Source organism: Pedobacter xixiisoli (assembly GCF_900215335.1).
GTDB lineage: Bacteria > Bacteroidota > Bacteroidia > Sphingobacteriales > Sphingobacteriaceae > Pedobacter > Pedobacter xixiisoli.
On record NZ_OCMT01000001.1, the window covers coordinates 576,714 to 692,056 of the forward strand.

The window sequence follows — 115,343 nt, forward strand, 5'->3', positions numbered from 1 at the left end:
CATTTCGAAGCCTGTTTCCTTCAATACTTTCACCATTTTATTGGCATCGAAATTTGTAGGGTTAAATATAGATGGGCTTTCAGTACCATCACCCCATTCTTTGCCAGTATAGGTGTTCACCGTAAAGTGGATGAAAGCTGTGGTTTCCAATTTTTGCCATGCTAGCTGTTGCTTGGTAGGTACGGGCACTTTCTGCGCAAAACTGCTGGCAGATAATAATAGAAGTAACGCTATCGAACTAAATTTCATCATAGCTTAGTTAAAGTTTGAAATTTTAAATACCCAAGCATGTTCTGATGGCATGTTGCCAGGATTAATACTAGGTGTGGTTATAACTAGGTTAGCTGTGTTGGGTTTAAAGTTAACTTTTACATCCGAGCCTAACAAACTCACTTTCGATGCAGATTTTACTCCCGGAATAGTAAGGTTCCCCTTTGGCCAAGCGGTGCATAGCACGTACAAATCTTTTCCTTTTTGAGTATAGAAAACGTTGTGCTCTTTCATTTTTGCTGGACGCTTAGCCCAAGCTGTGGTGCCATAAATAGCGTCACCATTTACTTTTAACCATTTGCCCATATCCAATAATCTTTCTTCCATAATTACTGGAATTAAACCATTAGCTTTTGGTCCAACGTTTAACAACAAATTTCCGCCGTTGCTTACTTTGTCAATCAACAAATCTACTAACTGTTTAGAGCTAGAGTAATGCTCCAATCTCTCGAACTGACTATAACCGTAAGATGTTCCAATTCCTCTGCTTTCTTCCCAAGGATGCTCGATTCGTTTGGTATTTACCGTATCGCCAATTAAATCGTATTCTGTGGTATAATAACCTCCGTGTTTACTTCTGGTATCTTTTCCCCAACGGTCATTAACTACTACAGAGTTTTTAACCGGAGAGTCGTTATACAACCACTGTAAAAATTGCTCGCTTTTTAATTCCTTGCTATTGTAATCCCATTCTCCATCAGAAAAAATCACTTCTGGTTTGTAGCGGGTTACTAAATCTTTCATTTGTGGCAACATGTATTGTGTGGTCCATTTTTCCATATCTCCGCCAGTATACAACGGGTTAGCCCATTCTAATAACGAATAATAGAAGCCCATTTTTAAGCCAGTTTTTTTAACCGCTTCGGTAAGTTCATTGGCGATATCTCTTTTTGGTCCCGCATCTACACTGTTTCTTCCATTGGTTTCTTTACTAGGCCAAAGTGCAAAACCGTCGTGATGTTTAGAGGTAAGTACTACATAACCAGCTCCCGATTTTTTGAACAAATTTGCCCAACGATCGGGGTTAAAAAATTCAGCTTTGAACAATGGAATGAAATCATCGTAAGTTGAGTTTTTACCGTAGTATTTCTTTTGAAAATTAACGTAAGATGTTTTGCCTTGCATTAACTTGGTTAGGTAGTGTTCTGCATATTTTTCGTACACACCTTCCTCTTCATCTACGGGTGCGTATGCGGGTACCGAGTAGGGCCCCCAGTGTATAAAAATACCGAATTTCGCATCGCTCCACCACTGTGGTGTTGCTCTTTTATCCAGAGAGTTCCAATTGGCTTCGTAAGTTTGAGCGTTTACAGATGACAGGGACAGGGAACTACTAATTATTGCGAGAGCTGCTATTTTCTGAATTTTTTTGAACATTATATATGATTTTGATGTGTTATTTAACCAATAAGTTGGTAACCAATAAATCTTTATCTTCTGATGAAGAACCGACCATAATTTTGAAATTTCCGGGTTCAACTCCCCATTTCATATTTTTATCGTAGAAAGCTAATTTCTCCGCAGGTAAAGTAAAACTGATGGTCTTGTTTTCTCCAGCAGCTAAACTGACCCTAGCAAAATCTTTCAATTCTTTAACAGGTCTGGTGGCCGAACTAAATTCATCTCTGATGTAAAGCTGAACAATTTCTTCTCCAGCTAATTTACCTGTATTACTTACATTTACCGAAACCGTAACACTTTCTTTATCATTGATGGTGGTTTTTGACAAAGCCAATGCAGAATATTTATAAGTGGTATAACTTAACCCGTAACCAAAGGGATATAATGGTGTACTTGATCCGATGGTGTAAGGATGGAAATACATAGAAGGCTTGTGGTTATAAAACTGCTGTACCTGCCCAACATGGCGTGGAATGGTGATTGGCAATTTTGCCGTAGGATTTACTTTTCCATAAATGATTTCTGCTACCGCTTGTCCGCCGAAGCCACCTGGTTCCCAAGCTTCAACCAATGCCGCTGCATTGTTTGCAATCCATTCTACACCTAACTGACGACCGTTGATTAAAACTACAATGGTTGGTTTGCCCGAAGCATGGATTTTCTCTACCAATTCTTGCTGTAATCCTGGAAGTGCAATGTCAGAACGGTCGGTATCTTCACCGCCAGTTTTATCGTTCCAGTTGATACGTAAAGCATGTTCGCCAACTACAACGATATTCAAATCGGCTTTTTTAGCCATTTCTGCAGCTTGGTCTACTTTGGCTTTCTCCATTTTGCGGATATTCCAGCCTTGTTCTAAGAATGTAAAGTTGGTTTCGGGGGAAACCATTTTTAAGCCTTGTAATATGGTGATGATATTTTTTTCGGGTTGAGGTTGAGCCCAGTCGCCCATAATACCTTGGTCATTAGCGTTTGGACCAGTTACAAAAACATTTTTGAATTGACCTGCTTTTAAAGGTAAAATGCCGTTATTTTTAAGTAGAACGATGCTTTTTCTAGCTGCGTCTAAAGCAGTTTGTTGATGGTTTTTGGTGAAAACAGTATTCTTGATTTTCTTCAAATCCACAAAAGGATTTTCGAATAAGCCCAATTTAAATTTTGCTTCGAGGATTTTTCTTACAGATTCGTTAATACGTTCTTCGCTGATTTTTCCTTCCTTCACTAATTCTACTACTTTATAGAAGAAATCTGGACCATGCATGTGCATATCCATTCCCGCTTCTATGCTTTGATGATAAGCATCTTTATTAGTTTCTGCTGTTTTATGTAGGTCGTGAATGTGTTCAATATCCATCCAATCGCTGACGATGAAACCTTTGAAGCCCCATTCTTTTCTCAATATATCATCCATTAACCATTTATTGCTATGGCTTGGAATTCCGTTAACTTCGTTGTGGGCTGTCATTAAGGTAAAAGCACCAGCTTTAACCCCTGCAATGTAAGGCGGGAAGTAAATTTCACGCATGGTACGTTCGGATAGATCTGCCGGAGCACCGTTAGTTCCATTTATAGGAGTGCCGCCCATAAAGTGTTTGATACAAGCCAGCACTTTGTCTGTTCCTGTAAAATCTGCACCTTGATAGCCCTTTACGCAAGCCACGCCCAATTGTGTTACTAAGTAGGTGTCTTCCCCAAAAGTTTCGCCCACACGTCCCCAACGTGGGTCTCTAGCAATTTCGATGTTTGGATTAAAGTTCCAGTGAGAACCCGTAGCACGCATTTCAATGGCGGTTTCTCTAGATATTTTTTCAACCAACGCTGGGTCAAATGCTGAAGCCAGACCAATGTTGGTAGGGTAGACCGTACAGCCGCTTACTTGTGCATTACCATGAATGGCATCAATGCCAATTAGTAATGGAATTTGCAGGCGACTTTTTTGTGCCATCTTTTGTAGGTCATTCGCTTCTTCGGCGGTAAGTACGTGAAGAAACGAGCCAACTAGCCCTTTTTCGTTTAATGCACCAATATCTTTGGAAGTTAAACCAGGGTAGAAACCTCTGGCAGTATTGTTGGATAATTCCTCTGCGGTTAAATCTTTTTCTGCCGAACGCATGTGCTCTAAACCTACAAATTGGTTCATTTGCGCAACCTTTTCTTCTAAGGTCATTCGTTTCAACAAATCTTCTACACGTTTTTCAACGGGTTGGGAGGCATCTTTATAAATGATGGGCGTTTTTTCGGCAATAAATGCAAACGAAACAAGCGCAAGTAGCAGCATGGGGCCAATGGTTCTCTTCATGTAAAGTTTTTTATCTATTGCCTTAAGTTTTATTAGTTATTAAAATGAGATTTTTTTAACTGCAATTGCTTAAGAAATTTTTGGTGCTGTAGGCAATAGTTAGTTATACTTGGTTTTTAGTAATCAAATCTCCTAAAATACCACTAATATGGGTAATACTATTTTATCCATTATTGTATAAAAATCGATTTTATGGTTTATAAAAAAAGCAGCTAGAAAGTACCTAGCTGCCTTGAAGAAATTTATTTAGACGAATTAAAGCTTTGATTTTTCTACAATTCTCCAATTATCGAATGAGATGTCGATGTTGAAGCCAGTTTGTACCGTTACCACACCATATAGCTCTACCACGTTGTTAGCTCTCGGCGCCATTGTCAATGTACCGCCTATAGCACTTTGTAGCGGTATTACCTGTGTAACCCATTTTTGTTCGGTGTGTAAAAACCTAGTTGCCGTAAAAGTCCAAGCATGAAATTTACCAGGCGCTACGCCGTAATCTCCATAAAATCTAATTCCAGCTTTATTTAGAGCTAAGCCGGTTGCCGTTTCAAATTTAATTACATAATTAGCAGGATTATTCAATACATCTTGTGGTACACTGATCTTACCTCTCACAAATTGATCTACTTTAAAGCCATCTCTTATAGGTGTTTCTACAAAATGTGCATACTTGCCACTTAACGGTCCAGGTATTGGGTCAGTTCCAACGTATTTTACGGCAACATGAGGTTTGTCGTCGTAGTTAACTATCATATTAGTATTATCCATGTAAGGGTACTGATAGGCGAACTCGGTGCCGTACTTGTCTACGGTTTTAATGATCATGCCTTGTGTAGCACCTGCTGGAACTTTTACATGCAACACGTCTACTGTAGCCTTTTCAATAGTTGCGGCGATATTTCCAAAGAACACTTTTCCTTCCCCTTTTAAATAACCACCAAAATCGAAACTTTGTCCATTTAATACCATTATAGTGCCAACTGGAGCGTATTCGTTTTCAATGTTTTTAATGGTAACTGGTGGGATATTGATTTTGAAATCGAACTGAACAGTACCAGAAGATGTTTCCAAAGTAATTTTATTGTTTAGGTTTTCAGGTACTCTGTTAGGGATTTTAACGGTCAATTCATTATTGTTGGCGTATACTTGATCTACGCTAACCTCGATGTCGTTAAACATAAACTTTTTGAGGTTACATAGATTTTGCCCTTTAATAATTACATACTGATTGTAGTCGCCTTGGGTAAGAGTGGTAGTGCGATCTACTGCAGATACAGAGCTAATTACTGGTTGCCCGTTACCATCGCAAATATTGTTTTTTACTGCCTCTTTTTGGCAAGTTACTAGCGCTGCACTACACACAAATAGTAAGGCGAGCAATAGATTTTTTCTGTTATAAGTTGTTTTCATGGTTTTCCTATTTAAGGTGCTATGAAATATCTAGTTTAATTTACCAACCTGGATTGTTTTCTTTGATAGATCCATTACCGTCCATTTCTGTAAGTGGCAATGGCCATAACAAATGGCGAGGCTCACGGAATTTTACAATGTTATTGGCATCTACGCGGCCAATTGCATTCATTACTGGAAGATAAATGCCCCATCTTCTCAAATCCCATTGTCTATTGCCTTCCATAGCCAATTCTCTTCTGCGTTCTTCCAATACGAATGAACGGAAGGTGTCTTTGTTGAAGTTGTTTATATTTATCGGTGGTGCATAACTGCGTTGACGAACAAAATTCACTTTTGCTACAGCTTCTGTAGTAGGACCATTATTAATCTCATTTTCTGCTTCCGCATAAATCAACAAAGTTTCTGAATATCTTAAGAAAGGATATGGTGCATCAGACCTTCTTTGCGTTTTATCCGTTACGTCTGAAAACTTAGTTACTCTAGCTAAAACTTGATCGCTAGAAACCCAGTTATAACCAGCTTCGTAACCGAATTTAGCAATTGAATCTGGATCTGTTGTTACTTCTTTTTGAGGATACCATCTACGAGTAGGGGCGCCGGTTGCATTGGCGGTTAGCCATTTGTGAATTACACCATCTCTAACTCTTCTGTCGCTAGAATCGAATAAATCATACCAGTGATCAGACAATCCGTAAAAACCAGTTCCATTTAAAACTTCGCCTTTGGCATTATGTTGACCATTGTATTGATAGGTAAGCACCATGCCGCTTTCACTTTGTCCAGCTATGCTATAAACCATCCATAAGTGTTCGCCTCTGCCGCGGAATCCTTTGCTCCATACATCATTCCAGTTTCTGAAAAGACCTAGAGTTTTATCAGCAGCGGTAAGATAACCCGAATTGGCCACGTCAATTACTTCTTTAGCTTTGTCTCTGGCGAGTGTGAAATATTCTGTCGGATTAAAACCTTCGAAACCAGCTACCTGTGCTTTGTTTACTAAAATTTCGATAGCAGGTATACGAGTGGTTCCACTTTTTTGAGGACCACCTAATAATTTAATAGGAGCACCACTTGGCACAGCCGATGATGCAATGTTCAAATAAACTTTTGCTAACATCGTTTTAGCGGTTTCTGCACTAATGGTACCAACTTTGTAGCCTGCGCTAGATCTTGGTAAAAGTTGCGCTTCCGAAAGTTTCAATATTTCAATAACATATGCATAAGTATCTGCAATTGAAGAACGAGGAATATTAAAATTCTGATTGGTTACGGCTGATTCTTTGATTAAAGGCACACCTCCATAAGCTCTTACTAAAGTAAAGTAAGCCCATGCTTTGTAAAAATTAAGCTCACCTATAGCGTTGTTTTTAATTTCTTCACTTACATTTTTCATGCTTTGGATATATGGAATAGCATGATTGCTACGTCCAATAAGTAAGTAAAGACTGGTCCAGTATCCTCTGATATCTTCGTTTGATGCAAAGTTTCCTGCTCCAGTAGCTTCGAAAGCGAATATTGCGCCAGTAGCATCATCAGAATCGGTTTCGTACGGTCTGTTAAATGATTCGAACCTGAAGAAGCCATCTTTTAGGAAAGTAGATCTTACGCCGTTTACCCATAGATTCACCGCCTCCTCCGAATCTCCCATTTGTTCTGGTGTAATGAAAGAGTAGGGTTTTTCTTCTAATGCTTTTTTACAAGAGCCCGCAAACAGGACTACAAGTAATAATAATATGTTTTTATTGAATATTTTTTTCATCGTAATGATTATTATAAACCTAATCTTAAACCTAAACTATATGTTCTTGTATTTGGATACGAGTTCATGTCAACACCTTTTCTAGAAGCATCTGCACCAAACGAGTTCACATCTGGATCGAACCAGCTGTAGTTAGTTAATGTCATTAGGTTATTTACTGCGCCGTAAACATTAATTGTACCCGCTATTTTGCCTTTTAGGTTAAAGGTGTAACCAAAGCTTAAAGTTTTGAAGCGGATAAAACTACCGTCTTCTACAAACCTATCACTAAAGAACATCTCTCTGCTTTGTCCAGCATCTAGACGAGGCCAAGTAGCTGTTGCGGTAGTTTCTGGTGTCCATCGCCCATCATAAGCGAATTTCGGCATACTCGTTCTTTCACCCATTCTAATGTTGATGGCATTGGTGTTTAAGATATCGTTACCAACAGCACCTTGAACAAAAGCGGTAAGTGTGAATTTTTTATAATTAAAGGTATTGGTGATACCGAAGGTGTAATCTGGTTGGGTGTTGCCAATAATTGTACGATCAGATGCTTCACTAACATTCCCATCGCCATTTAAATCTTTGTATTTAATCTCACCTAATTTCGATTTTAATTGTGCATCAGGTAAGTTTTTCCAACGAGGATCTGCTCTAACTTCAGCTTCGCTATCGTAAAAACCATCTTCAACCATGCCGTAAATACTTCCAATAGGAGAGCCATTTCTAATGATGATTGGACTTTCTAAACCATTGTAAAGCCTTCTGAACTGATCGCTCTCTAAATCTTGAACCTTGTTGCGGTTGAATGTAAGGTTGCCATTAACTTTCCATCCGAAATTTTTGTTGCTGATCAAATCGCCGTAAACGCTAATCTCTAAACCTCTATTCACTACCGAGCCAAGGTTAGTTCTAAAACCTCCTGGAAAAGCCTGACTTGGTTCTAGGTTGGTTGTTTGCAATAAGTTTTCAGTAAGCTTACGGTATAAATCTACGGTTACCGTTAATTTGTTTTTAAGAAAACCCATATCTAAACCTATGTCAGTTTGATATGTAGTTTCCCATCTCTGGTCTACATCTACCAATATTTGACCTAGCGCAAACCCGCTTTGCGGATTATCAGTCACTGAAACAGTAGAGGGGTTCATCGCATATTTTGTTGCATAGGGAACAATACCTTGGTTACCGGTAGTACCATAAGAAGCTCTAAGTTTTAAATTGCTGAAAATCCTTTGGTTTTTGAAAAAATCTTCTTTGCTAACTGCCCAAGCAGCAGATACAGAACCAAAATTTGCGAACTGATTTTTTTCAGTAAACTTACTGGATCCATCTCTACGGTAATTCGCAGTAACCATGTATTTGCCATCGTAATTGTAGTTTACCCTTCCTAAGAAAGACAATAGATGGTATTCTGTTTTGCCGTTGGTAGTAGGCAATTGAATTAGCCCCGATCTAAAGTTGTAATTCTCTGTAAGATCCGTAGGAAATCCAGTAGCTCTAATTTCATACATCTTATCGTTGACAGTTTCGTAAGACACGGCACCCATGGCATTAATGGTGTGCTTTTTCGCAAATGTTTTTCTGTAGCTAAGCACGCCTTCTGTAGTGAATTGTCTCGTTGTTACATCGCCTTCACTTGCACGTCCGTTAATAGGCGGACGGCCTTCATGTACAGTTCTTCCTAAATAGGTTTCGCGTGGATTTGAGTTAAGGTTGTAGCCAAAACGTTGACGATAATTTAAGTTAGGGGAGATGTTAACTTGACCATATCCAGATAATACAACTCTGATAGCTCTGGTGACATCTTTACTGTCTGTTGCTGCTTTGTACGGGTTAGAAACTCTGGTATTGTTTAATAATTCGTCACGTAGCTCTGAAAAAGGATCGGTAAATGCATAAATGGTAGGGTATAGCATTGCCGAGTTAATTAAGTTTGATTGAGATTGCGAAGTATTGGTCTTTACCATTCTGTATTGTCCAAAACTTACGTTGGTATTTAAACCCATCTCAAAAAGCTTACTCACTTTACGATTAATGTTGATTTGCGTTCCGTATCTCTTAAAACCGCTGTTAATGATAATGCCTTGCTGATCTACCATGTTTCCAGATATGGAGTAAGTACCTTTATCATTACCGCCAGAAATACGTAGCGAGTAATCGTTAGAAACAGCAGTTCTCAAAATGGTTTCAAGCCAATCTGTTCCTTTAAAGCCTTCTGGATAGCTACTGCCAGCGGGTATGCCAGTTAAAAAATCCTCTGGTTTTGGAATATACCTAGTGATGTTAAGTATTGGATCTACTACTACAGCACCTGGGAAAGGAACTGATAAAGGTGCATCTTCGTACAGGTGAAAATTGAGTTTGGCTTCATTACTTCTAAGTGCATATTCGTATGCGCCTAATAATTCTACTTTGTTAGACAGCTGTGCCAAACCGATGTTGGCTGTAAAATCAATTTTATCTTTACCAGCTTTACCTTTTTTTGTAGTGATTAAAACTACACCATTTGAACCTCTAGATCCGTAAATCGCAGTTGCAGATGCATCTTTCAAAATCTCTATACTCTCAATATCCTGTGGATTTAAAAAGGATATCGGATTGATGGTTTGATATTGTTCGTTAGGGTCGGTACTACCATTAGAAGTTTGTCCCGCAGAGGTAATTGGAATATCGTCAACTACGTATAAAGGTTCGCTTCCACTAAAAGAGTTTGCACCACGAATGGTTAAGCTAATTCCTGCTCCAGGTGCTCCGTCATTTCGGTTTACTTCAACACCTGCAATCATACCTTGTAAACCTTGGTTAACGCTAATAGGGTTGTTGGCAATTAAATCTTCACCTTTTAAAGAGCTTACAGATTCTGTAAGTTCGTTACGTTTTCTGGTGCCATAACCAATTACTACTACATCATCTAAGGTACTGCTAGATTCTTCCAAATTGACATTAATTGTCCGTTGGCTACCTACTATCTTTTCTATACTAGTGTAGCCCATAAATTCGAAAGTAAGTACTGCTGTTTCGTTAGGTACACTTATTCGATAAGTACCATCGTTGGAGGTGCCAATTGCTACTTTGGATCCTTTTAGTTTTACACTTACACCAGGCAGAGGTTGATTCTTGTTGTCGGTCACCTTACCCGTTACTGTAATTTGAGGAGTCTGGGCCTTTGTCAAATTAGAAAACAGAACGCTCGCTAATAAGATCAATATGACAAAAGTACTGATCTGTATGGCGGATTCCTTCCTTTGATAGTGACTCGCTTCGAGCTTGAAAAAAATACGCTTAGCTACAAGTTTTTTCATAAAAGCTAAATATTTGGTTAAATAAGTGATAGGTTGTTGTCTGTATGTGCCGATTAGTTTCGGGATAAATAAATACTATAGAGCGTTCCTGTTTTTTGCGCTATCCTGTAGATAGAATTAGGAGGTAGTTTTGTTTTGTTCATGAGCTAGGTTGCTTGGTTGGTTTAAGCCTTGCAGTCGCTCATATTAGCGAGTAGCCAAGACTGATTATTTGGTTATTTCAAAGTTGCCTCTTTAATAACTAGCAAACCAATACTTTTTTAACAAAATACTATCTAAAATCGTATCAATTTTGATGGATGGAATTATTTTATGATTGTTTTTTGCTTTACCAACGGAAAATCTATTTAGATAGATTAGCTGCTTTTTAGTTATTAGCTGATTGATAGATGCAGTTAATTCAGTTTAATGAACGTTAGATAAAGGATGTTTACCGCTTTTTGTGAAAGTTATTTGGGCTGTATTTTTTTATGAAAAGCTAATACTTTTCCGACATTAGTTGCTCTGAAAAATTGAAATAGCTTTTTATACGAATATTCTGTTTCCAGAAAAGTTCTCCCTGAATTCTTTTGGGGTGCAGTGTTTTTTCTTTTTAAAGAGCCTATTGAAGTTGGAGATATTGTTGAAGCCGCAAGAATAGGATATCTCGGTAATGGTATGTGTGGTATCTATCAGCATTCTAGAGGCATGCCCCAGTCTAATTTCGTTCAAAGAGTTGATAAATGTATTGCCAGTGCGCTTTTTGATGAATCTACTAAATGATTCATCAGTCATGTTAGTGAGCTTGGCAAGGTCTTTTAAGGAGATGTCTTTATCGTAATTGGTATGCATAAAGTCGAAAGCTTTCTCTAATCTACGGCTGTTGTATTTTAGCGAATTGGAGTTGATAAAACCGATATCTGATAGCAAGGACATGCTTTTAGACATTGATAGGTCGTTGAGTATACTTAATAACTCTAGTACAGAATTGAAACCATTAGTATTTTTTAAAGACTGTAGACGTGGTACTGCTGCAATCACACTTTCTTTGCTAAATGAAATTCCCCGCAAGCTTTTGTCAAACATTTGCCTAATGAAACTCATCTGGTTTCTTTTTAGGAATTTCTCATCAAAAAGGTCTTTGTGCCATTGTATAGTGATTTCGGTAATTTCGGTTTTGCACTCGTGAGTAAGCCAAACATGTGGTAGGTTAGGGCCAACTAATACCAATTCTACATCATCAATCACACTAATATGATCGCCTACGATCCGCTTTGCGCCACTTGCATTTAAAATCAGATTAAGCTCATACTCCTCATGGAAATGAAGAGGGAAGTCAAATTCGGTCTTAACCCTAGAAAAGATAGTGAAGCAATCATTCGGTGTTAAAGGAGTAATCTCTTTGATCATATTGGGCTTAGTGCTCATTGTTTGTTATACTTGGTTAGTGTAAAATTAATATATTATTATCTTCATAACATAATGAAGTAGAAAATTATATATTAATCGGATAAAAAAGTATTAGTGTGGCATGAGCTTATTTATAGAAATTTACATCCATAAATATTGATGACATATCGATGCTCTTTTGGCCAAAAATCAATTGTCATTTTTATAACCAAATAAACTGTAACTCGAATTGAAACTGCAAATTATAGATATCGCAATCGTTGTATCCTATCTCATCTTAATGGTGTTGATTGGATGGTATTACAAAAATAAGGCAAAGCAAAACAAAGAAAGTTACCTTATGGGAGGTAAAAAACTGCCATGGTATATGTTAGGTTTGAGTGACGCTAGTGATATGTTTGATATTAGTGGCACCATGTGGATGATTTCGCTGTGCTTTGTGTACGGAATGAAAAGCATATGGATTCCTTGGCTGTGGCCTGTGTTTAACCAAGTATTTAACATGATGTTTTTATCTAAATGGTTGCGTAGGTCAAATGCAAATACTGGTGCCGAATGGTTAGCTACTAGATTTGGATTGGTAGGCACAGGTGTAAAGGCATCACATAATATTGTAGTGGCTTTTGCCATTATCAGTTGCTTGGGCTTTTTAGCCTATGGCTTTGTGGGTTTGGGTAAATTTATAGAGGTTTTTGTGCCTTGGGATTTAGTGAAAGCGTATATCCCGTTTAATGTGCCGCCGCAATACGTAGCCCATTTTTATGGTATCATATTCACTTTGTTTGCCATGTTCTATTCCATTTTAGGGGGCATGCACAGTATCGTAATAGGTGATTTTATCAAATATATTATCATGACTATCGGATGTGTAGCTATCGCTATCATCGCATTTTTGCATTTAAGAGAGAATAATTTTGAGCTTAACGTACCTAAAGGTTGGTTCGACCCATTTTTTGGTTGGAAATTAGATCTGGATTGGAGTAACATCGTGCCGGCGGCTAATCAAAAAATAGAAGATGATGGTTTTGGTTTATTCTCCATTTTCTTTATGATGATGCTCTTTAAAGGAGTATTTGCAAGTTTGGCAGGCCCGTCTCCAAGTTACGATATGCAAAAGGTGCTGTCTACAAAATCACCAAAAGAAGCCTCTAAAATGACAGGTTTTGTGTCACTAGTATTATTGCCGGTAAGATATTCGATGATTATTGGCTTAACGGCATTGGCTCTGCTTTATTTTGATCAGATGGGCTTGTCGGCTGGTGGAGCTACAGATTTCGAGCGTATTTTACCAGCGGCAATTAACACATTTTTACCTGTTGGGATTTTAGGTTTGGTGCTTACAGGTTTACTTGGTGCATTTATGGGCACTTTTTCTGGAACTTTAAATGCGGCACAAGCTTATATCGTTAACGATGTTTATTTGAAATATGTAAATCCAACAGCTTCTACTAAGAAAATAATTAGGATGAATTATTTAGTAGGGATAATAGTAGTAGTTGTCGGTGTGATATTGGGCTTTTTTGCAAAAGATGTAAACAGCATTTTACAATGGATAGTTGGTGCTTTATACGGCGGATACATCGCATCTAATATGCTAAAATGGTACTGGTGGAGATTTAATGCCAACGGATTTTTCTGGGGAATGGCATCAGGGATTGCGGCTGCGCTTGTTTTTCCATTCCTTTTTGATGGGATTTTGCCACTTTATGTTTGGCCTTTGCTATTTGTTATCTCTCTGTTGGGTTGTCTGATAGGTACTTATGCAGCACCAGCTACCGATAAAGAAATCTTAAAATCATTTTATACCACCGTAAAACCTTGGGGTTTTTGGCAGCCAATCCACGATTTGGTGAAAGTAGAAGAACCCAATTTTCAGCCTAATAAAAGGTTCGGGTTAGATATGTTCAACGTTTCGTTGGGAATGATAGCACAATGTTGCCTTACACTTTTGCCCATGTACTTGGTAATGTGGATGAAACTACCTTTAATGGTAGTAATAGCCATCTTATTTGTGATTGTATTGATTTTGAAAAGAACATGGTGGAATAAACTTGAAAACTAAATTAACACTTAAAAATATTAACTTATAAATTATGAATTTGCACTTTGAGAAGAGGTTAAGCGAATTACAGCAAGCTCATTTTGATTTAATCACCACAGAAAATCGCAAGAGCGGTTTAGGAAACGGAATTTTTGATAGATACGAAAATCCGGTGCTTACGGCAGCACATACGCCCTTAAATTGGAGGTACGATTTAAACCCGCAAACTAATCCGTATTTAATGGAAAGATTCGGTATTAACGCCACTTTTAACGCTGGTGCTATCCTTTTTAATGGAAAGTTTTTGATGGTGGTAAGAGTAGAGGGAAACGACCGTAAATCGTTCTTTGCAGTTGCAGAAAGTGATAACGGTATCGATAACTTCAAGTTTTGGAATTATCCAGTGGTGATTCCAGAAACCAACGACCCTGATACCAACGTTTACGATATGCGCTTAATCCAACACGAAGACGGATGGATTTATGGTTTGTTTTGTACAGAAAGAAAGGATCTAAAAGCACCAGATGGAGACCAGTCGGCGGCGGTAGCGCAGTGTGGCATTGTGAGAACCAAAGATTTAAAGCAGTGGCAACGCTTGCCAGACCTTCAAACTTCGTCGGCACAGCAGCGCAACGTAGTACTTCATCCAGAATTTATAGATGGAAAATATGCGTTCTACACTCGTCCACAAGATAGTTTTATCGAAGCTGGAAAGGGCGGAGGCATTGGTTTTGGTTTATGTGATGATATCGAGAATCCGATAGTAACCAAAGAGCAAGTGATAGATCACCGGGTTTACCATACTGTTTATGAAGGCAAAAATGGACTTGGCCCAGCACCAATAAAAACGGAAAAGGGTTGGCTGCACTTGGCTCATGGCGTTAGAAATACTGCCGCAGGATTAAGATACGTACTGTATCTTTTCATGACCGACTTGCAAGACATCTCGAAAGTGATTTATAAACCAGCTGGCTACTTTATGGCTCCAGAAGGCGAGGAAAGAATAGGAGATGTCTCTAATGTTTTGTTCAGCAACGGCTGGATTCAGAATGGTGAGGACATTTTTATCTACTACGCGTCATCAGATACCAGAATGCATGTGGCAACCAGTACTATAGATAAACTGATTGATTACGTAATTAATACACCTGAAGATGGATTTAGATCGGCAGAGTCGGTAAATACAGTATCTAATATCATCTCAAAAAATGAAAGCATATTAGCGCCAGTAAGCGCAACAACAAGTAAAGCGATATAAAAATTAGACTAAGAAGATGCAACTATGAGAAAAGCCATTCAGATTTTTATTTTAACAGCAGTAGTAGGAAGTTCAGTTTTAGTAGCCAGAGCTCAAGACAAAAAGCCGGCTAAACCCAAAGAACTGCTTAACAAAAAAGCAAACGGTTTTAAAGGTATTTGGTATATGATACAGCCAACTGGTAACGAATACGCTTACAAGTACAGCGGCGGTTTAGGTACTTATCCCGCAAACCACAGGCCTTTTGCTATCTATGCCGAAGAAGTAAATAAAACTTTCTTCTGTTATGGCGGTACTAACGATAAAAATAGCACCTTGCTACATACCATTTCATCTTACGACCACGCTACTAAAATGGTGGCCAACCCAACCATTGTATTAGATAAAAAAACGGTTGATGCGCATGATAATCCAGTAATTTCTATCGATTCTTTAGGGTATATCTGGATGTTTTCAACCTCACATGGCGTAGAGCGTCCATCTTATATTTCTAAATCTGTAAAACCTTACGATATTGGAAAATTTGAACTCGTAAATGCTACTGAAGATGTTAAAGGCGTGGAAACACCATTCACCAACTTCTCTTATTTTCAGGTGTATTACGAAAAAGGAAAAGGTTTTTTAGCTCTTTTTTCTAGGTATGATGAAAATGCCAGACGTGTGATTGGTTTTAATACGAGTAAAGACGGGCAGAAATGGGATAAATGGAAAGTGATTGGTAATATAGAAGGTGGCCACTATCAAGTGAGCGCAAAAGTTGGTGGTAAAATTGCCGTAGCTTTTGATTATCATCCAGATGGAAAAGGCCTAGATTACAGAACCAATTTATACTACCTAGAATCTTCTGATTGGGGTAAAAGCTGGCAAACTATGGATGGACAAAACCCGGAACTTCCATTAACGAAAAAAGAAAACATCGCTTTAGTTAAAGATTTCACTTCCCAAAAGCTAAATAACTACTTGCTAGATGTGAATTTAGACGAAGAAGGTAAACCTTTGATTTTATCTGTTTCGAGCAAAGGGCCGCAACCAGGCCCACAAAATGGTCCAAGAGATTGGCACTTTTTCTATACAGACAAAAAAACAAAAACTTGGAAAAGTACGGTGATTACCTCTTCTGACAGTAATTACGATATGGGATCTATCTATGCCGAAGGTAAAAATCAATTGAGAGTGATTGGTCCAACTGCGACAGGGCCACAGGCTTACAACCCAGGTGGTGATGTGGTATCATGGGTGAGTAAAAATTACGGTAAAACATGGAAGGCTAAGCAGCTCACCAAAAACAGTGATAAAAACCATTCTTACGTACGTAAACCAAACTTCGCTAAAGATGATTTCTATGGCTTTTGGGCAGATGGAAACGGACGTAAACCATCAGAATCTAACTTGTACTTCACCAATAAAAAGGGAGAAGTATTCAAGTTGCCTAGAACAATGAATGGCGACCAAGTTTTGGTTGAGAAACGAAAAATAATAGATAGAAACTTTTAATTTTTTGCCGAATGGATAAGAGAAATCACTTGCTGAAAACTTTATTAATCGTAACTTTTTGCTTTTCACTTTTAAATGCAAAAGCTCAAACTAGATTAGATACTGCTTTCATTAATCAGCAATTAAACGATGCAGTTAAACAGATAAAGGTACTGGCTACAAAAACGCCAGAGCACATGTTGCCACGCACCTTTGATAAAGGCAAATCTGTTCATTCTGAAACTGGGTGGTGGACTTCTGGATTTTATCCTGGCACCTTACTTTACCTCTATGAGTATTCGAATGATAAGGAACTGTTGCAATTGGCGCAACAAAAGCTTAAAATTTTAGAAAAGGAACAATTTAACGAAACCACCCACGATTTAGGTTTCATGCTTTATTGCAGTTTTGGCAACGCCATGAGAATTACTGGCGATACAGCTGCTTATCGCAACATACTGCTTACTGGTGCAAAATCCTTAGCTACTCGTTTTAGTCCAATCACAAAAGCAATTCGTTCTTGGGATTTCGATAATTTTCCGGTAATTATAGATAACATGATGAACTTGGAGTTTTTAACCAGAGCTGCTCGTTTAGGAGGTGATAAAAAGCTCTACGACATCGCAGTTACCCATGCTAATACTACCATGAAAAACCACTACCGCAAAGACATGAGCTGTTACCACGTAGTGGATTATTATCCTAAAGATGGCTCGGTAATTAAGAAAAAAACTAACCAAGGAGCTTTTGACGAATCGGCTTGGGCTAGGGGACAGGCTTGGGGTTTATACGGCTATACCATGATGTATCGCGAAACTGGCGATAAAAAATACTTGAAATTTGCGAACAAAATAGCGAAGTATATCCTACAACATCCAAATATGCCAAAAGACTTGGTGCCTTATTGGGATTTTGATGCGCCAAATTTAGCAGATACTAGTAAATACGCTGCTTATCGTACCAATAGAGACGTTTCTACAGCTTCGTTAATGGCTTCTGCTTTTCTAGAAATGAGCACTCAGGTTAAAGGTAAATTGAGTACGCAGTATTTTGATATCGCTACAAACATCATCAAAAATTTAAGTTCTTCTACTTATAAAGCTGCACTTGCCGATAATGGAGGGTATTTATTAAAATATAGTGTGGGTAACATTCCAGCTAAAAGCGAAATTGATGTGCCATTAACTTATGCTGATTATTATTATGTAGAAGCACTTTTGCGCTACAAACGCTTGTTGGATGATAAAAAAATGATAGATTAGCTGTCATTAAAAAATGAATATAATGAAGAGACTATCCTTATTTGCCATTTCATCGTTATTGTGTTTTAATAGCTACGCACAGACTATTTCCATCAAAAATAAATCTGCGTTAAAAAGAGAGGGCGAATTAGTTCGTATAGATTGGAATGAACTTTTAAAGCGTAACCCTAAAATCGATACTTCGAATCTTCAAGTGGTAAATCAGGCCACTTTTGCGCAAGTTCCTTTTCAATTAGAAAAAGTTGGAAGCAATGAAGTAAAATTTCTCCTTTTACAGGTTTCCGTTCAGCCAAAATCGACTTTGAAAGTAATCTTGCAAGATGAAAAATCGACCCCGTTAAACGCTAAGACTTATGGTAGGTATGTGCCAGAGCGTAAAGACGATTTTGCTTGGGAGAATGATAAGATTGCGTTTAGGATGTATGGCAAAGCCTTAGAGGGAAGCAACGAAAACGCCTACGGAATTGATGTTTGGGTAAAGCGAACTTCTGAATTAGTCATCAACAAACGTTACAAAGTAGATAACTACCATAAAGACCACGGCGATGGCCTTGACTATTACAGTGTTGGTCAAACCTTAGGAGCGGGCGATATGGCTCCATACCTAGCTGATAGTGTTTGGTATTTAGGAAACTACAAAAGCTATAAGATTCTGGATAATGGCCCTTTGCGTACTACATTTCAATTAAATTATGATGAAGCATCGGCAAATAATCAGCGTATCGAAGTGCAAAAGCTTGTGTCGATAGATGCAGGTTCGCAAATGAATAGAATTGAAAATAGCTACAAGTTTAAAGAGGCTGGATTATTACCTGTTGCTGTTGGTTTGGCTACGAGAAACGAGAAAGACAAACAAATTTTACAAGATGATAAAGGCGTAATTGGCTATTGGGAACCTGTACACGGCGAAGACGGAATCACTGGAGTTGGTGCAGTTTTGATCAGTCCGATAAAGGTGGTGAAAAAGCATAATCAATTATTGGCAGTAACGGAAGTAAAAGCCAACGAGCCTGTGGTTTACTACAACGGTGCCGCTTGGAACAAAGCAGGAGAAATTACTGACAGTCAACAATGGTTTGATTACCTTAAAAACTTCAAGCAAAAACTTCAACAACCTTTGGTAGTTAAAGTGAACTAGCGCTCTTACGCAACAAACGATTTTTGATAATGTAACGGACTTTTTCCAGTTACCTTTTTAAAGCACTTATGGAAGCTGGCAAAGTTATTAAAGCCACTTTCAAAGCAGACTTCGTTAATACGGAGTTTGTTTTCTATAAGTAGTTTGCAGGCTTGACCCACCCGAATTTCATTAACAAAATCGGTAAAGTTCTTTTTACTTCTTGATTTGAAAAACTTGCAAAAAGTATTAGGACTTACTTTAGCTACGTCTGCAATTTCATGTAGACTAATCTTTTTTTGATAATTGTTTAAAACGTAATTATAGATGTTTTGTACTTGGTCTTGCTCTTCGCTGAGATAATTGTATTTAAAACCTAGGGAGGCGATTGGATTTAATTCGCTATCTGTAGAGCCGATTTGAAAGAGAACTTCTAATAAAGATAATAAGCGTTTGCTACTAGATGCTTCCACAGTATTGATAATCGATTCGATGATGTGGCTCAACTTAGGGGATTGAATTTGCAAACCTCTAGCCGAATTTGAAATTAACTTCTTGAGTTCCCTGTTTTCTGGGACTTCTAAAAAACGTTCACCTAGAAAGTGACTATGGAAATGAATCACATAAACATCAGCAGATTTTTTACCGGCTTCAAAATAATCTTGGTCAAAACGCCAGTAATGGGGTAGGTTAGCGCCTACTAAAACAACATCACCAGTTTTAAACCTACTAATGTTGTCGCCAATAAATTGTGTGCCTTCGCCCTCCTTAAAATAAACCAGCTCCAGTTCTTCATGGTAGTGCCAAATACTGTTCATGGTTGGCGTTAAATCTCTTCTTGCACTAAAACTTTCAATTTCTGGAGAATGTATTTTAAGTAACCTAGGTTTCATTAATGATAGAATGAAAAATTAGCGATTTTGACGATTTTTATTTGATAGTTTATTTAGAATGGACAAAATAGCTTAATAAATTGACAATTGGAGATATTTTTAAATAGTTTTTTTGTGCTTAATTTGTGTTACAACCAAAAATAAACCGATAATGAACCTAAGTAACCAAAGCTTAACAGAACAGGATGTTTCGACTACCGTATCTCGGAAACAATATCTTTTTCCGCTCATATTAATTACCAGCCTTTTCTTTTTCTGGGGATTGGTTCATAATATCGATCCAACGTTAATTGCTCACTTAAAAAAAACATTTACCTTAAGTAATTTAGAGTCTTCGCTGGTAGATTTTTCGGTGTTTATCGCCTATTTCGTAATGGCAATTCCAGCAGGCCTGATGATGAAGAAATGGGGCTATAAATCGGGCATCGTCTTTGGCTTGTTGCTCTTCGCCTGTGGTGCATTTTTGTTCATTCCAGCTGCCAACACACATCAATATGTTTACTTCTTAGGTGCTTTGTTTGTGGTCGCAAGCGGTTTAGCTTTTTTAGAAACAGCAGCAAACCCATATGTCACCGTTTTGGGGCCACCAGAAACCTCATCCTTTAGGTTAAATATGGCGCAATCTTTTAATGGCATTGCCGCCTCTATAGCTCCGCTTATTGGAAAACATACGATTTTAACCAATACAGATGTGACCACAGAGCATATTCAACAAATGGATGTGGCCACCAAAGCCAAATTTATAGAGGAAGCATCAAATAGTGTGAAAGCGCCTTTTATAGTATTGGGTATTATCATCCTTATTGTTGCAGTTATATTTATCTTTCTAAAATTGCCCGAAATTAAAGAGCAAAAAAACACGGCAAAAGAAAAAACCATTTGGCAGATTTTTGCAATCAAGCATACACGCTGGGCGGTTATAGCACAGTTTTTTTATGTTGGGGCGCAGATTTGTTTCAGTAGTTTCTTTCTCGTATATGCGGAAAAGGCTGCTGGTTTAGATAATCATTCTTCTAGTGATTATTTGATAGCTTATGGCGCACTATTTATGATTGGACGTATCGTAGGCACAGTTTTTATGAAATTTGTAGAGGCACCGAGATTGTTGACCTTATATACAATAATTGCGATTTTACTTACAATAGTAGCTATTTTCGGTAGTGGAACTTATACCATCTACTGTTTGTTAGGCATCGGTTTCTTTATTTCGATTATGTTTCCAACCATTTTTGCATTGGGTGTAAAAGATTTGGGAGAAGACACTAAAACAGCATCAAGTTTAATCATTATGTCTATAGTGGGCGGAGCAATTATTCCATTGGCACTAGGTTACGTCGCCGATGTTACCCATAACATCCAGTATGGTTACTCGGTACCCTTGATTTGCCTATTCGTCGTACTGTATTTTGCATATAAAGGTTATAAACCATCAGTTAACAAATAAAAATGAGCGCTAAAGTTTTAAAAATTGATGATAGGGATAATGTGCTGGTGGCTTTGGCCGATTTGGCAGCGAGTACGGCAGTAAACTATCAAGGAGTGGATTATACATTGTTGGAAGATATTCCTGCTAAGCATAAGTTTTTTATGAATGATATGTTGGCTGGCGATGAGGTGTTTATGTACGGTGTACTAGTTGGAAAAGTTCAGTTTGAGCTTAAAGCAGGAACCCGAATGACCATAGAAAACACGAAACATGCGGCAGACCCGTATCAGTATAGGAAATCGAACTATCAATGGCAAGCACCAGATGTAAGCGGTTTCGAGCACAAAACGTTCTTAGGTTATCACAGAGCAGATGGAAACGTAGGCACAGCAAACTATTGGCTGTTTATTCCAACTGTGTTTTGCGAAAACCGTAACTTGGATATCATTAAAGAAGCCCTGTACAAAGAATTAGGTTATGCAATTGATGATAAGTATAAAAACTACACTCATGCGCTTCTAGAAGCATACCAAAATGGTGCAGACTTAAAAGAAATTGATTTACAGCCAGCGGCTAAAGGTGCAGATCGACCGTTCAAAAACGTTGATGGCATTAAGTTTTTAAATCATAGCGGTGGCTGCGGAGGTACCCGTCAAGATGCCAATACCCTGAGTAAATTATTGGCTGCTTATGCCAATCATCCTAATGTAGCTGGCGTTACCGTATTGAGTTTGGGATGCGAACATCTTCAGGCCAATCAGTTTAAAGAAGATTTGTTGGCGTTAAATCCAGATTTTAAAAAGCCACTCATCCTTTTAGGACAACAGCAAGTAATGAACGAAGAGCAACTTTTGAAGGAAACGTTAAGGGAGACATTTAAAGGTTTGGTAGAAATTAATAAGATAGAAAGAAAGCCAGCACCTTTAAGTAAGCTTTGTGTAGGAGTTAAATGTGGTGGTAGTGATGGTTTCAGTGGTATTTCTGCTAATCCAGCAGTTGGACATTGCGCAGATTTATTGGTAGCTTTAGGTGCAAAGGTGCTATCGGCAGAGTTCCCTGAATTGTGTGGTGTAGAGCAAGAATTAATTGATAGGATGCCAGAGGAAGAAACGGCTAGAAAGTTCATCAAATTAATGACTGAGTATGATGATTTGGCACATAAAGTAGGTTCAGGTTTTTATATGAATCCATCGCCAGGAAATATCAAAGATGGTTTGATAACGGATGCCATTAAATCTGCTGGAGCTGCAAAAAAAGCGGGTACTTCGCCAGTAGTTGATGTTTTGGATTACACAGAACCAGCCACCAAGCCCGGATTGAGCTTGGTTTGTACGCCAGGAAACGATGTGGAAGCAACGACAGGAAAGGCAGCTGCAGGAGCAACTTTAATTTTGTTTACTACAGGTTTGGGCACACCAACAGGTAATCCTGTTTGTCCTACCATAAAAGTAGCTACCAATACCAACTTGGCAAAAAGAATGGCTGATATTATAGATATAGACACGGGACCTATTATTGAAGGTGAAAAAACAATAACCGAAATGGGCGAAGATATATTGAGTTATTGTATCGAAGTAGCCAGCGGTAGGGAAATACCGAAAGCAGTGCAATTAAATCAGGATGATTTTATCCCTTGGAAAAGAGGTGTATCACTGTAGAGGCACAATATTTTGTGCCTCTACGATAACCGAATAACGAAAAACAATAATAACAATGTTATCCTTAAATAATAAAAAAGCAGTAATTACAGGCGGCGGCAGCGGAATTGGTAAAGCAATTGCACAGCTATTTGCTAAACAAGGTGCCGAAGTTCATATCATCGAACTTACCGAAGTAGCAGCTGAGGCAGCTGTAAATGAAATCAGAACCACTGGTGGTAAGGTACAGGCACATGCTTGTAACGTAGCCAACCATCAACAGGTGTTAGCTGTATTTGAGCAGATTGGAAACCTACACATTTTGGTAAACAACGCCGGAATTGCTCACGTTGGTAAAGCTGATACTACTTCGGAAGAAGATTTTGATAGGGTTGTTAACGTAAATATCAAAGGCGTTTACAACTGTCTATTTGCAGCCATTCCAAAAATGAAAGCTGCTGGTGGCGGTGCAATATTAAACATGGCATCTATTGCGGCTTTGGTAGGAATTCCGGATAGATTTGTCTACAGTACAGCAAAAGGTGCGGTTAAGGCAATGACGATGAGTGTGGCGAAAGACTATTTGAGCGACAATATTCGTTGCAATTCTGTATCACCAGCTCGAGTACATACCCCATTTGTAGATGGCTTTTTACAGAAAAACTATTCCGATCAGATTCCAGAAATGTTCGATAAACTATCAAAAACCCAGCCGATCGGTCGCATGGGCTTACCTTCCGAAGTAGCTACTTTAGCCCTATATTTATGTAGCGATGAGGCTGGATTTATAACTGGTTGCGATTATCCAATAGACGGGGGATTTACAACTTTAAACAACTAAAATTTAGACAGATGAAATTAGTTAGATATGGCGAAACTGGAAAAGAAAAGCCAGGAATAATTATTGGAGAAGACATCTTTGATGTGTCTCAGCACGTAAGTGATTATAATGAAGATTTTTTTGGCGACAATGCTTTAGAAGAATTAAAGAAGAAAGTAGAAGGAGGATGGCTTGAAAAAGTTGAAAAACCAGTGCGGTTAGGAGCTCCGTTGACTCGCCCTTCAAAAATTATATGTGTTGGATTAAATTACAAAGACCACGCTGCCGAAACTAATGCACCAATACCAGCAGAACCTATCTTATTTTTTAAGGCAACTTCGGCTATTGTTGGCCCTAATGACGATTTAATTATTCCAAAAAACAGTAAAAAGACAGATTGGGAAGTTGAATTGGCAATTGTAATTGGTAAAAAAGCAAGTTACGTAGAAGAAGAAAATGCTTTAGAGCACGTGGCTGGTTATGTTTTGCACAACGATTACAGCGAAAGAGAGTTTCAGTTGGAGCGCAACGGGCAATGGGTTAAAGGAAAAAGCTGCGATACTTTCGCTCCAATCGGTCCATTCATTGCTACAAAAGACGAAATCGAAGATGTACATAACCTTCGTCTTTGGTTAAAAGTAAACGGCGAGATTTTACAAGATGGAAACACCGCTAATTTGATTTTCAGTGTTCCTTTTGTCGTGAGTTACATCAGTCAATTCATGACGCTTTTGCCTGGGGATATCATTACTACAGGCACACCGGCAGGTGTAGGTTTAGGACAAAAACCAGCACCTTGGTACTTAAAACATGGAGATGTAGTAGAGCTAGGTATCGACGGATTAGGCAGTAGCAAACAACACGTAAAATCTTATGAAGCATAAGTTATGAAAAAACATGTGCTAGCATTAGATTTAAAAGATGATGAAAAGCTAATAGCTGAATATGAAGCTTATCATGAGTCTATATGGACAGAAATTAAGCAAAGTATCCAGTCTGCTGGCATTTTAAATATGGAGATTTATCGTGTGGCTAATCGGCTTTTCATGATAATGGAGGTAGAAGATAACTTCTCCTTTGAAGCAAAAGCAAAGGCTGATGAAGTAAATCCGAAAGTGCAGGAATGGGAAACTTTAATGTGGAAATACCAACAAGCGATACCATCTGCAAGAGAAGGAGAGAAATGGTTGTTAATGAAACAAATTTTTAAGCTTTAATATGATTGATAGCCACGTTCATTTTTGGAAATATCATCCAGTAAAGGAAGCTTGGATAACTGAAAAAATGAAAGCCATTCAGGCTGATTTTTTGCCAGACCAACTGCAATTGGAGTTGATGGAAAACGGCATTGAAGGATGTGTGGCAGTGCAAGCTGATCAAAGTGAACAGGAAACGGAATTTTTGCTGTCGTTAGCAACGGAATACGATTTTATCAAAGGTGTAGTAGGTTGGATTGATTTGAGAGGCGAAAATCTACCTGATAGACTTGCTGCATTCTCAAAGTATAAAAAGCTGAAAGGATGGAGGCACATTGCTCAGTCAGAACCAGATGGGTTTTTGTTAGATCCTTCATTTTTAAGAGGAATTGCAGAGCTTAAAAACTACCGACACACCTATGATATTGTGATTGTAAGGAATCAACTTAAGGAAGCCATTAGTTTGGTAAATAAATTTCCTGAGCAACGATTCATTTTAGACCACATCGCCAAACCAGATATCAAGGATAATAACGGTGATATAGCTTGGCAAGAAGGGATCAGCCTTTTGGCAAAACATAAAAACTTATACTGCAAAGTGTCTGGAATGGTAACAGAGGCAGATTGGTACAACTGGAAGAATGAAGACATGAAGTTCTATTTAGATACCGTTTTCGAAAATTTCTCCATAGATAAATTAATGTTCGGCTCAGATTGGCCGGTATGCACCTTAGCAGCCAGTTACAGAGAAACGAAACAAGTGGTAGAAGATTACATCAGTCAGTTAACAGTTTTGCAGCGAAAGGCCATTTTCGAATCAAATGCTAAAGAATGCTATCAATTATAATTTATAAAGATGGATTTACAATTAAAAGATAAGGTAATTTTAGTGAGTGGCGGTGCCAAGGGAATTGGCGAAGCAATAGTGAAATCATTAGTTGCAGAAAACGCTATTCCAGTCATTATAGGTCGTAACAAAGAAGATAATCAGCGTTTAGAACAAGAAATTTTAGCTGCAGGTGGCAAATGTGCTAGTGTAGTTGCCGAATTAGCTAATCCAAAAGATTGTGAAAATGTAATTACGGAAACGGTAAACTTATTTGGCAGAATTGATGGCTTGGTAAATAATGCCGGCGTAAATGATGGGGTTGGTTTAGAGAATGGAAATTACGAAGCTTTCATGAAATCTATCCACAGTAACTTGGTGCACTATTATTTGTTGGCTCATTACGCTCTACCATATCTTAAAGTGAGTAAGGGTAGTATTGTTAACATTACCTCTAAAACTGGCATCACTGGTCAGGGCGAAACCTCTGGTTATGCGGCAGCTAATGGTGGTAGAAACGCACTTACCCGAGAATGGGCGGTAGAATTATTGCCTTACCAAATCAGGGTAAATGCAGTGGTAGTAGCCGAATCATGGACACCACAGTACGAACGTTGGATAAAAACCTTGCCCAATGCGGAAGAGACGTTGGCAGAAATTACCGCTAGAATTCCACTAGAAAATAGAATGACAAAGGCGAGTGAAATTGCAGATACGGTAGCCTTCTTACTGTCTGAAAAATCGAGCCATACTACGGGGCAGTTACTGTATGTAGATGGAGGTTATGTTCATCTAGATAGGGCTTTATTACGTCAATAACTTAACAAAAACATGAATTTAAAATACAATCAGGCTTATCCAGGAATAGATGATTTGCGCAATAAAGCAAAAAGTAGAATACCTCGATTTGCTTTCGAATATCTAGATGGAGGTTGTAACGAGGATGTAAATCTGCACCGCAATACCGCTGAATTAAGAGATATACAATTGAAGCCATATTACTTGAACGAGTATCAAGGTATCAGTATGGAAACCTCTTTGTTTGGTAAAACTTATTCTGCTCCGTTTGGTGTTGCACCAGTTGGTTTACAGGGCTTAATTTGGCCAAATTCTCCTAATATTTTAGCAAAAGCGGCCAAAGAGCATAACGTGCCATTTATTTTAAGTACGGTAACTACCAGTGGGATAGAAGAGATAGCGAAAACCACAGAAGGAGATTTCTGGTATCAGCTTTATCACCCAGCAGAAGAAAAATTACGTGACGATATCATCCGCAGGCTACAGGAAGTAGAATGCGATGTATTAGTAATCTTAGCGGATGTACCTAGTTTTGGTTTCAGACCACGTGATATTCGGAATGGTTTGGCTATGCCGCCACGCATGAGTCTAAAAAACATACTTCAAATTATGGGGAAACCCAATTGGGCGATGCAGACTTTAGCACATGGCGTGCCTAGTTTTGCAACCTTAAAGCCTTATTTGCCAAAGGGATTGGATATGAAACAGCTGGGCGCTTTTATGGATAAAACTTTTTCTGGCAGATTGAATCGAGAACGAATCTCCGCAATTAGAGACCAATGGAAAGGGAAGTTAGTAATCAAAGGCGTGGCCAGCGAAGAAGATGCGCAATTGGCCGTAGATTTGGGATTGGATGGCATGATTGTTTCTAACCACGGTGGCAGACAACTGGACGCTGGTGAATCTGCCATAAAATCGCTTTCAGACTTACTGACTTTTAAAGAAAAATTAACGGTGATGATGGACAGTGGAATCAGGTCTGGAGCCGACGTTGCCAGAGCATTGGCTGTTGGTGCAGACTTTACCTTTCTGGGCAGAACATTTATGTATAGTACTGCGGCTTTGGGCAACGATGGCGGACAACATGCGATGGCCATGCTGAAACGTCAACTAACGCAGGTAATGGAACAAGTTTGTTGTGCTAACGTGTCAGATTTTCCGAAACATTTGGTAACTGGTTGATGAAATATGTTTTGCTGTGACAATGGGTTTCTACAGCAAAACATATCGTGTTAACGTTTTTTACGTTAATCGGCAGAAACCGAAATTCGGATTTATCCAGTAGAATGAAGTGTTTGATTTTGATTTCCATCGATTTTAATTAGGATTTCTTCTAACGCTTCTCCTAATTCGATGTTACTTTGTAGCAGTTCTTCTATTTCTGCAGCGTTTTTTGAATCTAAAGTTCCTAAGGCATAGGCTTCTAGCATGCCATTTTGGATGTAATATGTAACGTCCATTTATCCTCCCGTCTTTGTGTTTTGTAGTAATACAGACAAATCTCGTGCAGCTTTTTATTTTGAATTGTTTTTAATTTAACAATTTGATAATCTGTATTTTAAATGTTTATTGTAACGGGTTTGTTGCTTAGTGATGTGGAAGCATTGGATATTTGTTACTCATATTGGGAATAAAATTCACTCTTTTTTGTTTTTAAGGTTGGTTTAGATTGTTGGAAATCAATTGATAAGCTGCTGTTTTTTTTCAGCCCTGCTCATTTGCATAAACGGGAGGAAGTATGGATTCTTTTTCATTCCACTAAGTTCAGCCTATTAAATGCTAGTCGGTTTTTTCTGCTCTTAAATTTCTCTATTTACCAAATCTCCATCGGGATGTTCTTTTATCTGCAAACAATAAAGAGGATGAAAGGGTTATAATAGCAGACTTAAAATGCACCGAAATATGATAACTAATTTTTTAATGCCACAAAGAACCTCAACCAATAAAGTGGCGATAGTAGCGGGCGTTGCAGCACTTGCTGGTGTTGCATTGATATGTGCCATCCCGAGAACTAGAAAAGCTTGCGGAAAATGGATTGGCAGCGCTGTAGACGGATTGAAGAATCGTTTTGCAGAACATAAAAATGCAGGAAACTGGGAACGTGATTTGGCCAGTGCCGAAAAATTGAAAGGACCAGTGGAGAAACGTAAAAATGCTTCAAAAATTAATGTCGCCTCTGCGGGAACTACCAACTGGAAAGACGAATGGTCTAGTGAATAAGGAAATCTAAAAAATAGTGTGTTATGGAATATCAAAATCAAGATAGTAGGGAAGAACAAGGTTCAACTCCAAAATCAGAACAAAATAAACCTCAATCTAATGACGATATGCCCACGTCTGCTGGCGGAAGTAAAGATCATCAAGATGTAGAAAAAGAAAATGTAGTTACAGAAGATGCATCTTCTAGAGTAAGAGATGAAAACGAGGAGGAAGCGCAGCCGCAAATAGATAGTGAAGGTGAGTTTAAAAATAAAACTGGCTGGACCAGAGAAGAAGGCTTAAGTGACGCAGAGAGGGGAGCAGCAGAAGAGGAAGATTTAAATGGTCGCCACTCGGGTGATAGCTCTATTATTTAATGGTTCGAGAAGCCTGTTATGAAACAGCTGGAAGTTCTTGTAGCAGAATCCAGCTGTTTTAGTTTTAAAAAAACATTAATCTTTTAACGAAAATAAAAGTTCAGAATATTTATTACATCAACTGCGTGTCCTTCACTTCCACACGTGTCCAATATTTACTGAATTTTTTAGCTCCAACAACATGAGTTGGATGATTTTCGTAAATCGTGATATCTTCTAAATTCTTGAAGGTACAGATCAAATTATATGAATAGGAGTGGTCTACAACCTCTCTTTTTGTAGTAGGAGCAGGTTTTCCGAAATTCAAGGTTTGTACTTGCGGTATCGTTTCCAACACGTCAAAATAACGTAGAAAATCCTGTTCTTCTTCTTTGGATATTCCTTCCTTTAACCAAAAATATACCACATGTATAATAGTTCCTTTTTTTAACTGAGCCATTCTTTTATCTTTTTTGGTTTCTTGTGCAAGCGATTTGCCTAAAATTAACGAAAGTAGCGTGGCTCCTATAAACTGTTTCCTTTTCATTGCTTAAAGCTAAGATTATTTTAATTGTCTTCTTTTTCCTCCATTAAAAATGAGACGAATATTTTTAGCTGAATAACTAAAAACTAATGTTGTGCGTATTCTTAATTTCTGCCATTACAAAAGTGCTGTGTGTACTGCCAATACTATCTACAGAACCTAGCTTGTTGAATACGAAATCTTGGTAATGTTTCATGTCTTTTGCATACACCTTTAAAATAAAATCGTAATCTCCAGAAACATTGTAGCATTCTACCACTTCATCTATTTTTAATATATCTGCCACAAAGTGATTCCCTATTTTCCTGTCGTGTTGTTTAAGCTTAATGTTGCAAAACACAATGAAACCTTGGTTAAATTTCTCCGCATCTAGTATGGCTATGTACTTTTTGATATAACCATTGTTCTCTAATCTTTTTACCCTTTCAAATACTGGCGAGGGCGAAAGATTTACCTGAGCCGCCAACTCCTTAACCGTTTGGTTTGAGTTATCGCATAGTATTTTGAGCAATAATAAATCGGTAGCATCTAAATCATTCATCAGCATATTATTTGTTTACGATTGCTAAAATAGGTTATTGGCAGGTTAAAAAACTAAAAATTTTCATCAATGTAGTTTTTTAACCTTATTATTTAGTGTTATATAAGTGTTATAATCTTCATATCTATATTTGTTGAGAATTTAAAACTGATTGTAAATCATTAGTTCTTTGCATATTTCAACAAAAAGGAGAAGGTTTTACTTAGCTGTAAATGAATAGGGAACCATGTGCAAATCATGGACTGTCGCGCAACTGTAAGTAACGTTAAGGTTTTTATCAAAAATATCCACTGGCAACGGGAAGGATGATAAAAACTGTTACAAGTCAGGATACCTGCCTACTCCGAATTGACGATGCTTTCGCGATTGAAGCTTGATGTCTGATAAAAACTCATTTTGGTGCGGTTACCTTCGTAGGGTAGATCATGCTTTGTGTTTATCTTTCTAATTCCTGCTTCATTTCCCGAAAATTATTTAAGGAGCTTTTTTGCAATAACAATTAACCTATAAAAGTTAAAGAAATGCAAACGCAAAACCTAGGCTATCCGCGTATTGGTAGCCAACGACAATTGAAAAAAGCTTGTGAGCAATATTGGGCTGGCAAGATTGACCAAATGGAACTGAACCAAGTTGCCCTGAAGATTAAAGAAGAAAATTGGCAGCTACAGTTAGATGCTGGAATTGACATTATTCCTTGTAATGACTTTAGTTTCTATGACCAAGTGTTGGATATGAGTTTATTGCTCGGAGCCATTCCTAAGCGATATGCACCTGTGCTCACCGAGGTAAAAAACAATCAAGAAATTGATTTGTATTTTGCGATGGCTCGTGGCTATCAAAGAGACGGATTGGACATTACCGCTATGGAAATGACCAAATGGTTAGACACCAATTATCATTATTTAGTGCCAGAATTTACCGCAAAACAAGAATTTAAAATCTTCTCTGAAAAAGTATTCGACGAGTTTAATGTAGCGAAGAAACTATTGGGCGAAAAAGCTAAGCCTGTATTGGTTGGTCCAGTAAGTTATCTTTTGTTAGGTAAAGAAAAAGAACAAGAACAAGGTTTTGATCGTATCGATTTAATTAAACAACTGGTACCTGTATATGTGGAAATTATCAATCGTTTGAAACAACAAGGTGCCAAGTGGATACAATTGGATGAACCTTATTTAGCGCTAGATTTATCTGCAAAAGATAAAGAAGCTTTTGAATTTGCGTATCGTAGCATTGCCAACAGAACAAGTGGTGTTCAAATTTTGGTAGCTACCTATTTTGATGCTTTGCTAGAGAACACCCAACTTGCCGTGAATTTACCTATTGCCGCATTACATATAGATTTGGTACGTGCACCAGAGCAATTAGAAGATATTTTGTCGGTAATTCCTGAGCAAATCAAACTTTCATTAGGTATAGTAGATGGTCGTAACGTTTGGAAAAATGATTATGAAAAGTCAGTGGGTTTAATCAATACAGCGGTACAGAAACTAGGTATTGATAGAGTCATTATTGCGCCATCGTGTTCGCTGCTTCACAGTCCGATAGATTTAGATTTAGAAACTGCGATTGATCCTGAGATTAAAAATTGGATGGCTTTTGCCAAACAAAAGTTAAATGAAGTAACTCAATTGAAACAGGTTTTTGAAGGAAATGATGAATTGTTCCAAATTAATAAAGCAACGATACAAAGTAGAAATACCTCTCAGAAAGTACATAAACAAACCGTTAAAAATAGAGTGGCTGCCATTACAACAGCTGATGCAAGTCGTAAAAGTGCTTTCCCTATTCGCCAGCAGTTGCACACTAACCGCTTCAAGTTGCCATCATTTCCTACTACCACCATTGGTTCGTTTCCTCAAACAGACGATATCCGCCAGTTACGTGCTCAATTTAAAAAAGGTGAATTGACTTTAGCAGAATACGAAGCCGCTATTGAGCAAGCTACCATTGACTGTATCCGTTGGCAAGAGGAAATAGGTTTGGATGTGTTGGTTCATGGCGAATTTGAACGTAATGATATGGTGGAATATTTTGGAGAGCAGTTGGACGGCTTCCTTTTTACTAAAAATGGTTGGGTGCAAAGTTATGGTAGCCGTTGTGTAAAACCGCCGGTGATTTATGGAGATATTAGTCGACCAAAGGATATGACGGTTCGTTGGAGTAGTTTTGCCGCTGCGCAAACCGATAAACCAATGAAGGGAATGCTAACTGGTCCGGTAACCATTTTGCAGTGGTCATTCGTAAGAGACGATCAGCCTCGTGAAACTACTACCAACCAAATTGCCTTCGCCATTCGTGATGAAGTTTTAGCTTTAGAATCTGCTGGAATAGGCATTATCCAAATTGACGAAGCGGCCATTCGTGAGGGCTTACCACTGAGAAAAGCGAAACATCCGCAGTATCTAGATTGGGCAGTAAAGGCTTTTCGCATTGCGGCGAGCGGTGTGCAAGATCAAACGCAAATCCATACGCACATGTGTTACAGCGAGTTTAATCACATCATCAAACATATTGCCGCTATGGATGCCGATGTAATTACCATCGAAACTTCGCGTTCGCAAATGGAGCTGCTGGAGGCTTTTGCCAATTTCGAATATCCGAATGAGATTGGTCCAGGAGTTTATGATATTCACTCGCCACGAGTACCAAGCAAAGAAGAAATGGCTGCACTTTTAACGAAAGCCGCAGATTTGCTTCCAGTAGGTAACCTTTGGGTAAATCCAGATTGTGGACTGAAAACCCGTAAATGGCCAGAAACGAAAGCCGCTTTAATCAATATGGTTGCTGCAGCTAAAGAGGCTAGGGAGCATATTAAAGCAACTCAAGCAGTATAAGTATAAACAGTAAGTATTTTATGCGCTACATACGTGTTTTTAAAACTCGCTAAACAGTAGATTATTCTTATTGTTATGTTTTAGGGAAATGAATGAGGTAAGGATGATGGGAATACTTACTCTTGTTTATTTCCCTTTTTAGAGTATGCTTTCTTTTTTTAAAAAGAAATAAAAATGTATCTAGAGTCCGAAAACTGAACATAAAATAGCACTTTATACTACGAAGCCAGCATTCTTAAGACTAGTCCTTATTCCGAAATACTTTTTTATGCAATCATTCAACAAAACTTGCCTCGCATTTGTTAAGGTGATATGACTTATCAAATCAATTTTAAAAACTGCCTTTTGCTGGTATTGTTAAGTGTTCTGTTTTCTTGTACATCAAATACTAAGCAAGAAACAGATGAAAAAGTTTTAACTTATGAAGACAGTGTGCCTTTATCTCCACCAAAAGCTTCAGCTACCGAAGCTAAGCTCACTACTGTGGAGCAAATTCAAAATGCCTACGGAGCAATTACTGCCGCTCATGAAAGTGGAAAATTAGATTCTACCTCTTTTAAGTACAATTGCAATGGAGAAAAAAGCGGCACAGTAACTTATTTTTCTCAAAATGGAGATTTGAAAATGATTGTTCACTCTTACGCTGAGTACGACCATAATGAAATGAAAGACCGCTATTACATTAAAGATGGTTCAGCTTTCTTCGCTCATCGTTGGAGCTTATCTTGGTCGTTTGATAGTGGGCCAGAAGGTGCTACAAAAGATAAAATTACTGAAGAAAGAATTTACCTTGCTGATGGGAAATCTATCAAGTGTTTAGAGAAAAAATATGAAATCCGTTTACATGCAGGAATAAATCCTAACCCTGCAGAGGTGGCTAATAAGGAGTTAAATTGTGAAAATGTAAAGCCTATAGATAAATCTTATCGCCTACTGGCTAAATATTGGAAAGCACCTGCACCTAATTGTTTGGAGAAATAATACATTTGGTTAGCACAAAATTGTCAATTTATTTTCTTTATCGGACTTAAATTGACGTTATTTGAATATAACCGAACAAACAATATGGGATTAGCCGCTAAAAGAGTGGTAGTTTTTGATGATGACCAAGACTTACTAACTATTTTTCGTTTTTTATTTGAAGACGCTGGATGCGTTGTAGAATCTTTTTCAAACTGTGATGATGTGGTAGCTAAAGTTAAGCAGGCTGCACCAGATTTGATTTTAATGGACAACTGGATTCCCAGTGTGGGCGGAGAAGTTGCCGTTAAATTGCTAAAAGCCGACCCTGATTTAAAGCGGATTCCGGTCATATATATATCCGCAAATAACGATGTGAAAGAAATTGCTGCTAGAGCAGGAGCTGATAGTTTTATGCCGAAGCCGTTCGAGTTTGACGACTTACTATCGATGGCAATAGAATTGGTAGATAAATCGTCACATCAATAGCAAAATATACCTTCATCCCCATCTATGATAGTTACAACGGCAAATACAGTAGATTTAGCTTTCCTGCAGGGAGGTGGTGATTCCGCACAGCTTATTCTAGCTGCAGATTGGAATTTATCTCCTTTGGGTATTCCGCAAAATTGGTCTAATGCTTTAAAGCAAGCCTTGTCTATGGTGCTGTTAAGTAATGTTCCGGCATTTGTTTGTTGGGGAGAAAGACATTTGCTTTTTTATAATGATGCTTTTAAACTTGCCTACCAACCCAATGAAATGGGGCAGCCTATTGAAAAGTGTTTAGCCGGTGATTGGACCTTATTTTCTAACTTAAATAGTGCTGAGTTTTTAGAAGATTTACAGGTAAATGTAAGTCCATTGAGAGATCACCTTGGCAACACTTGTGGTGTTTTAGGTATTGGACAAACTAAAAATAATACTTCTGCTGATAATATCATTAACGATAGAAAACAGCAAATCAATGAAATGGTTGCCAGTGCACCTTTTCCTATTGGAGTGTATGTAGGAAGAGAGATGAAAATTGCGCAAGCTAACGATGCAATTATTGCCGTTTGGGGCAAGGGAAATGATGTTATCGGTAAAAATTACCGTGAAATATTGCCCGAATTGGAAGCTCAATTAATTTATTCGCAGCTGGAGCATGTTTTTGATACAGGAATTCCTTTTCATGCCCGTAACCAGCAGATAGATTTGATGGTTGATGGAGAGCTCAAAACCTCTTATTTCAATTACAGTTTCACACCACTGCACGATATCCACGGAAATATCTATGGGGTAATGAGTACCGCTGCTGATGTTACCGATTTAGTGGTGGTAAAACAGCAGATAGAAAACAGTGGCAATGAATTCCGCAATATGATTGCTCAGGCACCGGTTGCCATGTGTTTGTTGCTAGGACCATTGCATAAGGTAGCCTTATCTAACGCTTCTATGTTGGAAGTTTGGGATAGAAATCATGACGAAGTAATCGGTAAACCACTTTTTGAAGTGTTGCCAGATACTTGGGAAAAGGGATTAGCCGAAGATCTGAAGAAAGTTTACGAAACTGGAAAAACTTACCAAGCCACAGAAAGACCCATAATTCTCAATCATGATGGTGAAGCTAAAGTTTTCTATTTGAATTTTGTTTGTAAAGCTTACCGAGGGGTAGATGGAGAAATTTTGGGAATGTTAGCGATCTCTGTAGATGTAACTGACCAAGTTTTAGCTCGTAGGGAATTAGAAAGAGCATACGAGCAAACTAAATTAGCTAAAGAAGCAGGACAGTTGGGGACCTTCGATTTAGATGTAGTTAATAATGTTTTGCAATGGGATTCGCGTTGTAGAGAATTATTTGGTGCAGCGCAGCAAGGTGAAGTTAATTACGAAAGAGATTTTGTGCAGGGACTTCATATCGATGACCGTGATAGAATTACAAAAATTGTAGAGCAAACACTTTACGAAGGACTGGGCGGCGGCGAATATGATGTATTGTTTCGTACAATAGGTCCAAATACAGAGAAATTAAGATGGGTACGTGCCAAGGGAAAAGTATATTTTGATGAAAAAGGAAAGCCATCACGTTTTATAGGTACTGTTCTGGATGTTACCGATCAGCAATACGCAGAATTAAGAGTTCGTGAAGTTGCCGAAAAACAGGCCAGGTTAGCAGCTATCGTCAATTCTTCTGACGATATCATTATCAGTAAGCAATTAGATGGAACTATAACCAGCTGGAATGGAGCTGCAGAACGTAAGTTTGGCTACAGCGCAGATGAGGCTATTGGAAAACATATCTCTTTGGTTATTCCAAAAAATAGGCTAGATGAGGAAGATTATATCATTTCTCAAATACGTAAAGGAAATAATGTAGACCATTTTGATACTGTAAGATTAGCAAAAGATGGTACTGAATTGCAGTTGTCTATTACCGTTTCTCCTATTGTAGATATAAATAGAAAGGTAATTGGTGCTTCTAAAATTGCTAGGGATATTAGTGCCCAAGTAGACGCTAGAGCGGCTACTTTACGGTATACCGAACGTTTGGAAGTAATGAATATGGTGAGTAATGCCATTTCAGAAGAGTTAGACCTCAACAGTATTTTACAGAAAGTAACTGATGCATCTACTGAATTGACTGGGGCTAAGTTTGGTGCTTTTTTCTACAACAGAACAGATGAAAATGGCGATTCATATTTGTTGTATACACTTTCTGGAGCTTCTAAAGAGGCTTTTGAGCAGTTTGGTATGCCCAGAGATACCGCTGTTTTTCATCCTACTTTTGCAGGAGAAGGTGTAGTAAGAGTAGATGATATTACCCAAGACCCTCGTTACGGAAAAAACCGTCCGTACCGTGGTATGCCAAAGGGACATTTGCCGGTAGTTAGTTACTTGGCAGTTCCAGTGATTTCACGTTCTGGAAAAGTGATTGGAGGCTTGTTTTTTGGTCACCCAGAACCAGCTAGATTTACCGCAGAACACGAGAGTTTGGTGGTTGCTATTGCTAGCCAGGCAGCCATTGGTGTTGATAATGCGATGCTTTACGAGAAAGTATTAGAACTTAACGATAAAAAAGACGAGTTTATTGGTTTGGCAAGTCACGAACTGAAAACACCGCTGGCAAGTATCAATGGTTATTTGCAAATTCTTAATCGTTTGGTGAAAGACCTTTCTGCACAAAAATTTTTAGGTAAAGCGTCTTTGCAAGTAAGAAAAATAACATCCTTAGTTAACGACTTACTAGATGTTTCTAAAATTGAAGCAGGTAAATTAAAGCTTACTATCTCCAGTTTTGACCTTAAAACTGTAGTGGAAGATGCAGTAGAGCTGATTAAAAACACCACCCAAGATTACGAAATTGTACTTTTGGATGCGCCAGACTTATGCATGGTAGAAGGAGATGGCCAACGGATTGAACAAGTGGTGATTAACCTACTATCCAACGCAATAAAATATTCTCCAGGTACCAATAAAATAGAAGTAAAATTATCGCAAGTAAAGGACGAAGTTTTAGTAGGCATTACCGACTTTGGATTAGGAATTGCCGCAGACAAAATCAAGAATCTTTTTTCGCGTTTTTATCGTGTAGATGAAGCAACGCCAAATATTTCTGGTCTAGGCATTGGCTTATATTTGTCGCATGAAATTATTTCGAGGCACAAAGGTAAAATTTGGGTAGACTCCGAATTGGGAAAGGGCAGTACGTTCTGGTTTTCGTTACCTTGTGTTGCTTCCAACTAATTTCCTTTGTTTCTATTCCTGAAAAATTATCTTATTTAAAAATGAGTTATCATGGCTTTTTGTAGTCATCAAAGCATTTTTATCAGATTTTAAACCTCTTTAATCAATTTTTGAACTCGCTACACTTGGGGCATTTTTATGTTTGTGTTAGCTAATGCAGCTTTAAAAGGCGATTAGCGCTAACTAAATATAAATTGTTAAACCAAAGGCTACAACAGAAACTCTTCTGTTATGGCTCAAAAACTAACCAAGTTATGAAAGGAGTTATACTTCAAGCAGTTTTCCTGTTGTTATGCTGTGCTCAGATAAGAGCTCAAAACAGAACAATTACAGGTAGAGTTGTTGATGCCGAAAAGGAAGTGCTTGTAGGGGTTACCGTTACCGTTAAAGGAACCCAAACACAAGTACAGACCGATTCGGACGGAAGATTTAAAATCAGTATTCCAACCAGTGGTAGCATTACCATTGTAGCACGTTACCTAGGCTACAAACCAGCAGAAACAGTTGTTACCAATCAAAAAGATTTAAGTATTACCTTATTAGAAGATGAAGCCTCCATGCTGAAAGAAGTACAGGTAGTAAACATCGGTTATGCAACAGTTTCCAAAGATGCGGTAACGGGTTCGGTATCTTCGGTAAGTGCCAGAGATTTGAAAGATTTTCCAGTGGCAACAGCTGCAGAAGCCTTAGCTGGAAAGTTAGCGGGAGTTTCGGTAATCGCATCAGAAGGTAAGCCTGGTGCAGAAATAACCATCAGAGTAAGGGGCGGTGGGTCAATTACAGGTGATAATTCACCACTATATATAGTAGATGGCGTACAAGTTGAAAATGCGTTATCGGTAATTTCACCGCAAGAGATACAATCCATAGATGTGTTAAAAGATGTAGCTTCTACAGCTATTTACGGCGCTAGGGGAGCCAATGGTGTGGTCATCATTACTACTAAATCTGGAAAAAATGCAAGGACAACTGTTTCTCTTAATGTTTTTGGAGGTGTACGCAAAATTACCAACCAACTAGATGTGATGTTGCCTTATGATTTTGTAATGTACCAATATCAATTGTACAATAACAACACAGACCAAACAACTAAAGATGGATTTGTAAAAACATATGGCGCATTTGATGATTTGGATATCTACAAAAATATTCCTTTTAGCGATTGGCAAGATAGAGTATTTGGTCAGGATGCTTGGTCACATACAGAAAACTTAACCATTACGGGCGGCTCAAAAACTTCTAATTATAACTTAAACGTTAATAATTATAAGGAAAACGGAATTATGCTCAATTCTGGAGCTAAAAGAACCTATATGTCGTTTCGTTTTGATAATACCGCTTCCGATAAATTTCGTGTTGGTTTTAATGCGAGATACAGTCGCCAACTGGTTTGGGGCGCAGGGACATCAAATTCGGGTTCGCAAAGTAACAACAGTTTAAGAAATGCGGTGCGTTATCGTCCTTACGATGAACCAGGACAGGAAACATTTGTAGATGATTTTGACCCAAATTATGCACAGCAAACCAATTTAATTAATCCTGTGCTGGGGGCTGCTTCGGTAACCAAGAACGATTATAACAATCAATTTATTACCAGCGGATATGCACAATATTCTTTTGTTAAAGGCTTAACACTGAGAACCCTAGTAGGTGTAACAGTTACCGACAGAAGAAACGACCAATACAACAGTTCAGTAACTGGTATTGCTCGCCAAAATTCGAATTTGCCTGTGGTAAGTTTAGCAAATGGTTCAACCTTAGCTATAATTAACACAAACACTTTAGCTTATGATTTTAAGATCAATAAAGATCATAGCTTTAACTTTTTAGTTGGTCAAGAAATCAACCAAAGTAAAGTACGCAATTATGGTGCTACCATTAAATGGTTGCCTGTAGATTTAACTCCAGAACAAGCTTTAGCAGGTATACAGAAAGCTACGCCACCAAATGGAGCAGTACAAGATGCACCTACAACTTCAGAAGGCCAAACAAGATTGTTCTCTTTGTTCGGACGAGCTTCCTATAACTACAAAGATCGTTATTTAGCTTCTTTTATAATTAGAAATGATGCTTCGTCTTTATTCGCAAATGGTTATAGATCTGCGATGTTTCCATCTGGGCAAGTAGCTTGGAGGGTTAGTAGGGAAGATTTCTTTAAAAAACTTGACCTTAATTGGTTTAACGATTTTAAAATTAGGGCTAGTTACGGTGCAGGTGGTAACAATAGAATTAATGCAGACCAATGGACTACACTTTTTTTGGGCGGAAGTAACTACGGTTATGCAGTGGGCGATGCCGTTACACCAGGTTTTGCACCAAATGTATTGCCTAATCCAATAATTAGATGGGAAACTACTATTTCTAGAAATTTGGGGTTAGATTTTGCTTTTTTCAAAAATCGCTTAAATGCTACCATAGATTTCTATAGTAACAATACTAAAGATCTTTTGCTTACTGCTAAAGTTCCGCCAACTACAGGCTGGGATAGCCAACAACAAAACATTGGCAAGACTTCAAATAAAGGTATAGAAGTGCAGTTAAGTGGTTTGGCAGTAGAAAACAAAAATTTCAGCTATAATATCAGTGCCAACGTTGCTTTTAACAAAAATAACATTGTAAGCTTAGGTTTGGATCAGTACGGTAATCCAAACAATTCTTATCCCGCATCATCGGGAGGTATCAACGGATTAGATTTCTTGGTGCAAGTAGGCGGTCCGGTAGGCCAGTACTATGGTTATATAAGTGATGGAAGATATGAAATTAAAGATTTTGATGTAACCTATAATGCTACAGCTAATACCTATTCATATAAACTAAAACCAGGTATTCCTAATTCTAGAGAGGTGGCGTTGGGCAGTAAGGATCCACAACCAGGAGATATGAAATTGAAGAAGCTTTCTAATACAGCTGGCGATTTGATTACAGAAGCGGATAAAACCGTCTTGGGAAATGCTTTTCCATCGTTTGCCGGTGGTATTAACCAACAATTTCGCTACAAAAATTTTGATTTAAGTGTATTTATGAACTTTTCGGTAGGTAACGAAACCTATAATGCTAACAAAACTGAATTCACTGGTCAATATCTTTACAAAGACAATAACATGTTGGCTGATGTAGCTAATAGATGGAGATGGTTTGATGATAAGGGGCAGAAGGTAACAGAACCAAATCAGTTGGCCGAAATGAATAAAAATACATCATTTTGGACACCAGCTGGAGGACAATACATTCTTACCTCTTATGCCATAGAAGACGGATCATTCTTGCGTATCAGTAACATCACTTTAGGCTATTCACTTCCACAAAGCTTGCTGAACAGAACCAAAGTGTTTTCTAGGTTTCGTGTTTATGCCACGGTTAACAACTTATACACCTTTACCAAATATTCTGGATATGACCCAGAAGCCAATACACGCCGTAGCCCTCTTACTCCAGGTGTAGATTACGCCGCTTATCCAAGAAGCCGTTTCTTGTTAGCAGGATTAGAAGTGAGTTTTTAACCAAAAGTTAATTGAAAATGAAATCGATTTATAAAATATCATTTGTGTTATTGCTTACAGTTGTAGGTAGTTCATGTAAAAAATATTTAGAGTTGGAAAACCCGTCAACCATCTCATTTAATGCAACATTCGGTAGCGTATCTAATACCAATACTGCTATTATTGGCGTATACAATCTTTTGCCGGGAGACAATGGCATTACTAAAGAAGGAACTGTTTGGTCACTTTCTGCAGATGATTTTAAAACTTCTGGAAGTTACAGTGCTCAAGATCGTAGAGGTATCAGTATGTATGGTGCCAATAAGGAAAATGGCGAGCTCGAAGGCGGATTTAAGCAATTATATACGGGAATTGAAAGAGCAAATATTTGTATCAAAGGTATCCGTAGCTCAGATCTATATGCTGATGGCTCATCAAGCAAGGCACAGATGGGTAAATATTTGGGCGAAGCTTTGACACTTAGAGCTCTTTACTATTTTATCTTAGTTAGAAACTGGGGTAATGTGGTATCGCAATGGGAGCCTTCTGGCGATACTCAGGTATGGGATGTACCAGTTACTGCAGGAACTGAGATTTTAGACAAGTTGCTCGCTGATTTAAAGGAAGCAGAAGCTTTAGTGCCTTGGATAAAAGAGGGTTCGCCATTGGTAGCTGCTAAGCCAGAAGAATATGTGAGTTCTAGATGGACTAAAGGAGGGATAAAGGCGCTTAGAGCTCGTATAGCATTATTTAGAGGTGGCTATATGATGGATAAACAAAGCCATACTATGACCCGAAGTGCAGATTACAAAAAATACTATCAAATAGCATTAGATGAATGCAAGGATTTAATGCAAAATCGAAATTATCATACCTTAAATCCAGTGTATGAGAATATATTTAAGTCGTTACATACCTCTACTCGTATCGACACCCAAAACGAATTGATGTTTGAAGTTGGTGCTTACGGCGCTGGCTCTCGTACTGATACCAAATTGGGTTATTACAATGGTTTGCGTTTAAATGGAGCTTCTCGTTTTGGCCAAGGAGGTGGGGGTATCATGGCTATTGCTACATATTTTTATGAGTTTGACCAGTTATACGATGTAAGACGCGACGTAACTATTGGTTCTTACGAAATAGATGCCAACAACCAAAAGGTGATGAATACATTAAATAACATGACCGATGCCAAATTTAGAAAATCTTGGACTACACACACCGGACCAATTCAAACACTAGCCGTAAACTGGCCAGTAATTAGATTTGCTGACGTTCTTTTGATGTATGCCGAAGCTGATAACGAGGTTAATGGAGCACCGAGCGTTGAAGCTGTTGCCGCATTGAGAGAAGTAAGAGAAAGGGCTTACGCCGCTCGTCCTGATATGATACCTGTAATCCCAGCAGATTACACCGGTTTTTTTAACGCTATCGTGAAGGAGCGATTGTTAGAATTCGGCGGAGAGTCGATTAGAAAATACGATTTGATTCGTTGGAACATCATGGCTGCCAAGTTTGCAGAAACAAGGACAAAACTAAGGGAATTAATGAATGGAACAGGCGCTTACGCAAATGTGCCTCTAAATGTTTACAGTAAACCAGCAGCGTACAATCTAGTAACTTCTACGCAAGAGTTTGCTACTTTAGATACCTTTGGAGGTTCTCCTAATGTTACGTTATATCAACCCAATGCAGGTACCCCAGCCACTAATTCTGGTTATGTTACAAAAGCTTGGAGAGCCTCAATTAATGAGGAGTATATAACGGGAGGTTCTACCGGTTTTGCCACTTTCTTTGAGGCGAACAAGAAAGAGGTTTTTCCTTTCCACCAAAATGTATTGTTGTATAACACTAAAACTGAACAAAATTTCGGTTACTAAAATACTTTGCAATGAAGACAAAAATATTTTTTAAAAATGGATGGTATCTACTGCTGGCAGTAATTTTATCCACCGCAATTTATTCTTGCAAAAAGAGCGATCCTAACGAAGGATTAGAAGCTCCAAGAATTTTTAAACCTTCGGGTATCACCGTAAGAGCTGCCGAAACCTCTGCGAAAATTACTTGGACGGCCCCTTTGCTTACCTCTAATTTAAAGTTGAGCTACGCAGCAGAATTTTCGCAAGATTCTACCTTTGCAACATCCGAGTTTACCATGCAGGTAGATACTGCTGGTCTTACCGTTGGAGAAGAGAAAATAAAGGTTAGAAAGAAATACTATGTGAGAGTTAAGGCTTTATCCACAAATGGACAGCCAGAGTCTAATTGGATGGTAAGTAGGTCATTTACAATTACAGGAGAGCAATATTTTTTACCTCTTTACGAGCCGAAAGTACGTGAAACACAAGCTAGGTTTAATTGGATAAAAAGTTCTATTTTAAATAAGATTGTAATTACTAAGAAAGACGGGGCATCTACAGATCATGTGATTAATGGAAATGATGGCTTAACTGTAATTACAGGCCTCGAAGCTGGAACGGCTTATCAGGCAGAAATTTTTGAAGGAACTAAGAGCAAAGGATATCTAGAGTTTGCTACTCGGGCTGCAGTGACCTATCACGCAGTGTTAAACCCAGGAGATGATTTAGTTGCGGCTGTAACTGCTGCCCCAAATAATGCAATTATAGGTCTTAATCCAGGTACTTATAGTGCGGGTACAAGTAACTTTCAAATCGATCAAAAGTCCATTACGTTGAGGTCAATTTCTGGAGAGCCTACTAACACAAAAATTAACTTTAAAGAATTTGTGTTAAATGGCACAGGAGCCGGAATAAAGTTTGATGGGGTAGAACTCGATGGTGCTGCTTCGGCATCTCTTTACTTCCTAAACCTAGTAAGCGGAAATAACAATGCCGATGTTGCAAATTTTGAGCCCATATCTATCTACAATTGCATTGTACACAATGCTACCACAAGTCTTTTCCGTGCCAATAGGGGTGCTTCTGCAGGTTCTTATAAGATGGATAACATCACCATTAACTATTCGCTAATTTACGACATCGGCAGTACGTTAGGCTATCATTTCCTTCACTTGGATAAATTACAGTTTAATACATTGAATGTTAAAAATTCTACGCTTTACAATATTGGTAGAGCATTTTTAACGTGTTCTACAGTAATTCCTAGCAATAATGCAACTATTAACATCGATTACTGCACTTTCAATAATTTCGGAGCTAGTAATCATTACGCCCTAATGGATGCGGGCTCAAACCCTGTTAGGTTTAATTTTACAAACAACATCATTACAAACGTTCCTAGATCTGGAGCTACCGTAAATGCCGATGCTTTAAGAGCTACAGGCGCAGGTTCTGGAGTTGTATTTAGCAATAATAACGTCTTTAACTTTAAGGCCTCTGGCACTGGCGCCAACCTTAACTTTCCGAGTAACATTACGGTTCAGGCCAATAATCTATCCGAAAATCTTAATTGGGTATATACTACGGTAGATTTCAAGATTCCAAATCCTTCTCCATTGCGTACTGCAAGTACTAAAAGTTCTCCTATTGGAGATCCTAGGTGGATTTATTAATCACAACAAAATGGATATTCCTTTAAGCTGGGATATCCATTTTGTTTACATATTGTTGTACTATTTGAAAATCTAATGATGCATAGATTAAACATTTTAACATTGCTGTTCCTTTCTAATTTTACTTTTGCCCAAAAATTGGATAAAAAATATGCGCATCAACCCATCATCAGCCATATTTATACTGCAGATCCTTCTGCGCATGTGTTTAATGGTAAAATCTACATCTATCCATCGCATGATATTGCTACGGATAAGCCCAATACAAATGGCGACCATTTTGATATGCGAGATTACCATGTATTCAGTATGGATAGCATTGGGGGAAAAGTTATAGACCATGGCGTAGCGTTAGATTTAAAAGATGTGCCATGGGCCGATAGGCAATTGTGGGCGCCAGATGCAGCCGCAAAAAATGGTAAATATTATCTCTATTTTCCTGCTAAGGATAAAAATGGAATTTTTAGAATGGGAGTGGCGGTAAGTAAAAGTCCCGTTGGTCTGTTTAAAGCTCAGCCAAATTTTATCAAAGACAGTTTCAGTATCGATCCTTCTGTTTTTCAAGACGATGATGGTGAAAGCTATATGTACTTTGGCGGAATTTGGGGCGGTCAGCTCCAACAATGGGCTACAGGTACTTTTGATAAAAATGAAACAAGGAAAGAAGTAAGAGCTGCAAATGAAGTTGCTTTAACGGGCAAGATAGCAAAGCTGAAATCTAACATGTTGGAGTTCTCTGAAAAACCAAAAGATGTAGTGTTGTTAGATTCATTCGGCAAACCTCTTTTAACTGGCGATCAGGATAGACGATTTTTTGAAGGAGCTTGGGTGTTTAAACATCAGAACAAATACTACTTTACTTACTCCACAGGCAGTACGCACAAAATTGTTTATGCCATAGGAGATAATCCCTATGGACCATTTACCTACAAAGGCGTAGTACTAAACCCTGTTCAAGGTTGGACAACCCATCATTCTATTATTAACATTAAAGGTAATTTCTATCTGTTTTACCACGACACCGAGCTCTCAGGCAAAAGTCATTTAAGAAACGTAAAAATTGCGCCACTCCACATCTCTGAAAGTGGTGTAATTCAAACTGTAAATCCATTTATAAAGTAAATTAGGCAAAACCGATTTCGCCTTCAATTAACGTAGATGAAAAAAATATCACTCCTTGTAGCCCTAGGTGCAAACCTGTTGTTGTCGTCTGTAACAGCAAAAGCACAAACTTACAAATACCCGTTTCAAAACCCCGAATTATCGTTTCAACAACGGGTAGATGATTTGGTAGGTCGTTTAACCTTGGAAGAAAAAGTAGCGCAAATGGTAAGTAGTGCTCCTGCCATTCCCCGCCTACAAATCCCGATGTACGATTGGTGGAACGAAACCCTGCATGGCGTTGCTCGTACACCATTTCCAGTAACCGTTTTTCCGCAGGCTATTGGCATGGCAGCTACTTTTAATAAAGATGCCTTGTTTAAAATGGCCGATTATTCTGCTTTAGAAGGTAGGGCGATTTATAATAAAGTATTGGCTACAAATAAACAAGGTAAACGCTATTTAGGTTTAACCTATTGGACACCAAATGTGAATATCTTCCGTGACCCACGTTGGGGCAGAGGACAAGAAACTTACGGCGAAGATCCGTACTTAACGTCCATGCTGGGCGATGCTTTTGTGAAAGGTTTGCAGGGCGATGACCCGAAATATCTAAAAGCAGCAGCTTGCGCTAAACATTATGCAGTACACAGTGGTCCAGAACCTTTGCGCCACCATTTTGATATTGATGTTTCTGCTTACGATTTATGGGATACTTACTTGCCCGCTTTTAAAAAGCTGGTAATTGATTCGAAAGTTGCAGGTGTAATGTGTGCCTACAATGCTTTTAGAACTCAGCCTTGCTGCGGTAGCGATATTTTAATGAATGATATTTTACGCAACCAATGGGGCTTTAAAGGTTATGTAACTTCAGATTGTGCCGGTATAGAAGATTTCTTTACCAAACATAAAACTCATCCCGATGCAGAATCTGCTTCTATTGATGCGGTAATGCATGGCACTGACGTAGAATGTGGTAAAGGAGTTTATCTTTCGTTGGTGGAGGCTGTGAAAAACAAGAAAATTGCAGAAAGCCAAATCGATGTTTCGGTGAAGCGCTTGTTCATGATTAGGTTCCAATTAGGCTTATTTGACCCAGTGGAAATGGTGAAATACGCACAAACACCGGTATCGGTTTTAGAAAGCAAGGAACATAAAGATCACGCTTTGTTGATGGCCCGTCAATCTATGGTGTTGTTGAAAAATGACGGGCTACTGCCGTTGAGCAAAAATCTAAAAAAGATTGTCGTACTTGGTCCAAACGCTGATAACGCCATTTCTATTTTAGGGAACTACAATGGAAATCCTTCCAAATTGTCTACAGTTGTGCAAGGAATTAAAGATAAGTTAGGCGCAAATACCGAAGTGGTTTACGAACAGGCCATCACTTTTACTTCCGATGAATTGTTGGATTACAAAAGTGTGAAAGGAACTTTTTCTTTCGAAGGAAAAAACGGTTATAAAGCCGATTATTTTAATAATATCGAATTAAAAGGAGAGCCAACAGGTACAAGACAACAAGATAATATCAACCATAACTGGCAAGAAGGCGAAGAGGTAATTAAAAACTTAATTGCGCAAAATTTTTCCGCCCGTTATAAAACTACTTTCAAATCCGATATAGACCAAAGTTTATCCTTAGAATTAGAAGCAGATAATGGTGCCAAATTGTATGTGGATGGAAAGTTAGTGATTGACAATTGGGCGACTAGAAAACGAGAATTGAAACGTTACAAACTGGAAGTAAAGAAAGGCGTAAGTTATAATTTCGTGATAGAATACTGGCAAACAGATGCTACGGCTTCCTTAAAATTTAACATCGGTAACTACATCAAAACTGATTTCAACGCCATTGCTCAAAGACACAAAAATGCTGATGCCTTCGTGTTTGCTGGAGGTATTTCTCCGCAGTTAGAAGGCGAAGCAATGCGGGTAGAAGACCCAGGTTTTAACGGCGGCGACCGTACTTCTATCTTATTACCAAAAGTGCAAACAGAGTTGATGAAAGTGCTAAAATCTACTGGGAAACCAGTTGTTTTTGTGATGATGACCGGTAGCGCCATCGCCACACCTTGGGAATCGGAAAATATTCCAGCAATTTTAAATGCTTGGTATGGTGGGCAGGCTGCGGGAGCGGCAGTAGCTGATATTCTTTTTGGAGATTATAACCCTTCAGGTAAATTGCCAGTTACTTTCTATAAAAGTGATGCCGATTTAACAGATTTTTCTGATTACAAGATGGATAATCGTACCTACAGATATTTCGATGGCAAGCCGCTTTACGGTTTTGGTTATGGTTTAAGCTACACTAATTTCAAATACGATTTACTTAAATTACCAGAAATAGCAGCTAAAGGAAAAGAGATTGAAATTAGCGTAAGAGTTACCAATGCTGGAAAATTATCAGGAGAGGATGTAGCTCAAGTATACGCCATAAATAAAAATACAACCATTAAAACTTCTTTAAAATCACTTAAAGGTTTCGAGCGAGTTTCATTGAAAGCTGGCGAAAGCAAAATCTTAAAATTTAAAATAGCTGCAGAAGATTTAACTTTTGTAACTGCTAAAGGTGAAGTTCAACCCATTGTTGGTGCTTTAGAAATTAGCGTTGGCGGCGGCCAGCCTGATGAACCCAATGCTACTACCAGCAACATCGTTAAAGGTTTATTGCAAATTCGATAGTTCTTTAGACAACCATTATTTGATGGGAGTTACTCAAAAAGTAGCTCCCATTGTATTTTGTACCGATTGCATTGATTTGTATTTAGTTTTTTATTTATGAAAATGATTAAGTACTTTAGCCTAGCTTATCCATAGCAAAAGGCATTTTTTGCCTCTTTAACCAAATATGTAACCAGTAAAATTCTTTACCTCAGAATGTACAGCAGGCTTTGTTTATTCATGTTTTTGTACTTGCTAAGTTTTGCAGCTTATGCACAAAATAATACAAAACATGTACGTTACACTACTGCTAATGGTCTTTCAGATAACCGTATCACCACAATTATTAAAGATAGAGATGGTTTTATGTGGTTCGGTACTTGGGTAGGTATTAGTCGTTTCGATGGTTATCGCTTTTCCATTTTTAAGTCTTATCCGGGAGACCATTCTCCATTAAAAAATAACCGAATAGATGATATAGTAGAGGATAAAACAACTGGAGATTTATGGATAAAAGCTTACGATTCGCAAGTTTATAGATTTGATAAAAAGCTGGGAGTATTTAGCGCACTATCTGATTTATTGAAGCAGGAAGCTGTTAAGAATGTAGTTTTTACGAAAATGCTACTGGTGGACAACAACACCATTTGGCTGGAAACAGATAACGCTGGAATTTTCTTGGTCAATAATTCTTCGAGCGCTAATCCAAGTTTAATTAAGTTTTCTGCAAGTGCTAATCTACGTTTGCCAAGTAACAATATTACAAGTTTCAAGATTGATGAAAATAAGAAAGTATGGATTGGAACAAACAAAGGTTTGCGTGTTTTTTTACCAAACAGAAACAAAGGATATGAACCTAAAAACATTCCTTCTACATTAAAAAATGAAACAATTTCTTCAGTTGTAGAAGGAAATACCAAGTATTGGATAACTAACCAAAAGGGTATTCTTTTCGGGATAGATAAAACAACCTTAGCGTTTAAAAGCTTTCAGGTCACCAGTTCTGCTATTCATTATGCTTGGTATTCTAAAAAATATGATAAGGTATATTGCACCACAGCCAAGGGCGAATTAATAGCCGTAAGCAACACGGGGAGCATTGAGTACCTAGCTAAAATGACTGATGATTCTGCTCTTTTTGCAGCTTTCGAAGACGCAGATGGTACCTTATGGATAGAATCTCAAAACTACGGTATAGTAAAGTTTGACATAGCTACCAAACAATTATCATATTTATTGCATCGAGGCAATTATCCTTTCAAACCAAAAATCTGGAATTCTACCATTTTTCAAGATAAAAATGGAACAGTTTGGATCAACCTAAAAGAAAAAGGCTTACTTTTCTACGATAAAAGCACTAAAAGTTTAAAAGTATTTTCTAATCGTTCGGAAGCGGCAAGTAAGGAACTTTCCAATAACATCATCAGGTGCTTTTATGACCCATCTGGAGTAATGTGGATGGGGTCGGGATTTGATGGCGTGGAGAAAATCGTATTTCAAGAAAGTAATTTTACGCAATTCGTTCCTAAACCTTTAAGCACGTTACGTTCTGAAAATGAAGTGCGTGGTATTTATTCGGATAGAAATAATAGGCTTTGGTTGGGTACCAAAGATGGGCAACTTCACATCACTAAAGACAATAAAAGAATTGCCAATATCTTCCTTAACCAGCCCGAAAAGCATGCGGGCGTGTACAGTATTACCGAAGATTGGAAAGGTAATGTGTGGTTGGGAACCAAACCCAGTGGATTGATGAAAGCCCAGCCAGTTGATGCAATACACAGCAAATACCATTTTACCGAGTTTGCTCTCGATTACAGCGGGCCAACTGAAGGTAAACCGCGTAGGTCTATTTACAGCTTATTGGAAGATAACCAACGAAGATTATGGGCTGGAACCTTTGGGGATGGCTTGGTTCAAATTGTGGAAGAAAAAGGAAAAGTCAGTTATAAAACCATTTATAATGCTATTTTAAAATATCCGAAGGGGAATTTTATTAGAATACGCCATTTGGCGGAAGATGCTAAAGGGAGAATTTGGATTGGAACTACTGGAGGACTTTTAGTTTTTAATCCAGCTGGTAAATCTGAAAATTACACCTTTAAAGTTTATAAAAAAGAGCTGGGCAACATCAACAGTTTAGGTGGCGATGATGTACAGTACATATTCAAGGATTCCAAGAATAGAATGTGGGTATTAACTTCTGCGGGAGGTTTAAATTTAGCAGAGGGCAATGACCCTACAAAAGCTTTGACCTTTATTAATTATTCTACTAAAAATGGCTTGCCAAGCGATTGTCTGTTGGGCTGCTTAGAAGATAAACAGGGAAATCTGTGGTTGGCAACGCAAAATGGAATTTCGAAATTTGATGTTAATAACAAAAAGTTTCAAAATTTTAACCATAATGACGGCATTCATGATGCTACTCTTTCAGAAGCCTCATCTACAGTAAATAAAAATGGCGACTTTGTCTTCGGAACCACATTTGGCTATTTAAGTTTCAACCCCGAAAACGTAAAAGCCACCAAAGTTCCTGCAAAAATGGCATTTACGAATTTGCAGATTAACAGCGAAGACTTGGTTCCTGGAGAGAGTTCTGCACTTAAAGCGGATATTAATAACCTCAATGAACTAGAACTAGAACACAATCAGAATGGAATTAGTATCGAATTCGCAGTTTTAGACTACCGTTCAGTTGATAAGCAAAATTTCTCTTACCGCTTAAAAGGTTTTGATGATGTTTGGCGAAATACTGATGGCCAGCGTAGAGCTACTTACACCAATTTGCCACCAGGCGATTACGTTTTTGAAGTTCGAAGCTTAAACGATGAACTTTACGATCAACTACCGTTCAAATCCATACCAATAACCATTTTACCTCCATTTTGGAAAACATGGTGGGCTTATCTAGCCTATCTAATTTTACTAACAGCTATTTTTGTCGCGATACGCAGAGTAGTAATTACAGTGCTGAAACTAAGACAAAGTGTTGAAGTAGAAAAACGTCTGGCAGAATTGAAATTGAATTTCTTTACCCAAATTTCTCATGAACTTCGTACGCCGTTAACACTAATTATGAACCCAAGTGAGGAAGTGTTACAGAACGAAAATCTTACGCCGAAAGGTAAAGAATATATGAGCATTGTAGTGAAAAATGCTAGCAGAATGGTAAAATTGGTTAATCAGGTGCTAGATTTGAGAAAGGTGCAAAGTGGAAAAGCTACCTTAAAAATTACGGAGATTAACGTGTATAGTTTCGTAGAGGAAATTCTACTATATTTTAAAGATGGCCTTGCACAAAAGAATATCAACGTGTTAATTAATAATGAGCGTCAGTTATTGCTTTGGGGCGACGCCGAAAAACTGGAAATCATTATCTATAATGTATTGGCCAATGCAATTAAGTTTTCTCCAGCGCATTCAAATATCCAGATTAATATAGTGGAGGTTGATGGTTGTATTAAAATAGATGTAATTGACGAAGGGCCCGGCGTTAAACATGCTGAGCTAGATGATATCTTTAAATTATATTATGAAGGTGGTAGCTCAAATGGAAAAAACGTTAAAGGAACTGGGATAGGCTTAGCCTTGTCTAAAGAACTGGTAGAACTTCATGAAGGGAAAATTACTGCCGCTAACCATTCTCCAAAAGGGCTGCGTATCAGCATCGAACTGAAATCCGGTAATTCGCATTTTAACGCAGAAAATGTTCACGTTTTCGAAGACGGATTTGATTCACCTGTTCAATATGATGTAGAACCAAAAAGTGAGATCGAAGTTAAGGAAGTATTTGAAGTAGAAAGCAAAGTTTTGCCTACAGTTTTAGTAGTTGAGGATAACCATGATTTGAGGAGTTTTCTGACCAATAAGCTAACCGAATACTACAAGGTAGAAAGTGCAAATAATGGCCTAATAGGTTTGCAAAAGGCTAAAGAATTGATTCCAGACCTTATTCTCTCGGATATTATGATGCCCGAAATGGATGGTGTAGAAATGTTAGACCAATTGAAAACCGACCCTACAACTAGTCATATACCAGTGATTCTGTTAACGGCAAAACATTCGATAGAAAGCCAAATTGAAGGGTTGAAATATGGTGCAGATTATTACCTGACCAAACCAATTAAAATGGAATTGCTACAAGTAGCAATGACCAATATTTTAAACAGGAGGAGGCAATTTGCACAATCTCTGATAGCTGGTGAAGTAGCAGAAGAAGAAGAAGTTAAAGAATCCTTTATTACAGCTTATGATAAGGAGTTTTTAGAAAAAATCATCCACATTGTGGAAGGGAAATTAGATGATGAAGAGTTTAATATTGACTACGTAGCCGATGCCATGGCAATGTCTCGTTCCGCATTCTTTAAAAAACTGAAAAGCTTAACCGATTTGGCTCCAGTAGAATTTGTAAGAGACTTACGACTTAGAAAGGCAAAGGAAATATTCGATGCTGGCGAAGAAAATATTTCTACAGTCGCCTATGCCATAGGTTTCAGTAATCCTAAATATTTCAGTACTTGTTTTAGAAGTAAATACAATCAAACTCCAAGTGAGTATTTAAAAAGTATCAGGCAGCGTAGGAAATGACCTCGAAAATTTTTGTCTGACCAAATTTTAAACCCATTTTATCAGTTTTTAAACTACTTAAATTTCCTTTACCAATACTTTTGAATAGCATTGGTTACTAAATGGGGTCTGTTTATATCCAAAATTGTTTAATGAATTAAGAGTTTAATATACCATTCTGGACTAATTGGTATGGAGATGCCAAGTTGTTCAAACATACAATAATGGTTATTAATTTGGTTATAGAATTTGCCCGTAGCAAGCGGGCAATTCTTTTAAATTTTTAATGTTTTTGATGAATAGATTAAACTATAACATATTTTTTTGTCTTTTTTTTATACTTTTAAATGGTTTCTCACTTTCGGCAAAAGTAGGTCGAATTGTGGTGTCGCAAGATGGTAGTGGTAATTATAAAACCATTAAAGAAGCCCTTGCTTCGGTTCCCGATAATAATCAAAAGGCAATTATCATTTACATTAAAAATGGCAATTACAAAGAGAAATTGGTTTTCGGTAAGCTGAAAACTAACATCGCTCTGATTGGAGAAGATGTAAATAAAACCATCATCACTTACGACGATTATGCTTCTAAAAAGGATGTAAATGGGAAAGATATTGGCACTTTTGGTTCATACACAGTTTCCATAGAATGCGATAATTTCATTGCAAGCAATATCACTTTCGAAAATTCTTCTGGCCCAGTAGGGCAGGCGGTGGCTGTGGCGGTTGGCGGCGATAAAGTAACTTTTAAAAATTGCAGATTTCTAGGTTCGCAGGATACTGTTTACACTTTTGGCAATACCAGTCGACAATATTTTTATAATTGCTATATCGAAGGTACGGTAGATTTTATTTTTGGTGCAGCTGTGGCAGTTTTTGAGCAATGTGAAATTTTCTGCAAAAGAGGTGGTTACATTACAGCTGCTTCAACCCCCGAAGGACAAGATTATGGCTACGTATTTTTAAATAGCAAGATTACGGGGATAGCGCCAGAAAATTCGGTGTATTTGGGAAGACCATGGCGACCATTTGCGAAGGTAGTTTTCATCAATACAGAAATGCCTGCGCTAATAAGGAAATTGGGCTGGCACAATTGGGGCAAAGTTACTAACGAACAAACTGCATTTTATGCAGAATATCAAAATAAAGGCGAAGGTTTTAAACCAGATGAGCGGGTAGCTTGGTCTAGGCAGTTAACAGCTACCGAAGCAAAATTGTACACACTAAAAGCCATCTTTAAAGATTGGGAACCTAAAAAATAAATTCCCTTTTAAGTGTTAAATAACCAAATATATGATGAGAACGGCAATAAATTTGTTGTTTGCAGGGATAATTGCTTTATCAGCATCAAACTTGTACGCACAAAAAAATCAACAGAAATATTCTTGGGACAATCTCCCAACAGCAGCATTACCAACTTTTAAAACAGATACGGTAAATATTACTCAATACGGTGCTAAACCCAATGGACAAACCTTAAATACCAAATACATTAATGATGCTATTTTAGCCTGCAGTAGAAAGGGAGGAGGTGTAGTTTTTGTGCCGGCTGGACTTTGGTTAACGGGACCAATAGTTCTGCAAAACAACGTGAATTTACATGTTAGTCGTAGTGCAATTTTGTTTTTTACCGATGATTTTAACCAATTTCCATTAGTAAAAGGCAATTACGAAGGTAAGCCACAAATGAGAAATCAATCTCCGGTCTCGGGAACTAACTTGAGCAATATAGCCATTACTGGCCAAGGCGTTATAGATGGCAACGGCGATGTGTGGCGCATGGTAAAGAAAGATGCATTAACCGAACCAGAATGGAAGGCAAAACTAGCCAGCGGAGGTTTGCTAAGTGATGATGGCAGGACTTGGTATCCATCTGAGAAGACAAAAAAAGCCCATGCTATGAAAGAACCTGGATTAATTACTTCAGATAAAACCAACATATTTTATAATGAGGTAAAAGATTTCTTGCGCCCCACTTTGGTGAATTTAACCCATTGTAAAAAGGTATTAATAGAAGGAGTAACTTTTCAAAACTCGCCAGCATGGGGTTTGCATTTGCTAATGAGTGAAGATTTGACGTTGAAAAACGTAACCGTTAAAAATCCAGATTATGCACAAAATGGAGATGGTTTGGATTTGGAATCCTGCAAAAATGTACTGATAGACGGTTGTACTTTTGACGTTGGTGATGATGGGATCTGTATTAAATCTGGTAAGGATGAAGAAGGCAGAAAACGAGGTATGCCAACAGAAAATGTGGTGATAAAAAACAGCTTTGTTTACAAAGGCCACGGAGGTTTTGTTATTGGTAGCGAAATGAGTGGCGGAGCAAGAAATATCTTCATTTCCGATTGTAGTTTCATGGGAACTGATAAAGGTTTACGTTTTAAAACTGCTCGCGGCAGGGGTGGAGTAGTAGAGAATATCTACATCAGAAACATTTTTATGAAGGATATTGTAGATGAAGCCATCTACTTTGATATGTATTATTATACTAAACCTCCAGCAAAAGGGGAGAAGGTGGTTGCTCCAAAAGTTTCGGTAGAAACACCTCGATTTCAGAATTTTTACATCAGCAATGTGGTTTGTAACGGTGCTAAAAAGGGTATTTTTGTAAGAGGATTGCCAGAAATGAGCATCAAAAACATATCAATTACTGATGTGCATTTGAAAAGCCAAAAGGCGATTGAAATTATAGAAGCAGAAAACATTGATTTGAAAAATATCACCGCTATTTCAACAGAAACAAAGCCTGTTGTTTATGTAGAAAATAGCCGGAATATCAAATTAGATGGCCTTTTGTACAGTACAAATTCTGATTTGCTTTTGCTCGTAAACGGCGAACGAACATCAGAAGTTAAATTGAGCAATACAGATATTAAAGTTGCCAAACAAAGAGTTAAATCTGAAAATGGAGCTAAAACTTCGGCTGTCACTTTTAAATAATTTAGAATGAAATTTGCGTTAAAGTTAATCGTGTTATTGTTGCTGGTTCAGTTTGTGAAGGCGCAACAATCTGATTATAAAATTTGGTATAAACAGCCTGCTAGCACTTGGAACGAAGCTTTGCCGATTGGAAATGGCAGCTTAGCAGCTATGGTTTTCGGAAATCCATCGTTAGAGCAACTTCAACTAAATGAAGAAACCATTTGGACAGGAAAGCCACATAATAATGTAGTGGATGAGCATGCAAGTACAATTACTCAACTACGTAAAATGCTTTTCGAGGGAAAGTATGCAGAAGCACAATCCTTGTCTAAAGAGAAAATCAAAGCTGTACAGAATGGGATGAGCTATCAGCCGGCGGGCGATTTATGGTTGCAATTTCCCGGTCATCAAACAGCTACTAATTATTATAGAGATTTAAATATCAGCAATGCTACTACAACAGTAAGCTATGAAATTGATGGCATAAAATACACTCGCAGAACCATCGCATCTTTAACAGATAACTTAATTGCGGTACATTTAAAAGCCAGTAAACCAAATGCGCTCACTTTTAATGCAAGTTTAAATTCCGTTCACGCCAATAAGAAAATTAGCATAAGTAATGGTTTAATTAGCCTAAAAGGCAAGCCTGCTAAAGCCGAAGAACTAGAACCCGCAATAGAATTTGAAGCACTTGCCAAAGTATCAACAGTTGGTGGAAGTGTGAAGTATACAACAACCGAAGTACAAGTGAGCAATGCCACCGAAGCCACTATTTACATTTCGATAGGCACTAACTTTAAAAGTTATCGGGATGTTTCTGGCGATGCACATGAAAAAGCAATGTCAGTTATAAACCAAAGTTCTAAGCTAGATTTTCAAACGCTGTTGAATAAACATGTTGCCGCTTACAAGAAATATTTCGATAGAACTACATTGAATTTAGGTGAAAGCGAGCAGGCTAAATTGCCAACCGACGAAAGACTCAAAGTTTTCAATCAAAAATACGACCCGCAATTTATTGCGCTCTATTTTCAATTTGGACGTTATTTGATGATTGCAGGTTCGCAGCCCAACGGGCAACCCACCAATTTGCAAGGTAAATGGAACGATAAATTAAAACCAGCTTGGGATAGTAAGTATACCATCAATATTAATACAGAAATGAACTACTGGCCAAGTGAAATTACAGGGCTTTCGGAGTTGGGGAATCCGTTATTTAAGATGGTAAAAGAACTATCCCTTACCGGAAAAGAAAGTGCTAAAAAGTTATACAATGCCAGAGGTTGGGTAACGCATCATAATACAGATTTATGGCGTATCAACGGCCCTGTAGATGGTGGTTTTTATGGAATGTGGCCAATGGGTGGCGCTTGGTTAACTCGACATTTGTGGGAGCATTTCTTGTTTACTGGCGATAAGGAGTTTTTAAAGGAATACTATCCGATATTGAAAGGTGCTGCAACTTATTATGTAGATGCTTTGCAGGTAGAACCTAAAAATGGCTGGCTGGTAGTGTCGCCATCAATGAGCCCCGAAAATAAATACATGACAGATGCTGCTGGTAATGGCGTATCGCTTACTTATGGCACAACGATGGATAACCAAATTGTTTTCGAGCTGTTTTCACATACCATACAAGCTGCAAAAGCATTAAATATAGATTTGAAATTCGCTGATACATTGCGAAGTTTTAGAGCTAAACTACCACCTATGCAAATTGGTCAATATGGTCAATTGCAAGAATGGATAAATGATTGGGATAGAAAGAATGACAGGCATAGGCACATTTCGCACCTGTACGGTTTACATCCAGCTAACCAGATTTCTCCTTATCGTAATCCAGAGCTATTTGCGGCGGCTAACCAAACTTTGCTAACCAGAGGTGATGTATCTACCGGATGGAGTATGGGTTGGAAAGTAAATTTTTGGGCTCGAATGAAAGATGGCGATCATGCTTATCAGTTGATAAAAAGCCAGCTTACTCATGTTTCTCCAGAAATTCAGACCGGACAGGGTGGAGGAACTTATCCAAATTTGTTCGATGCGCATCCGCCATTTCAAATAGATGGGAATTTTGGTTGTACCGCTGGTATTGCCGAAATGCTGATACAAAGTCAAGATGGAAGTATAGAGATACTACCTGCATTACCTAGCGAATGGAAAGATGGAGAGGTAAAAGGATTAAACGCTAGAGGTGGTTTTTTAATCGATGTAGCTTGGAAAGCAGGTAGGATTAGTAGTTTGAAAATCAAATCAAATTTGGGAGGCAACTGTAGAATAAGAATAAATACCGGGCAAAAACCTACAAACAGTAATATTTCAATAGCCAAAGGTGCTAACAAAAATCCGTTTTACGAGGTTGCTAAAATAACAAAACCGCTAGTGAACGAAAAAGCAGTATTAACGAAACCTACTTTAAAGGAAACAGTGTTGTACGATTTCCAAACAAAAGCAGGCCTTAGTTACGAGCTTAAATTTTAACTACTTTAGTTTATGAAAGACAGAACCATGTACATTTCGCTTATCAATTAGCGTTAGCTTGTGGTGTACATATTCGTCCTTCTTCTCTTCGTTTCCTGTCTCGTCATTTAAATGGATTAAAAGATTATACATCAGGATTTCCTGTAGCGTTAAACGGTTACGTTTAAACACTTCAATACATTTCTCTGCGTAGGCAATTGCAGTTTGGTAGTCCTTTTCGTTCTTGCTTTCAATGGCTCTGGAAGCTAGATAAACTGTTTGTATGTAAGGCGTAGAGTTGCCTATAGAGTTAATCTCAAATATTTTTAATCTAATTTTTTCAGATAGACCAGAAGAATAAGGTAGTTTGGTGAGCGATCTTAAAAATGCCATCATACTAAATAAATAGGCAGAACTCACACTTTCTGATACCGTCATTTTTGGGTAATAACCTACCATTGCATCTAGCATTCGTTGGGCTTCATGCGAATCTCCATGAAATGTATTGTAAGTCCTCAACAAAACGAAAGATAACATTTCCCTGTAGCCTGGAAGCCCATTTTCGTTTTTAGGTACACTTATATCGCCTTCCTTAAAAGCTTCAATATTTGCTAATAAAGCTTCATTTTTATATTCTTCTCCCGCTAAAGTACTGTAAAGACACTTCAATAATTCATAAGGATTAATCAACCAGTTATTTCCCTCATTGGCAAATTTTTCCATTGCTTTTAGTCGAGTTTTTAATTGCTCTTTATAAAAGCTGAAAGAATCAAAAGTGGAAAGAATAACCAAGTACAGAAATGAAAATTTATCGTTTTTGGAAATTGATAATAATGAACAAATGGCTTCTTTGTAGCAAGAATCAGCAAAATCAAAATGAATGATATTTTCCATCATCATGTGGTGCAACTCGTCTTCTTCTAAATATGCAGCAACTGATGGTTGTTTGTGTTGTCGGTAATTTAAATTCTCGGCAATGAAGTAAATAAGGTAGGTTTTTTCATAATTGCTGAGGTTTAATTTCAATAGATGTTTTAAAGCACCAAAATCACTTTTGATAATCAGTAACCTGGCCGACCACTGTAGAATTTGGTACCTATTTGGATTTCCAGCATAATTTAAATTAATGTTTTCAAAAAAAGCTTCATCCATTTGATTATTAGAGCAGTTCAATAACTCTACAAATAGAAAATATTCAAATAAGTGTGGATGTACAAATCTCACCAAATCCACCACAAACCCATCCAATTCTTGCTTTTCTTCAACCAAAATACCTTCTGCCAATAATTCTCTGTAGGCATTTTTGAAATTAGAAAGGTCAGCTATCAATTCACTTTTGTAAACCGATTTCCTACCTTTTCCATGATTGCTGAGGGTTACTATCTTTTTGCAGAATAGCGTTTTTTCTGTTGCATAAGAAGTATTATAGATTTTATCGTGTATGAAACGGTCTACAATTTCAAAAAAAACAATATTGGTAAACGAATCAAATCTTGGGAATTCTTCTTTGAGCAAATAATACCACTGTATATAAAACGGATACTTAAGCTGTGCTTTTAATGCTGAGTTGATCTGCTCTTTTCGGTCGGGTTCAATCTTTTTTAAAATGATATCTATTTCATCGTTAGCTAAAGGCGGAATGTTAGAATGATGTTTGATGTTGAAGTAGGTTCCTTGAAACCACTTTTTCTTGATGAACGGTATGTTTTTTATCTTGTCGTAGAAACGGCTCCACATGGTAGAACGCATTCCTAAAACAATTTTTACGAATTTTTCATCTTCAATAAGCGAAATAAGGTTAATTAGTTTGTCATAAACGATTGGTTTTGAGTCTCTATTTGTTATTAAATCAGAAAAACTATCTATAACTATAACTAATTTAGAACCATTTCTCTCGTATCTATCTTTAAAATATTCGATGAGGTTGGTGCGTTGATTAAGACCTATTTTAGATTTGATTCGATCTTCAATATTTGAGTATTCATTTTGGTCATCAAATACATCACGAGCATTTATAAAAAGAATGGTATCGACCTTATGCTTAGCATCGTTATCAATGAACAAACTTTGAACAAGGTGGCTTAGTAAAATGCTTTTTCCATATCCAGCTTGAGATATAAAAGCCGTAAAACTGTATTTACTGTTGTAGAAATATTCGAAATCTAACTTTGCAAATGCCCTGGGATGCGTAAAATGATACGGCACCGAACTACGGTTTTTTACGCTTTTTAATGTGCTGAGCGTAATATTGATTGCATTAAGCTGAATATTGGAAAACTTATCGTTGATGTTAGATATGTGGAGTAGCTCCTTTTCTACCAATTCGTAGTTTCCGCTTTTTTCGACGTAGTCTAATAGCGCATTTACAGTGTATTTTGAGAACCTGTTTTTTACTTCTGCGAAGCCAAAAAGGCGCTTTATTGTGGTTTCACTTATGTTTTTAGTAATTTCTTTTTGTATGGAAATAGAGATAAATCTACAATCAGAAGGACTGATGGATTTTATCCCCGTTTTTAGGAGTATGAGTCGCCTTATTTTATCTAAGATAATAGTTTGCGGCATGAGAGAGTTGGTGTTTAGTTAAGCGTTTCATCTAAGTTAATAAAATAAAGTGTCAAAATAATTTTTGAATGTTCAAAAAAGGTATTGAACCACCTTTGAAAGGTATTTTACTCTTATTGGTTGTTGCTAAAATAAGCGTTTTAAACGCTTATACTAACATATTGTCTCGATTTTACTAAATCGAATAAAATGAACAAACTCTTTTTAGTTGTACTCCTTTTATGAATAATTTGAACGACTCAAAGGCGGAATTGGGTATTTAATATTGTGATGAATTAACAATAAAAATACCAGGCTTATGGGACAAACCTCTACTCCAAAAGCAAGGGTGACACAATGGGCGGTCATTTTCTTGCATCTCGTTTTACTAACGATTATTTCTAAGTCTTCGTATGCACAAACGAAAACCTTTGCCACAACAGCTACGATAATTACTAATACCGTAGATGGCAAAGACAATGCTACTAGAGATGACAATACTTTTGCATCTGTAAAATCTTACGGAGGCGCTGCCTTGGGTTTAGGTAGGTATAGTGGCGAACTTCAATTAAACTTTGCACAAAATGTAGAAGCAAATCGAACAACATTTGTTCGAATCGGCTATGACACTGATATCTTAAACACATTGCTTGGAGGAAACTTAGGATCTTCATTGGCTAGTGTATTAGGAAATGTAGTTTTAGGCGATCATTATTTTACTGTTGGCGCAAGAGATGCTAATGGTAACAATGTGGCCATCGGTTCTAGCAATGGATCTTTCTCAACAACGAATATTAAGTTGGTGCGAGATGTTCAGGGGTTTTATTATTTGGCAATAACGCCAACCGTTGCTTATCGTAGTGTATTCGTTAAGGATGTTACTAATGCTTTGCTGCTTAGTAGTCCGAATGAAATTAAAGTCTACAATGCATTTCATGTTTCAGGAACAGGAAATTGCGATCCGCCGATTGCTACAGATTTTGAAGGTACTGGCGCAACGTTAGATCTATTAGGTTTAACTGCTGCTGGTGTAACCGATATTCAAAATGCAATTGATGGAAACCCGGCTACCTTCTCTAAAGCTAGTTTAGGAGTAATTACACTTTTAGGCACTATTAGTCAGAACGTTTATTATAGTTCGCCCTCTAGACTTGGAGATGAATTTAATGTTAGATTAAGCGTATCTCAAGCATTGGCGAATGTCGGTGTCATCAGTAATATTACAGTTGAAGCATATAACGGCAACGACATAGTATCTAGCAGAACAGGGGTAGGAGGACTTTTAAATCTTGATTTATTAGGATTGTTTAACAGCGGACAGGCGGTAACTATCCCGTTTACTGTTCCTGTTGGTAAAACATTTGATAGAGTTAAGGTTACACTATCTTCTGTATTAGGAGTTTCGTTAACACAAACACTTAACATTCATGAGGTAACCCGTTCGGCACCTCGACCAACGTTTACTGCTCCATTGTCTAATGCGCTCAATATTTGTTATAACAGCACCGCAACTTTAGGCGCTACTACAGATTCTTCTAACCAATTGGTTTGGTATGATGCTCTAGAAAGTGAAACCCCACTTGCTGTTACAGCCTTTAACCAAACTTATACTACAGCACAACCATTAACAGCTAATAAAACTTTTTATGTGGCTGCACGACAAATCGGTTGTACATCTGAATCTGTCAGGGTTCCAATTACAGTAACTGTAAATCCAGTAATTAATTTTGCAGCAACTACATTAGCTAATGGAACTATAAATGTGGGCTATAGTAAACAGTTAACTCCTGCTACTGGCGGTACGGCTGGTTATACTTATACGTTAACCGCAGGAAGTACATTGCCTGCTGGCTTGACCTTAAGTAGTACTGGAGCTTTAACAGGAACACCTACTGTAGCAGATACTTACAACTTTTTGATTACGGTAACGGATAGCAAGGGTTGTACAGTTACTACGCCACATACCTTAATTATTACTACTGCACTTGTTTTGGGTAATTTAACTTTGCCTGATGGTACCGTTGGAATTACCTATCCTGTTCAAACTGTTCCAGTTGCTACGGGTGGTACACCAGGTTATACTTATAGCGCTACTGGTCTTCCTCCAGGTTTAACATTTGATAATACAACTAGAGAAATTACTGGCAACCCAACTACAGCTGGTTCTTACGTGGTTACGGTAAATGTAAGCGATCAAGGCGGAAATACGGTAAGTGTAAATTATCCGATTATCATCAGAAATGCTTTGGCTTTACCAAATGCTACGTTAGCGAACGGTACGGTAGGTACGGCTTATCAAACGCAAATTATTCCAGAAGCTACGGGTGGCACACCTGGTTATACTTATGTTGCTACTGGTCTCCCTCCGGGATTAGCATTTAACCTAACTACTAGAGAAATTACTGGCAACCCAATCACTGCCGGCAATTATACGGTAACTGTTGAGGTAACTGATGCTGTTGGTACAAAGGTTTCGAATACTTACGAAATCAAAGTGGGAACGCCATTGGTATTGGCCAATAAAACATTGGTTGACGGTACAGCTGGCGTAGCTTACCCAGGAGAAACTTTACCAGCTGCAACCGGTGGCTCAGGTTCTTATACCTATACAGCTACTAACATCCCAGCAGGATTACAGTTTAACGAAACTACCAGACAAATTACTGGTACACCATCTGGAGCTGGTAACTATACCATTACGCTTAGGGTAACAGATTCTGAAGGAAGGACCATAACAAATACCTACGCTTTAAAAGTGAATGGTGCATTAACCTTGGCTACTGCTACTTTGCCAGATGGTACAGTAGGTACCGCTTATCCAGCGCAAATATTGCCTGCCGTTACTGGTGGTACACCAAATTACACGTACGAAGCAATCAATCTACCTAACGGTTTAACATTTAATACAACCACAAGAGAGCTTTCGGGTACACCTTTGGCAGGAGGAACTTATACTTTCTCTATTAAAGTAACTGATGCAGCATCCAATACGGTAACCAGCGATTATCAGATTAAAATTAACGTGCCTGCACCAATTGTGGCAAGTGTTGTAACCTGCGCTGGAACTTCGGCCACGCTTACGGTAAGCAATACACAACAAGGAATTGTGACTTATAATTGGTATGGCTCAAGTGGAAGCACAGCATTAGCTACCAATAACAATGGCACTTTTACCACTGGAAACATTAATTCGAATACAGTTTTTTATGTAGAAGCTGTTTCTGGAACAGGTGTAAGTGCAAGAGTTGCCGTAAATGTAACGGTTAATCCAGCGCCAAGTGCTGCAGTTGTTTCCACTAATAACCAAACCATTAATGCCAACCAAAGTACGGTAGTTAGGGCAAACGTTGCGGCTGGCAATACCGTAAGATGGTATAGTGTTGCAACTGGCGGAACACCTTTGGCTACTGGAGAAGAGTATGCTACAGGAAATTTAGCAGTAACTACTACTTTTTATGCGGAAGCTGTTAGTGCCCAAGGTTGTGCTAGCTTAACAAGAACACCTGCTGTGGTAACTGTAGTTACAGGTGGCGGTGCAGATTGTACTGCGGCCAATGCACAAAGCAGTGGAATATCGTCACTATTGTGTGTGTTGTGTGGGGTTGCAAATCCTGGTAATTCTGTAGATGCGGATAAAAGCAACTATACACGTATTACTTTAACAGTAGGAGCTGCTGCAACTGGTTTTCAGCGTTTGGTATTCCCTTCTAATGGTTTAGCTACTGATAGCATCCGCTTAGATTTAGGCTTGCCAGCTGGTTTGCTAGACCTTTCGGTTTTGAGCAACATTACAGTAAACATCATGAAAAATAATGCAGTAGTTAGAACACTGCAATTAAATTCTTCGCTAGTATATCTTCAATTGCTAGGAGGAAATAGATTTGAGGCTACATTTGCGGCAGGAGCTGAATTTGATAGAGTGGAGGTTCGTTTTCAAGCAGTTGTTGCCGCATTAAGTAGTCTCGATATTTACGGTGCACAAATTGTTTATCCAAATCCAACAGTTGTTGGTAACAACCAAACAATTTGCTATAACACCAGTGCTACTATTAATGCTACAGCAAATGGCAATACTCAAATTGCATGGTATGATGCCCCAGTTGGCGGAAATTTAATACCTGTAACAACAAATCCATTTATTACACCAAACTTAACTGCTACAACCACCTACTATGTTCAGGTTTCTAGAGATGGTTGCGCCAATAGCGAAAGAATGCCAATTACGATAAACGTAGTTCCATTGTTAAGCTTGCCAACTGTGGCCGCGGCAACTATTACTGCTTGTGAGGGTTCGCCGGTTACTTTAGCGGTAACTAATCCGCAGGCTGGAGTTATTTATAAATGGTATGATGCTGCAACTGCTGGCACCGAATTATTTACAGGTGCTACTTACACGATATCTAATGTTAGTGCAACCAGAACTTATTATGTAGAAGCTACGCAGTCAGGTTGTCAGAGTGCAGGCAGAACGTCGGTAGCTGTAACGGTAAACCCTAGACCAGTTTTGCCTCAGGTACAAGCTTCGGTTTCTACGGTTACTGCTGGGCAAACCGCAGTGCTTACGGCAACTTCTACAGATACTAACGTAGATTTTAACTGGTACACTTCAGCAAATGCTGCTACCCCAATACATACCGGAGCTACTTTTGTTACGCCTCCATTAAACGCTACTACTTCTTATTATGTAGAAGCTAGGTCAAGCTTAACTGGGTGTGTTTCTCCATCTAGAGTAGCAATTACCATTACGGTAAACACAGGCACACCAACGCCAACACCTTGTATTTCGCCAGTATCAGAAACCAATGGTGTAAATGGAATAGCTTTATTGGCTGGTGTTTCTAACTCAGGTTTAGCAATTGATAACGATACCCAAACAGGTTCTACTTTATTTTTACCTGTAGCTGCTTTAGGCGGTCATGTGTATCAACGTTTTACATTCCCTGTTCAGGGTGCTATTGGCGATACCGTTAGAATTTCTATCAATTCTCCAGGTAAATTACTTTCTCTAGGTTTGTTAAACTCTGTACAGTTATCAACCTTAAACGGAGGCGTAGCTGGCAATGATGTCATCAACTTAAACAATACACTTATTAATTTAGAGTTACTGAGCGGAGGTACGCAAGCACTATTAACCTTTGTGCCTACAAAAGCATTTGATGCTGTAGAAGTTCGATTGAATGCAGGAGTACTTAATGCCTTAAATTCTGTTAATATCAATTATGTTCAACAGGTAATTGCTGCGCCACAAGTAGCTGTAAACAATGTAGTAGCTTGTAGCAATACTACAGCTCAATTGAGTGTACAAAATCCAAGAGCTAATTTTATTTACAGATGGTACGATGAAAATGGCGTTTATCAAACAGGTGCGGATGGAACTACTTTCACCACGCCAAATATAACTGCTGCAACTAAGTTTTTTGTAACCGCAATTGCTAACGCAGATTGTGAAAGTGCAAGAACGGTAGTTAACGTAGCTGTTAAACCAGTTCCGGCGGCACCAACTGTATTATCTGGAAGTATTACCACTTGTTTAAATGGAAATGCCATTATAGAAGTGAAGGACCCAATTCCAGGTATTGTTTACCGTTGGTATGATTCTTCTAACGTTTATCAAATTGGAAAGGATGGACCAACATTTACGGTAACTAACGTTACAGGTAATATCAGTTATTCGGTAGAAGCTTTTGATACATCTTGTAACATTGCCTCTGCTACTAAAGCAACAGTGCAAATTGTCACAGGAACATTAGATGCGCCAATTGTAGCTACTCCAAATGTTAGCGTAAGTGCTAATTCTAGAGCACTTTTAACTGCGAGTTCTAGTAATCCAAATGCAGTTATCAGATGGTATGATGATCCTACAGCTGGTACATTATTGCAAACGGGAAATTCGTATTTAACGGATCCAATTGCAAGTACAAGAACCTTTTATGTAGAGGCTTTTGTAAGTGGCGGTTGTGCGTCGGCCAGAATTCCGGTAACAGTAACGGTAGTAACTGACGGAAATACCGGACCAGTACCTTGTCTTGCAGCAAATCTAGCTTTAGATGCGGGAGTAGTTGGCGTTGGTTTAGGTGGTGCATTTAATCCGCAACTTGCTGTTGATGACAAGATTGAAACAGCTTCATCTTTAGTTATGGCAGTGGGCGCACTAGGTTCTTACGCTTATCAAAGAGTTGGTTTTGGTAGTTTGTCTAATTTGGGCGATACAGTTAAAGTTCGCATCACCTCACCAAGTAAACTATTGTCATTAGCAGTGCTTCCTTCTATCAGTTTGCTCAGCTATAATGGCAATACAAGTAATAACGATGCTGTTTTCGCTAACAATCCTTTAATTAAAATAGACTTATTAAGTGATGGAAGTGCAGCTACGCTAACCTTTGTTCCGGCGCAACAGTTTGATGCTGTAGAACTTCGTTTAAACTCAGGTCTAGTTAGTGCGTTTACATCAGTAGATTTTAACTATGCACAACGTGTAGGCGTTGCTCCACAGGTAAATGCAGCAGTAGTAAGTGCCTGTGCAGGGACTGGAGCCGTGCTAAGTGTAAACAATCCAATTGCTGGTGTTACTTACAGATGGTATTTAAATAATACAGGTACGCCAACAGAGGGAAGTACGTTTACTACGTCAACTAGTTTAACTACAGGGACTTATAATTATTATGTGAGGGCAGTAGTAAATGGTTGCGAAACCGCTGCTACATTGGTGGTGGTAACTATATTGCCAACTCCAGTACCGCCAGTTCCTTCGCCAGCTAATCCTACAAGTGTTTGTTTGGGTACTGCCGCTACCTTAAGTGTAGTGCCAGTGGTAGGCGTTACTTTTAATTGGTACAACTCTGCTGGAACCTTGGTAGCTTTAAATAGCACCAGCTATACCACACCAACCAATTTAGCTATTGGAGTACACGATTATTTTGTGGAAGCATTAAACGGAAACACTTGTGCTAATACTGGTGGTAGAACAAAAGTAACGGTTACCGTAGGTGAGAGAGCAACCGCTGCGGATATACAAGTTACTGGTGGTACTACCGTTTGTGCTGCTAACCAAGTAGTTTTAGAAGCTTCAAGTACCACGGTAGTAACTAATCCAATATTTAAATGGTACGCTGATGCAGCTTTAACTACCTTGATCACTACTAACAAAACATTAACTGTTCCTTCGGTTACTGCAAACGTAACTTATTACGTAACAGTAAGTGGTGATGAAAAATGTGAAAACGCACCAGGAAATGCCAAATCAGTGTCTATCACGGTCAATCCGCCATCAACAAGTGCAGATTTGATGGTATCGCAAACTCAAGAAAGATGCGGTCCTGGTTCTGTTACGCTTACGGCAAGTAGTGCAACAGTTATAAATCCAATATTTACATGGTATGCTGATCCAGCTTTAACCGTACCTGTAGGATCAGGGTCTCCATTTACGATAACTGTAAATGCGAATGCTACCTACTATGTAACGGTTAAAGGGGATAATAGATGTGAAAGCCCTATTTCACAAGCTAAATCAGTGAGTGTAATTGTAAAATCTATCGCTATAGCATCAGATATTTCATTAACGGGAAATACTACTACCTGCGTTGGATCGGGAACTACTTTAACTGCATCTAGTACAACCTTAATTAGTAATCCAATATTTACTTGGTACGATAATCCAGCGTTAACAAACGTGGTGTTTATCGGAACTACATTTACTACACCATCGCTTACGGCAAATAAAACGTATTATGTAACTGTAAAAGGCAGCGATAAATGTGAGAATTTACCAGGTAACGCAGCTACAATAATGGTAACGGTTAATCCTTTGCCAGAAGCGCCAGTGGTTGCCGTTGCTGGTACAAGTATTTGTAACAATAACTCAACAACACTTACGGTAACGAATGTTCAGGCTAATACCATTTACGAATGGTACAACAGCGCTACAAACGGCACATTGTTGCACACAGGAGAAACCTACACTACACAACCACTTAACTCAAACGTAACTTTCTACGTAAGAGCGGTTGGTACGGTAGGTTGTACTGGAGGTTCTGCAAGAACTGCTGTTGTGGTTACGGTAACTACAAGGCCAGTTAGTCCAACGGTAGCAAACTCAACCCTTACTACTTGCACAAATGGTTCGGTAGTGTTAGCTGTAAGTAATCCAGTTACTGGTGTAACCTACACTTGGTACACAGCATTATCTAATGGTACCGTGGTAGGTACAGGAGCAACATTAACAATACCTAATGTAACTGCTAATGCGAGTTATTTTGTTGAAGCAAGTATTGGAAGTTGTGCATCGTTAACTAGAGCTAGGGTAGATGTAATAGTGGGTACACCTCCAAGTGCACCAACAAATGTAACTGTAGCTGCTAGTGATATTTGCGCAGGTTCTAGTACTGTACTTACGGTAAATAACCCTGATTTAAATCTAACCTACAGATGGTACACTACACCTAATGGAGGTACACCATTACATACTGGCACAACTTACACTACGCCTGCTTTATCAGCTACAACTACATTTTATGTAGAAGCTGTATCTGCAGGAGGTACCTGTGTAAGCGCAACAAGAACAGCGGTAACGGTAAATGTACTATCTCCGTTGCCAGCTCCGGTAGTAACTGCTACTACCATAACCAGCAACAGCATCTTGTTTACTTGGCCAGCTGTTCCAGGGGCAGCTAGTTACAGCGTGTCAATAGATGCCGGATTAACTTGGATTGCAGCATCAACGCCTAGTTATTTGGTAGCAGGTTTAGCTCAGGGACAAAATGTAACCATCGTGGTAAGAGCTTTGGGAGCATCTCCTTGTTTAACCAGTGCAAATTCAAACGCCATTACAGCAACAACAAGCGAACCGTTTAAGGATGAGCTGTATATTCCTAACACCTTTACACCTAACAACGATGGTAGAAACGACTTCTTCTTGGCCTACGGAAATAATGTGGCTAAGTTCAGAATGAGGGTTTACAACCAGTGGGGTGAATTCGTTTTCGAATCGCAGAATTTACTGCAAGGGTGGGATGGAACCTACAGAGGTAGGAATCAGCCAACAGGAGTTTATGTTTACTACGTAGACGTAACCTTTAACAGTGGAACCGTAAAAACCTTTAAAGGTACAATAACCCTACTGCGATAAATCTCAAATTAAACGGAACATGGTTTTATTTAAAATAGTACCAATGAAAAAGACAAGAATATTAGTTGCAGTAATGGTTACGTTAGCGATTATTGCAAATAAAGCATATGCACAGATAGATCCACATTTTTCTCAATATTATGCTAATCCATTATGGTTAAACCCGGCTTTAACTGGTGTAACAGATGGAGCATATAGAGCAAATGTTAACGCTAAACAACAGTGGAGCAATTTAAATGATGGATATTTAACAGTAGGAGCGTCATTTGATGCTGCTCCTATCAAAAACTTCGCCTTTGGCGGGATGATAATTAATCAGCGTGCTGGTTCGGTTTCTTATAACCAGTTAAACGCTCTGGCTTCTGCTTCCTATCGTATCAGGTTTGGACAAGCTGGCGATAAAATCATCAATTTTGGTTTACAGGCTGGTATCATTAACAAAAGCATCGATATGTCTAAAATTACCTTGGGTAGCCAATATAATCCAGGAATGGGTTACGATGGAGGGATGATGTTCGACGAGAATATCTCGGGTCAAAGTTTTACTGCTCCAGATATTAATACCGGTGTAATGTTTTTTGATGCTGCCGATTATAAAAAGATAAATGTATTTGCAGGCGCTACTGTAGCCCATTTAAACAGACCAAAAGATAAATTTATAGGAGGTGATGCTAAAGTACCAATGAGGTTCACCGCTCATGGTGGCGCTAAAGTTAGAGTAAACAATGTTTTTGATATTACACCTAATGCACTTTTCCTTAAACAAGGAAATGCCCAAGAAGTTGCCGTAGGAGCATACGCACAGATGATGTTAAATGCAGAAACCGATTTACTTTTTGGTTCTAATTATCGTGTAGACGATGCCGCAATAGCTTTCTTGGGTTTCCATATCAAAAGTATGGTTTTCGGATTGAGCTATGATTTCAATACCTCTGGTTTAAACAGAGCCACTGGAAGTAAGGGAGGTTTAGAACTTTCGGTTTCTTTCAGTGCTAGAAAAGGCATTATTGGTCCTAACTTCTTTTGTCCTCGACTTTAAAACTAAAACTTATGAAATTTCTTAAAATATTAATTGTTGTACTGTGCTTTGCCAATGTAGCAAATGCACAAATGGGGTCAAGCAATAAACGCATAGCGGATGTGTATTTCCTCAATAAAGAATACTATGCAGCTGCAGAATATTATAAAAGAGTGCTGCAAATTTCTCCAGATAGTGCCGGTTTTGTAATTCCTTATGGCTTTGAGCAAAGAATGAAAGAAACCAGCCCTAGAAAAGACGATTACGAATACGCAGTTTACCAATTGGCATCATCTTTAAGATTATATAAAAACTTTAGAGATGCCGAAAAATGGTATGCTGTATCTAATAAATTCACCAATCCTAAATACGCACAAAGTGAATTCTGGTACGGCGAGTGTCTTAGAGCAAATCTTAAATACGATGAGGCTATCAAATCATTTGAAAGTTTCATCGATAAGTATAAAGTAAACGATGATTTTATTGCTAAAGCTAAACTAGAAATTGCTTCTTCAAAGTATGCTTTGTACGAGATGCGCTATCCTAGAATGTTTAAAATTGCAAGATTGAGTAATAATATCAATCAAGCTGGTTCTAATTATGCACCGGCTGTAAGTAACTCCGAATTGTATTTTACTTCATCTAGGCCAGTGGGTAGCGAAGGTAAAAATCAAATATTGGAAGGCAGCAAGGGGCAGCTGAGGGTATTTAAAAAAGAAACCCCTTATGTAAATACCATTTACTCTGTAGCTATTGAAAATCCAACAGCAGAAAAAGTAAACATCCAAAAAATCAACATGGATTTTAAAAAGATGGAATCTGCTGCGGCTACTGTGCATCCTAATGGAGAAATGATGTTTTTAACAGCTTGGGCAACAGATAAGGAGTATCAAAAACGTAACATCTACATCAGTAGAAAAGAAGGGAATGGTTGGGGAGCACCAGTTTCACTTGGTGGAGAAATCAACATAAATGGTTTCAATTCTATGCAGCCTTCGGTGACTAGAGATGGCAAATATTTGATTTTCTCTTCTGATAGACCTGGAGGTTTAGGAGGTTATGATTTGTGGTTTGCAACCTTGAGGTCGGATGGTAGCGTAGGCAGCCCGGTAAATATGGGTGAAAAAATCAATACCAAAGAAGATGAACAGGCTGCCTATTACTTGCCTGCAACTCAAAAATTGGTATTTAGCAGTAACGGTAGAGTAGGCTTGGGAGGTTTTGATTTTTACGAATCTGTAGGCGATTTTGCAGAATGGGCCGAACCTATAAATATGGGATATCCATTTAACTCTGCTAAAGACGATATCTATTTTGCCGCTTTAGATGATGCAGGTAAAGAAGCCTACATCAGTTCAGATAGAGAGTCGGTTTGTTGTTTAGAGGTCTTTCAAGTAGTACGCGAGTATATAAGTGTACAGGGAACAATTTTAGATTGCGCTACTAAAAAACCTCTGGCTGGTGCAACTATCACCGCAGTTGGAACCAACGTTCCAGAACAAGTGATGAAAACAGATGTCAATGGTAGGTATAATTTTCAAGTTGGAAGCAATAGAGACTTGCAAATTAATGTGATGAAAGACAAATATTTTGCTAAAAATATCAGCTACAATTATGCGCAATTATTTAAGGCAGATACTTTGCTAAGTTCAGAACTCTGTTTAGAACCAATGGTAATTAATAAACCAATTGTGTTAAAAAATATCTTGTACGAATTTAACAGTGCCGAACTAACGGATTCATCTAAAAAGACTTTGGATACACTTTTCCAGGTAATGATTGATAACCCGAATATTGAGATTGAGTTGAGTGCCCATACAGACAACATCGGGTCTGAGCCTTATAATTTGGATTTGTCTGATAAAAGAGCTAAATCTTGTGTAGCGTATTTAATGAGTAAAGGCATTACGCCAGATAGGTTAACCTCCAAAGGTTACGGATTTAGTAAGCCCGTAGCGCTAAATCAAACAGAAGGCGGCAAAAAAGATAACCCTGCAGGCAGGGCATTAAATAGAAGAACAGAATTTAAAGTCACAAAACAAAAGCAAATTGAATAATCCATAAAACAGTGAAGCCCCCGAATTTCGGGGGCTTTTGTTTGTCCATTTAGATGGAACAAAATTGAGAGCTAATTTACCAAATATCTTATGCTAGTAAACTTACCTGGGCGTCTTTTCTGCGGTAAAGTTCATTCATCATTTCTTTGTCATTCATATTGCTTGCCCAGTTGGGGCGTAATTCAAAATATCTTAGGTTAGATAAGAAAGGGAGATTTCCGGCCCAAGTTAAACCAATAGATTCTCCGATTTTTGCCACTTTATCGTAAAGCATTTTGTGGTCTAAATATTTGAGCTTACCCGAAGCAGAACTCTCGTAAATACCTACGCCAAAAGCTAAACCAAAATTATGGTAAGTAATGTTTGTCGGGTTTTCGGTAGCTTCATAAGCTGCGGTAATATCAAAATCAAGGTTGTCAATCAAATATTTGCGCACCACAGTAGATCTATTCAATATTTTAATGAATAGCCCTTGTTCAGCACATAAGCTAATTAAGGTTTTTATGGTTGGAAGGATTTCGCTTGATACATTATAGAATTCGCTGTCGTTAGAATTAATGTCATTGATAATCATTAGATTATCGTCTACGTGGTTGCTCATTGGGTAAGAAAAGTAATTGTTCATTCTATTTCTTTTTTTAATTGAAACTAAAAAGGAGAGCCGTTAATTTCGACACCACTAAGTGACAAAAAATGAAAAGAATGGAATAGAGCTTTTTTGCGTATAATGACGAACAGGTAAAACTACGCGGTGAACCAGGTAAAATTACCTAGTTTCTTGAAAAGAGGGTTTAGTTAGATAGGTGGTCTATCTCGATAAGTTTATGTTTTAAAGCATACAGGACCAAGCCAGCGGTATTTCTACTACCAGTTTTGGCAAGTAAATTATTCCTGTGCCCTTCAACAGTTCTATTGCTTAAAAACAGTTTTTCGGCAATTTCTATACTACTAAATTGTTTACAAATTAATTGCAGTACCTCTTTTTCCCTTGGAGTAAGTGAGTCTTCTTGATTTAAATTTACTGCTTGAGGTTTTTTGGTTAAACCCTTACGCATAATTTCCAGCATGGGTACCGTGAAATAAAAATCACTCTTAAAAACTTCTCTAATTGCTTTTTCTACTTCCTCCGGTTCTGCATTTTTTGCCAGATAACCATTTGCACCTGCCTGTATAGTTGCCAAAATATGATGCTCTGCCTCGTGTATGGTCAAAATAACAATGCCAATTTCTGGGTGATTCTCTTTAATGATTTTTAAAGCTTCAAGCCCGTTCATTTCCGGCATAGAGAGATCGAGAAGAATAATGTTAGGCTTTTCTTGTTCTGAATCTATAAAGTCTACTAACTGTTTTCCATTTTCAGCTTCAAATATGATTTTCATATTTTCAAAAGAATTTACAAGAGCAATCATTCCTTTTCTAAATAATTTTTGGTCGTCTGCTATTGCAACATTAATTCTCATGCTTCAAAGGTTTTGTAATTGTAGTAATTTGCTTTTGTTAGAATAAAATACTTACTCCTAATAGTTTTAATCTACTAGAAATATCTGATAAGCAGAATATTTTAAAATAACATAGCTTTTGTAGGTTTACAAATATCTTTTTTTTATTAGATTCGACAAAAATAAACTAGAAGTAAAACCTTAGGTTGTCAAAAAAACATTAAAAACCACTTAAAAAATTTAGAAGATGAAATCAAGAATTAACGTGCCAACCGTGCCCCTTGACGAAGCGATTGCTCGAGTAACCCGTTTCCGTGATCAATTAATCAAACAAGTTCCAGAAGCAAATATTCCTAGAGCTGTATTTATTCCTATAGCAGATATCATGGCTATTATTGAAAAATTTCAGGAATTAGATGAGCATGGAAATATCCGTAATTCGTTAACTGGAGTTAGAGCTTATTTTGCTGTTAAAGATGGCGATCAAGCGCTACCAGATGATGTTACTGCACTTATTGTTCCTGTAGATTTAGCTGGTTCTGATATTGTTGCACATACTACTGGGGTAGAAGGCGAAGAAGATGATGATAGCGACATCTACGATTTTACGCAGCCTTGTCCAGATAAATGCGATCCAGATAGTCCTTTGTATGTTTAAATAAATATTGAAAAATTAATTATTCATCAGTTTACCTATTGGTCAGTTTATTGAATAAAACTGCCAATAGGTATTCAAAATGTAGCCTCTCCTTAAATAAACTGCTCTTTATTAAATCTTAATTTTTGATCTGTATTTCTCAATAAGAGTTTTTTAAAGGAAATAATGCCTAAAAATATTTTCATGGGATTTATCGTCCCTCTTAGTATTCTATTACCTATTATAGTTTTCTTGTTTAAATATAAGTTAGCGGGTAAAGGTCTCAAATATTTATTTTATTTTTTGATTTTAGCAGCCCTTATTAATTTGGCTGCACTTTTTCTTGTGAGAATGGGAATGCGGAATTTACCACTTCTTCATTTGTATACAGTTGTAGAAACGGTATTTTTTCTTGCTTACTTTCATTCTATTTTTGAAAATGAAAATATAAAAAAAGTGATTAAAGTGATCATGTTTGCATTTCCTGCTTTGTGTGTTGTCAATTTCATTTTCATTCAAGATCTATTCACTTTCAATACCTATACTAGACCATTAGAGGCTTTAATTATTACGGTAATATGCCTGTTATACTTATACAAAAGTAGTGCTTCCGAAAATTGGTTAGGCTCACCAATCAATTGGGTGAATATGGGCATATTGCTTTATTTTCCGGCAGCAAGTATCATTTTCATACTAGCCAATTATTTTACTTTTGTAGGTGGTGATGGCGAAATGTCTCGCTCTATTTGGAATTTACATGCTATTTTGGTTTTGGCAATGTATCTTATTTGGACCAAAGCTTTTAGTTTAATAAAAAAATAATGTTTAAAAATTTATTGACCGCATTCTTAGTTCCGCTAAGTATTCTTCTGCCGATTGGCCTTTTTCTATCAAAATATCGCTATGCGGATAAAGCTGCTAGGACCTTGTTTTATTATTTGATAATGGCTGGATCCATTAATTTAACTGCCATCATTTTAAGTAATTATAGTGTGCGAAATCTATTTTTGTTACATATTTTCACCATTCTAGAAATAGTATTCTTTATGCTGTACTTTTCTTTTGTTTTTCAGGATAGGAAAATCAAGAAGGTTTTGAGGATAGCTATGATAGGTTTGCCTATTCTTTTCGTCCTTAATTTCGTATTTCTGCAAAGTATCAACGAGTTTAATACTTATACGAGGCCATTAGAATCTATTTCAATAACTGTAGTAAGTTTACTTTTTCTATATAAAAGCGGATTTGTTGAAGATTGGTTGAAACAGCCAACCAGTTGGATTAACATCGGGGTTTTAATTTATTTTCCAACGGCAACACTCATATTCATACTTTCTAATTACTTTGTATTTGTAAGTTCAAATAGAGCATTAAATAGCATCATTTGGGATATACACTCTATCTTAGTTTTAGGTATGTATTTAGCATTTGCAAAAGGTTTTACGCTCATAAAGAAAGACAATAATGGTTGATAACGTTTACCTACTGATTTTTTACGGAGTAGTATTGCTGCTTGTTTTAGTAGCATCTTTTTTGCTATTCTACATCAAAAATCAAAGTGTAGTTTGGAAACAGAAACGACAGTTTCAAGAAAGCCAAATTGCGCAACAAAAGGAATTACTTAATGCGGTAATTGATTCTCAAGAGGTAGAACGTAAACGAATTGGACAAGACCTTCACGACGAGATAGGAGGTACACTTTCTGCTATAAAATTGATGTTAAACTCACTTCGAAATCAACTGTCAACCGACCAGGAAGAAGTAATGAGCGAAGCCAAACAGCTCATAGATAAAATGATCGTAGACGTTCGACACATTTCCCATGATTTATCGCCTCCTGGCTTGGCTGTTTTTGGATTATTTACCACCATAGAGGCCTTTGTAACACTAATTAACAACACTGGAGAAATAAAAATTTCTATTGAACAAGAGGAAGATATTGAGGAAGTAGAACTGCCTGAAAAAACCGCTCTAGCTCTATTTAGAGTGCTTACTCAATTGGTAGATAATACTATTAAACATGCAAATGCTACAGAAATTGCCATTTCTTTCAAAAAAGATGATGACCTGCAAATTAATTACCAAGATAATGGTAAAGGGTTTGATTTAGCAGTGCTCGAAAAGCGAGGTGGTATAGGAATGCAGAACATTCAAAGTCGTTTGCAAATGGTTAATGCTGTTTACAAAATAGATACCGAGATAGGTAAAGGTTTTAGACTAGCCGTTTCTTGTCCGCTATCTTCTGAAAATTAAAATCTTTTTTAGCTCATAAAAAATAATCTACATCAATTTACTGGATTTTTATTTTGACTTAGTCTAAATAACATTATATTTGCGGCAATTTGCTACATGACTACTCGCTCTCTGGTCTGCTTGCAATGAGCAATTGCCTATAGATGAGTTTTTTTACAACCTATTTCGTTCAGTTATTATCACCTTTTAATAAAAGGTTGTTGCTTCTTTTTGCAGTTTTTATTGGGTTTTGTAATGATTCGAATGCTCAAAATTATCAGATAAAGGGTAGTGTAGAAAGTGTATTCGGAGCAGATAAGGCAGCATTTGTGAATATTATTGTTAAAGGAGATAGAACTTATAGTGTTAGTACAAACGAACGTGGTGAGTATATTTTTAGAGCTGTAGCTGCAGGTAAATACACCATTAGTTTTTCTTCTATCAATTTTAAACCAAAATCTGTAGATGTTAATATTCTGTCGGATACCACTGTAAATGTTAAACTAGAACCTTTGCAAAGGTTATTGGATGAGGTTTATGTCACTGCATCTCAAACAAAAGGTAAGGCTAGTACCTCGGTAATAGATAGAAAGGCAATGGAGTTGTTGCAACCATCAAGTTTCACGGATTTGTTGGAGTTATTGCCAGGTGGTAGAACTTATACTCCCAATCTTACTCAGATGAACCAAATTAGATTAAGAGAGCCTGCAAATGCTCCATCTGGCTATAACACAGGTTCTTTAGGTACTGCGTTTTATATTGACGGCGCACCTATGAATACCACTGCAAATATGCAGACCACCAGTGGTTTTACAACTACTGATCCTAATGCATCCAGAAATTCTGTTAATAGAGGTATAGACATGCGATCAATTCCTACAGATCAAATAGAAAAGGTGGAGATCGTTAGAGGTATTCCTTCGGTAGAATTTGGAGATTTAACCAGCGGATTGGTAAGCATTGAACGCAGAAAAGGTAATACGCCTTACACAGCTAGAATGAAAGCAGATGGATTTAGTAAATTGTATTCCATTGGTAAAGGAGTTAGTATCCTAGAAAAAAATCTTTTAATTAACAGTAACGTAGACTTTTTAGACTCGAAAGCAGATCCACGTGATAGTTACGAAAATTATAAAAGAATTACGGCATCAGTACGTACAGAAAAGTTTTGGGAGAACGAGCATAGAAAGCTAATCTGGAGCAGTGCGCTAGATTATGCTACCAATATTGATAATGAACGGATAGACCCTGATAACTCCTATGCATTAACAGATAGTTATAAATCAACTTATAAAAACTATTCCCTCAATAATGCTTTAAAATTCAAGTTCAGTGATAAAAAAATACTTAAATCTTTAGACTTTTCAGCTAAAGTTAGTTATCAAGATGAACTTATAGACATATCTAGATGGGTTCAAGCTAGATCTGCTACCGTTTTAGCAAATTCGTTAGAAGAGGGAGCTCATTATGTAAATTATGTAACACCTAGTTATACGGCAGAATTAGATGTAGAGGGAAAACCTTTTTATTTGTTTTTAAAAGGAGTTTCAACTTTAGGCTTTTCACATGGTACCGTTAAGCATCAAATTAGATTTGGTACAGAATATAACTTTAGTAAAAACTTTGGTAGGGGACAAATCTACGATATTAACTTTCCTTTGGCTCTAAATTCGGTCTCTTCTGTAAGACCAAGAGCGTATAATGATATTCCTGCATTACAAAACCTTTCTTTTTTTGCAGAAGATGGAGCTAAGATTTTGGCTGGCGAACATCATATCGATATTACTGCTGGTGTAAGGGCCATGGCAATGGTTGGAATGGACACTAAGTATGATATTGCCAACAAATTTTTATTAGATCCTCGTGTTAATGCTGTATGGTACTTGCCTAAAGCTACTTTAGGGGGTAAAAAATTGGAAATCAGTTTTGGAAGTGGCTTTGGAGTACATCATAAACTGCCAACTATGGATATGTTGTATCCAAACAAGACCTATATTGATAACATACAGTTAAACTACTATCATAATAATCCTGATTTTATTAGAGCTAATGCGAAAACCACTATTCTAAATACGGAAAATTACGCATTAAGGGCTGCTCAGAATGTGAAGTGGGAAATAAATGGCGATATTGATTATGATGGCAACCGCCTATCAATAACCTATTTTAGAGAAAGCATGGCTAGCGGATTTAGGCCAATGTCTAGATATGTGGCTACCACATACCGACTATACGATAATAGCTCTATTGATGCTGCAACCCTTACTTCTAGACCAAATGTTGAAGATTTTGCCTTCAAAGAGATGAAAGAATATTACGGCTATTCAATAAGCAGTAATGGTAGCGGTACATTTAAAGAGGGGATCGAATATCAGTTCACTACTAAAAGGTTCTCATCAATAAATACAAGGTTTACGATTAACGGCGCTTGGTTTAATAATCGTTACAAGAGTAGTGTGGTCAATTATGGTATTATAAGTCCTACAGTGAATACGGATAATAAGGTACGACAGTATATCGGCATCTATGATGAAGACGAAGGTACTAACTACCAACAATTCAATACCAATTTAACAGTAGATAGTTATTTGCCCAAGCTAGGCTTAATGTTCTCTGCTTCTGCACAGAGTTTATGGTTTACATCTAGACAAGAAAATTATAAAACCGGAGTGCCAATAGCCTATATGGATATCAACGGGAATACTTTACCGTATACAGAAGCAAGTGCGAAAGATCCTAATTTGCTATGGCTTCTGCAAAATTATAGTGCTCAAAGATTTAATCGAGACCGTATTCCCATCAGCTTACAGGTGAATATCAAGGCATCAAAGGACTTTAGGAATAATGCTCGAATATCAATGTTTGTGAGTAGATTTTTAACCTACACACCTTCGTATACTGATAGTAGTAATATTAGGTTCATTAGGCGAGGGGCATCACCTTATTTCGGAATGGAATTAAACTTTAATCTTTAAATATAAATATATCAAAAATGAAGAATGTAAAAATCCTCATGAGTACACTACTTGCATTTACAATACTTTTTAATGCATGTAAGAAAACTGAAAGTGCAAGGAGCAATCTTAATGCAACAATTGTTGTACCTACTAGTTTAGCTGGTTTTGCTTTAAAATCAGGAACACTTACTTTAAAAGAGGTAAATAGTGGAAGAACAAGTACTTCAAGTGCTATTAATAATGGAGCCTTAACAGTTTCTCTACCAGCTGGTTCATATAACATCGTTTTCGAAGGCGAAATTGAAAGTACTACAGGAGAAAAAGTGGTAAGTAAGGTGCGTGCAGTAAAAGATAATGTAATTGTTAATGGTGTTGAAGAAGTGAATACGGAACTTACTTTATTCTTATTCAAAACTCAAGAAGGATTTGTGATTAAAGAAGTTTTCTTTACAGGTACAGTTACTCCGCAGGGAAAAACTTACAATGGCGATAAATACTTCATTATTTACAATAATACCGACAAGGTTTTATATGCAGATAGTTTAATGATTGCTGAATCTGAGTTTCTTACAACTACTAAAAGAGCTTATACTCCAGATGTGATGTCTACTGATTTTACTTCTAAATCAATTGTAATGATTCCAGGTACAGGCAAAACTTACCCAGTACAACCAGGTGCATCAATTACTGTCGCTAATAACGCAATTAATCACCTTGTTTTTAACGATTTATCTGTAGATCTAAGAAATTCAAATTTCGAATTGACTTTATTAAGCTCTATTAACGTAGATAATCCGCAAGTACCTGATTTAGATAATATTTCTGGATACATGACAATGCACAATAGAGGTTTCAAAAGCTATGTAATAGCTAAAATGAAAGGTACAAAAGACGAGTTTTTATCTAAACAGGTTTACAACTTTGATTATGTAAATTCTGCTGGGAAAATCACCACTACTACAGCTTACAAAATTCCAAATTCTTGGGTTTTAGATGCAGTTAACCTAAGTGTAGAAAAAGAATTTAATTGGATTGTTACTAGTCCTGTGTTAGATATGGGTTGGACTTATTGTGGAAAAGTAGATAGTGATGCTACACGTTACGGAAAAAGTGTAATTCGTAAAGTTGCTAAAACTGAAGCAAACGGTAGAATTGTTTTACAGGATACCAATAATTCTACTGACGATTTTACACCAGAAGCTAAACCATCATTGTTCAAATAAGTTAATGAACATTAAAAAGCTAATATTTCTAATTGTTTTCTTGAGCGTAGCTAATACCTACGCTCAAGATACTACCTATGTAAATAAGGTTGCTGAGCAAGTATCGCCATTGGTTACCCTAAGGGATGAAATGTACTCCAGCCCGGCCTTGCGACCATTTTACAGGAATTACAACTATGCCTTGTTAGCTGCTAACTTAGAAAAGTTAGATAAGGATTTGTATTTAAAACAAGAAGGAAGTGGTTACAACTCGTTTAGAATCAATTCCGAATCCTTTATTAAGAATATTACAGGAATCTCTCTTTGGGGTAAAGCTTATTACAACAATGAAAAGATTAGACAGGTTAATTTTAATGAAACTTTAGATTACCATTACGTTTATCCATATGTAATGGCTGATACGATAGGAGGTGATTTAAATACTGAAACTTATTATTTTGGCGGTGGGCTATCAAAAAAAATTGGTGGATTGAGATATGCATTTCAAGGAAGCTTTAAAGGAATACAGTCTTTTAGAAATAGAGATCCTCGACCAAAAAACATTTCATCGGATGTTAATCTTTCTCTATCCGTAGCTAAAGAGTTGTCAAAAAATAAAGCATTATCATTTGATTTAAATTTACAAAAATATAATCAAGACAATGGCTTAACCTTCGTTAGGGAGTTGGGTTTTCCTTTAGTTTACCATGATGCAGGTTTGGGCGTTTATAATGAAATACTTGCAGGAACTAGGCTACAAGCATATTATAAAGGTTCTAGGTTGGGAGCACAACTTAATTTTACCCCCACAAATCTGAATGGTTTTTCGGCACAATTAGGCTATCATCAATTTCAACTTTCTAAAGAGCTTTCAAGCATAATAGATAACATATCTGAAGTGAATGAGGATAATATACATCTTGCGCTTGCTTATCATGTTCAATCGCAGAAGCAAAGTTTTATTGTGAGGTTAAAAGGGGCCTTTGTTAAAAGAGATGGTATTGAAGCCACTTTCGCAAATATAGGTAGTACAAGTTTGTATAAGGTTGCTGAAGAAACCAGATATATCAACGAAAAAATAAATGTGCAGTTAAATGCTATTTATGGTAATACGACCAATAAATTGAACTGGTTTGTTGGCTTGGATGGTACTTTTGCTAATTATAACGAAAACTATATCTTACCCGATAGATTTATTGATTATCAAAGCTTAAACTTAGGTGCCTTTATTTCTGCTTTAAGACCAATTGGTAAAAGTATTTTGAATTTAGAGTTTAAAGCTAATTACTTACAAATACTGAATAGTGATTACTCTTGGGATAATGTCAAAACGAATAGTGGTATCTACACTATGCTTAGTGATAATTACGAGTATTTATCGTCTGGTACATTTATAATTTCTGCCGCAGCTAGGGCCGATTTACCGATGACAAGTAAAATAAATCTTTTTTTAAAGGCAAAAGCAACTCAAGGAACTTATAGTAGTCGTGGTAATATTTCGGAGCTAGCATTTACCGTAGGCTGCAACTTTTAATGCCTAAAATCACGAAATTTAAACAAAACATATGCTTATTTTTGTAGGGATGAGAAAGATGAAATTTTTTGTAGCAGCGTGTTTGTTAATCATCACGTGTTTGCTACATTTTTCGTTTAGAGAAATTGGCTATACTTCTAGTGGAATAAAGTTGGACAGCCTGCGTAATTTATACGAAAAACCAGTAGCGCAGTGGCCAAAACCTAATGTAGACAACGGTGTGAAATGGGAGGAGCTTAAAGCACTTCCAGAAATTGATAGCAAGAAATATTTTGCTACGATGGAAAGTCCCGAAGTTGTTTTAGGTAAAAACCTGTTCTTCGATCCCATACTTTCTGGTTCTAACCAAATTTCTTGTAGCAGCTGTCATAATCCACAAACTTCGTGGGCAGATAAATTAGAAGTTTCTATCGGTCACGATCATGCAGCAGGTAACAGAAATACGCCTTCGTTATTGAATGTAAAAGAGCGTAAGACGTTCTTTTGGGATGGTAGAGCTACTACTTTGGAAGACCAAGTAAAAAGTCCTATTGAAGCCCACAACGAAATGGCAATGAACTTGAAAGAGTTGCCAGCTAAACTGAATAAAATTAAGGCTTATAAAAAATTAGTAAAAGAAGCTTACGGAACAGATAAAATCACTTTCGACCATGTTGCTAAAGCACTAGCAGGTTTTCAGCGAACTTTAACCAGTAGAAGAAGCCGTTTTGATAGATTTTTGAACGGAGAATATAAGCAGTTAAGTGATAAAGAAGTAGAAGGTTTGCACTTGTTTCGTACTAAGGCAAGATGTATCAATTGTCATAACGGACAATACTTTACGGATGAGCAATTCCATAATATAGGTTTAACTTATTACAAGCGTAAATACCAAGATTTAGGTAGGTATAACATCACCAAAGACCCAAATGATGTAGGTAAATTCCGTACACCATCCTTAAGAGATGTAATGAATACCAACCCTTGGATGCACAACGGTTTGTTTGATAATATTACAGGCTTATTGAATCTTTATAACAGTGGTATGCAGATGAATACGGCAAAGCCAGAACAAAAAGCTGCTGATCCTTTACATCCTGTTACCGACCCACTGATGAAGAAGTTGAATTTAACAAAGGATGAAATACAAGCTGTAGTAGCATTCTTAGAGTCGATTACGGCCACACAATACAAAATGAATAGGCCAGAGCAATTGCCTAGAGATAAGTAAACAAAAAATGCCGAGCATATCGCTCGGCATTTTTTTATTAACCCTCTCTGGCTACGCCATCTCTCCCTAAGAGGGAGAGAGCAACGATATGCTTATCTGAAACTTTTTGCTATTCTCTCCCTCTCAGGGAGATATCCAGATTTATCGGGAGAGCGGGTTGTTTAACTTATATCGCCTTCGTCATTTCTTTCAAAAACGCCTTTTCATCCTCATTTAACAACCGACTTACTTTCTCGTAAACCTCTTCATGATATTGGTTTAACCAATTGATATGTGAAGCTTCTAGTAATTCTTTTTTCACTAAAGTTGTATCAATAGGAGCAAGGGTTAGGCTTTCAAAAGCATAAAATTCATTGAACTCATTGCGCTCATCTTTAACGGTTAAAACCAAGTTCTCAATACGAATACCGTGTTTGCCGTTGCGATAAATTCCTGGCTCAATAGAAGTGATGGTGCCTAATTCAATAGCAATTGGTGTTGCCGAAGCATTAAACACATGCGGACCTTCGTGTACGTTTAAATAATAACCCACACCGTGGCCAGTACCATGACCGTAATTCAAGGCGTAATCCCACATTGGTCTACGAGTAATGGCATCTATCTGATAGCCGCAAGTTCCTTTCGGGAAACGGGTTTTACAGCCTTCAATCATTGCTTTCAGCACTAAAGTGTAATCTGTACTTTCTTCATCGGTATTATTTCCCATTGGAATCACACGGGTAATATCTGTAGTGCCGTAAAGATACTGACCACCAGAGTCTACCAAAAATAAACCGTCAGCTTCAACAGCTACATCGCTCTCTGGCGTGGCTGCGTAATGAGGTAAAGCACCGTGAGCTTTGTAACCCGCAATGGTATTGAAACTTTCACCAACAAAACCATCCTGCTCTGCTCTAAAGTTTTTCAAAACCTCTGCCGCAGAAAGTTCGGTAATCTCAACTTTGCCTACATTTTCCTTCACCCACTTAAAGAATTTGGTCATTGCTGCACCATCTTTAATCATCGCTTTGCGGGTATTGGCAACCTCAACTTCGTTTTTAATGGCTTTTAAATAAGTAGATGGATTGGTTTCTATCACTTTTTGCACACCTGCTGCTACCTGTTTATACATATAGTAACAGTTGCGTTTAGGGTCGATTAAAATATTGCTATTTGCAGGTAAAGCTTGTAAATCAGCAGCTAGAGCTTCGTAAGTCGCAATCGTTACTCCTTGATGAGCTAAAGTCGCCAAATCAGCAGCAGTTAATTTATTGCTATCGATGTAGATAGTTGCCTTATCTTCAGTAATTAGTGCAAAACTCAACACTACTGGATTATAGCCTACATCTTGCCCTCTTATATTGAAAATCCAAGCCATATCATCTAATGAAGACACCAAATGATAAGCTACACGTTGTTTTTTCAATGAAGCTCTAATTGCTGCTAGCTTGCTCGGTACCGATTGTCCTACTACTTCATCAGCTAATAAAAAAGCTGGTTCAGCAGGCAAAGCAGGTCTATCGTTCCAAATTTGACCCACGTAATCTTGGTTCTCGAAACTGATATTTTTGAATGCCAACTGCTTCTCTAACTGTAGGCCTAAAAGAACGGAAACTGTTTTTTCGTCGAAAGCAATTTTAGCACCTTCTGGTAGTTTTTCGCCTAACCAATCGATATACTCGGCCATGCCTTGGGCATTCAATTTCACTAATTCAAAGCCACTTCCTTCTAATTGTTCTTCGGCCTGTACGAAATACCTTGAATCTGCCCATAAACCAGCAAAATCTTCGGTAATTACTACTGTACTCACAGAACCTGTAAATCCGGTTACGAAAGGGATACTCTTATAAAAATCGGGTAAATACTCGCTAATATGTGGGTCTGCCGAGGGAATAATATAGGCTGCAATGCCATCTTTTTTCATTAAACTGCGAATGGCAGCTAACTTTTCTAAATGTGTCATTTGTATAATATGTTAGTATTTCAAAGTAATGGATAATTTTTCAGTTTTCAGTTTACAATTGTCAGTTAACATTTAAAGGAATGACCAATGCGCATTTAACAATTTTTAGTTGGCAGTTAGGCAATCAACCATGAGCAGCAAATAACCAATAATCAAATTTCAATAACCAAACATTTCCTGTCTTCCGAACTTTCCGTATTAGTAGTTCTCAATTTGCAATTATCAATCAACTATGAACCATCAACTATCAGCAAAAATAACCGATATGCAAAAACAATAATCAATCAGCAAAGTTTTACCAATGAACCAATGAACCAATGAACCAATGAACCAATGAATCAATGAACCAATTCCACCAACAAAAACTAAATTTGAATGTTAATCACCAACTATGTATCAAGACCACACCACCACCGAAATCGATAATTTTTTAACCAAATCTCAAGTAGCTTTTTATCAGTACAAAAACTCATCACTTAAAGAACGAGCTAATTTCATGCGTACAATTGCTTTAGAAATTGAGGCTTTGGGAGAGGAATTGATTGAAACTGCTGCTGCGGAAACTCACCTGTCGGAAAAGCGATTATATGCAGAACGGAAACGTACCATTTTCCAATTGAATAGCTACGCCAATGCAGCGGAAAGAGGCGATTGGTTAGAAGTACGTATTGATATAGGTAGTGCAAGTGCTACTCCTCCAAAACCTGATTTAAGAAAGATGTTGGTGCCTTTGGGGCCAGTGGTTGTTTTCGGCGCTAGCAATTTTCCATTCGCCTATTCAACTGCTGGTGGCGATACGGCTTGTGCCTTTGCGGCAGGTTGTCCCGTAATTGTGAAAGCACATCCTGCACATGTAAAAACTTCAACGTTGGTGGCAAAAGCAATTTTGTCTGCGGTAGAAAAATGTAAAATGCCAGAAGGGATTTTCGCCCATGTTTATGGTGCTGACTTTAAAATAGGAACATATTTGGTTAAACACGAAGCCGTAAAGGCAGTAGGGTTTACAGGTTCTTACGGCGGTGGTAGGGCTTTGTTCGATTTAGCAAACCAACGTAAAACACCAATCCCTGTTTTTGCAGAAATGGGTAGCATTAATCCCGTGTTTTTATTGCCAAATAAGTTAGAAAATGACCATCAATGGATTGCAGAACAAATGAGTCGCTCCATTACTCAAGATATGGGGCAGTTTTGTACTAACCCAGGTTTAATAATAGCCGTTAAAAGCGATGCTTTAGGTCTGTATATCAAACAACTGGTACAAAACATCGAAGAAGTACAACCTGCAAGAATGCTACATAAGGGCATCGCTAAAAGTTTTACTGAGAATAGAAACAAGGCAATCACACAAGATGATGTAGAAGTGATTTACGAAAATGAAATCCAAACAGATGATGAAAAAGGCATTGTTACCATCGCTACGGTTTCAGGAAAATCATTCTTGAATAACCATCAATTGCATGAAGAGGTATTTGGTCCCTTTTCTTTACTTGTAATTTGTGAAGATGAAAAGGAACTTTTAACAGTAGCAGAAAGCTTAGAAGGTCAGTTAACAACTACCTTAATGGCAACAAAGTCAGATATTACTCACCATTCGCAACTGCTCAACATACTTAAAGAAAAGTGCGGCAGATTGGTGCTTAATGGCGTTCCAACTGGGGTAGAAGTGGCTTTGGCAATGCATCACGGTGGCCCATTTCCTTCGTCGACAGATAGTAGGTTTACCGCAGTAGGGGCAGACGGGATCAAGCGCTTTGCTAGGCCAGTGAGCTTTCAAAACTGGAACGATGAATTTTTGCCAGATGAACTGAAAAATGAAAATCCATTAAACATTTGGCGTACGGTAAATAATGAATTGACAAAGAATGTGATTTTAGAAATATGAGCCACAGATACACAGATGTCGTATTTTTATTCGGTTATATTGTAGCATAATCGAAAATTGATCTGTGCATCTGTGGCAAAACAATCTTAATTAATATTTAATCTATAGAAATAGTAGTCTTTTAATAAATATTGCTAATTTTGAATAATTGACGGTTTTTACCGAAAGTTTTAAGATATGCAATTACAAATTAATCAAGCTTTAGCTGCTAATTCAATACATTATCCAACAACAGCTGCGAAAGATATTGTGCTTTTGCATGGTTTGTTTGGTAACCTCAGTAATTGGAAAGCAGTACAGCAAGAACTCTCTCCAAATTATCAGGTGTGGACACCACAATTACCTCTTTTCAACCACTTTCTGGGAGGTGGATTAAATAAACTGGTAGATTTTTTGGAGGATTATCTTCAAGAACATCAAATTAAAAATCCCATACTAATTGGTAATTCTTTAGGCGGCCATGTGGCATTGCTTTATACCTTAAAATATCCTGAAAAAGTAGAACGTTTGGTACTTACTGGAAGTTCTGGTTTGTACGAAAATTCTTTTGGCGGCACTTTTCCTCGTGTAAAAGATTATCAGTACATCAAACAGAAAATAGAAGATGTTTTTGATAGGAAGGAAGTGGTAGACGAGGAAATGGTATCTTATGTATTTGATATCGTACAGCAAAAATCTAAAGCTTTGTCGGTAATTATGCTAGCTAGAGATGCACAAAAGCAAAACCTGAAAGAGCTACTTCATTTTATTAAAATCCCCGTTTTACTGATTTGGGGATTACAGGATATTGTTACCCCGCCAGAAGTTGCGGAAGAATTTTACCAGTATTTACCTAATGCTACGCTGCACTATATAGATCGTTGTGGTCATGCGCCAATGATGGAGCAACCCGAACTTTTTAATGGTTACGTAAGTAATTTTCTAGCATCTTAATATGGAAAAGATAAATTATCTGGCTTTTGCCATACCTGCTTTTTTCTTGTTCGTATATTTGGAATATATGTTGGCTGTAAGCAAAAAGAAAGCATATTTATTTAAGTACGAAAGCTCGGTTTCTAATATCAGTATTGGTATCGCAGAGCGATTATTGAACCTTTTCATCGCTGCCAGTTTTTATGAGTTGTTCAATTATGTTTATCAGCATTATGCTGTGTTTAACATTCCAAACGCCTGGTGGGTATGGGTTTTACTCATTCTAGCTACAGATTTTGTTTGGTATTGGTATCACCGATTAGGGCACGAAGTTAATTTCTTGTGGGCAGCACATATTGTACATCATCAAAGCGAGGAGTTTAATTTAACGGTTTCGGCACGTATTACTACTTTTCAGGCTTTAATTAGAGGTGTTTTTTGGTGTGCACTGCCATTTTTAGGCTTTCATCCGTTAATGGTTACCGTAATTTTAACAGTGCATGGTGCCTATTCATTTTTTACGCATACGCAGATGATTGGCAAATTAGGATGGTTAGAAAACATACTAATCACGCCATCGCTACATGGGGTTCACCATGCCAGTGATGATAAATATCTCGACAAGAATTATGGAGATGTATTTACGTTTTGGGATAAAATGTTCGGTACCTATCAGAAAGAAGAAGAGGCACCTACTTACGGTTTAACGCATCCAATAAAAAGCCACAGTTTTTTATGGCAGCACTTCCATTATTATTTGGAGATTATAGAGGCTTGCAGTAGAACATCAGGATTTGCCAATAAAATTAAAGTGGTTTTTGGCAGTCCAGCGTTGTTAGATCAGGATATTAGGCCAGCGTTAGAACGTAGGTTTTTGCAACATAAAGTAAAAGCACCTGCTAAATTTAAATTAAAGGGTTATATCAATATACAGCTCGTATTGAGTGTGATATTATTGACCACAACAACAGCTTTTTGGTCGTATTTAAATTTGGCTGATGGGATTTTAATTGCGCTGTTTGTACTCATCACTCTAATTAATTGTGGCGCATTGTTAGAGCAACGCCGCTGGATTTATTACCTAGAATGTGTAAGGCTTATTTTCTTATTTGGATTTGTCTTCTACAAACTCGATTGGGTAGAATTGATATTCTTGCCAACAATAGTCCTTATTATTTTGGAGAGAACCTTTGCATTGAGCAGTTTGTATAAAAACTACGTTTTGCGTTACGAAGAAGGGTGATGTAATGGTTAATTGTAAATGATAAATTATTAATGACAAGCGATATTTAAAGCATTAACAATTAACGATTAATCATTATAAATTATACTTCTGCTTTGTTTGGTACTATTAAAACAGGACAGGCAGATTTTCTAGCCACGTGTTCGGCTACACTACCCATTAAAAAGTGATTGATGCCAGTTCTGCCGTGTGTGCCAATCACAATTAAATCTGCACTCCATTCTTCCGATTGTTGCAAAATACCATTGGTTGCGGTATCGAGCACCGATAAATAAGTGGTTTTTCTATCGTTACCAAATTTTGCTTCTATTTCTTTGAGTAACACATGGCTATTTTCTAGACTATTATCATATAAATCCACAATAGCTGGTGTAAAACCAAAGTCTGGATTGGCGATTGGCGGAGCTGGTTCAACGATGTTTAACAAAGCTACCTCTGCACCATATAGCGCAGCCATTTCATATCCGGCTTTTGCCGCTTTTTCTGCCGAAACACTATTATCTACTGCAATTAAAATTCTTTTATAATTCATGGCGTTGTATTTTTGTTTCCACTAAATAACAAATTGTAAGCTATAAAGTTTCCCACAAAAGGGCATAAAATAGGCTGATTTTTATCACATATTTAAGTACTTTTATTGCAATTCATTTTTTATTATGGAAATATATCACGTTTGTCGCATTGCCGTAGCACCTCTCAGAAAAGAACCATCTGACAGAAGCGAAATTGTTTCGCAATTGCTTTTCGGCGATAGAGTAATCTTAGTAGAAAAAACTGAAAAATGGTGCTTCGTTAAAACACATCATGATCATTACGAAGGCTGGATGGATTACAAGCAGTTGCAAAAAATCACTGCCTTGCAATATAATGATGAACAGAGCTATCAATACCTTGCCGCACTAACTTTCGATAACCGTTTAGTGGATGATGCAGGAACAACCTATTATTTGAGTCCAGCAAGTACCTTGCCTTTTTACCAAGATGGCTACTGCTATTTGGGCGAAGAAAGGTTTGAAGTAAAAACTGAACCAATCCTTCCTAATTCGGCTGATTTTGCAGCAAAAATAGAAGAAACAGCCAAGTTCTTTTTGAACTCGCCTTATTTATGGGGTGGTCGTACGTTTTTTGGTATTGATTGCTCTGGGTTTGTACAAGCCGTTTATAAATTATTGGGTTTAAGTTTGCATAGAGATGCTTCTCAGCAAGTGGAGCAGGGAGATTTAGTAGATTTCCTAGCTTCGGCAAGATTAGGAGATTTGGCTTTCTTTGATAACGAAGAGGGAAAAATTACCCATGTTGGTTTGATGTTGAGCAATGACAAGATTATACATTCGGCTGGTAAAGTACGCATAGACCCCATAGATAACCAAGGAATTTATAACCTAGAGTTGGATAGGTATACGCACAAATTGAGAGTGATTAAAAGATTTGTTTAGGTAATAGGATTTAGGTAAAAGGTATTAGGTTTTAGTGAATATACCAAGATCAAGAAAAACTAAACCCTAATGCCTAACCCCTAGCCACTAATAAAGTTCCTTCATCAATTTCTCAAAATTCTCTTTCAGTTCTGCTAATTCGGTCTCTAACTTAGCTACTCTTTCTTCTAATGCAGAATTAGACCTAGCTGGAGTTTCATCTGTAGCAAAATCCTCTTCGTTAAATTCTACATCACCGCTAAATAGGTGTGCGTAACGTTGTTCTTTTTGTCCAGCTCGTTTGGGTAGTTGTTTGATATAGCCTTCGCTAGCCAATTTTTCCAAAGTTTGGTTTACTTCTTCTAAAGTTTCAAACTCGTGTAACCTGCCAGAGTTGGTATTGATTTCTCCAGGCGTTTGTGGTCCGCGAAGAAACAAAAGGCACATTACCGCTACTTCCGAAGGTAAAAGTGGATAAACGATAGCAAAATTATGCTTGTACTTGGTAGCTCTGCTCGAGCCTCCCATAGCAGTAGACATCAAACCGCCTATTTTCAATGAATTTAATGCCGCACCAATGGTTTCTTCGTCATAATTAACCACAGGTTTCCTTGATGTTTTCTGGTTACAGGCCGAAACTAATCCGTTCATGGTCATTGGGTAATAGTCGGGCGTAGTCCTCGCTTTTTCCATTAAGGAACCTAGAACTCTAATTTGTTCGGCAGTAAGTACAGGTATTTTTATTTCGTTGTCCATTTGGCTAATTTAATCCATCAAAACCTAAAAACAAATAATAAATAACATGTAACGAAATATATATACAGCACAGGCAAATACTAAAAAAAGATAAAGAGACGCAGTAAAACTGAAAATGATTAGTTTTATTTATTGTTGATTATGGAAAATCTACATCTATGACATCAATTAATAAACTCATTGCTTATGAAATTACGCTTACTCATTCTTTCTGCTTTTCTTACGTTCAACGCAGTAGCTCAAAATAAACTTTCTAAAAGTAAACAGGTTAGCGATGCTACATTTGTTTATAAAATTACCGACAAAGAGGCAGTATTTTTGCTAAAAGACAAGAAAGTAAACGAAAGTTTTTATCATACATTAACTAGTTCTGATTATTATAAAGAATACCTGAAAAAGAATTTGCCTTTCGGGAATTATTTGCTGGTAAATGCAAGTGGTGGTTCATTAAATACAGTTTTTAAAGCAGAAAATAATGTTTCACTTCAATTTATTAATAATCAGAAAGATTTTCAGTTTTACATTGTAGATGTTAAAGGTAATCTGATTGCCAATGCGTTAGTGGAAATTAATGGTAAAAAAAGAGCCCAGTACGATCGCAAAGCTAAATTATACCGAAGTACATACAGTAAAGAAAATGGTAAGCCTAAAGAAGATGGGCTCATTAAAGTGGTACATGAAGGGGTAAGTAATTTTTTTGAGTACGATTTGGATGATAATAATAGGTATTACGATAGGGAAGAAAGAGAAGATTGGTCGTTTTTTAAAAAAGTAGCTTATGCTTTTCCTGTTAAGTATTTTTGGCGACCATTTAAGAAAATCCATAACAAAAGAAAGACTACCAAGCCTTTGTATGCGGGCTACATGGTTTTTAGCAAACCAATTTACAAACCATTAGATACCGTAAAATTTAAAGCTTACCTCATTAATTACAAGGGTGGGGAGATTAAAAATAAACCAGCGGATGTAGTTTTGAAAGTTGGTGGTAACAAGACTTTGGCTACCATAAATCCTTATAAAAATGGAGGTTACGAATATAGTTTCGTGCTGGCTGATAGTTTGAACTTAAAACTTGATAGAAATTACAGCATAAGTTTAGAAGAAAAAGCCAGAAATAAGAAGAAAGCATTCCATATTGCCAACAATTTCCGTTACGAAGATTATGAGTTAAAAGCACTTGATTTTTCGCTCAGAACGGATAAGGATGTACAAACGAAAGACAGTTTAATCACAGTTTATTTCAAAGCAACTGATGAAAATGAGCTAGCTGTACCAGATGGTAGGGTAGAATTGGTACTAACCACTAACCATGTGAGCTATTATACCGATTACAAAGTTTTTTTGCCCGATACGCTTTGGAAAAAGAACATCACTCTAGAGCCTGTGGGCGAGACAAAATTAGTTTTACCTGCAGATATTTTTCCTAGGGCTAATTTCAGTTTTGATTTAGAAGCTAAATTCCTGAACAGCAATAACGAGGCTAGAACAGCATCAAAATCCTTAACTTATAACGATAGTAATTGGGCAAAAAAAACAAACAAAGCAATCGAAATAAAGTCTGAATTTAAGAAAGACAGTTTAGTTCTTTCTTATTTCGAGAATGGTAAAAGCCAAAGTCAATCATCGAAATTGATTAGTTATACAGCAAATGATATGGTGATAAATTCGCAACAAATCACCTTGCCTTTTAAAGTTAAAACAGATTATCGTGCTGAATATTATGAGGTAGAAACTCCAAAAGACACAACCACAATCTATATCAATAGTTTGAAACCAGAGCTACAAATTAATGCAGTGCAGAATAAGGATAGCCTACGCGTGGTGGTGATAAATGAACATAAAATACCTTTTTGGTACACCATTTTTTCGGATAACAAAGTGTTTTTAAGAGGGTACACTCACCAATTAGATACTTTAATTAAAAACAACAGTAAGAAAGCAAGTCATATTCGAATCAATTACATCTGGGATGAAGATGAGATGACCAATGAAGTAAGTGCTTTTTACAATCTTAATCAGTTAAATTTAAAGTTGGTTGCGCCAGAAATGGTTTACCCTGGACAAAAAGTGAACATGCTGGTACAGGTAACCGATATTAACCACAAACCCGTTGCCGAAACTGATGTTACAGCACAAGCTTTTACCGCGAAATTTAAGGATGCACCTAGCGTTCGTTTGCCTTATTTGGGTCGAAAATATTTGATCCGCAAGCAAAGCAATATTAAGGTAGAGGCAGACGAAGCTTATGGCAGTGTGAGCAAAAATCTAGATAAGCTTGCTTGGATAAAATGGAGCAAAAGTTTAGGCTTGGATAGTATCGAATATTTTAAGTTTACCCATCCAAACCCTACTTATAATGTAATTGAAGCTACTAATGATTCCACCACGCAAGTAGCTCCATTTGTAATGTTAGATGGACAGATTTTACCTGCTAATATCGTTTATATCGATAATGTACCTGTGTTTTTTAGCCAAGCGCAACAACTACAACGCTACTCATTTTTGGTAACGCCAGGTTTGCACGATTTTAAAATACGCACTGCGGATAAATTGGTAACGGTTAAAAATTATCACATCACCGCTGGTAAAAAGACAATTTTTAGTGTTTTGGCAGATACTACAAATAAGTTCTTTGCTGTGAACAAACCAACAACACTCACGCCAGAAGAAAGTCAGGAATTGGATAATTACATGATAAGAATTGCCAATAATTTTAACCTCAACAAAACAACGGTCGCTGCGCAACTAACGGATACTCGTTTGCTGATTAACCCAAATAACCGCAACGACAGAGAACTAGTAGTTGGCCCCATTAGAGAAAATCATTTGACATTCGATAATGAAAAGTGGCACCAAAACTTTATGAAAGAAGCGGGCTATACTTACACTTTCGAGCCAGGTCTGATTAAGCAGAAATCTAATAAGACCAAATACGCATTTGATACCAAATTGTATAATGGAAGTAGTAATGGAAACACCAATATAGCTAATGAGTACGCTTTGAAGAAGAAAGAAATAGACAAAATTTGGACCGATTTTTTGGATTTGCGCAGTCGTACTACAGAACTTTTTAGTATCGATTACACAAACTTAAAAACGTTTGGAAAACTGACGTACCATATAGATACAGCATTTACCAATCATATTCCATACATCAAAAATGTAATTGCTTTTAAACCAAATCAGGCTAATTATTTGCGTATTTACAAAGGCGATGTCAATACAGATAATTACGAAAGTGGAAAATATAAGCTGCTATTCTTGTTGAAAGATAATAGCTACTTCATTACCGATAGTATTTCTGTTAAAGCTAACGGTGCTAATTATTACAAATGGAACAGCTTTAAAATTATACAGGCTGATACTTTCAGCAAGAAATTAGATAGCACTATCAAAGCTACACCAAGTTTGGGTCGCCAGCTTGTTTTAGAAAGGCATCGTCGGTTCTTTAATAACTACCTATTTGATAAAAGTGAACTGAAAAAAACAGTACGAGGGAGGATTTTATCAACCGAAACTAAAAAAGTATTGAAAGGTGTAGTTGTAACGCTTGTGGATTTGGATGTGAGCACTACTAGCAATGCTAAAGGATGGTTCGAATTGAAAACACCTGAGTTAGGAGCTCTGAAAATATCTGCATGGGGCTATTACGATAAAATCGTTGAACTAGGCAATGCAACAATTGGAGATCTATTCTTAGATACGATTGGAAACGAGATAAAAGGAGTGGAAGTTGTTGGTTATCCTTCCATGAAAAAGCAAATGCTGGCTGGTAGTATTGCTGTTTTAAAATCGGAAGAACTAGTGGGGGCTCTAGCGGGTCGTGCTGCCGGTGTACAATTGGAAGAAGCGGTAATATCTGTTAGAGGTTCCAATAGTATCAATGCTAATCAAAAGCCATTAGTTATTTTAGATGGTGTACCTTATGATGGCGATATCAGCACTTTAGATAAAGAAATCGTTAAAGATATCACGATACTTAAAGATGCCAGCGCAACTGCTATTTATGGCTCTAGAGCCGCAAATGGTGTAATCATTATCAAAAGTAAAAAAGGTAATTTGGCTAGCAATGCAACTGGCGAGCTTGTGGCGCAACAGCAAACCCTGCGTACTAATTTTAACGATGAAGGTTTTTGGCAGCCCAAACTAATTACAGATGAAAATGGCATCGCCAAGTTTACGGTGAAATTTCCTGATGACATTACCAAATGGACCACCCGTGTAATGGCGATGAACGGAAATAAACAAACAGGCTACACCGAAGGAAGCATCAAATCATTTAAATCGTTAAGTGCCAACTTCGTTTCTCCACTTTTTGCCGTAACCGGCGATAGCATCAACGTAATTGGAAAGCTGATGAACTACACGCCTTTGGAAGAAACGGGCATTCGTAAGTTCTCCTACAATGGACACGAATTAAGAAATTCTACCGTGAAATTTAAAAACTCGCTGATTGATACCTTGGGCATTGTGGTGAAATCGAAAGATAGCTTAAACTTTGAATATACATTGGCGCAAGAGAACGGTTATTTTGATGGAGAACGTCGAAAAATTCCAGTTTTTGAAGCTGGCGTGAAGGAAACTAAAGGCTATTTTTCAGCTCTGCTAAGAGATACTATTATTAATTATTCGTTTGATAAAAACTTAGGTAAAATTACACTTAGAGCTGAGGCATCGGTATTTCCAACTTTATTGGACGAAATGACCAAACTTCGCAATTATGAGTATTTGTGTAATGAGCAACTGGCATCTAAACTGAAGGCGCTGTTGCTAGAAAAACGTGTACGCAAATATCTCGACCAAAAGTTTACACACGAAAAGGACATCACTTTTATCCTTAAAAAACTACAGCAAAATAAAAAGCCGCAGGGTACTTGGGGTTGGTGGCAAAACAGCGAAGAGCAAATGTGGATTAGCCTACATGTGGTAGAAGCATTGTTGCAAGCACAAAAAGATGGATATGCTGTAGATTTGAATAAACCTTTGCTTCAGCGTTATTTGATAGGTAAATTAACCGAAATGCCAAGCTATAACGACATACAGGTGATTAGGTTATTGCACTTACTAGATGGCAAGAATTATATCAAAGATTGGGTTTTGGCTTACGAGCAAAGGGAATTGGAAAAACAAAAACAGCGTGATGCAAATTTGCCAGCAGAACTTTTAGCATTAAAACAGCGAGAAACGAAAACCTCAGTTTATTCGATTTTAGAAATGATTGAATTGAAACAATTAGCTGGTTTAAAAATAGATTTGACTGCGATGTTAAAGCTTAAAAAACAGACGATGTTTGGTAGTATTTATTGGGGCGAAGAAAACATTCGTTTTTGGGATAACAGCATTCAGAATACTTTATTGGCTTACCGAATTTTAAAAAATGCTGGCGGTTATGAAAACGAATTGGATAAAATAGCACTTTACTTTTTAGAGCAACGTAAAGATGGGCAATGGCGAAATACTTATGAAGCGTCGTTGATTTTAGAAACCATTTTGCCAGCTTTTATGGCTACTAACGCAAAGGCAGAACCTGCATCAATTAAAGTGAACGATCAAGAGCTAACTCAGTTCCCTTTTGATACGACGATAGAAAATGCGACTGACTTAAGAGTGCAGAAGACGGGAAAAACTGCTGTGTACTTTACCGCATATCAGCAGTTTCAAAATCCAAAACCTAACAAAGTTGATAAAGATTTTAAGGTTGCCTCTACTTTAATGCAAAATGGTGCCGCCTCGTCGAAATTAAAAGCGGGAACTACTGCAACGCTAAAGGTTGATGTGGAAGTAAGAGCAGATGCAGATTACGTGATGATTGAAATCCCAATTCCTGCGGGTTGTAGTTACGAAAATAAAATGCAGAATTTTTGGGGTGTAGAAACCCACAGGGAGTATTTTAAGAACAAAACATCAATTTTTTGTACTAAGATGAAACAAGGCAAATACACCTTCGAGATAGATTTGATGCCGCGTTACACCGGTAGTTATGTATTAAATCCCGCAAAAGCAGAGCTGATGTATTTTCCAGTTTTTTACGGCAGGGAAGGAATGAAAAAGGTAGAGATTAAGTAGAGGAATTAATCTCGACATCAACTCGTCATTGCGAGGTACGAAGCAATATTAAAGCACCATACTATAGTAGTAAGATTGCTTCGTGCCTCGCAATGACGAAACCTTATAAAACTGTTTGGGTTTTCGCTAGGCGATAGCGTCTCAAACTTACGTTCAGCTAATTTTCGGTCTCTTATTTTTCGGATAGTATCAATAAGCCAAAGCATATACTTTGAAAGAAAAATAAGCAACCGAGAGTTTTTGTTACTTTTTGCGGTCAAAAAGTAAGAGCCCAGCGGCGGCGAGCTTAACAAATACATTATAATAAATACAGATTAGTCTTTAATTTGAAAAGAGGTTACCCTCACTTTAAATTGCCCTACGTTATCGGGAACGATTGCGCAAATATTTGCGCTTAAATCAAAGTTTTACTAGCATAAATTATGTAGAATTGTTTCGACCAAATGCTAGTAAAGGTGCTTTATGCTTCTCTATTAGCTCAGAAATAACTGAAAAGCTTGTAAAGAAATGATTTTATCAAAAGATAATCTGAAACTAATTGCCACAGAAAATGTGGTTGTCCCAAATGCAGAAATTTTCGAATTACCAGAGAAGGTTTTACAATTTGGAACAGGGGTGTTGTTACGTGGTTTACCAGATTATTTTATCGATAAAGCTAATCGTGAAGGCGTTTTCAATGGTCGCGTGGCGGTAGTGAAATCTACAGGTGCTAACACTTCAGAGTTCGATCAACAAGACTCGCTTTATACGCTTTGTGTTCGTGGCATCGAAAACGGACAACCAGTTTCAGAAAACATCATTTCATCAGCCATTAGCCGAGTTATTGCAGCCGAAAAAGATTGGCAAGCAATTTTAGACATCGCTAAATCGGAAGAACTACAAATCGTGGTTTCTAATACAACAGAGGTTGGTATTCAATACGTAGAAGAAAGCATTGAAAATAATCCACCTTCATCATTCCCCGCAAAATTGCTATCTGTTTTATACGAACGTTTCAAAGCTTTTAATGGCGATAATAGTAAAGGTTTGGTCATTGTGGCTACCGAATTAATTCCTGATAACGGAACTAAGCTAGGCGAAATTGTATTGAAACTAGCGCATTATAATAAACTAGAAGCAAACTTTATCGCTTGGTTAGCACAAGCAAATACTTTCTGTAATTCATTGGTAGATAGAATTGTGCCAGGTAAGCCTGATGCAGAGACTATTCAGGCTTTGCAAGAAGAACTAGGTTACGAGGATGCTTTGCTGTCAATGACGGAACCTTATCGCCTTTGGGCAATTGAAGGTGGCAAGCATGTGGCTGATGTACTTTCTTTTGCAACGGTAGACGAAGGCGTGATCATTGCCGAAGACATCGAAATTTACAGAGAACTTAAAGTGCGTTTATTGAACGGTACACATACCTTAAGCTCGGGTATTGCTTTCCTTTTAGGAATTGATACGGTAAAGAATGCCATGACTCATGAGTTGATGACGAACTACATCGAAACCTTAATGGCCACAGAAATTGGTCCGGCAATTCCGTACGAAGTAGATAAAAAACAAAGCGATGTCTTTGCAAATGCGGTGAAAGACCGTTTTTCCAATCCATCTATCGAACATTTTTGGACAAGCATTGCATTTCAGTACACAATGAAGATGAAAATTCGCATCCTTCCATTGCTACTGAATTACTATAAAATATTTAATCAAGTTCCTGTACATATCGCTTTAGGTTTCGCAGCTTACTTGGCCTTCTCTCGAGTAGAGAGAGAAGAGAATGGTCTATATTTTGGTTTGGATAATGGTGCGAGTTATCGGTTAAACGATGACTCTGCACCTTATTTATTTGAAAAGTACAACCAAAATCCAGATGAATTTGTAGAGCAAGTTTTGACAGATGAGCACATTTGGGGGGTAAATCTAACTCAATTGACAGGGTTTATACCAGAGGTGAAGAACTTATATTTGGAAATCATTAACCAAGGTGCTGCTACTGTTTTATCTAAGTTCACGACAGCTCAGCTTAAAGAAGTTTAGAAAAAATCAAGCTTTCTAATTAATCGGAGCAGAAATACTGACCGACGAAAGAATATAATATTTAAATGAAACAACAAGTTTTAAAAGTACATCCAAAAGATAATGTTTTGGTAGCCTTAACCGATCTTAAAGCAGGCGAGTTAGTGGGTTTCCAAGGCGTAAATTATTTATTGGTTGATGATGTAGATGCCAAGCATAAATTCTACATGCAAGATATGCAGGCAGGTGATGAGGTTTATATGTATGGTACTTTGGTAGGTAAAATCCAGTTTCCGGTAACATTGGGAACTAGAATGACTACCGATAACCTAAAACATGCGGCGGCTCCTTACGAGTATCGTCCATATCATTACGAGTGGCATGCGCCAGATGTGTCTAAGTTTGAAGGAAGAACTTTCAATGGTTACCACCGTGCAGATGGCAAGGTTGGTACAGCCAATTATTGGTTGTTCATTCCCACGGTTTTTTGTGAAAATAGAAACTTAGATGTAATCCGCGAAGCGTTACACAATGAACTAGGTTATGCAGTAACTGCGAAATATAAAAACTACACGCAACACTTAATCGAAGCTTTTAAAAGTGGGACAGATATTTCGTCTTTAGATGCGCCAATGGCATTTGAAGGTTCAAGAAATGAGCGTGTTTTCAAAAATATCGATGGTATCAAATTTCTAAACCATCAAGGTGGATGTGGCGGTATCAGACAAGATGCGGCTGTTTTAAGTAAATTGTTGGCAGCTTACGCCGACCATCCAAATGTGGCTGGGGTAACTGTATTGAGTTTGGGATGTCAGAATTTGCAGGTGCAAGATTTTACTGCCGATTTAAAAGGCCGTAATCCTAATTTCGATAAGCCAATCTATATTTTCGAGCAGCAGCAATCGCAAAGTGAAGAAAATATGATTGCTTTGGCCATTAAAAAGACCTTTGAAGGTTTAGTAGAGGCTAACAAAATTGAAAGAGCGCCAGCACCTTTAAGTAAATTGACCTTAGGTGTGAAATGTGGTGGTAGCGATGGTTTTAGTGGTATTTCGGCAAATCCAGCGGTAGGTTATTGCGCTGATTTGCTAGTAGCTTTAGGCGGTACAGTTTTACTGGCCGAGTTCCCTGAGTTGTGTGGCGCTGAGCAAAACATGATTGACAGGACCATTGAAGAAGCCTCTGCTAGAAAGTTCATGAAATTGATGGGAGCTTACAGTGAAGCTGCAGAAAATGCAGGTTCAGGTTTCCATATGAACCCTTCGCCAGGTAATATCAAAGATGGTTTAATCACCGATGCGATTAAAAGTAACGGAGCTGCCAAAAAAGGTGGTACTTCGCCAATTGTAGATGTGTTGGATTATACTGAGCCATCAACCAAACCAGGTTTAAACTTGGTTTGTACGCCAGGTAATGATGTAGAAGCTACTACCGGTAAAGCGGCAAGTGGTGCTACACTAATTTTATTTACCACAGGCTTGGGTACACCAACTGGAAACCCAGTTTGTCCGGTAATTAAAGTGGCTACCAATAATGACTTAACCAAACGTATGGGAGATATTATTGATATCAACACGGGGCCAGTTATTGAAGGCGAGAAAACCATTGAAGAAATGGGCGAGGATATTTTAGAGTATTGTATCAAAGCGGCAAGTGGCGAGGTAATTCCGAAAGCGGTATTATTAAACCAAGATGATTTTATTCCATGGAAACGTGGCGTTTCATTGTAGAGACAAATCATCATTTGTCTCCTGAGGCGCAAAATCTTGCGCCTTTACAGAACAACGTTTGGATAAATTATCATTTGTCTGCCACAACGTTTAGGGTTATATTAGCCAAAATCGTCTGTCATTAAAACGAGGATCAAACCAAAACCTCTAATGACGGACCCAAAATATAGAAAATGAAACAAATACAAGCAGTACACTCAGAAGATTTCAAGAGTTACGACACCGAAAAAATCAGAGAAAGATTTTTATTGGACGACTTGAAAGCGACGGACAAAGCAAATTTTGTCTACTCACACTACGACAGAATGGTTACCGGTTTAATCACGCCAGTAAACAGTGTTGTAGATTTAGGTAATTACGATATTTTACGTGCCGATTATTTCTTAGAAAGAAGAGAACTAGGCGTTATTAACGTAGGCGGTGCAGGTACAATTGTTGCCGATGGAACTAGCTACGATTTAAACAAAAAAGATTGCTTATACTTAGGTAAAGGCGTTAAGGACGTGAAGTTTAGCAGTAAAGATGCTAGTAATCCAGCTGTTTTTTATGCACTTTCGGCACCAGCACATACCAGTCACCCAACAGCATTTGCTAGTCACGCAGATGTTTTTTCAGCAGATTTAGGTGCTTTAGAAACTGCAAATCAACGTACCATTTCTCGTTATATCCATAAAGATGGTATCCAAAGCTGTCAGTTGGTAATGGGTTTAACATCATTAGCAAATGGGTCTATTTGGAACACAATTCCTCCTCATACCCACGACAGAAGAATGGAAGTTTATTTCTATTTCGATGTAGAAGCAGACCAAAGAGTTATTCATTTTATGGGCGAACCTCAACAAACTCGTCATATTGTAATGGCTAACCACGAGGCAGTTTTATCGCCAACTTGGAGTATTCACTCTGGTGCTGGTACCAAAAACTATAGCTTTATTTGGGGTATGGCTGGCGAGAATTTAGATTACGCAGATATGGATACTTTTCCAGTAGCTGAATTGAGATAAGAAATAATAATTAACCACAAAAGCACAAAGAGCACTAAGAAATTTAAAGACTTACGAAGTTTCGTAAACTTCGTAAGTCTGCAATGTTCAAAACTCATAACTCAATCTTTGTGTGCTTCGTGTCTTTGTGGTAAAAAAAAACAAACCCGTGCTAATAAATTAGTATCGTGGTAAAAACATAAACATTAAATGGAACAATCATTTTCATTAAAAGATAAAGTAATCGTTGTAACTGGCGGAACAGGCATTTTAGGTCTTTCTTTCATCAACGCAATTGTAGAGGCTGGTGGTACCGTAGGTATTTTAGGCAGAAACGAACAAGTAGCAAACGAACGTGCAGATGCAATTAATAAAGCTGGCGGTAAAGCCATCGCTCTAATTGCCGATGCCATGAACGAAGAACAATTAATCGCGGCTCGCGAAAAAGTATTAGCTGCTTACGGAAAAATAGATGGTTTGGTAAATGCGGCGGGTGGTAACATGCCTGATGGTGTTTTACAACCAGAGCAAAATATCTTCGAAATGAAGATGGATGGAATGAAAACTGTACTAGACCTTAACCTTTGGGGAACTTTAATTCCTACACAGGTTTTTGGTAAAGCCATTGCAGAAACCGGAAGAGGAAGCATCGTCAACATTTCTTCGATGAACTCTAAAAGAGCAATTACCAAAGTATTAGGTTACAACATGGGTAAAGCAGCTGTAGATTGCTATACACAATGGTTTGCGGTAGAATTAGCTAACCGTTACGGTGATAAAATTAGAATGAATGCATTAGCGCCAGGATTCTTCTTAACAGAGCAAAACCGCAATTTATTAACTACTGCTGATAGTGGTTTTACACCAAGAGGTCAGTCGGTAATAAATCAAACGCCTTTTAAACGTTTTGGTAACCCAGATGAATTAAAAGGTGCTTTGGTTTGGTTGTTAAGCGATGCTTCGCAATTTGTAACCGGAGCAATGATTTGTGTAGACGGCGGCTTTTCTATTTTCGGAGGGGTGTAGTTGGTTGTTTCGTTGATTAGTTTTTTGGTTTTTTAGGTAGAACTATTATACCAAATAGCAGTCGAAGTTCAATTATCTAAGGTATTTCTATAAAAAAAATAATAACTGGTTTAAGGGTTTGATTTGCGTGTAAGCTAAACAACAAACCAACCAAATAACCAAACAACCAATAAAGTATAAATGAAAAAGTTTTTAGACGAAAATTTTTTATTGCAAACGGAAACAGCACGTACTTTGTATCATGATTATGCAAAGCACATGCCTATTATTGATTACCATAATCACTTAATTCCGGAGCAAATAGCAGAAGACAAGCAGTTCGAAAATATTACTCAGGTTTGGCTATATGGCGACCACTATAAATGGCGTGCCATGCGTACTTTTGGTGTAGACGAATATTACATCACAGGTGGAGCATCAGACTGGGAAAAGTTTGAGAAATGGGCGGAAACTGTTCCTTATACTTTAAGAAATCCATTGTACCACTGGACACACTTGGAGCTGCAACGTTATTTCGATGTTCACGATTTGCTTTCGCCAGCTACGGCAAAGAAGATTTGGGACGAGTGTAACGCAAAGCTTCAAACCAAAGAATACAGCGTTTTAGGTTTATTGAAAAAAATGAACGTTAAAACCTTGTGTACTACCGATGATCCATTGGATAATTTGGAATTTCACCAAAAAATAAAAGCTAGTGGTATCGATTTAGTGGTTTTGCCTGCGTTTAGACCGGATAAAGCAATGAACGCTGATGATGTTGCAGGTTTAAATCAGTATGTAGATAAATTGGCTGGCATCGTTGAAAAGCCAATTACTAACTATCAAGAATATTTAGCGGCTTTAAAATCTCGTCACGATTTCTTTGTAGAGAATGGTGCATCAGTTTCTGACCACGGTTTAGAGCAGATTTATGCTGAAGATTATACCGAAGAGGAAGTGGCGCAAATCTTCCTTAAAATAAGAAAAGGAGAGGGAATTACTCAAGAAGAAAACCTGAAATTCAAATCGGCTATGCTTTTTCAATTTGCCCTTTGGGACCATGAAAGAGGATGGGTGCAGCAATATCACCTAGGTGCTATCCGTAACAACAACGATCGTTTGTTATCGTCGTTAGGACCAGATACTGGTTTCGATTCGATTGGCGATTTTTCGCAAGGCAGACAACTATCTAAGTTTCTTAATAAGTTAGATGCTGATAATAAATTAGCGAAAACCATTTTATACAATTTAAATCCAGCAGACAATGAATTAATGGCCACCATGATTGGTAATTATCAGGATGGTACCGTAGCAGGAAAAGTACAGTGGGGCTCAGGCTGGTGGTTTTTAGATCAAAAGCAAGGGATGATTAACCAATTAAATGCTTTATCTAATTTAGGTTTGTTAAGTCAGTTTGTAGGGATGTTAACCGATTCTAGAAGCTTCCTTTCATTCCCTAGGCACGAGTATTTCCGTCGTATTTTGTGCGATTTATTCGGTACAGATATTGAAAATGGAGAAATCCCGAACGATATAAAATTGGTTAGCCAATTAATTGAAAATATTTGTTATAACAATGCAAAAGCCTATTTTAGCTTTTAAATAACATATTTATATCACCTAGTAGGGGAAAGAAAAAAGATATTCAGGCAAATTAAAGCCTTTTATCTTTCACCTTTCGTCTTTTACCTTTAATAAATGAAAGTTTTAAGCTTTGGGGAATTATTGCTACGCATCTGTCCGGATACCGATGGACAATGGTTAGCAGATAATGAACTACCTTTTTATGTTGGAGGCGCAGAATTGAACGTGGCTACAGCATTGGCACTTTGGGAAGTCCCATCGGCCTATTTTTCGGCATTGCCGGATAATTTCATGTCAGAGCAGATTTTGAACTACGTTAACAAATGCAACATCGATTCGTCGAGAATACAGTTAAGTGGCGATAGGTTAGGTTTGTATTATCTGCCAAAAGGTAAAGACCTCAAAAACGCAGGCGTAATCTACGATAGAGCTAATTCTTCTTTCGCTGGTATTAAACCTGGAACTTTAAACTGGGATGAAATTTTTCAGGACGTAACTTGGTTTCATTTCAGTGCCATTTGCCCGGCGTTAAATCAAGATGCGGCAGATGTTTGCTTAGAAGCAGTTAAAGCAGCTAGCGAACTTGGCATCACCATTTCTATCGACTTAAATTACAGAGCAAAGCTTTGGAAATTTGGTAAGGAACCTATCGATATTATCCCAAGTTTGGTAGAATATTGTGATTTGGTAATGGGAAATATATGGGCAGCAGAACGGATGTTGGGTATTACTTTGCCATCGGATATTGTAGAAATTGATACTAAAGAGAATTACCTTAAACAGGCAGAAATTACATCAAAAGAAATCATCAATAAATTTCCAAAATGTAAACACGTAGCCAATACATTTAGGTTCGATTATAAAGCGGGCATCAGATATTACACTACTTTATTTACTGAAGGCCAACTTTTTGTTTCTAAAGAATACCTTTCTGAGCAAATTTTAGACCGCGTAGGAAGTGGCGATTGCTACATGGGAGGTTTAATTTACGGCTTCTACAATCAGCATGAGCCTCAGCAGATTTTAGAGTTTGCTACTGGCGCTGCCTACAACAAATTGTACATTCCTAGCGATTGTACCACTGCAACCGTTCAAGACATTCACCAAACTATCTCCCAAAATGACTAAGAATAAAGAAACTACCATACAAGCAATACAGCAACAAGGATTATTGCCATTATTTTATTACGAAGATGCGCAAGTTAGTTTAGAGATCATCAGGGCTTTATACAAAGGCGGCGTTCGAGTTTTCGAATATACCAACAGAGGTGCCGCGGCTTTAGAGAACTTCAAGATTTTTAAAGAAGCGCTGAAAACTGAAATGCAAGATTTGTTTTTAGGTATTGGTACCATCAAAACTGCCGAACAAGCGCAAGCTTTTTTAGATGCTGGTGCAGATTTTATCGTTTGTCCAATCGTAAATCCAGCAGTTGCTAAATTAACACATGATGCGGGTTTACTATGGATACCAGGTTGCATGACACCAACAGAAATTGATTTGGCTCAACAGCACAAAGCAGGCATCATCAAATTGTTTCCAGCAAATATTTTAGGACCAGATTTCCTTTCCTCAATTAAAGAGTTATTCCAAGGACAATTATTTGTACCAACTGGCGGTGTAGAAATTGAAGAAAATAACATTGCAAGCTGGTTTAAAGCTGGTGTTTGTGCCGTAGGTATGGGCAGTAAATTGGTAAGCAAGCAAATCATCGAGCAACAAGATTATAGTAAAATTGAGTCATTAACTAAGCAAACCTTTGAAATTATACAAAAAGTAAGGAAATAATTAACGCACTTGCTTTGCTAAGTTATTTTCTCTCCTCTCGGGGAGAGATGCCGAAGGCAGACAGGGGCAACCAACAAACCAAATAACCAAAACCAAAAAATATGAACCAAACCAAGCAAAGTAAATACAGATGGACCATTTGTTCCCTGCTGTTTTTTGCAACAACCATTAACTACTTAGATAGGCAGGTGCTTTCTCTAACATGGAAAGATTTCATTAGCCCAGAGTTTCATTGGACGAATAATGACTACGGAAATATCACGGCGTTATTCTCTATTTTCTACGCAGTTAGTATGTTACTTGCTGGTCGTTTTGTAGATTGGATGGATACCAAAAAAGGATTTCTTTGGGCAATCGGTATTTGGTCGGTAGGGGCAGTACTACATGCTTTTTGCGGTATTGCAACTTCTGGTATCATTACTGGAGATTGGTTTGTAGGTTTCGAAGGAGCTAAACACGCTATTGAAAAAGTGGAAGACGTAGGCTTAATTATCAATGTAAGTGTAACGCTTTTCATTTTCGCCCGTTTTGTATTAGCGGTAGGAGAGGCAGGTAACTTTCCAGCAGCTATAAAGGCTACAGCAGAATATTTCCCTAAGAAAGATAGAGCTTTAGCTACCAGTATTTTCAATGCAGGTGCTACTATTGGTGCATTAGCAGCCCCATTGAGTATTCCAGTAATTGCAAAATATTATGGATGGGAAATGTCATTCATCATTATTGGTGCTTTAGGTTTTGTTTGGATGGGGTTTTGGGTATTTTACTATAAAAAGCCAGATGCCAATCCAAAAGTGAATGCAGAAGAGTTAGCCTATATCAATCAAGATGATCAGTTGCAAGTTCAAGTAGAAGCTTTACCGACAGATGAAAAGAGTTTATCCTTTGCTAAAGCTTTCAGCTATAAACAAACTTGGGCATTCGTTTTTGGTAAATTTATGACTGATGGTGTTTGGTGGTTCTATTTATTTTGGATGCCAGCTTATTTGTCTGAGGTTTACAATATCAAATCATCAGATACTGAAGGACAGTTAGCGATTTTCATTCTATATGCCATTACCTTGTTATCAATTTTTGGTGGTTGGTTACCAACTTTCTTCGTAGATAAAAAGAAGATGAATCCTTATGAAGGACGCATGAGAGCGATGTTGATTTTTGCTTTCTTTCCATTGTTAGCATTATTAACACAGCCATTAGGCCATATTTCCTATTGGATTCCAGTAATTATCATCGGTATTGCTGGTGCGGCACACCAATCTTGGTCGGCAAATATATTCTCAACTATTGGTGATAGCTTCCCGAAAAAGGCCATTGCAACCATTACGGGTATTGGCGGTTTAGCTGGAGGTGTCGGTGCAACAATTATCAATAAATCTTCGGGGCTGTTATTTGATTATTCTTCAAAAACGCAAATGAAGTTCATGGGTTTTCAAGGAATTGAAGCAGGTTATTTTATCATCTTCTCATTCTGTGCCGTGGCTTATCTAATTGCTTGGGTAGTGATGAAATCACTGGTTCCAAAAATGAAAGTCATTAACCTTTAATAGATATATCCTCTCTTTCAACCGGAGGGGATATATTAATAGCAATAAAATCTAGTAAATCTATAAACTAAGTAATAAATCAAACAAAAATGTCACTAAACCTAGAAAATCTGTTTCCTTTAGAGGCAGATATCCCCGAGGCCTATGCGCTAGAGGGACCACTAGACCAGCGAAGCTATTTGTCAAATGGCGATATGCTCACTTGGTCGGGAGATGTACATACCGTGCTTTCTCCAATTTGTATTAAAACTGCTAAAGGCTTAGAGCGAAAGTTAATTGGTACTTATCCACTTTGTGGCGAGAAAGAAGCGCAAATCGCTTTAGATGCCGCTGTAGCTGCTTACAATAACGGAAGAGGAGAGTGGCCAACCATGAGCGTGGCACAACGCATCGAGTGTGTAGAGAAGTTCACTCGTGATATCATTGCGAAGAAGGACGAGGTAGTGAAACTGATCATGTGGGAAATTGGTAAAACCTATGGCGACTCAGTAAAAGAATTCGACAGAACCATAGAATACATCAATGCGACTATAGATGCTCTAAAAGATATCGATAGACAATCTGCAGGATTCACTATCGAACAAGGCATTGTAGCGCAAATCCGTCGTTCTCCATTAGGTGTAGTGCTTTGTATGGGACCGTTTAACTACCCTTTAAACGAGACTTTTACTACACTTATTCCTGCGTTAATTATGGGGAATACGATTTTATTTAAACCACCTAAGCATGGTACATTATTATTTTACCCATTATTGCAGGCATTTAGAGATAACTTTCCTAAAGGCGTGGTGAATACCATTTACGGTCGTGGTAATAAAATTATTCCAGGCTTAATGGAATCTGGTAAAATCAACGTATTAACCTTAATTGGCTCTAGTAAAGTAGCAGATCAATTGAAAAAGATGCATCCTAAAGTGAATCGTTTACGTGCTATTTTGGGTTTAGATGCGAAGAATGCTGCCATCATTACTGCTAACGCCGATTTAAAATTGGCCGTTCAAGAAACAGTTTTAGGTTCGTTGTCATTCAACGGACAGCGCTGTACAGCCTTGAAAGTTATTTTCGTACATAAAAAACATGTAGATCAGTTTGTGAAAGAACTTTCGGAAGAAATCTCGAAGCTTAAGTTTGGAATGCCTTGGGAAGCTGGAGTGTCGCTTACACCATTACCAGAGCCACAAAAACCTGCTTATCTAAAAGAGCTAATTGATGATGCTATTGCTAAGGGAGCTCAGATAGTCAATAAAAATGGTGGACAGACGAAAGAATCATTTGTGTATCCAGCTGTTGTTTATCCTGTCACCAAAGAAATGAAGTTATATACCGAAGAGCAATTTGGCCCAGTAATTCCTGTAGTTACTTTTGATGATATAGAGGAGCCTATTAATTATCTGATAGAATCTACACATGGACAACAGGTGAGTATTTTCAGTAACGATAACGAAGAAGTGGCAGCTTTGATAGATCCAATTGTAAATCAGGTAAGCCGTGTAAATATTAACTGTCAATGTCAACGTGGCCCAGATGTTTTTCCATTTACAGGAAGAAAAGATAGTGCTGAGGGAACCTTGTCTGTGGTAGATGCATTAAGGTCTTTTTCGATTAGATCATTAGTGGCAGCCAAATTAAACGATAATAACAAACGCTTATTGAATGAGATTATTGACGGTAATAATTCGAACTTCTTAAGTACAAAATATCTGTTTTAAATACTTGATAGGTATTTGTCTTGGTTTAATCCAGTATTTTTACCTAAAACAGAAATATTCTAAATTTTTTCTTAGAAAAGTTCGGAATATTGAAAAAAAGTTTTTACATTTGGGCTTACCCTTTCGGGGGTATGTTTTTCATAGGTAGATGTAGGGTCAGGAACTAGTTTCTTGGCCCTTTTTTATTTTATGCGATTTAGGGAATTAAATCGGTGTTTTTAGGTTGATAAATCAGTTTTTAGAAATATTTTCTTTCGATGTGATAGTTATTCATCATCAATGCCAAAATATTTTAATTCTTATTTGTTGATTATTAACTAGATATTTAATCAGGGTTAAAATAAAAGCATATTTTTTTAAAAATAATTTGACCGAATAATTAATATTCCTATATTTGCACCTCCTTAGAACGAAGGAAGATTCCGTAGCTCAGCTGGTAGAGCATTACACTTTTAATGTAGTGGTCCTGGGTTCGAATCCCAGCGGGATCACAGAAATGACTAACAAAACGTATAAAACCCTGCAATCGCTCGATTAGCAGGGTTTTTGCTTTTAGGACTTTACCAAAACTTGCATGAATTCCCAAAAAAAAGGTGAGTAATTCGGTGAGTCATCCTGAAAGTATATATGACTCACCGAATAAGCTGTATCCATTTAATGGACAAGCTGTTACGGACTGAACATCTTGTCTGTTTTAGTTGCCAATGCTAAATTTGTTAACCTTTAATCGTTTGATTATGAAAACTAATTTTAGCCTGCTTTTCTTTATGAAAAGACAAAAGAACTATTCAGAGGGCGAAGCTCCTATCTACATGCGCATTACGGTAGAGGGTAAACGTGTAGAACTTGCCACCGGAAGATCATGTGAACCCGACCGCTGGCATTCCAGATCAGGGAGGGCAACTGGTACAAGGGAAAAATATCGGTTGTTCAACACCAGCCTAGACCAGTTACAGAACAAAGTGTATGATGCCCACGCCAAACTCGTACAGTCTGGTATGGAGATCACTGCACAATCCATTCGGGACATATTGATCGGAAAGGTTGCAAAATGTGCAATGCTATTGGATGCGGTTTCTGAACACAATGAAAAAATGGAAGCGTTAGTCGGCAAAGATTATGTTAGGGGAACGCTGAACAGGTACAAGGTACTCTACAATCACTTGCAGACTTATATAAAGATGCATTACGGATCGGATGATTTCGAAGTCGGAAAAGTGGATATCTCTTTCTTCAACAACTTCGACTATTACCTAAGATCACGATCATGTGCAAACAACTATACCGTAAAGATGATAAAGAACCTTGGCAAGATCATCAATATATGCTGCGAGAACGGGAATGCAGAGAGCAACCCAATAACGTTTTATAAGGGAAAAACCAAAACGGTGGACAGAAATTTCCTATCACAGGATGAAATACAGACCCTATTGCATAAGCGTTTCGTTACCGCCAGGTTGGATGCCATCAGGGATGTTTTCATGTTCTGCTGTTTTACGGGGCTAGCCTATGCTGACGTACAAAAACTAAAGGAAACGGATATCCGTAAGGGTATCGACGGCGAGCTTTGGATCATCAAAAACCGTCAAAAGACCAACATCAGGTCTTCTATACCATTACTTCCAAATGCGGTCGAGCTTATCAACAAATATGCAGAGCATCCCATCTGTTCAAATCTTGGAACTGTGTTTCCTGTACCGAGCAACCAAAAGATGAACGAATATTTAAAGGAGATAGGCGATCTGTGTGGCATTGAAAAGAAACTGACCTCGCATATTGCCCGTCATACTTTTGCTACAACGGTTACCTTGTTAAATGGTGTACCAATAGAAAGCGTATCGAAGATGCTAGGACACACTAATATAAGAACAACGCAACACTATGCTAAAATATTGGACATGAAACTCAGCGAAGATATGGCAAACCTTAAAGCAAGATTAGCTGACCAGTTTGTATAACTATTACAATCTATTGAAGATTTTTTAATGTTTTTCGTGCCTTAAATTTCAGATCGTTAATATAAATGGACGGCAGTAATCTTTGGATTGCTGCCGTATCGATTAAGGTGATTTCAATACTACTATTAAAGAAACCGAATGAATAAGCACTAACTAAAATTATGAGAAATGGCAAATATAATCAATTAGAGCTGCTCAGTTCTTGTTTTTCCACAAATGGGTTTTATGTTTTCCAATCATATTTGGTAGCATCACAACCACATCTTATTTTTTTTCCAACTGTGTCATAATTTTTAATTGATACCTGCGGCTTTGTACAAGTTGCCTGATGGCATTTGAAAAGACCCTCAAATTCAAGGATATCATTCCAGAAAGCCTTTAGGTCACCGAGTTTTGGATCAAACGGATTATCGTGAGATAGCAAGTTTCCAAACACGTTAGAATTAGTCAACCTATCAAGTATCGGAAGTTTTAACTTAAGATCTGTACTCGCCTTATTAATTTTCGACTTCAAATCGTTAATCATCTCATCTGGCATCCTTTTTTCATTCACCTCATTATACCTAAAACTCAATTTGACTTCCAAATTAAAGCAGATAGTTTTCAGAATGTGCTCTAAGTATCTTCTAATAGGATTACCTAGAAAAGCAATGTTTGCATTGGCTAAATTTAGTTCTATCAATTCCTTTAAGTCCGACGGAGTTTCATCAAGATGTGTTCCTTTTGCTTCTGTCCATTTGATTTCGCCAATGAGCCAACCCTTCTTTTTTGCAATTTGTTTTACATACTGAAACCATTGTTCCTCATGAGTTAAGAGAATAATTTGATAATCAGCAAATTTTTCAAAGATCAGATCGGCAAATCTCTTACGGTGACTGGTATCAAAGCTTGAAATAACATCATCAAGTAACAGAAACTTATTCTCTTTATTGAACGCTATTACAGATGCAAGGAAAAAAGAAATACCAAAACAATTCAAATGCGATTCACTAAAATATTTTTGAGGTGGTGAAACCCAATTACCTTTATATTTGAATTCAATTGTTATCCCGTTCAATTCATCTTCTTCTCCCATTGTCACAATCCGAATCTCTTCGAATAACTCTCCAGGATTCATATACTGATAGAACTCATTAATGGTATCTGAAAAATTATCTATAAAATCTTGTAGACCGTCTTTTTGTTTCTTCACAAAGCCGTCGTATATGATACCAAGAGATTTTTTTTGGGCTTCCAATTTGTCCCTCTCAGCTTCAAATTTTTTAATTTTTTGAAATGCATCTTTAGACGCAGAAATATTTGCGAAAAGGATGGTTGTGTTATCTGTGGCCATCGCTTTTTTTATTTTTCCAATGCGGTCTGAAACTGCTGTAAGCACTGAAAAATCTTTATCCTCTAACTTTAAGCTATCGGAAGCGCCAATCTTATTGCCAGAGGTTACTTTTTCAGATATGGCTTTGTGATATGCTTCCAATTTCTTTTTCAGTTCATCAAGTGCATTTTTTTCGGTAATATTTGAACTGTCAGCTAGCAAAACCTCGGAACCCAATGTTTTAAGCCGCTTAATCCTTTCCTCTACAATTGTAATTGCAGATGTTTTTGCATTGTCAAATACAGCTTTCTTTTTTGCTGATTCTTCAATGGCAAGAAGCCTAACCTTAATTTCACTTGCTAGGTCATTTAAGTCCTTTGGCTGGAGACATAAAGGGCAACTACTATCTGTATGGAACTTCTTGGATATAAGATTCCCTCCAGATTTGAGCATTTCAGCGAAATATGTCTGCATTATGCTTTGTACATCAGCTGCAATCTTTTCAAATTCTTTAAAATACTTATCATATTCCTGGTCAATCAAGCTTGTTTCACTTTTTAAGAGTGTAAGAGTGGTCTGATAGGTTTCTAAAAATCTAAGCTCAGTTACAGTTTTAGTAGCAACAGGAGTTTTTAATTTCAGTAAAACCTTATCAACATCTTCCATTGATGCAACTGTAATTCCCGTTGCATAGTCCCCAATAATCTCATTGATTTTTTCAAAAAAGTTTTTTTCTTGACTTACAGATGCACCAATTTTTTCAATTAGCGTTTGCTTCTGAGTATTGATTTGGTTCTCAAAATTTTGCGCCTTAATTTCTGATTTGATAGAACTAAATGACTTTCTAAGCACATCCTTTATCTTGGTCACTTCGGAAAAGCCAATGATATCGGATAAATTCTTCAATTTATCTCCTTTTGTCCTATCAATAAAATCCCGTAAAAATTGATAACGGAGAATTAGGTTTTCTTTTTTTGAACTTTCAAGGTAGCCTGAAAAATCTTCGGTTACATTAGAATATTCGCTCACCAATTTACTTTTCTTTGTAAATAGCTTTTTTTGGGAATTGATAACTGCCTTGTTGTAGTTAACGCTGATGATAGACTCATCCTCCGATGCAAG

72 protein-coding genes, 1 tRNA gene and 1 riboswitch (2 of these 74 cut by a window edge) are annotated in these 115,343 nt (G+C 37.6%); of the genes, 55 read left to right on the forward strand and 18 right to left on the reverse strand.

Annotation, left to right across the window (positions count from 1 at the left end):
- The 7 genes from CRO54_RS02380 to CRO54_RS02410 form a co-directional block, all read right to left on the reverse strand.
- Positions 1-249, reverse strand: the start of a protein-coding gene (locus CRO54_RS02380) for an alpha-L-fucosidase (protein WP_097129869.1). Its footprint begins 1,104 nt before the window's first position; only the first 249 of its 1,353 coding nucleotides appear in the window; it begins with the start codon at positions 247-249; its stop codon lies off the left edge, out of view.
- Positions 250-255: 6 nt separating this feature from the next.
- Complete coding sequence (locus CRO54_RS02385; protein ID WP_097128273.1) at positions 256-1,647, reverse strand: alpha-L-fucosidase; 1,392 nt, start codon at positions 1,645-1,647, stop codon at positions 256-258.
- 19 nt (positions 1,648-1,666) lie between these two features.
- A complete protein-coding gene (locus CRO54_RS02390) occupies positions 1,667-3,970 on the reverse strand; it encodes a glycoside hydrolase family 3 N-terminal domain-containing protein (RefSeq protein WP_097128275.1) in 2,304 nt (767 codons plus the stop codon).
- Between the two features lie 255 nt (positions 3,971-4,225).
- Positions 4,226-5,380: a glycan-binding surface protein gene (locus tag CRO54_RS02395; protein ID WP_097128278.1), complete on the reverse strand. Its 1,155-nt coding sequence runs from the start codon at positions 5,378-5,380 to the stop codon at positions 4,226-4,228.
- A 40-nt stretch (positions 5,381-5,420) separates the two neighbouring features.
- Positions 5,421-7,142: a RagB/SusD family nutrient uptake outer membrane protein gene (locus CRO54_RS02400; RefSeq protein WP_097128281.1), complete on the reverse strand. Its 1,722-nt coding sequence runs from the start codon at positions 7,140-7,142 to the stop codon at positions 5,421-5,423.
- An 11-nt stretch (positions 7,143-7,153) separates the two neighbouring features.
- Positions 7,154-10,426 (reverse strand): SusC/RagA family TonB-linked outer membrane protein, encoded by a 3,273-nt coding sequence (locus CRO54_RS02405; protein WP_097128283.1) that lies wholly within the window; start codon positions 10,424-10,426, stop codon positions 7,154-7,156.
- Positions 10,427-10,951: 525 nt separating this feature from the next.
- Positions 10,952-11,833, reverse strand: coding sequence for an AraC family transcriptional regulator (locus tag CRO54_RS02410; protein WP_097128286.1), 882 nt, complete (start codon positions 11,831-11,833; stop codon positions 10,952-10,954).
- A 211-nt stretch (positions 11,834-12,044) separates the two neighbouring features.
- Here CRO54_RS02410 and CRO54_RS02415 point away from each other — a divergent pair, with 211 nt between their 5' ends.
- From CRO54_RS02415 to CRO54_RS02435, 5 genes are read left to right on the forward strand one after another with little or no spacing between them, the layout of a single operon-like run.
- The gene (locus CRO54_RS02415; protein WP_097128288.1) at positions 12,045-13,877 is read left to right on the forward strand and encodes a sodium:solute symporter family protein; all 1,833 of its coding nucleotides are present in this window, start codon (positions 12,045-12,047) and stop codon (positions 13,875-13,877) included.
- A gap of 31 nt (positions 13,878-13,908) precedes the next feature.
- Entirely contained in the window at positions 13,909-15,114 is a 1,206-nt protein-coding gene (locus tag CRO54_RS02420) for a glycoside hydrolase family 130 protein (RefSeq protein ID WP_097128290.1), read from the forward strand.
- Positions 15,115-15,138: 24 nt separating this feature from the next.
- Entirely contained in the window at positions 15,139-16,608 is a 1,470-nt protein-coding gene (locus tag CRO54_RS02425) for a BNR-4 repeat-containing protein (RefSeq protein WP_097128292.1), read from the forward strand.
- Positions 16,609-16,619: 11 nt separating this feature from the next.
- Entirely contained in the window at positions 16,620-17,849 is a 1,230-nt protein-coding gene (locus CRO54_RS02430; RefSeq protein WP_097128294.1) for a glycoside hydrolase family 88 protein, read from the forward strand.
- 22 nt (positions 17,850-17,871) lie between these two features.
- Complete coding sequence (locus CRO54_RS02435; RefSeq protein ID WP_097128296.1) at positions 17,872-18,987, forward strand: DUF4861 family protein; 1,116 nt, start codon at positions 17,872-17,874, stop codon at positions 18,985-18,987.
- 5 nt (positions 18,988-18,992) lie between these two features.
- Here CRO54_RS02435 and CRO54_RS02440 read toward each other — a convergent pair whose 3' ends face one another.
- Positions 18,993-19,859, reverse strand: coding sequence for an AraC family transcriptional regulator (locus CRO54_RS02440; RefSeq protein ID WP_097128299.1), 867 nt, complete (start codon positions 19,857-19,859; stop codon positions 18,993-18,995).
- Between the two features lie 151 nt (positions 19,860-20,010).
- Between CRO54_RS02440 and fucP the strand changes: the two genes are divergently transcribed.
- From fucP to CRO54_RS02480, 8 genes are read left to right on the forward strand one after another with little or no spacing between them, the layout of a single operon-like run.
- Complete coding sequence (gene fucP / locus CRO54_RS02445; RefSeq protein ID WP_097128302.1) at positions 20,011-21,303, forward strand: L-fucose:H+ symporter permease; 1,293 nt, start codon at positions 20,011-20,013, stop codon at positions 21,301-21,303.
- Between the two features lie 2 nt (positions 21,304-21,305).
- The gene (locus tag CRO54_RS02450; RefSeq protein WP_097128305.1) at positions 21,306-22,943 is read left to right on the forward strand and encodes a UxaA family hydrolase; all 1,638 of its coding nucleotides are present in this window, start codon (positions 21,306-21,308) and stop codon (positions 22,941-22,943) included.
- A gap of 55 nt (positions 22,944-22,998) precedes the next feature.
- Entirely contained in the window at positions 22,999-23,763 is a 765-nt protein-coding gene (locus CRO54_RS02455) for an SDR family NAD(P)-dependent oxidoreductase (RefSeq protein WP_097128307.1), read from the forward strand.
- 11 nt (positions 23,764-23,774) lie between these two features.
- Positions 23,775-24,626 carry a fumarylacetoacetate hydrolase family protein gene (locus tag CRO54_RS02460; RefSeq protein WP_097128309.1) on the forward strand — a complete coding sequence of 284 codons (852 nt, stop codon included), beginning with the start codon at positions 23,775-23,777 and terminating at the stop codon, positions 24,624-24,626.
- Positions 24,627-24,629: 3 nt separating this feature from the next.
- Positions 24,630-24,959, forward strand: coding sequence for an L-rhamnose mutarotase (locus CRO54_RS02465; RefSeq protein WP_097128310.1), 330 nt, complete (start codon positions 24,630-24,632; stop codon positions 24,957-24,959).
- A gap of 1 nt (position 24,960) precedes the next feature.
- On the forward strand, positions 24,961-25,785 hold the full coding sequence (locus CRO54_RS02470; protein WP_097128312.1) for an amidohydrolase family protein: 825 nt from the start codon (positions 24,961-24,963) through the stop codon (positions 25,783-25,785).
- 9 nt (positions 25,786-25,794) lie between these two features.
- Positions 25,795-26,583, forward strand: a complete 789-nt coding sequence (locus CRO54_RS02475) for an L-fucose dehydrogenase (protein ID WP_097128315.1) — start codon at positions 25,795-25,797, stop codon at positions 26,581-26,583.
- A 12-nt stretch (positions 26,584-26,595) separates the two neighbouring features.
- Positions 26,596-27,744: an alpha-hydroxy acid oxidase gene (locus tag CRO54_RS02480; RefSeq protein ID WP_097128317.1), complete on the forward strand. Its 1,149-nt coding sequence runs from the start codon at positions 26,596-26,598 to the stop codon at positions 27,742-27,744.
- Between the two features lie 92 nt (positions 27,745-27,836).
- Here the strand turns inward: CRO54_RS02480 and CRO54_RS02485 are convergent, their stop codons facing one another.
- Positions 27,837-28,022, reverse strand: coding sequence for a hypothetical protein (locus tag CRO54_RS02485; RefSeq protein WP_097128319.1), 186 nt, complete (start codon positions 28,020-28,022; stop codon positions 27,837-27,839).
- 442 nt (positions 28,023-28,464) lie between these two features.
- On the opposite strand from CRO54_RS02485, the gene CRO54_RS02490 reads away from it, so the two are divergent.
- Positions 28,465-28,782, forward strand: coding sequence for a hypothetical protein (locus CRO54_RS02490; protein ID WP_097128321.1), 318 nt, complete (start codon positions 28,465-28,467; stop codon positions 28,780-28,782).
- A 23-nt stretch (positions 28,783-28,805) separates the two neighbouring features.
- Positions 28,806-29,138, forward strand: a complete 333-nt coding sequence (locus tag CRO54_RS02495) for a hypothetical protein (RefSeq protein WP_097128323.1) — start codon at positions 28,806-28,808, stop codon at positions 29,136-29,138.
- A 112-nt stretch (positions 29,139-29,250) separates the two neighbouring features.
- On the opposite strand, the gene CRO54_RS02500 is transcribed toward CRO54_RS02495, so the two are convergent.
- Positions 29,251-29,664, reverse strand: a complete 414-nt coding sequence (locus CRO54_RS02500; RefSeq protein WP_097128324.1) for a Dabb family protein — start codon at positions 29,662-29,664, stop codon at positions 29,251-29,253.
- 76 nt (positions 29,665-29,740) lie between these two features.
- Complete coding sequence (locus CRO54_RS02505; protein WP_097128326.1) at positions 29,741-30,202, reverse strand: Lrp/AsnC family transcriptional regulator; 462 nt, start codon at positions 30,200-30,202, stop codon at positions 29,741-29,743.
- A gap of 176 nt (positions 30,203-30,378) precedes the next feature.
- Positions 30,379-30,558, forward strand: a riboswitch (cobalamin riboswitch).
- A gap of 165 nt (positions 30,559-30,723) precedes the next feature.
- Between CRO54_RS02505 and metE the strand changes: the two genes are divergently transcribed.
- From metE to CRO54_RS02570, 13 genes are all read left to right on the forward strand, one after another.
- Positions 30,724-33,036: a 5-methyltetrahydropteroyltriglutamate--homocysteine S-methyltransferase gene (metE, locus tag CRO54_RS02510; RefSeq protein WP_097128329.1), complete on the forward strand. Its 2,313-nt coding sequence runs from the start codon at positions 30,724-30,726 to the stop codon at positions 33,034-33,036.
- 312 nt (positions 33,037-33,348) lie between these two features.
- Positions 33,349-34,017, forward strand: a complete 669-nt coding sequence (locus CRO54_RS02515; protein WP_097128331.1) for a hypothetical protein — start codon at positions 33,349-33,351, stop codon at positions 34,015-34,017.
- A gap of 84 nt (positions 34,018-34,101) precedes the next feature.
- Entirely contained in the window at positions 34,102-34,485 is a 384-nt protein-coding gene (locus CRO54_RS02520; protein WP_097128332.1) for a response regulator, read from the forward strand.
- 24 nt (positions 34,486-34,509) lie between these two features.
- Positions 34,510-37,719 (forward strand): PAS domain-containing sensor histidine kinase, encoded by a 3,210-nt coding sequence (locus CRO54_RS02525; RefSeq protein ID WP_097128335.1) that lies wholly within the window; start codon positions 34,510-34,512, stop codon positions 37,717-37,719.
- Between the two features lie 254 nt (positions 37,720-37,973).
- Positions 37,974-41,219, forward strand: coding sequence for a SusC/RagA family TonB-linked outer membrane protein (locus CRO54_RS02530; RefSeq protein WP_097129871.1), 3,246 nt, complete (start codon positions 37,974-37,976; stop codon positions 41,217-41,219).
- 17 nt (positions 41,220-41,236) lie between these two features.
- On the forward strand, positions 41,237-43,078 hold the full coding sequence (locus CRO54_RS02535) for a RagB/SusD family nutrient uptake outer membrane protein (RefSeq protein WP_097128337.1): 1,842 nt from the start codon (positions 41,237-41,239) through the stop codon (positions 43,076-43,078).
- An 11-nt stretch (positions 43,079-43,089) separates the two neighbouring features.
- On the forward strand, positions 43,090-44,730 hold the full coding sequence (locus CRO54_RS02540) for a DUF4957 domain-containing protein (RefSeq protein ID WP_097128339.1): 1,641 nt from the start codon (positions 43,090-43,092) through the stop codon (positions 44,728-44,730).
- Between the two features lie 78 nt (positions 44,731-44,808).
- Positions 44,809-45,852, forward strand: coding sequence for a glycoside hydrolase family 43 protein (locus CRO54_RS02545; protein WP_097128341.1), 1,044 nt, complete (start codon positions 44,809-44,811; stop codon positions 45,850-45,852).
- A gap of 36 nt (positions 45,853-45,888) precedes the next feature.
- Positions 45,889-48,513 (forward strand): glycoside hydrolase family 3 C-terminal domain-containing protein, encoded by a 2,625-nt coding sequence (locus CRO54_RS02550; RefSeq protein WP_097128343.1) that lies wholly within the window; start codon positions 45,889-45,891, stop codon positions 48,511-48,513.
- A 195-nt stretch (positions 48,514-48,708) separates the two neighbouring features.
- Entirely contained in the window at positions 48,709-53,079 is a 4,371-nt protein-coding gene (locus CRO54_RS02555; protein WP_097128344.1) for a hybrid sensor histidine kinase/response regulator transcription factor, read from the forward strand.
- 274 nt (positions 53,080-53,353) lie between these two features.
- The gene (locus CRO54_RS02560; protein ID WP_097129873.1) at positions 53,354-54,319 is read left to right on the forward strand and encodes a pectinesterase family protein; all 966 of its coding nucleotides are present in this window, start codon (positions 53,354-53,356) and stop codon (positions 54,317-54,319) included.
- Between the two features lie 34 nt (positions 54,320-54,353).
- Positions 54,354-56,003, forward strand: a complete 1,650-nt coding sequence (locus CRO54_RS02565; protein ID WP_097128347.1) for a glycoside hydrolase family 28 protein — start codon at positions 54,354-54,356, stop codon at positions 56,001-56,003.
- 6 nt (positions 56,004-56,009) lie between these two features.
- Entirely contained in the window at positions 56,010-58,469 is a 2,460-nt protein-coding gene (locus CRO54_RS02570; protein WP_097128349.1) for a glycoside hydrolase family 95 protein, read from the forward strand.
- On the opposite strand, the gene CRO54_RS02575 is transcribed toward CRO54_RS02570, so the two are convergent.
- The gene (locus CRO54_RS02575) at positions 58,470-61,010 is read right to left on the reverse strand and encodes an NACHT domain-containing protein (protein WP_097128351.1); all 2,541 of its coding nucleotides are present in this window, start codon (positions 61,008-61,010) and stop codon (positions 58,470-58,472) included. It lies immediately after the preceding gene.
- A 298-nt stretch (positions 61,011-61,308) separates the two neighbouring features.
- Between CRO54_RS02575 and CRO54_RS02580 the strand changes: the two genes are divergently transcribed.
- Genes CRO54_RS02580 through CRO54_RS02590 form a run of 3 tightly spaced genes read left to right on the forward strand, consistent with a single transcriptional unit; the run spans position 61,309 to position 73,188 of the window.
- On the forward strand, positions 61,309-70,113 hold the full coding sequence (locus CRO54_RS02580; protein WP_097128354.1) for an Ig-like domain-containing protein: 8,805 nt from the start codon (positions 61,309-61,311) through the stop codon (positions 70,111-70,113).
- Positions 70,114-70,156: 43 nt separating this feature from the next.
- Positions 70,157-71,152, forward strand: a complete 996-nt coding sequence (locus tag CRO54_RS02585; protein ID WP_097128355.1) for a PorP/SprF family type IX secretion system membrane protein — start codon at positions 70,157-70,159, stop codon at positions 71,150-71,152.
- Between the two features lie 11 nt (positions 71,153-71,163).
- The gene (locus CRO54_RS02590; RefSeq protein ID WP_097128356.1) at positions 71,164-73,188 is read left to right on the forward strand and encodes an OmpA family protein; all 2,025 of its coding nucleotides are present in this window, start codon (positions 71,164-71,166) and stop codon (positions 73,186-73,188) included.
- A gap of 88 nt (positions 73,189-73,276) precedes the next feature.
- Here the strand turns inward: CRO54_RS02590 and CRO54_RS02595 are convergent, their stop codons facing one another.
- Complete coding sequence (locus CRO54_RS02595; protein WP_097128359.1) at positions 73,277-73,813, reverse strand: M15 family metallopeptidase domain-containing protein; 537 nt, start codon at positions 73,811-73,813, stop codon at positions 73,277-73,279.
- Positions 73,814-73,979: 166 nt separating this feature from the next.
- Entirely contained in the window at positions 73,980-74,648 is a 669-nt protein-coding gene (locus tag CRO54_RS02600) for a response regulator transcription factor (protein WP_097128361.1), read from the reverse strand.
- A 226-nt stretch (positions 74,649-74,874) separates the two neighbouring features.
- Between CRO54_RS02600 and CRO54_RS02605 the strand changes: the two genes are divergently transcribed.
- The 8 genes from CRO54_RS02605 to CRO54_RS02640 all read left to right on the forward strand — a co-directional run bounded on the left by CRO54_RS02605 (position 74,875) and on the right by CRO54_RS02640 (position 84,396).
- On the forward strand, positions 74,875-75,285 hold the full coding sequence (locus CRO54_RS02605; RefSeq protein WP_097128363.1) for a hypothetical protein: 411 nt from the start codon (positions 74,875-74,877) through the stop codon (positions 75,283-75,285).
- Between the two features lie 165 nt (positions 75,286-75,450).
- Positions 75,451-76,086 carry a hypothetical protein gene (locus CRO54_RS02610; protein ID WP_138765729.1) on the forward strand — a complete coding sequence of 212 codons (636 nt, stop codon included), beginning with the start codon at positions 75,451-75,453 and terminating at the stop codon, positions 76,084-76,086.
- 122 nt (positions 76,087-76,208) lie between these two features.
- Complete coding sequence (locus CRO54_RS02615; protein ID WP_138765730.1) at positions 76,209-76,733, forward strand: hypothetical protein; 525 nt, start codon at positions 76,209-76,211, stop codon at positions 76,731-76,733.
- A complete protein-coding gene (locus tag CRO54_RS02620) occupies positions 76,726-77,514 on the forward strand; it encodes a sensor histidine kinase (protein ID WP_097128370.1) in 789 nt (262 codons plus the stop codon). Before CRO54_RS02615 ends, CRO54_RS02620 begins: the two co-directional genes overlap by 8 nt.
- A gap of 143 nt (positions 77,515-77,657) precedes the next feature.
- Positions 77,658-80,468 carry a TonB-dependent receptor gene (locus CRO54_RS02625; RefSeq protein ID WP_097128372.1) on the forward strand — a complete coding sequence of 937 codons (2,811 nt, stop codon included), beginning with the start codon at positions 77,658-77,660 and terminating at the stop codon, positions 80,466-80,468.
- A 17-nt stretch (positions 80,469-80,485) separates the two neighbouring features.
- Entirely contained in the window at positions 80,486-81,673 is a 1,188-nt protein-coding gene (locus CRO54_RS02630) for a DUF4876 domain-containing protein (RefSeq protein ID WP_097128374.1), read from the forward strand.
- A 4-nt stretch (positions 81,674-81,677) separates the two neighbouring features.
- Positions 81,678-83,186 (forward strand): DUF6850 family outer membrane beta-barrel protein, encoded by a 1,509-nt coding sequence (locus tag CRO54_RS02635; RefSeq protein ID WP_097128376.1) that lies wholly within the window; start codon positions 81,678-81,680, stop codon positions 83,184-83,186.
- Between the two features lie 31 nt (positions 83,187-83,217).
- The gene (locus CRO54_RS02640) at positions 83,218-84,396 is read left to right on the forward strand and encodes a cytochrome-c peroxidase (RefSeq protein WP_240774995.1); all 1,179 of its coding nucleotides are present in this window, start codon (positions 83,218-83,220) and stop codon (positions 84,394-84,396) included.
- 166 nt (positions 84,397-84,562) lie between these two features.
- Here CRO54_RS02640 and CRO54_RS02645 read toward each other — a convergent pair whose 3' ends face one another.
- Positions 84,563-86,338, reverse strand: coding sequence for an aminopeptidase P family protein (locus CRO54_RS02645; RefSeq protein ID WP_097128378.1), 1,776 nt, complete (start codon positions 86,336-86,338; stop codon positions 84,563-84,565).
- Between the two features lie 391 nt (positions 86,339-86,729).
- On the opposite strand from CRO54_RS02645, the gene CRO54_RS02650 reads away from it, so the two are divergent.
- The 3 genes from CRO54_RS02650 (at position 86,730) to CRO54_RS02660 (ending at position 90,375) form a co-directional block, all read left to right on the forward strand.
- On the forward strand, positions 86,730-88,220 hold the full coding sequence (locus CRO54_RS02650) for an aldehyde dehydrogenase (NADP(+)) (protein WP_097128380.1): 1,491 nt from the start codon (positions 86,730-86,732) through the stop codon (positions 88,218-88,220).
- A gap of 177 nt (positions 88,221-88,397) precedes the next feature.
- Positions 88,398-89,153, forward strand: a complete 756-nt coding sequence (locus CRO54_RS02655; RefSeq protein ID WP_097128382.1) for an alpha/beta fold hydrolase — start codon at positions 88,398-88,400, stop codon at positions 89,151-89,153.
- A 1-nt stretch (position 89,154) separates the two neighbouring features.
- Positions 89,155-90,375, forward strand: coding sequence for a sterol desaturase family protein (locus CRO54_RS02660; protein ID WP_097128384.1), 1,221 nt, complete (start codon positions 89,155-89,157; stop codon positions 90,373-90,375).
- Positions 90,376-90,457: 82 nt separating this feature from the next.
- Here CRO54_RS02660 and CRO54_RS02665 read toward each other — a convergent pair whose 3' ends face one another.
- Positions 90,458-90,907, reverse strand: a complete 450-nt coding sequence (locus tag CRO54_RS02665; RefSeq protein ID WP_097128387.1) for a universal stress protein — start codon at positions 90,905-90,907, stop codon at positions 90,458-90,460.
- Positions 90,908-91,031: 124 nt separating this feature from the next.
- On the opposite strand from CRO54_RS02665, the gene CRO54_RS02670 reads away from it, so the two are divergent.
- Positions 91,032-91,811, forward strand: a complete 780-nt coding sequence (locus CRO54_RS02670) for a C40 family peptidase (RefSeq protein WP_240774996.1) — start codon at positions 91,032-91,034, stop codon at positions 91,809-91,811.
- Between the two features lie 87 nt (positions 91,812-91,898).
- Here CRO54_RS02670 and CRO54_RS02675 read toward each other — a convergent pair whose 3' ends face one another.
- A complete protein-coding gene (locus CRO54_RS02675; RefSeq protein WP_097128391.1) occupies positions 91,899-92,546 on the reverse strand; it encodes a YceH family protein in 648 nt (215 codons plus the stop codon).
- Positions 92,547-92,732: 186 nt separating this feature from the next.
- Between CRO54_RS02675 and CRO54_RS02680 the strand changes: the two genes are divergently transcribed.
- The 12 genes from CRO54_RS02680 (at position 92,733) to CRO54_RS02735 (ending at position 112,909) form a co-directional block, all read left to right on the forward strand.
- The gene (locus CRO54_RS02680) at positions 92,733-98,612 is read left to right on the forward strand and encodes an alpha-2-macroglobulin family protein (RefSeq protein ID WP_097128393.1); all 5,880 of its coding nucleotides are present in this window, start codon (positions 92,733-92,735) and stop codon (positions 98,610-98,612) included.
- A 507-nt stretch (positions 98,613-99,119) separates the two neighbouring features.
- The gene (locus CRO54_RS02685) at positions 99,120-100,634 is read left to right on the forward strand and encodes a tagaturonate reductase (protein ID WP_097128396.1); all 1,515 of its coding nucleotides are present in this window, start codon (positions 99,120-99,122) and stop codon (positions 100,632-100,634) included.
- Between the two features lie 65 nt (positions 100,635-100,699).
- Positions 100,700-102,343, forward strand: a complete 1,644-nt coding sequence (locus tag CRO54_RS02690) for a UxaA family hydrolase (RefSeq protein ID WP_097128398.1) — start codon at positions 100,700-100,702, stop codon at positions 102,341-102,343.
- 173 nt (positions 102,344-102,516) lie between these two features.
- Positions 102,517-103,347, forward strand: a complete 831-nt coding sequence (kduI, locus tag CRO54_RS02695) for a 5-dehydro-4-deoxy-D-glucuronate isomerase (protein WP_097128400.1) — start codon at positions 102,517-102,519, stop codon at positions 103,345-103,347.
- A 189-nt stretch (positions 103,348-103,536) separates the two neighbouring features.
- Positions 103,537-104,352 (forward strand): SDR family oxidoreductase, encoded by an 816-nt coding sequence (locus CRO54_RS02700; RefSeq protein WP_097128402.1) that lies wholly within the window; start codon positions 103,537-103,539, stop codon positions 104,350-104,352.
- 180 nt (positions 104,353-104,532) lie between these two features.
- Positions 104,533-105,933, forward strand: a complete 1,401-nt coding sequence (gene uxaC, locus CRO54_RS02705; protein WP_097128404.1) for a glucuronate isomerase — start codon at positions 104,533-104,535, stop codon at positions 105,931-105,933.
- Positions 105,934-106,029: 96 nt separating this feature from the next.
- Positions 106,030-107,043 carry a sugar kinase gene (locus CRO54_RS02710; RefSeq protein WP_097128406.1) on the forward strand — a complete coding sequence of 338 codons (1,014 nt, stop codon included), beginning with the start codon at positions 106,030-106,032 and terminating at the stop codon, positions 107,041-107,043.
- Positions 107,036-107,701 (forward strand): bifunctional 4-hydroxy-2-oxoglutarate aldolase/2-dehydro-3-deoxy-phosphogluconate aldolase, encoded by a 666-nt coding sequence (locus CRO54_RS02715; RefSeq protein WP_097128408.1) that lies wholly within the window; start codon positions 107,036-107,038, stop codon positions 107,699-107,701. Before CRO54_RS02710 ends, CRO54_RS02715 begins: the two co-directional genes overlap by 8 nt.
- A 101-nt stretch (positions 107,702-107,802) precedes the next feature.
- Positions 107,803-109,242, forward strand: coding sequence for an MFS transporter (locus tag CRO54_RS02720; protein ID WP_097128411.1), 1,440 nt, complete (start codon positions 107,803-107,805; stop codon positions 109,240-109,242).
- An 89-nt stretch (positions 109,243-109,331) separates the two neighbouring features.
- The gene (locus CRO54_RS02725) at positions 109,332-110,951 is read left to right on the forward strand and encodes an NADP-dependent glyceraldehyde-3-phosphate dehydrogenase (protein WP_097128414.1); all 1,620 of its coding nucleotides are present in this window, start codon (positions 109,332-109,334) and stop codon (positions 110,949-110,951) included.
- Between the two features lie 418 nt (positions 110,952-111,369).
- A tRNA-Lys gene (locus tag CRO54_RS02730) sits at positions 111,370-111,442 on the forward strand.
- Positions 111,443-111,688: 246 nt separating this feature from the next.
- Positions 111,689-112,909 carry a site-specific integrase gene (locus CRO54_RS02735; RefSeq protein WP_097128415.1) on the forward strand — a complete coding sequence of 407 codons (1,221 nt, stop codon included), beginning with the start codon at positions 111,689-111,691 and terminating at the stop codon, positions 112,907-112,909.
- 223 nt (positions 112,910-113,132) lie between these two features.
- Here the strand turns inward: CRO54_RS02735 and CRO54_RS02740 are convergent, their stop codons facing one another.
- Positions 113,133-115,343: the 3' portion of a sbcc family protein gene (locus tag CRO54_RS02740; protein WP_097128417.1), read on the reverse strand. It continues 216 nt past the right edge of the window; only the last 2,211 of its 2,427 coding nucleotides appear in the window; the start codon falls outside the window, past its right edge; it ends in the stop codon at positions 113,133-113,135.

Excerpts from the sequence above, each read along its gene's own strand:
- CRO54_RS02655 (WP_097128382.1), top strand. The coding sequence starts at position 88,398 with ATGCAATTACAAATTAATCAAGCTTTAGCTGCTAATTCAATACATTAT.
- CRO54_RS02525 (WP_097128335.1), top strand. The coding sequence starts at position 34,510 with ATGATAGTTACAACGGCAAATACAGTAGATTTAGCTTTCCTGCAGGGA.
- CRO54_RS02585 (WP_097128355.1), top strand. The coding sequence starts at position 70,157 with ATGAAAAAGACAAGAATATTAGTTGCAGTAATGGTTACGTTAGCGATT.
- CRO54_RS02640 (WP_240774995.1), top strand. The coding sequence starts at position 83,218 with ATGCTTATTTTTGTAGGGATGAGAAAGATGAAATTTTTTGTAGCAGCG.
- CRO54_RS02480 (WP_097128317.1), top strand. The coding sequence starts at position 26,596 with ATGAATTTAAAATACAATCAGGCTTATCCAGGAATAGATGATTTGCGC.
- CRO54_RS02420 (WP_097128290.1), top strand. The coding sequence starts at position 13,909 with ATGAATTTGCACTTTGAGAAGAGGTTAAGCGAATTACAGCAAGCTCAT.
- CRO54_RS02540 (WP_097128339.1), top strand. The coding sequence starts at position 43,090 with ATGAAGACAAAAATATTTTTTAAAAATGGATGGTATCTACTGCTGGCA.
- CRO54_RS02610 (WP_138765729.1), top strand. The coding sequence starts at position 75,451 with ATGCCTAAAAATATTTTCATGGGATTTATCGTCCCTCTTAGTATTCTA.
- CRO54_RS02425 (WP_097128292.1), top strand. The coding sequence starts at position 15,139 with ATGAGAAAAGCCATTCAGATTTTTATTTTAACAGCAGTAGTAGGAAGT.
- CRO54_RS02625 (WP_097128372.1), top strand. The coding sequence starts at position 77,658 with ATGAGTTTTTTTACAACCTATTTCGTTCAGTTATTATCACCTTTTAAT.
- CRO54_RS02590 (WP_097128356.1), top strand. The coding sequence starts at position 71,164 with ATGAAATTTCTTAAAATATTAATTGTTGTACTGTGCTTTGCCAATGTA.
- CRO54_RS02495 (WP_097128323.1), top strand. The coding sequence starts at position 28,806 with ATGGAATATCAAAATCAAGATAGTAGGGAAGAACAAGGTTCAACTCCA.
- CRO54_RS02665 (WP_097128387.1), bottom strand. The coding sequence starts at position 90,907 with ATGAATTATAAAAGAATTTTAATTGCAGTAGATAATAGTGTTTCGGCA.
- CRO54_RS02595 (WP_097128359.1), bottom strand. The coding sequence starts at position 73,813 with ATGAACAATTACTTTTCTTACCCAATGAGCAACCACGTAGACGATAAT.
- CRO54_RS02635 (WP_097128376.1), top strand. The coding sequence starts at position 81,678 with ATGAACATTAAAAAGCTAATATTTCTAATTGTTTTCTTGAGCGTAGCT.
- CRO54_RS02450 (WP_097128305.1), top strand. The coding sequence starts at position 21,306 with ATGAGCGCTAAAGTTTTAAAAATTGATGATAGGGATAATGTGCTGGTG.
- CRO54_RS02460 (WP_097128309.1), top strand. The coding sequence starts at position 23,775 with ATGAAATTAGTTAGATATGGCGAAACTGGAAAAGAAAAGCCAGGAATA.
- CRO54_RS02490 (WP_097128321.1), top strand. The coding sequence starts at position 28,465 with ATGATAACTAATTTTTTAATGCCACAAAGAACCTCAACCAATAAAGTG.
- CRO54_RS02650 (WP_097128380.1), top strand. The coding sequence starts at position 86,730 with ATGTATCAAGACCACACCACCACCGAAATCGATAATTTTTTAACCAAA.
- CRO54_RS02575 (WP_097128351.1), bottom strand. The coding sequence starts at position 61,010 with ATGCCGCAAACTATTATCTTAGATAAAATAAGGCGACTCATACTCCTA.
- CRO54_RS02430 (WP_097128294.1), top strand. The coding sequence starts at position 16,620 with ATGGATAAGAGAAATCACTTGCTGAAAACTTTATTAATCGTAACTTTT.
- CRO54_RS02475 (WP_097128315.1), top strand. The coding sequence starts at position 25,795 with ATGGATTTACAATTAAAAGATAAGGTAATTTTAGTGAGTGGCGGTGCC.
- CRO54_RS02685 (WP_097128396.1), top strand. The coding sequence starts at position 99,120 with ATGATTTTATCAAAAGATAATCTGAAACTAATTGCCACAGAAAATGTG.
- CRO54_RS02435 (WP_097128296.1), top strand. The coding sequence starts at position 17,872 with ATGAAGAGACTATCCTTATTTGCCATTTCATCGTTATTGTGTTTTAAT.
- CRO54_RS02410 (WP_097128286.1), bottom strand. The coding sequence starts at position 11,833 with ATGAGCACTAAGCCCAATATGATCAAAGAGATTACTCCTTTAACACCG.
- CRO54_RS02645 (WP_097128378.1), bottom strand. The coding sequence starts at position 86,338 with ATGACACATTTAGAAAAGTTAGCTGCCATTCGCAGTTTAATGAAAAAA.
- CRO54_RS02700 (WP_097128402.1), top strand. The coding sequence starts at position 103,537 with ATGGAACAATCATTTTCATTAAAAGATAAAGTAATCGTTGTAACTGGC.
- CRO54_RS02485 (WP_097128319.1), bottom strand. The coding sequence starts at position 28,022 with ATGGACGTTACATATTACATCCAAAATGGCATGCTAGAAGCCTATGCC.
- CRO54_RS02690 (WP_097128398.1), top strand. The coding sequence starts at position 100,700 with ATGAAACAACAAGTTTTAAAAGTACATCCAAAAGATAATGTTTTGGTA.
- CRO54_RS02440 (WP_097128299.1), bottom strand. The coding sequence starts at position 19,859 with ATGAAACCTAGGTTACTTAAAATACATTCTCCAGAAATTGAAAGTTTT.
- CRO54_RS02405 (WP_097128283.1), bottom strand. The coding sequence starts at position 10,426 with ATGAAAAAACTTGTAGCTAAGCGTATTTTTTTCAAGCTCGAAGCGAGT.
- CRO54_RS02535 (WP_097128337.1), top strand. The coding sequence starts at position 41,237 with ATGAAATCGATTTATAAAATATCATTTGTGTTATTGCTTACAGTTGTA.
- kduI (WP_097128400.1), top strand. The coding sequence starts at position 102,517 with ATGAAACAAATACAAGCAGTACACTCAGAAGATTTCAAGAGTTACGAC.
- CRO54_RS02600 (WP_097128361.1), bottom strand. The coding sequence starts at position 74,648 with ATGAGAATTAATGTTGCAATAGCAGACGACCAAAAATTATTTAGAAAA.
- CRO54_RS02580 (WP_097128354.1), top strand. The coding sequence starts at position 61,309 with ATGGGACAAACCTCTACTCCAAAAGCAAGGGTGACACAATGGGCGGTC.
- CRO54_RS02455 (WP_097128307.1), top strand. The coding sequence starts at position 22,999 with ATGTTATCCTTAAATAATAAAAAAGCAGTAATTACAGGCGGCGGCAGC.
- CRO54_RS02470 (WP_097128312.1), top strand. The coding sequence starts at position 24,961 with ATGATTGATAGCCACGTTCATTTTTGGAAATATCATCCAGTAAAGGAA.
- CRO54_RS02550 (WP_097128343.1), top strand. The coding sequence starts at position 45,889 with ATGAAAAAAATATCACTCCTTGTAGCCCTAGGTGCAAACCTGTTGTTG.
- CRO54_RS02465 (WP_097128310.1), top strand. The coding sequence starts at position 24,630 with ATGAAAAAACATGTGCTAGCATTAGATTTAAAAGATGATGAAAAGCTA.
- CRO54_RS02505 (WP_097128326.1), bottom strand. The coding sequence starts at position 30,202 with ATGAATGATTTAGATGCTACCGATTTATTATTGCTCAAAATACTATGC.
- CRO54_RS02530 (WP_097129871.1), top strand. The coding sequence starts at position 37,974 with ATGAAAGGAGTTATACTTCAAGCAGTTTTCCTGTTGTTATGCTGTGCT.
- CRO54_RS02735 (WP_097128415.1), top strand. The coding sequence starts at position 111,689 with ATGAAAACTAATTTTAGCCTGCTTTTCTTTATGAAAAGACAAAAGAAC.
- CRO54_RS02660 (WP_097128384.1), top strand. The coding sequence starts at position 89,155 with ATGGAAAAGATAAATTATCTGGCTTTTGCCATACCTGCTTTTTTCTTG.
- CRO54_RS02520 (WP_097128332.1), top strand. The coding sequence starts at position 34,102 with ATGGGATTAGCCGCTAAAAGAGTGGTAGTTTTTGATGATGACCAAGAC.
- fucP (WP_097128302.1), top strand. The coding sequence starts at position 20,011 with ATGAACCTAAGTAACCAAAGCTTAACAGAACAGGATGTTTCGACTACC.
- CRO54_RS02400 (WP_097128281.1), bottom strand. The coding sequence starts at position 7,142 with ATGAAAAAAATATTCAATAAAAACATATTATTATTACTTGTAGTCCTG.
- CRO54_RS02620 (WP_097128370.1), top strand. The coding sequence starts at position 76,726 with ATGGTTGATAACGTTTACCTACTGATTTTTTACGGAGTAGTATTGCTG.
- CRO54_RS02570 (WP_097128349.1), top strand. The coding sequence starts at position 56,010 with ATGAAATTTGCGTTAAAGTTAATCGTGTTATTGTTGCTGGTTCAGTTT.
- CRO54_RS02395 (WP_097128278.1), bottom strand. The coding sequence starts at position 5,380 with ATGAAAACAACTTATAACAGAAAAAATCTATTGCTCGCCTTACTATTT.
- CRO54_RS02675 (WP_097128391.1), bottom strand. The coding sequence starts at position 92,546 with ATGGACAACGAAATAAAAATACCTGTACTTACTGCCGAACAAATTAGA.
- CRO54_RS02680 (WP_097128393.1), top strand. The coding sequence starts at position 92,733 with ATGAAATTACGCTTACTCATTCTTTCTGCTTTTCTTACGTTCAACGCA.
- CRO54_RS02515 (WP_097128331.1), top strand. The coding sequence starts at position 33,349 with ATGACTTATCAAATCAATTTTAAAAACTGCCTTTTGCTGGTATTGTTA.
- metE (WP_097128329.1), top strand. The coding sequence starts at position 30,724 with ATGCAAACGCAAAACCTAGGCTATCCGCGTATTGGTAGCCAACGACAA.
- CRO54_RS02390 (WP_097128275.1), bottom strand. The coding sequence starts at position 3,970 with ATGAAGAGAACCATTGGCCCCATGCTGCTACTTGCGCTTGTTTCGTTT.
- CRO54_RS02725 (WP_097128414.1), top strand. The coding sequence starts at position 109,332 with ATGTCACTAAACCTAGAAAATCTGTTTCCTTTAGAGGCAGATATCCCC.
- CRO54_RS02605 (WP_097128363.1), top strand. The coding sequence starts at position 74,875 with ATGAAATCAAGAATTAACGTGCCAACCGTGCCCCTTGACGAAGCGATT.
- CRO54_RS02500 (WP_097128324.1), bottom strand. The coding sequence starts at position 29,664 with ATGAAAAGGAAACAGTTTATAGGAGCCACGCTACTTTCGTTAATTTTA.
- CRO54_RS02560 (WP_097129873.1), top strand. The coding sequence starts at position 53,354 with ATGAATAGATTAAACTATAACATATTTTTTTGTCTTTTTTTTATACTT.
- CRO54_RS02720 (WP_097128411.1), top strand. The coding sequence starts at position 107,803 with ATGAACCAAACCAAGCAAAGTAAATACAGATGGACCATTTGTTCCCTG.
- CRO54_RS02615 (WP_138765730.1), top strand. The coding sequence starts at position 76,209 with ATGGCTGGATCCATTAATTTAACTGCCATCATTTTAAGTAATTATAGT.
- CRO54_RS02710 (WP_097128406.1), top strand. The coding sequence starts at position 106,030 with ATGAAAGTTTTAAGCTTTGGGGAATTATTGCTACGCATCTGTCCGGAT.
- CRO54_RS02545 (WP_097128341.1), top strand. The coding sequence starts at position 44,809 with ATGCATAGATTAAACATTTTAACATTGCTGTTCCTTTCTAATTTTACT.
- uxaC (WP_097128404.1), top strand. The coding sequence starts at position 104,533 with ATGAAAAAGTTTTTAGACGAAAATTTTTTATTGCAAACGGAAACAGCA.
- CRO54_RS02565 (WP_097128347.1), top strand. The coding sequence starts at position 54,354 with ATGAGAACGGCAATAAATTTGTTGTTTGCAGGGATAATTGCTTTATCA.
- CRO54_RS02555 (WP_097128344.1), top strand. The coding sequence starts at position 48,709 with ATGTACAGCAGGCTTTGTTTATTCATGTTTTTGTACTTGCTAAGTTTT.
- CRO54_RS02715 (WP_097128408.1), top strand. The coding sequence starts at position 107,036 with ATGACTAAGAATAAAGAAACTACCATACAAGCAATACAGCAACAAGGA.
- CRO54_RS02385 (WP_097128273.1), bottom strand. The coding sequence starts at position 1,647 with ATGTTCAAAAAAATTCAGAAAATAGCAGCTCTCGCAATAATTAGTAGT.
- CRO54_RS02630 (WP_097128374.1), top strand. The coding sequence starts at position 80,486 with ATGAAGAATGTAAAAATCCTCATGAGTACACTACTTGCATTTACAATA.
- CRO54_RS02670 (WP_240774996.1), top strand. The coding sequence starts at position 91,032 with ATGGAAATATATCACGTTTGTCGCATTGCCGTAGCACCTCTCAGAAAA.